Annotated in this window: 87 protein-coding genes, 1 tRNA gene and 1 pseudogene (2 of these 89 cut by a window edge); 49 read left to right on the top strand and 40 right to left on the bottom strand. The window is 61.2% G+C overall.

Annotated elements, in window-relative coordinates; genetic code table 11:
• Positions 1-274: the final stretch of a bifunctional molybdenum cofactor biosynthesis protein MoaC/MoaB gene (locus IPP95_12035; protein ID QQS71907.1), read on the top strand. The gene continues 644 nt to the left of window position 1, outside the view; only the last 274 of its 918 coding nucleotides appear in the window; its start codon lies off the left edge, out of view; it ends in the stop codon at positions 272-274.
• Between the two features lie 235 nt (positions 275-509).
• Here the strand turns inward: IPP95_12035 and IPP95_12040 are convergent, their stop codons facing one another.
• Positions 510-1,754: a PKD domain-containing protein gene (locus IPP95_12040; GenBank protein ID QQS71908.1), complete on the bottom strand. Its 1,245-nt coding sequence runs from the start codon at positions 1,752-1,754 to the stop codon at positions 510-512.
• Between the two features lie 106 nt (positions 1,755-1,860).
• On the opposite strand from IPP95_12040, the gene IPP95_12045 reads away from it, so the two are divergent.
• On the top strand, positions 1,861-2,871 hold the full coding sequence (locus IPP95_12045; GenBank protein QQS71909.1) for a nucleoid-associated protein: 1,011 nt from the start codon (positions 1,861-1,863) through the stop codon (positions 2,869-2,871).
• Between the two features lie 101 nt (positions 2,872-2,972).
• Here IPP95_12045 and moaA read toward each other — a convergent pair whose 3' ends face one another.
• A complete protein-coding gene (gene moaA, locus IPP95_12050) occupies positions 2,973-3,959 on the bottom strand; it encodes a GTP 3',8-cyclase MoaA (GenBank protein ID QQS74259.1) in 987 nt (328 codons plus the stop codon).
• Positions 3,960-4,058: 99 nt separating this feature from the next.
• Here moaA and IPP95_12055 point away from each other — a divergent pair, with 99 nt between their 5' ends.
• The 6 genes from IPP95_12055 (at position 4,059) to IPP95_12080 (ending at position 7,674) form a co-directional block, all read left to right on the top strand.
• The gene (locus IPP95_12055) at positions 4,059-4,631 is read left to right on the top strand and encodes a DNA-3-methyladenine glycosylase I (GenBank protein QQS71910.1); all 573 of its coding nucleotides are present in this window, start codon (positions 4,059-4,061) and stop codon (positions 4,629-4,631) included.
• A 5-nt stretch (positions 4,632-4,636) separates the two neighbouring features.
• A complete protein-coding gene (gene fdhD / locus IPP95_12060; protein QQS74260.1) occupies positions 4,637-5,488 on the top strand; it encodes a formate dehydrogenase accessory sulfurtransferase FdhD in 852 nt (283 codons plus the stop codon).
• A gap of 90 nt (positions 5,489-5,578) precedes the next feature.
• Complete coding sequence (locus tag IPP95_12065; protein ID QQS71911.1) at positions 5,579-6,010, top strand: group III truncated hemoglobin; 432 nt, start codon at positions 5,579-5,581, stop codon at positions 6,008-6,010.
• Positions 6,010-6,489 carry a hypothetical protein gene (locus IPP95_12070; protein ID QQS71912.1) on the top strand — a complete coding sequence of 160 codons (480 nt, stop codon included), beginning with the start codon at positions 6,010-6,012 and terminating at the stop codon, positions 6,487-6,489. The genes IPP95_12065 and IPP95_12070 overlap by 1 nt, the downstream gene beginning before the upstream one ends.
• Positions 6,486-7,220, top strand: coding sequence for an iron-sulfur cluster repair di-iron protein (gene ric / locus IPP95_12075; GenBank protein QQS71913.1), 735 nt, complete (start codon positions 6,486-6,488; stop codon positions 7,218-7,220). The genes IPP95_12070 and ric overlap by 4 nt, the downstream gene beginning before the upstream one ends.
• Entirely contained in the window at positions 7,207-7,674 is a 468-nt protein-coding gene (locus tag IPP95_12080; protein ID QQS71914.1) for a hemerythrin domain-containing protein, read from the top strand. The genes ric and IPP95_12080 overlap by 14 nt, the downstream gene beginning before the upstream one ends.
• A gap of 7 nt (positions 7,675-7,681) precedes the next feature.
• On the opposite strand, the gene IPP95_12085 is transcribed toward IPP95_12080, so the two are convergent.
• Positions 7,682-8,065 carry a hypothetical protein gene (locus IPP95_12085; GenBank protein QQS71915.1) on the bottom strand — a complete coding sequence of 128 codons (384 nt, stop codon included), beginning with the start codon at positions 8,063-8,065 and terminating at the stop codon, positions 7,682-7,684.
• A gap of 80 nt (positions 8,066-8,145) precedes the next feature.
• Positions 8,146-9,369: a flippase-like domain-containing protein gene (locus tag IPP95_12090; protein ID QQS71916.1), complete on the bottom strand. Its 1,224-nt coding sequence runs from the start codon at positions 9,367-9,369 to the stop codon at positions 8,146-8,148.
• Positions 9,370-9,414: 45 nt separating this feature from the next.
• Between IPP95_12090 and IPP95_12095 the strand changes: the two genes are divergently transcribed.
• The 4 genes from IPP95_12095 (at position 9,415) to nadD (ending at position 12,457) form a co-directional block, all read left to right on the top strand.
• The gene (locus tag IPP95_12095; protein QQS71917.1) at positions 9,415-10,329 is read left to right on the top strand and encodes a DMT family transporter; all 915 of its coding nucleotides are present in this window, start codon (positions 9,415-9,417) and stop codon (positions 10,327-10,329) included.
• A 102-nt stretch (positions 10,330-10,431) separates the two neighbouring features.
• Entirely contained in the window at positions 10,432-11,289 is an 858-nt protein-coding gene (locus tag IPP95_12100) for a YicC family protein (protein QQS74261.1), read from the top strand.
• 5 nt (positions 11,290-11,294) lie between these two features.
• Complete coding sequence (gene gmk / locus IPP95_12105) at positions 11,295-11,870, top strand: guanylate kinase (protein ID QQS71918.1); 576 nt, start codon at positions 11,295-11,297, stop codon at positions 11,868-11,870.
• On the top strand, positions 11,867-12,457 hold the full coding sequence (nadD, locus tag IPP95_12110) for a nicotinate (nicotinamide) nucleotide adenylyltransferase (GenBank protein ID QQS71919.1): 591 nt from the start codon (positions 11,867-11,869) through the stop codon (positions 12,455-12,457). The genes gmk and nadD overlap by 4 nt, the downstream gene beginning before the upstream one ends.
• Positions 12,458-12,586: 129 nt before the next feature.
• Here nadD and IPP95_12115 read toward each other — a convergent pair whose 3' ends face one another.
• Positions 12,587-13,231 (bottom strand): AAA family ATPase, encoded by a 645-nt coding sequence (locus IPP95_12115; protein ID QQS71920.1) that lies wholly within the window; start codon positions 13,229-13,231, stop codon positions 12,587-12,589.
• 148 nt (positions 13,232-13,379) lie between these two features.
• On the opposite strand from IPP95_12115, the gene IPP95_12120 reads away from it, so the two are divergent.
• A complete protein-coding gene (locus IPP95_12120) occupies positions 13,380-13,517 on the top strand; it encodes a hypothetical protein (GenBank protein QQS71921.1) in 138 nt (45 codons plus the stop codon).
• 139 nt (positions 13,518-13,656) lie between these two features.
• Positions 13,657-13,833 (top strand): hypothetical protein, encoded by a 177-nt coding sequence (locus tag IPP95_12125; protein QQS71922.1) that lies wholly within the window; start codon positions 13,657-13,659, stop codon positions 13,831-13,833.
• 119 nt (positions 13,834-13,952) lie between these two features.
• On the opposite strand, the gene IPP95_12130 is transcribed toward IPP95_12125, so the two are convergent.
• Positions 13,953-15,602 (bottom strand): hypothetical protein, encoded by a 1,650-nt coding sequence (locus IPP95_12130; GenBank protein ID QQS71923.1) that lies wholly within the window; start codon positions 15,600-15,602, stop codon positions 13,953-13,955.
• A 347-nt stretch (positions 15,603-15,949) separates the two neighbouring features.
• Between IPP95_12130 and IPP95_12135 the strand changes: the two genes are divergently transcribed.
• The 5 genes from IPP95_12135 to IPP95_12155 all read left to right on the top strand — a co-directional run bounded on the left by IPP95_12135 (position 15,950) and on the right by IPP95_12155 (position 20,119).
• Positions 15,950-17,902, top strand: coding sequence for a hypothetical protein (locus IPP95_12135; GenBank protein QQS71924.1), 1,953 nt, complete (start codon positions 15,950-15,952; stop codon positions 17,900-17,902).
• 115 nt (positions 17,903-18,017) lie between these two features.
• Positions 18,018-18,224 carry a 2-oxoisovalerate dehydrogenase gene (locus tag IPP95_12140; protein QQS71925.1) on the top strand — a complete coding sequence of 69 codons (207 nt, stop codon included), beginning with the start codon at positions 18,018-18,020 and terminating at the stop codon, positions 18,222-18,224.
• On the top strand, positions 18,221-18,469 hold the full coding sequence (locus tag IPP95_12145) for a type II toxin-antitoxin system HicA family toxin (GenBank protein QQS71926.1): 249 nt from the start codon (positions 18,221-18,223) through the stop codon (positions 18,467-18,469). The genes IPP95_12140 and IPP95_12145 overlap by 4 nt, the downstream gene beginning before the upstream one ends.
• 64 nt (positions 18,470-18,533) lie before the next feature.
• Positions 18,534-19,334 (top strand): MOSC domain-containing protein, encoded by an 801-nt coding sequence (locus IPP95_12150; GenBank protein QQS71927.1) that lies wholly within the window; start codon positions 18,534-18,536, stop codon positions 19,332-19,334.
• Entirely contained in the window at positions 19,331-20,119 is a 789-nt protein-coding gene (locus IPP95_12155; protein ID QQS71928.1) for a queuosine precursor transporter, read from the top strand. The genes IPP95_12150 and IPP95_12155 overlap by 4 nt, the downstream gene beginning before the upstream one ends.
• A gap of 4 nt (positions 20,120-20,123) precedes the next feature.
• On the opposite strand, the gene IPP95_12160 is transcribed toward IPP95_12155, so the two are convergent.
• On the bottom strand, positions 20,124-21,104 hold the full coding sequence (locus IPP95_12160; GenBank protein ID QQS71929.1) for a c-type cytochrome: 981 nt from the start codon (positions 21,102-21,104) through the stop codon (positions 20,124-20,126).
• An 87-nt stretch (positions 21,105-21,191) separates the two neighbouring features.
• Between IPP95_12160 and IPP95_12165 the strand changes: the two genes are divergently transcribed.
• Positions 21,192-21,359, top strand: coding sequence for a hypothetical protein (locus IPP95_12165; GenBank protein QQS71930.1), 168 nt, complete (start codon positions 21,192-21,194; stop codon positions 21,357-21,359).
• A 45-nt stretch (positions 21,360-21,404) separates the two neighbouring features.
• On the opposite strand, the gene IPP95_12170 is transcribed toward IPP95_12165, so the two are convergent.
• Positions 21,405-21,803: a hypothetical protein gene (locus IPP95_12170; GenBank protein ID QQS71931.1), complete on the bottom strand. Its 399-nt coding sequence runs from the start codon at positions 21,801-21,803 to the stop codon at positions 21,405-21,407.
• A gap of 272 nt (positions 21,804-22,075) precedes the next feature.
• Here IPP95_12170 and rlmN point away from each other — a divergent pair, with 272 nt between their 5' ends.
• Positions 22,076-23,170 carry a 23S rRNA (adenine(2503)-C(2))-methyltransferase RlmN gene (gene rlmN, locus IPP95_12175; GenBank protein ID QQS71932.1) on the top strand — a complete coding sequence of 365 codons (1,095 nt, stop codon included), beginning with the start codon at positions 22,076-22,078 and terminating at the stop codon, positions 23,168-23,170.
• Positions 23,171-23,227: 57 nt separating this feature from the next.
• On the opposite strand, the gene IPP95_12180 is transcribed toward rlmN, so the two are convergent.
• On the bottom strand, positions 23,228-23,944 hold the full coding sequence (locus tag IPP95_12180; protein QQS71933.1) for a hypothetical protein: 717 nt from the start codon (positions 23,942-23,944) through the stop codon (positions 23,228-23,230).
• A gap of 145 nt (positions 23,945-24,089) precedes the next feature.
• On the opposite strand from IPP95_12180, the gene IPP95_12185 reads away from it, so the two are divergent.
• Genes IPP95_12185 through dnaG form a run of 3 tightly spaced genes read left to right on the top strand, consistent with a single transcriptional unit; the run spans position 24,090 to position 27,527 of the window.
• Positions 24,090-25,055, top strand: a complete 966-nt coding sequence (locus IPP95_12185) for a polyprenyl synthetase family protein (protein ID QQS74262.1) — start codon at positions 24,090-24,092, stop codon at positions 25,053-25,055.
• The gene (locus IPP95_12190) at positions 25,052-25,516 is read left to right on the top strand and encodes a hypothetical protein (protein ID QQS71934.1); all 465 of its coding nucleotides are present in this window, start codon (positions 25,052-25,054) and stop codon (positions 25,514-25,516) included. The genes IPP95_12185 and IPP95_12190 overlap by 4 nt, the downstream gene beginning before the upstream one ends.
• Before the next feature lie 58 nt (positions 25,517-25,574).
• Positions 25,575-27,527, top strand: coding sequence for a DNA primase (gene dnaG, locus IPP95_12195; protein ID QQS71935.1), 1,953 nt, complete (start codon positions 25,575-25,577; stop codon positions 27,525-27,527).
• Between the two features lie 278 nt (positions 27,528-27,805).
• On the opposite strand, the gene tnpA is transcribed toward dnaG, so the two are convergent.
• Positions 27,806-28,252, bottom strand: coding sequence for an IS200/IS605 family transposase (tnpA, locus tag IPP95_12200; protein ID QQS74263.1), 447 nt, complete (start codon positions 28,250-28,252; stop codon positions 27,806-27,808).
• Positions 28,253-28,369: 117 nt separating this feature from the next.
• Positions 28,370-28,504, bottom strand: coding sequence for a DNA cytosine methyltransferase (locus tag IPP95_12205; protein ID QQS71936.1), 135 nt, complete (start codon positions 28,502-28,504; stop codon positions 28,370-28,372).
• A 135-nt stretch (positions 28,505-28,639) separates the two neighbouring features.
• On the opposite strand from IPP95_12205, the gene IPP95_12210 reads away from it, so the two are divergent.
• Positions 28,640-29,545 (top strand): cation transporter, encoded by a 906-nt coding sequence (locus tag IPP95_12210; GenBank protein ID QQS71937.1) that lies wholly within the window; start codon positions 28,640-28,642, stop codon positions 29,543-29,545.
• 3 nt (positions 29,546-29,548) lie between these two features.
• Positions 29,549-29,698 (top strand): hypothetical protein, encoded by a 150-nt coding sequence (locus tag IPP95_12215; protein ID QQS74303.1) that lies wholly within the window; start codon positions 29,549-29,551, stop codon positions 29,696-29,698.
• Here IPP95_12215 and IPP95_12220 read toward each other — a convergent pair whose 3' ends face one another.
• Positions 29,699-31,075: a T9SS type A sorting domain-containing protein gene (locus IPP95_12220; protein ID QQS71938.1), complete on the bottom strand. Its 1,377-nt coding sequence runs from the start codon at positions 31,073-31,075 to the stop codon at positions 29,699-29,701. It abuts the gene before it with no gap.
• A gap of 59 nt (positions 31,076-31,134) precedes the next feature.
• Between IPP95_12220 and IPP95_12225 the strand changes: the two genes are divergently transcribed.
• Complete coding sequence (locus IPP95_12225; protein QQS71939.1) at positions 31,135-33,192, top strand: CotH kinase family protein; 2,058 nt, start codon at positions 31,135-31,137, stop codon at positions 33,190-33,192.
• On the opposite strand, the gene purQ is transcribed toward IPP95_12225, so the two are convergent.
• The gene (gene purQ / locus IPP95_12230) at positions 33,157-33,846 is read right to left on the bottom strand and encodes a phosphoribosylformylglycinamidine synthase subunit PurQ (GenBank protein ID QQS71940.1); all 690 of its coding nucleotides are present in this window, start codon (positions 33,844-33,846) and stop codon (positions 33,157-33,159) included. The genes IPP95_12225 and purQ overlap by 36 nt on opposite strands.
• 50 nt (positions 33,847-33,896) lie before the next feature.
• Complete coding sequence (locus tag IPP95_12235) at positions 33,897-34,904, bottom strand: hypothetical protein (protein QQS71941.1); 1,008 nt, start codon at positions 34,902-34,904, stop codon at positions 33,897-33,899.
• A 72-nt stretch (positions 34,905-34,976) separates the two neighbouring features.
• Between IPP95_12235 and IPP95_12240 the strand changes: the two genes are divergently transcribed.
• Positions 34,977-35,156, top strand: coding sequence for a hypothetical protein (locus IPP95_12240; GenBank protein QQS71942.1), 180 nt, complete (start codon positions 34,977-34,979; stop codon positions 35,154-35,156).
• Here the strand turns inward: IPP95_12240 and purD are convergent.
• Complete coding sequence (gene purD, locus IPP95_12245; protein ID QQS71943.1) at positions 35,149-36,471, bottom strand: phosphoribosylamine--glycine ligase; 1,323 nt, start codon at positions 36,469-36,471, stop codon at positions 35,149-35,151. The genes IPP95_12240 and purD overlap by 8 nt on opposite strands.
• 73 nt (positions 36,472-36,544) lie before the next feature.
• On the opposite strand from purD, the gene IPP95_12250 reads away from it, so the two are divergent.
• Positions 36,545-37,288, top strand: a complete 744-nt coding sequence (locus IPP95_12250) for a transposase (GenBank protein ID QQS71944.1) — start codon at positions 36,545-36,547, stop codon at positions 37,286-37,288.
• Between the two features lie 296 nt (positions 37,289-37,584).
• Here IPP95_12250 and IPP95_12255 read toward each other — a convergent pair whose 3' ends face one another.
• Positions 37,585-38,040 carry a hypothetical protein gene (locus IPP95_12255; GenBank protein ID QQS71945.1) on the bottom strand — a complete coding sequence of 152 codons (456 nt, stop codon included), beginning with the start codon at positions 38,038-38,040 and terminating at the stop codon, positions 37,585-37,587.
• A 226-nt stretch (positions 38,041-38,266) separates the two neighbouring features.
• Positions 38,267-38,815 carry a transposase gene (locus tag IPP95_12260; protein QQS71946.1) on the bottom strand — a complete coding sequence of 183 codons (549 nt, stop codon included), beginning with the start codon at positions 38,813-38,815 and terminating at the stop codon, positions 38,267-38,269.
• A gap of 180 nt (positions 38,816-38,995) precedes the next feature.
• Between IPP95_12260 and IPP95_12265 the strand changes: the two genes are divergently transcribed.
• On the top strand, positions 38,996-39,316 hold the full coding sequence (locus IPP95_12265) for a hypothetical protein (GenBank protein ID QQS71947.1): 321 nt from the start codon (positions 38,996-38,998) through the stop codon (positions 39,314-39,316).
• Between the two features lie 134 nt (positions 39,317-39,450).
• Here IPP95_12265 and IPP95_12270 read toward each other — a convergent pair whose 3' ends face one another.
• From IPP95_12270 to IPP95_12295, 6 genes are all read right to left on the bottom strand, one after another.
• On the bottom strand, positions 39,451-41,367 hold the full coding sequence (locus IPP95_12270) for a T9SS type A sorting domain-containing protein (GenBank protein QQS71948.1): 1,917 nt from the start codon (positions 41,365-41,367) through the stop codon (positions 39,451-39,453).
• Positions 41,368-41,384: 17 nt separating this feature from the next.
• A complete protein-coding gene (locus IPP95_12275; protein ID QQS71949.1) occupies positions 41,385-41,780 on the bottom strand; it encodes a hypothetical protein in 396 nt (131 codons plus the stop codon).
• A gap of 154 nt (positions 41,781-41,934) precedes the next feature.
• Positions 41,935-42,552, bottom strand: coding sequence for a thioredoxin family protein (locus tag IPP95_12280; protein ID QQS71950.1), 618 nt, complete (start codon positions 42,550-42,552; stop codon positions 41,935-41,937).
• A gap of 60 nt (positions 42,553-42,612) precedes the next feature.
• Positions 42,613-43,263, bottom strand: coding sequence for a response regulator transcription factor (locus IPP95_12285; GenBank protein QQS71951.1), 651 nt, complete (start codon positions 43,261-43,263; stop codon positions 42,613-42,615).
• Between the two features lie 44 nt (positions 43,264-43,307).
• On the bottom strand, positions 43,308-45,305 hold the full coding sequence (locus IPP95_12290; GenBank protein ID QQS71952.1) for a tetratricopeptide repeat protein: 1,998 nt from the start codon (positions 45,303-45,305) through the stop codon (positions 43,308-43,310).
• Positions 45,306-45,632: 327 nt separating this feature from the next.
• A complete protein-coding gene (locus IPP95_12295; GenBank protein QQS74264.1) occupies positions 45,633-47,174 on the bottom strand; it encodes an acyl-CoA carboxylase subunit beta in 1,542 nt (513 codons plus the stop codon).
• 101 nt (positions 47,175-47,275) lie between these two features.
• Between IPP95_12295 and IPP95_12300 the strand changes: the two genes are divergently transcribed.
• Positions 47,276-49,192 carry a nitrate- and nitrite sensing domain-containing protein gene (locus tag IPP95_12300; GenBank protein QQS71953.1) on the top strand — a complete coding sequence of 639 codons (1,917 nt, stop codon included), beginning with the start codon at positions 47,276-47,278 and terminating at the stop codon, positions 49,190-49,192.
• Here the strand turns inward: IPP95_12300 and IPP95_12305 are convergent.
• From IPP95_12305 to IPP95_12320, 4 genes are all read right to left on the bottom strand, one after another.
• Entirely contained in the window at positions 49,179-49,994 is an 816-nt protein-coding gene (locus tag IPP95_12305; GenBank protein ID QQS71954.1) for a hypothetical protein, read from the bottom strand. The genes IPP95_12300 and IPP95_12305 overlap by 14 nt on opposite strands.
• Positions 49,991-50,644, bottom strand: coding sequence for a hypothetical protein (locus IPP95_12310; protein ID QQS71955.1), 654 nt, complete (start codon positions 50,642-50,644; stop codon positions 49,991-49,993). Before IPP95_12310 ends, IPP95_12305 begins: the two co-directional genes overlap by 4 nt.
• 76 nt (positions 50,645-50,720) lie before the next feature.
• The gene (locus IPP95_12315; protein ID QQS71956.1) at positions 50,721-51,623 is read right to left on the bottom strand and encodes a hypothetical protein; all 903 of its coding nucleotides are present in this window, start codon (positions 51,621-51,623) and stop codon (positions 50,721-50,723) included.
• A gap of 167 nt (positions 51,624-51,790) precedes the next feature.
• Entirely contained in the window at positions 51,791-52,543 is a 753-nt protein-coding gene (locus IPP95_12320; protein QQS71957.1) for a YebC/PmpR family DNA-binding transcriptional regulator, read from the bottom strand.
• A 257-nt stretch (positions 52,544-52,800) separates the two neighbouring features.
• On the opposite strand from IPP95_12320, the gene IPP95_12325 reads away from it, so the two are divergent.
• From IPP95_12325 to IPP95_12345, 5 genes are all read left to right on the top strand, one after another.
• Positions 52,801-55,923, top strand: a complete 3,123-nt coding sequence (locus IPP95_12325; protein ID QQS71958.1) for a histidine kinase — start codon at positions 52,801-52,803, stop codon at positions 55,921-55,923.
• Positions 55,924-55,934: 11 nt separating this feature from the next.
• The gene (locus tag IPP95_12330) at positions 55,935-56,681 is read left to right on the top strand and encodes a response regulator transcription factor (protein ID QQS71959.1); all 747 of its coding nucleotides are present in this window, start codon (positions 55,935-55,937) and stop codon (positions 56,679-56,681) included.
• A 113-nt stretch (positions 56,682-56,794) separates the two neighbouring features.
• A complete protein-coding gene (locus IPP95_12335) occupies positions 56,795-58,501 on the top strand; it encodes a hypothetical protein (GenBank protein ID QQS71960.1) in 1,707 nt (568 codons plus the stop codon).
• A 2-nt stretch (positions 58,502-58,503) separates the two neighbouring features.
• Positions 58,504-64,716 (top strand): hypothetical protein, encoded by a 6,213-nt coding sequence (locus IPP95_12340; GenBank protein QQS71961.1) that lies wholly within the window; start codon positions 58,504-58,506, stop codon positions 64,714-64,716.
• An 11-nt stretch (positions 64,717-64,727) separates the two neighbouring features.
• Positions 64,728-66,272, top strand: a complete 1,545-nt coding sequence (locus tag IPP95_12345) for a hypothetical protein (protein QQS71962.1) — start codon at positions 64,728-64,730, stop codon at positions 66,270-66,272.
• A gap of 117 nt (positions 66,273-66,389) precedes the next feature.
• On the opposite strand, the gene IPP95_12350 is transcribed toward IPP95_12345, so the two are convergent.
• From IPP95_12350 to IPP95_12365, 4 genes are all read right to left on the bottom strand, one after another.
• The gene (locus IPP95_12350) at positions 66,390-67,379 is read right to left on the bottom strand and encodes a hypothetical protein (GenBank protein ID QQS71963.1); all 990 of its coding nucleotides are present in this window, start codon (positions 67,377-67,379) and stop codon (positions 66,390-66,392) included.
• Positions 67,380-67,507: 128 nt separating this feature from the next.
• A complete protein-coding gene (locus IPP95_12355) occupies positions 67,508-67,885 on the bottom strand; it encodes a hypothetical protein (GenBank protein QQS71964.1) in 378 nt (125 codons plus the stop codon).
• A gap of 194 nt (positions 67,886-68,079) precedes the next feature.
• On the bottom strand, positions 68,080-69,441 hold the full coding sequence (locus tag IPP95_12360; GenBank protein ID QQS71965.1) for a hypothetical protein: 1,362 nt from the start codon (positions 69,439-69,441) through the stop codon (positions 68,080-68,082).
• Positions 69,438-69,923, bottom strand: a complete 486-nt coding sequence (locus tag IPP95_12365; GenBank protein ID QQS71966.1) for an RNA polymerase sigma factor — start codon at positions 69,921-69,923, stop codon at positions 69,438-69,440. Before IPP95_12365 ends, IPP95_12360 begins: the two co-directional genes overlap by 4 nt.
• A gap of 195 nt (positions 69,924-70,118) precedes the next feature.
• On the opposite strand from IPP95_12365, the gene IPP95_12370 reads away from it, so the two are divergent.
• Together IPP95_12370 and IPP95_12375 are read left to right on the top strand one after the other, a co-directional pair.
• The gene (locus IPP95_12370) at positions 70,119-71,417 is read left to right on the top strand and encodes a T9SS type A sorting domain-containing protein (protein ID QQS71967.1); all 1,299 of its coding nucleotides are present in this window, start codon (positions 70,119-70,121) and stop codon (positions 71,415-71,417) included.
• 107 nt (positions 71,418-71,524) lie between these two features.
• The gene (locus tag IPP95_12375; GenBank protein QQS71968.1) at positions 71,525-73,033 is read left to right on the top strand and encodes a hypothetical protein; all 1,509 of its coding nucleotides are present in this window, start codon (positions 71,525-71,527) and stop codon (positions 73,031-73,033) included.
• A gap of 14 nt (positions 73,034-73,047) precedes the next feature.
• Here the strand turns inward: IPP95_12375 and IPP95_12380 are convergent.
• From IPP95_12380 to lepA, 4 genes and pseudogenes are all read right to left on the bottom strand, one after another.
• Positions 73,048-73,155: pseudogene (locus tag IPP95_12380) on the bottom strand (hypothetical protein).
• The gene (locus tag IPP95_12385) at positions 73,155-73,508 is read right to left on the bottom strand and encodes a DUF5615 family PIN-like protein (GenBank protein ID QQS71969.1); all 354 of its coding nucleotides are present in this window, start codon (positions 73,506-73,508) and stop codon (positions 73,155-73,157) included. Before IPP95_12385 ends, IPP95_12380 begins: the two are co-directional and overlap by 1 nt.
• On the bottom strand, positions 73,505-73,744 hold the full coding sequence (locus IPP95_12390; protein QQS71970.1) for a DUF433 domain-containing protein: 240 nt from the start codon (positions 73,742-73,744) through the stop codon (positions 73,505-73,507). Before IPP95_12390 ends, IPP95_12385 begins: the two co-directional genes overlap by 4 nt.
• A 35-nt stretch (positions 73,745-73,779) precedes the next feature.
• A complete protein-coding gene (lepA, locus tag IPP95_12395) occupies positions 73,780-75,567 on the bottom strand; it encodes an elongation factor 4 (protein ID QQS71971.1) in 1,788 nt (595 codons plus the stop codon).
• Positions 75,568-75,730: 163 nt separating this feature from the next.
• Here lepA and IPP95_12400 point away from each other — a divergent pair, with 163 nt between their 5' ends.
• A complete protein-coding gene (locus IPP95_12400) occupies positions 75,731-77,137 on the top strand; it encodes a T9SS type A sorting domain-containing protein (GenBank protein ID QQS71972.1) in 1,407 nt (468 codons plus the stop codon).
• Positions 77,138-77,356: 219 nt separating this feature from the next.
• Positions 77,357-79,474: a methionine--tRNA ligase gene (gene metG, locus IPP95_12405; GenBank protein ID QQS71973.1), complete on the top strand. Its 2,118-nt coding sequence runs from the start codon at positions 77,357-77,359 to the stop codon at positions 79,472-79,474.
• Between the two features lie 350 nt (positions 79,475-79,824).
• Here the strand turns inward: metG and IPP95_12410 are convergent, their stop codons facing one another.
• The 3 genes from IPP95_12410 to IPP95_12420 all read right to left on the bottom strand — a co-directional run bounded on the left by IPP95_12410 (position 79,825) and on the right by IPP95_12420 (position 87,588).
• Entirely contained in the window at positions 79,825-81,639 is a 1,815-nt protein-coding gene (locus IPP95_12410) for a PKD domain-containing protein (protein QQS71974.1), read from the bottom strand.
• Between the two features lie 347 nt (positions 81,640-81,986).
• Positions 81,987-87,080, bottom strand: a complete 5,094-nt coding sequence (locus IPP95_12415) for a lamin tail domain-containing protein (GenBank protein ID QQS71975.1) — start codon at positions 87,078-87,080, stop codon at positions 81,987-81,989.
• A 124-nt stretch (positions 87,081-87,204) separates the two neighbouring features.
• On the bottom strand, positions 87,205-87,588 hold the full coding sequence (locus tag IPP95_12420) for a nuclear transport factor 2 family protein (protein ID QQS71976.1): 384 nt from the start codon (positions 87,586-87,588) through the stop codon (positions 87,205-87,207).
• A gap of 2,516 nt (positions 87,589-90,104) precedes the next feature.
• Here IPP95_12420 and IPP95_12425 point away from each other — a divergent pair.
• From IPP95_12425 to IPP95_12465, 9 genes are all read left to right on the top strand, one after another.
• Positions 90,105-90,176, top strand: a tRNA-Arg gene (locus IPP95_12425).
• Between the two features lie 48 nt (positions 90,177-90,224).
• The gene (locus tag IPP95_12430; protein QQS71977.1) at positions 90,225-90,401 is read left to right on the top strand and encodes a DUF1572 family protein; all 177 of its coding nucleotides are present in this window, start codon (positions 90,225-90,227) and stop codon (positions 90,399-90,401) included.
• A 56-nt stretch (positions 90,402-90,457) separates the two neighbouring features.
• Positions 90,458-91,507, top strand: coding sequence for a gliding motility-associated C-terminal domain-containing protein (locus IPP95_12435; GenBank protein QQS71978.1), 1,050 nt, complete (start codon positions 90,458-90,460; stop codon positions 91,505-91,507).
• Positions 91,507-92,442: a type IX secretion system membrane protein PorP/SprF gene (locus tag IPP95_12440; protein ID QQS71979.1), complete on the top strand. Its 936-nt coding sequence runs from the start codon at positions 91,507-91,509 to the stop codon at positions 92,440-92,442. Before IPP95_12435 ends, IPP95_12440 begins: the two co-directional genes overlap by 1 nt.
• Positions 92,439-101,798, top strand: coding sequence for a gliding motility-associated C-terminal domain-containing protein (locus IPP95_12445; GenBank protein ID QQS71980.1), 9,360 nt, complete (start codon positions 92,439-92,441; stop codon positions 101,796-101,798). Before IPP95_12440 ends, IPP95_12445 begins: the two co-directional genes overlap by 4 nt.
• A gap of 12 nt (positions 101,799-101,810) precedes the next feature.
• Entirely contained in the window at positions 101,811-102,740 is a 930-nt protein-coding gene (locus IPP95_12450; protein QQS71981.1) for a type IX secretion system membrane protein PorP/SprF, read from the top strand.
• A 280-nt stretch (positions 102,741-103,020) separates the two neighbouring features.
• Complete coding sequence (locus IPP95_12455; protein ID QQS71982.1) at positions 103,021-111,168, top strand: gliding motility-associated C-terminal domain-containing protein; 8,148 nt, start codon at positions 103,021-103,023, stop codon at positions 111,166-111,168.
• Positions 111,165-112,091, top strand: coding sequence for a type IX secretion system membrane protein PorP/SprF (locus tag IPP95_12460; GenBank protein ID QQS71983.1), 927 nt, complete (start codon positions 111,165-111,167; stop codon positions 112,089-112,091). Before IPP95_12455 ends, IPP95_12460 begins: the two co-directional genes overlap by 4 nt.
• The gene (locus tag IPP95_12465) at positions 112,091-114,286 is read left to right on the top strand and encodes a carboxypeptidase regulatory-like domain-containing protein (protein QQS71984.1); all 2,196 of its coding nucleotides are present in this window, start codon (positions 112,091-112,093) and stop codon (positions 114,284-114,286) included. Before IPP95_12460 ends, IPP95_12465 begins: the two co-directional genes overlap by 1 nt.
• Here IPP95_12465 and IPP95_12470 read toward each other — a convergent pair.
• Positions 114,273-114,905: a polysaccharide deacetylase family protein gene (locus IPP95_12470; protein QQS71985.1), complete on the bottom strand. Its 633-nt coding sequence runs from the start codon at positions 114,903-114,905 to the stop codon at positions 114,273-114,275. The genes IPP95_12465 and IPP95_12470 overlap by 14 nt on opposite strands.
• Positions 114,905-115,343, bottom strand: the end of a protein-coding gene (locus tag IPP95_12475) for a DUF2723 domain-containing protein (protein QQS71986.1). It continues 2,936 nt past the right edge of the window; only the last 439 of its 3,375 coding nucleotides appear in the window; the start codon falls outside the window, past its right edge — the gene reads right to left on this strand; its stop codon occupies positions 114,905-114,907. Before IPP95_12475 ends, IPP95_12470 begins: the two co-directional genes overlap by 1 nt.

Below are 115,343 nucleotides of genomic sequence, written 5' to 3' on the forward strand. Positions count from 1 at the left end.
CACGGGCCTCTCACCACGTGATCGCACGCCGGAAGCCATCGCACCTATTCTCGACCGCGAAGTGCCTGGTGTCATGGAGGCCGCACGCAGCTACGGCCAAGAGCGCGTGCCCCTCGCCATGATGAGCCGCGGCATCGCCGGGATGATCGGTCGTACGTTGGTGATCACCCTGCCGGGATCAACAAGAGGTGCGCAAGAGACGATGGACGCGCTTTTCCCGTTCGTACTGCATGTGGTCAAAGTGCAGGAGATGGCGTATCGGCACGGTATGTAGGGTTACGCCGCCAGAAGGCTAAGGGGGCATCAACCCTTGACTTTCTTCCGGATCACAAAGTTTTTGGTAGGTCGCTCCTTAGCGTTCGGATCAAACCGTTCATCGAAGCTGCGTAGGAACCATTGGAAGCGTTCACTCGGCGTCAGCGCCAAGAATTCGTGTTCCCTGCGGGGGTTGCTTTCTTCTTTGGTCTCGAAACGGATGCGGTTATCGGTAGACATGACGAATCTCAAAGCTATGGCACCACTACAACTCCGCTCTTAGGAACCGTCGCACCAACAAAGCGCCATAGCACGAATTGCCCGCCAGGCCACGAGATCCGTTGATCACTACGAGCATCTACTCGTACCGATCGCAGCACACGGCCCTGCGTATCGAACAACTCCAAAGTCCCGGCTTCACCGCCGTTGTGAATGGATAGGCCATTCACATCGCTGGTCACTCGGAAGGCCGAAGTCTGAAGTTCCGTGATGCCCGTTGTGGTGACGTCCACTTGGAAGATGCTGGTGTCGGCGCGTCCGCAATCGTCCGTGGCGATGTAAGTCACCGTGTAGTTGCCAACGGCAGTGTAGGTATGCGTGAAGCTGCTTTCCATATTCGTGCTGCCGTCGCCCAGGTCCCAGAAGTTGTTGGTGGTGTTCGTGGAATTCTCGCTGAAGGCCACTTGACCGCCGCCGAGGTCCGTGTGTTCCGGCAAAGCGACCGGATCGTTGACGCCGATGTTCCATGTGCTCAAACTGTCCAGCACCACGGACGATGCAACCTGTTGCAGGGTGGCTGCGGTCGTTGCATCCAATGTGGAAGTGAAGGTTGCGCCCATGGTTGTTCTGCGGAAAAAAGTACTGTACATGGTGCAGGCCACCAAGTAGGAGCCGGCAACGCTTGGGTGACTGCCATCTGCTGCATACAGGCCGATCGCCGGGAACTCTTCGCGCACGCGCTTCCACGCCATACCGGCGGGCGCACATGCGGTGCTATTGTCCTGCGCCATTTGCAAGTAGTTGATCCGTAGTTGCTCTTGCATGCCCTCGTATGTGCAGACCGGCGGCCAGGATGCGCAGTTGTCCGCATCGCCGTTCTCGCGGCCCCAGGTCATGTAGAACACGGGTTCCGCGCACGGGGAATGGGCACGGATGCTGTCCACTAATGCGGTCGCGTAGGGCAAGGATTCTGCGGCTACTTGCGCCGGCGGAAAGGAGGGAAGTTGGCTTTGCTCCTGCAACACCACGTAATTCCATCCGCCTTGGTCGATCAGGTTCTGCGTGGCCGTATTGGTGGTATGCCCGTTGAACGTGTAGCCGCCCGGTGTGGAGCTGTTGACGACCAACGTGTCCCCCAAGGAGAGCGCCAGTTGCCGGGTCAACTCCGGCAGGTTGTTCACTGCGGTGTAGCTGTTGCCGATAAAGAGCACGCGCGTGGTCTGCGCACTGGCGGAACCGATCGTTCCGAGGAGGATCAGAAATGCGAAGAGATGCTTCATGGCGTGAAGGTAGAGGGTCATGGGATCAACGTCCGCACGGTCTTGCGAAGTGGCACCGCGAAAAGGCATTTCTTTGCGTTCTTCGTGCCCATAGCGGTAGAAAGACATGGTCAACGGCAAAGAAGCATTCGTGGAGGAGTTCGTGCTGCATCGCATCGGTGCTGAGGGCGAGCCCAGCGTGTTCAGCGACTTCAGCGCGGTGATCAAGGGCGAATTGGAGCAGCAGTTCCTGCGGAAGCTCTTCCTGCGGCCCTTCACGAACATGGCCTTCACCTGCGAGTTCGCCTCGGAGAAGAGCACTTTGCGTCAGCTGTGCACGAAGATCTATGACGGTGAAAGCATCGTGGAGAACTCCGTGGCCATCGCCAAACAGCTCATCGCCGTGGCCCAGGAAGACAAGATGCCGGGCGGTGATCTGATCGTGGCGAAGTTCAGCGCGGTGGAGGTCGGCGGCGCGGAACATGAGGCAGTGGGCATCTTCAAATTCGATGAGAAAGAAGTTTTTCTGGAAAGCAGACTGAAGGACGAAACCATCGTACTGCGCATGAAGCGAGGGCTGGGCAACAACAAGCCGAACAAGGCCTGCTTGGTGGTCTTCTCCGGGAACTCCCCCACGCTCTTCATCATCGACAACCAGGCGAACACCGAATATTGGCAGAAGGATTTCATCGGATCACGGGCGAAGAAGGACCACGTGAACAGCACCAGCGATCGGATGCACATCACCAAGACCTTCATCACCGAACAACTACCGCAGGACTTCGTGGTGGAGAAGGCCGACCAGATCGACCTGCTGAACCGCTCCGTGGATTACTTCAAGAACCATACGGAATTCGACCAGGACGAATTCACGCAGGAAGTATTCCAGGAAGAGAAGGCCATCCAGTCCTACAAAGAATACAGCGACCGCTACCAGAAGGAGAACGACGTGCAGGTGCAGGACAACTTCGAGATCTCCTCTCACGCTGTGAAGAAGCAGGCGCGCGTGTTCAAGAGCGTCCTGAAGCTGGACAAGAATTTCCACATCTACATCCACGGCGACCGCAACAAGATCGAGCATGGCGTAGATGAGATCGGAAGGAAGTTCTACAAGATCTTCTACGAGCAGGAGTCGTGAGTTCCATCAACGTCTCACGCAGTTGACGTTGATGCCCTTTTGTAGCGTTGTAGTTCACGTGTCCTCAGGATCCCCTTCGGGAGATCGCTGAGGGAACTAGTTCACCCCCCGATGCTCACCATAGGTCTGCTGCTCAGATCGTGCAGCACTTCTTCCTGCTTGTCCAAATTGAACTGAGGTAATCCTCCCAGCATCTTGTGCTTCGCCAGCACGTTCGCTTCGATCAAGGAGGAAACATCCTCACCGCTGCGCAACGCTGAAAGCAGGTCGGTCTCCTCGCGGGCGAAGAGGCAGTTGCGCAGCTTGCCTTCCGCCGTCAGGCGCAGGCGATCGCAGTTTCCGCAGAAGGGCTCGGTCACTGTGCTGATCACCGCGAAGGTGCCTTGCCAGCCTTTCACGCGGTAGGCCTTGGCGGTGCTGTGCGGGTCGTCGTCGAGCTTTTCGATCGTGTGCGCGCTGCCGATGCGGCCGAGCATTTCGCTGTACGTGTACACGCGCTCACGGCCCCACAGATTGCCGGCGAAGGGCATGAACTCGATGAAACGCACATGCACCGGCCGGTCACGGGTAAGCTCCGTGAAGCGCAGCAGCTCATCATCGTTCACGCCGCGCATCACAACCATGTTCAGCTTCACGTGCAGGCCGCGATCGATCGCCTGTTCGATGTTCGCCAGCACGCGGTCGTGGCCATCGCGGCGGGAGAGGGTGCGGAAGCGCTCCGCATCAAAAGTATCCAAGCTGATGTTGACGCTCTTCAATCCGGCGGAGATCAGCTGGTCCAGGAAGAGGTGCAGGCGCGTCGCATTGGTGGTCAATCCCAGCTTCACCGGCAGTTGCGCCATGTCACGGACGAGATCCACCACGTCCGGCCGCATCAATGGTTCACCGCCTGTCAGTCGGATCTTAGTGATGCCGTATTGCTCCACGAAGAGCTTTGCCAGTGTGCGGATCTCTTCCCGCGTCATCAGCTCATCGCGTTTCAGGAACTGCTGATCCTCGGGCATGCAGTAGGTGCAGCGCAGGTCGCACTTGTCCACGATGCTGATGCGCAGGTTGCGATGGGTGCGGGAATAGCGGTCGGTAAGCAAAGTCATGACCATGCAAAGGTACCGTGGTGTGGTCGGGACCGCCCGGACATTCTTCCGGCCCCTGTTATGGATGCCGGGGGATCCCCGAACTTCGCCTCCATGAAGCCCGATGAAAAGGTGCGCTGTCCGTGGTGCCTGAAGGACGACATATACAAGCGTTATCATGATGAGGTCTGGGGCGTACCCGAGCATGACGACCGCAAGCTCTTCGCGAAGCTGATCTTGGATGGAGCGCAGGCGGGCCTGAGCTGGTATACCATTCTGATCCGTACGGAGAGCTATGCGAAGGCGTACAACAATTGGGACGCCAAAAAAGTCGCGCGCTATGGCGAGAAGGACGTTGAGCGCTTGATGAACGACGCAGGCATCATCCGCAACCGCTCCAAGATCATGGCCTCCATCAGTAATGCACAGGCGTATTTGAAGATCATGGAGGACGGCCCCGGCTCTTTCGATCGCTTCTTGTGGAAGCATGTACACGGCAAGACCAAGGTGAACAGGGTGAAGCAGATGAGCGATGTGCCTGTGTCCACGCCCGAAAGCGATGCCATGAGCAACGACCTGAAGAAGCATGGTTTCAAATTCACGGGCACCACCATCGTGTATGCGTTCATGCAGGCCTGCGGCATGGTGGACGACCATATGGTGACGTGCTGGAGAAAGAAGGGGTGAAGAAGATGCGCACACCAGTGTCTCCTATACAGATCACACGCGTCGAACATGGTTCGGCTACAGTGACCGATGATATCCTTGTCAGCGAAGAACCCTTGGAGATCCGCCTTGGCCATGGCCCGGAGGAGGACCGCAAGGAGATACAGCTGAGCGTAACCATGCGTACGCCGGGGAACGATGAGGAGCTGGCGATGGGATTTCTTTTCACCGAAGGCCTTGTCACGGACATGTCCCAAGTGCTGCGCGTGGTACCGTGCGAGAACGTGAAGGAAGAGGAAAGGGGCAACGTAGTGCGTGTGGAACTTCATCCGGCCGTTGAGATAGAGCCTGCGAAGTGGCAGCGCAACTTCTACACCAGCAGCAGTTGCGGTGTATGCGGGAAGACCAGCATCGGCGCCGTGCATACGCAATGCGCACGGCCCATTGCCCCGTTCGGACCGATCGATCCGAAGGTGATCACCGCACTGCCCGGCCGCATGCGCGAAGCGCAGACCGTCTTCAAGCATACCGGAGGCATCCACGCGGCCGCACTTTTCGATCGCGAGGGTAAGCTGCTGATCCTGCGGGAGGACGTGGGCCGCCACAATGCCGTGGACAAGGTGATCGGAGCCTTGTTGCTGTCTACGCGCTCCCAGCCGGGGATCGGCCCCGGACAACTGACAACTGACAACTACCAACTCCTCGTAAGCGGCCGCGCCGGCTTCGAGCTCGTTCAGAAATGCCTCATGGCCGGAATTCCGATGATGGCCGCCGTGGGCGCACCTTCTTCATTGGCCGTACAGCTGGCGAAAAAAGGAGGGCTAACGCTGGTCGGCTTCCTGTCCGGGGAGCGCTTCAACGTCTACTCAGGCGGGTAGCGCTTATTGGTAAGGAATCCTGATGATCGTCAGGATGCACCGTTTCCGGGCCGGATAACTTGCACCCTCATTTTGAAGGACGGATCGGACATGGACAACACCCCCCCGGAAAAGGCCTCTGGGCAGCCGCGCGAAAAGGGTGACATCCGGACGATCGAGGACGTTCGCCTCTTGGTGGACACGTTTTATGGCCGCGCCCGCTTGGATGAGCTGGTAGGCCCCATCTTCAACGATACCATCCAGGACCGTTGGCCGGAGCACTTGGCCAAGCTCTACAACTTCTGGCAGACCATCCTCTTGGGGCAGCACACCTACAACGGAAGCCCTTTTCTGCCACACGCGAAGCTTCCGATCGATAAGCGCCACTTTGACCGTTGGTTGCAGCTTTTCCACGGTACGTTGAGCGATCTTTTTGAAGGTCCCACGACCGAGGAGGCCAAACAACGCTCGGTGATGATGGCGCAGATGTTCCAATTCAGAATGGCCGAGCACGCGCGTGCTGGTACCACACCCGTCCGCTGATGACGGTGGTGAAGCATCCGGTCGCTCTGGTCGCGGTGTTCACGTGGCTTGGGCTCGTTGTGGGGATCGCCTTCATGGCCTCCTGGCTCAAGTACCGCGCTTTCGGGGTTTCCCTTCCCGTGGGTGCGGGCATCGACATGAAGCTGCTACCCGCGTTGCTGCGGGTGGAGTGGGTGCTGGCCTTGGCCATTGTGGCCGATCTGCTCTTGGGCAAGTCCTCTATGCTCATGCTCGCCCTGGTCGCGGTCCCGTTGCTTTTGCTCGCCGTCCAGACCCTTTGGCTTCAACCGGCCATGGACGCCGACGCCTTGCTGGTGTTCCATGGACAGAGCGGTGCAGGCACCGGTCTTCGGACGGTGAATACCGCAGTGGAGGCCGTGAAGGTCACTGCGCTGGCCGCGCTGGGCGTCGCACAATTCTCACGCCTATCAACCCGCGCCGGGGACCCGGCGATCAACGACCAAAACACACGATCATGAAGATCACACCCGAACGGACCGTGGGGTCCATCGTCGCCGAGGATTATCGTGCGGCGGCCGTGCTCACCAAGTACGGCATTGACTTCTGCTGCAAGGGCGGCCGCTCCGTGCAGGAAGTTTGCGAGAACAAGAACATCGACCAGAACAAACTGGCCGAGGATATCACCACACTTCTGGCCCGTGATGCCAAGAGCGGTGACGATGCCCGCACCTGGCCCTTGGACCAGCTCGCGGACCATGTGGAGACGGTACACCACCGGTACGTGGAGGAGCGCGGACCGATCATTCAACAGTACTTGGCCAAGCTCTGCAGGGTGCATGGCGAGCGCCATCCGGAGCTGTTCACGATCAATGATGAGTTCAACGCTTGTGTGGGGGCCATGGCCTCACACATGAAAAAGGAGGAGCTGGTGCTCTTCCCCTTCGTGCGCAACCTGGCCAAGAGCGAGCGTAGCAATGAGCCGTTCAAGACACCGCACTTCGGAACGGTGGAGAACCCGGTTAACATGATGATGGAGGATCACGTCGCCGAGGGCGAGCGCTTCGAACGCATGGGTGCCGTCAGTGACAGCTTCACCCCGCCAGCGGACGGATGTGCCACATATGCCACGGCCTTCAGCATGCTGAAAGAGTTCGAGGAGGACCTGCACCTGCACATTCACTTGGAGAACAACATCATGTTCCCCCGTGCGATAGCGTTGGAGAGGAGCTTGGCGCATGTCGCCAATTAAGCGACTTCCTGAACTACAGGGGATCAGCCGTGAGCACCACGACGGGCTCCTGCTGAGCTGGAAGATCAGGGCGGGCACCGCGAAAGGCGTGGCGCCCGCCCGCATACGCCGTTATTGCAGACGTTTTCTCCGGGAACAGCTCAAACCTCATTTCAACATCGAGGAAAGCGTGCTGTTCCCCGTCCTCGGCATGGATCATCCCGGCGTGCGCAAGGCCATGGCGGAGCACCGGCGCCTACAGCGGTTGATCAATGGCAACAGTGATGCGGTGGTGGCCGTGGCTTTGGTCGAGGAGGAACTGGAGGCGCACATCCGTTTTGAGGAACGGCATCTGTTCAACCTGATCCAGAAGGCGGCTACGCCGGAGCAGCTCGCGGAAATTGAGCGGGCGCATGCGGACCTGCCCCAGCAGGAGGCCAAGGGAGGCAAGCCGGAGGACGTATTCTGGGAGTGACCGCTGCTCAGCGGATCTTCAACAGCCAAGCGTGGCTCTGAGCACCGTCCGAGCTGATCCAGAAATAGCACAAGTAGGCTCCGGGATCTTTCAGCAGGGCCGCCAGTTCCGGATGTTCCTGGCTCGGATAGCACAGATGGAGACGCCCCTTTTCCTTGTCTAACCAAGGTGCCGGGGTTAGATCCGGGGTTTCCGCGATGGTGATCAAGGCGCTTTTTACGATACTGTGCTTGGAGCCGGGGGAGCCTTTGAAGAGCAATAGCTCCGGATGTTTACGCGAGCGGCGTTTGATGCTCAGTACTTCCACATGGCCGAAGGACCGAAGCGCCTTCCCGTCGGTGGCGGGCTGGTCATGGATCATAGGTGCTAAGGCCGAGGCCGGGTCCGACATGGGGCGATGATCTGAACGATGCCCCAAAGTTGGTGGATCAGCACCGGAAATGCACGCACTTGGCCGAAAAAACCGGGATGTCAGTCAGGGCGGGGCTTTCCAGTGCGCCGCAACCAGCCCGGGGCCACGGCTGCCCCTACGAAGAGATAGAGGTAGTAGGTGAACAAGCGCCAGAGCAAGGCCACCACCACGAGCATCGCCCCGGCCGGAAGCAGGTCGCGCATAAAGCCTACGAAGGCGAACTCCGCCGCGCCGCTCGCACCGGGCGTGGGGCTGATGAGCAGGATCACCCACAGCACGATCTGGCGTGCATACATCAGCAAGTGGTCGCTCACATTGAAGAACGCCGCTGCGATGAGGTTGAGCACGAGGAAGCGTGCGCCCCATGAGCACCAAGTGGCCGCGATCGCTTTCAGCCAGAAGCCGACCGACCTGCCCTTGAACTGATCGCTGGCCGCGATGAGATCGTCGCCGGCTTCGGCCATGTGCGGCCGGAAACGGCGGATCCAGCGGTGCTTGAAGAGGTTCACCAAGAACAGCTTGATCGCCCGGGGCCGGAAGAAGACGGAATAGAACACGGTGATCTTCATCACCGCGATAAATGCATAACCGATCCAGAAGAGCGCCTGCACGGGAAGCCCCCACATCGCTTCGTCCAGTTCCGGCGGGAACAGTCTGTCCATGCCTACGAGGAAGAACACCGCCGGTGCGAACACGAGGAAGAACAACTCGTCGAGCATGGCGGTCACCAGCACGATCGCGGCGCTGCGCCCCAGCGGGGTACCGTCCTTGGCCATCACGTAGATCGCCACGCTGGTGCCGCCCACCACCGCAGGGGCCACCGCAGTGGCGAATTCCCAGAGCGCGATCACTTGGAAGGAGCGTTTCCAGCCGAACTCGCCGTCGGTGAGGATGCGCAGCCGCAGGATGTAGCCGTAGTCACGCAGGCCGTTGGCGATCAGCGCGCCGAACAGCAGCAACAGGCCCCAAGGCGCGAGATGGACGCTGCGCAAGCGCTCCATACCGCTCATCAAACGGTAGCCGCCGTGTACCGCAGGAACGAACTCCGCCGACGTGCCGAGGTCCACCTCGCCGTTGTGGTTGGCATCCGTCCAAGCGTAGCTGCCGGTGCCGGCCTCCACTTGCTCAAAGCCCTCCTCATGCAATTCATGCCACAGGAGAAAGGCCACCGCAAAAAGTCCGAACAGGATGGGCAGCACCGAACGCCACGCCCGGAACGAACGCCGCACCTCGCGCTCATCCTTCGGGTCGATGCCCAGCTCTTCTTGCACCACCTTTGCCACGGGGCCAAGATATTCGCTGGCGCCCTGCTTCCGCCACACTTCCACATGCCTTCCCCGCTCGACCGCCGTTCCCTCGCGCTCGCCGCTCTCTTTTTCGTCAATCTGCTTTACGGCATCAACTACGTGGTGGCGAAAGGCCTGATGCCGGGCGTGATCGGGCCTTCCGGCCTCATTCTGCTCCGCGTTGCGGGCGCGAATCTCCTCTTCTGGCCGATGTGGTTGCTCAAGCGGGAACGCGTGGCCTGGAGCGATGCGAAGCGGTTGGTGCTCTGCGGTGTGTCAGGGGTGGCCATCAACCAACTGATGTTCTTCCACGGGCTCATGCGCACCTCGCCCGTGCATGCCAGCATCATCATGGTGGCCACGCCGATCCTCGTGCTGGTGCTCAGTGGCGTGCTCATCGGGGAGCGGATCACAAGGAACAAGGCGCTGGGCGTGGGGTTGGGCGCGGTCGGCGCATTGATGCTGATCTTCCATGGCACCGCGCACAATGACGGTGCCACCATGCTCGGCGACCTCTTCATCCTCATCAACGCCAGCTCCTATGCGATCTTTCTGGTGATGGTGAAGCCGCTGATGTCGAAGTACTCCGCAGTGACCGTGATGGCATGGTGCTTCCTGGTGGGCAGTGTGATCGTGGTGCCTTTCGGCCTGCATGAGTTTTCCGTGGTGGATTGGCCCGGTCTCACCTGGCCACAGATAGGCGGCCTGGCGTTCGTGGTGGTGATGGTGACCTTCGTGGCCTACCTGCTGAACACATGGGCGCTCCGCGTGGTACAGCCCAGCGTGGCGGGCACCTTCATTTATCTGCAGCCCGTACTGGCCTTGTTAACGGCATACGTCGTGATGGACGGCGACCTCGGCCTGGGTTGGCCGCAGTTCACAAGCGCGGCGTGCATTTTCGTAGGGGTGTGGTTGGTGGGAAGAAGGGAGAAAAGGAGCGTTGCGGGATCACCGTGAACCGGGCTTTCGAACCGGGGCATCCGCGTTCATCGTTCCCGCAGGATCGCCCGAGAGGACCCTGCGGGAAGCCTGCTACATTTGCGGCCCATGTTGCGCTCCATGACCGGCTTCGGCCGCGCCGAAGGTTTAGTGAATGAGAAGAAGGTGACCGTTGAACTGCGGTCGCTCAACAGCAAGCAGCTGGACCTGCAGGTGAAGTTGCCCGGAGCTTGGCGCGAAAAGGAAACGGAATTGCGGCAATGGGCCGGGGAGCGCGTGGTGCGCGGCAAGGCCGATCTGTACGTGGGCGCCGAAGGAACGAAGGTCGACAAGCGGACCACCTTCAATGCCGAGGTGATCAAAGCCTATTATGATGAACTGCGCAAGGTGGCCGATACGGTCGCCCCGGAAAGCAGCACGGACCTGCTGGCCGTGGTGCTCCGCATGCCGGACGTGATGTCCACCGCCAAGGAGGAGTTCGACCCCGAAGAGTGGAAGTCCGTTTTTACCTTGGTGGAACAGGCCTGGGCCGCTTACGAGGAATTCAGGGCCGCCGAAGGTGCCAAGCTGCACGCCGAACTGAAGCAGCGCACCAACAACATCACGAACCTGCTGGCCGAAGTGACCGCGATGGACAGCGGCCGGATCGCACGCACCCGGGAGCGCATCCTTGCTCGGCTGGAAGAGCTTCAGGCGAAGGTGGACCAGGACCGCTTCGAGCAGGAGCTGGTGTTCTATCTGGAAAAAATGGACGTGACAGAGGAGAAGCTACGCCTCGCCACCCATTGCGACTACTTCCTCAAGACGATGGAAGAGGAGGAATGCCAAGGCCGCAAACTCGGCTTCATCACGCAGGAAATGGGGCGCGAGATCAACACGCTCGGCTCCAAAAGCAACGATGCGGAAATGCAGAAGCGGGTGGTGCTGATGAAAGACGAGCTGGAGAAGATCAAGGAGCAGATGCTGAACGTGCTGTGAGGAGGATGGCGACGGAACAGGGCAAATGCATCATCGTCTCGGCACCGTCCGGCGCGGGGAAGACCACCATCGTGCGGCATCTGCTGGGGCGCGACCTTGATCTGGATTTCTCCGTTTCAGCCACCAGCAGGCCCAAGCGGGATTACGAGCGTGATGGCCACGACTACTTTTTCCTTTCCGCCGAGGAGTTCCGTAAGCGCATCGCTGCGGACGCTTTTGTGGAATGGGAGGAGGTCTACCCCGGCCGGTTCTATGGCACATTGCGCAGCGAGATCGAGCGCATCTGGAAGGACGGGCGATACCCTATTTTCGATGTGGACGTAGTGGGCGGCCTTCGCCTGAAGGAGATCTTCGGTGAGAACGCGCTGTCGCTTTTCGTCTCGCCGCCTACCATCGCCGCATTGGAACAGCGTTTGCTGTTACGCGGTTCTGAAACTCCGGAATCACTGCGGGTCCGCATGGACAAAGCCTCTCACGAACTCACCTTCACCGTCCACTATGACCAGGTGGTGATCAATGACGATATGCAGCTTGCCTGTGAAGAAGCATACTCGGCCGTATCCGGATTCTTGAGCGCATGAAGATCGGTTGCCTGTTCGGTTCCTTCGACCCACCGCATCTGGGGCATGTGCTGCTGGCCAAGTACATGCGGGAGCACCAGGGCTTGGACCAGGTCTGGCTGGTGGTCACGCCACAGAACCCGTTCAAGCAGGACAGGAAGTTGAGCCCGGAGAAGCACCGCTTGGCCATGACGCACTTGGCCGTGCAAGGTTTGGAAGGCCTCAGCGCCAGCGGGCTGGAGTTGGACATGCCCCGGCCGAACTACACGGCGGACACGTTGACCTTCATGCGCAAACGCTGGCCGCAGCATAGGTTCTCGCTCATCATCGGGAGCGACAACTTGGCTTCCCTGCACGAATGGAAGGATGCCTCGCTGATGTTGGAGAAGACACCCGTGCTGGTCTATCCGCGCCCCGGGCTGGAAGAACACCTCGCCCAGGCGGACCTGCTCTACCACCCGTCCGTGACCGTTGTGCCCGATGCGCCGCAGACCCCCGTCTCCTCCACCGGCATCCGCGTGCGGCTCAGGAACTGGCACCCGGTGGACGGGCTGTTGGACCCGAAGGTCCTGGCGTATATCCGCCAGAACGGGCTTTACGCAGGTTGATCGCTGACGATTTTTGGCGACCGACAAACACGCGTCATAGCTCACGTTTGGCATTCTCCGCGCCTCCCTCTGCGCCCTCGCCTGGGCGTAGCCGCTTCGGCGTAGGACGGTCTGCGACCAAACTTCCGTTCACGCCGAAAGGGCCTCGAATTCGGGCACGCCGGTCTTGTGCATAAGGTGATCCCGCAGCACGCCCAACGCCCGTTCAAAATTGCTCTCGTTCACCACGTGCAGGTCGCAATGGTTGCGATAGGGAAGGAGGTGCTCCCGGTAGGCGGGCATCACGTGGTTCTCCCACTGGTACAGCACGTCGGCCATGGCATAGCCGCGTTCACGGCCGTCCCGTGCGGTACGGCGGCTCAGCTGGATCTCCTCGCTGGCTTCCACGAACACCTTCAGGTCGAACAGCTCCCGCAGGCCGGGATGTTGCAAAAGAAAAAGACCTTCCACCAAGATCACGCGCGCCGGGCGGATCTCCATCCAACGGGGCTCGGTGGCCATGTTGAAGTTGTATTCCTGGCGGTAAACCGCTTCTCCCGAGGCCAAGCAACGCAGGTCTTCGGCCAGCAGATCAAGGTCCAGCGCGCCGGGCAGATCGAAATTCACCTTGCCGTTGGCATCCTTCACCTGCTGCTCGATGGGCAGATAATAGTCGTCCTGGGATACGATGCACACACTTTCGGGGGGGAGCAGATCGCGGAGGGCGCGTACCAGGGTGGTCTTCCCCGATCCACTGCCTCCGGCCACACCAACTAGGTAGGCGCCGCGATGCATCGTCGCCAAATGTAGGGCGGGGAGGCTTTCCATGGAAGCCCGAAGAGGGGAAGCCCCTGAAATTCTCGCCGACATCCAGCAGGGACAAGACTTTCCGGGGTTTGGCATGGCATTGGCTTTGGGGTGAGCAAACCAATTCCCATCCCCGATGAAACCCAATGCCGAACGTGCCCAAAAGCTGATGAACGCCGCCACCCGCATGATGATGGCCGGTGATGTGGAACGCTACCTGCACGCCTTGCGCCTGTTGTTCGCCTTGCGCATGCGGCCCGTGGCCATGGCCTGACCCTGCATCCGGTCAAAGCTTGGTGCGGCGGTGGGGTATTCCGCCACGTGCAAGGCTGAAATGCTCAATGCCGACGGGTACGGAAGGAAAATTTTCACCGGAATGGATCCTTTTGCCACGAGCTGCCGTTGAAAGTGCCATGACGAAGAAGGACAAGATAGCCTTCATCAAGAGCAGCAAGCGCAAGTCGCATGTGTACAACGACCTGCAGCGGTACTCGGACCAACAGCTCGATGAGCTGATCCGGGAGATCGTGCAGGGGCTGGTAAGGGAAAGCGAGCTGATCGCCAACGCTTACATCAACGGCTACCGATGAACATGGCACTGGTGCTTCCCTCTTGACGGGGCTCAAAACGGACAGGTGGCAAGGCCTCGGCGAACAGCCGGGGCTTTCTCACGTTCAGTTGATCGTATGATCCTGCTCACACTGCGATCTCACCGATGCCTCTTCTGCTTCCCTACAGCTGGTGGAGGTGCACGCTTTACCGCCCCATCCTCATATTCCACCGTGGAGACCGCCTTGCCCGTGCCGTCGTACCTGGTCATGGTGCCGTCCAGTCGGCCGTTCCTGTAGTTCATCTCCTGAACGATGCGGCCCCTTCGGTCATACACGGTGCATTTGCCTTCCGGAGCGCCGTTCACAAAGCCTTGCACCCGTTGCTTGACCCCGGCATCGTCATAGTAGGTCCATGGGCCGTTCGGGGTGCCTTTCACGTACATTCCCTCGCTCACAGGCACGCCGCGCACATTGTACACCTGCCAGTTGCCGCTCTTCAACCCGTCCGCGAAGCTGCCCACCTCATTCGGTTTTCCATTGTCGAACCAGCTTTTCCAAGGACCGTTCTTCGTGTTGTCCTTCCAGGTGGCCATATAGATCTGGGTGCCGTCGGGCAACCAGCCTTGCCAGATGCCGTCCATCTCTCCCAGTTTGAATGAGCCTTTGTCCTTTTGCTGCCCGTTCTCGAACCAGCTGTTCCATTCCCCTTCCTCCTTGCCGTTCACGTAATTGCCTTCCTGGAGTTTCTGGCCACTCTCGAACCAGGTGGTCCACTGGCCGTCTTTCTCTCCGTTCTTGAAGGTGCCGCGTTTCCAGTTCTGGCCTCCATCGTAGTAGTAGAGCCACTCGCCTTCCTGCTTGTCCGCCCGGTAGAGCCCGGTGGAGCTTAGCTGCCCATTGGGGTACCAATATTTCCAGAGCCCGTCCTGCAGGTCATTCTTGAAATGGCCGAGCATGTCGCGGTCGCCGGTGGCGGTGAACCAGGTCCAGGTACTGTCCCTTTTCCCTTCCCGGTAGAAGCCCTCGACATTCTCCTTGCCATCCGTGAACCACGCTGTGAAGGGGCCGTCCAGCTTGCCCTTGTTCCATGTTTCACTCCGCTCATGAACGCTTTTGGAATACCAATGGTCCCATTTCCCGTGCTTCACGCCTCCGAGCCACAGACCTTTGGCCTTCAGGTTCCCAGCGGGCCAATATTCACGTTGCTCCCCACTATGTACGCCGAAATGGTAATGGCTCACCTCGGCGGTATCGCCGGTGGGGTAGTAGGTCCGGATCAACCCTTCCCCTTTCTTCAGTGTCTGCGTGCTGTCGCGGTCCCATGCGTCGAGGCTCAGGCAGATGCCCTTGCCCCAACGTTCGGTCAACAGGAGGTGCCCGCCCGGGTAATAGTAATTCCAGAGGCTGTCCTTCACGTCCTTCACATAGCTGCCTTCCTCCATCACCTGTCCGGTGCGGTAGTAGCTGTGCATCACGCTGTCCTGCTTGCCCTGGTGGATCCAACCATCATGCTGCACCTTGCCATTGTCGTAGAAGATCACCACGTGGCCGTCACGTTCGCCACTTTTGAAGTCGCTCTTTTCGGTCAGGCGGCCTTGGGTGTCCCAGAATTTCCATTCTCCCCATTCGCGTCCGTTCACCATCAGGCCCTCGCTCTTCTTCACCGTCTTCAGGCTGTCCCAATGGTCTACATAGGGCAGCACCGTCTGGGCTTGGGCGGGGGTGATGGTAGTGAGCCCCACGGCCAGCAAGATCACTTGGAGCAGGCGGTTGCCGGTAATGGTTGGAAGGGATGGTCGGACGATCATGCGGTCAAAAGTAGAAGCGTGCCGTGATCCATGCTCGGACCTAACGTGGAAGCATCAACGATGGTGTGCGGGAAAGTGATGAGTGCGTCAATGTCCGCTCCGGGTTTGAACCCTGGATGGACACGGATGAACTCGGATGGGGAGCACATCATGGATGCATGCGGACAGTCACATTTGCGGGGACTTCTGTCAGGTAGAGTATTTCGTTGCGTGCCCTGCTGTTGAACCTCTGCTCTTGTGACTCTTTATCCGTGTTCATCCGTGGTTCTTTCAGGAAAAGGTCCGGGGTCGATCCGGCCCTGAACGACACATTTCAGGTTCAACCACGTATACCTTCGCCATCCGGAATGCGCCGTTCCTCCCTTTTCCCTAAAAAGCTCCGTGTGATCACGGGGCTGGGCGTCTTGGTGCTGTTGCTCGTAGGCTGGTCCGCTGCGACCACCCCCGTGAAGGGCCCGCACAGCCCGTTGGAGCTGTCCATTCTCCGCGAACAGATCCAAGGGCTCGATGTGCAATTCGGCACTTATTTCGTCACGGCGGGGCGCTGCTCCGGTTGCCATGGGCACGATTCGCTGGGCATCGCCATGGTGGCCGGGGAGGGCGAGGATGTGAACGTGACCGACGACTGGCGCAGCAGCATGATGGCGAACAGCGCGCGCGACCCCTTCTTCTTAGCCAAGGTCGAGCACGAGGGCCTGGTATACCCCGGGCACAAGGAGGCGATCGAGCACAACTGCATGAAGTGCCATGCTCCGTTAGCGGTCTTTGAGCAGAAGATGCTGGGCAACCCGCCCTTCACCCTGGCACAGTACGATACGAGCGTGATGGCACAGGACGGGGTCTCCTGCTTGGCCTGCCACATGCAGAACCCGGATTCGGCGGGGCGCTTCTTTTCCGGGGATCTGCATTTCGACAGCGCACGTGTCTGGGGGCCGTACACCCAGGACCAGATCAACCCGGACATCATGCAGTACTTCGTGGGCTTTACGCCGGACCAAGGTTCGCACATCCTCGACGGCCGTGTCTGTGCCGGATGTCACACGGCGATCAACAGGACCTTGGACCTCGAAGGCAACTTTACGGGAGGGTATTTCTACGAGCAGACCATGTGGCAGGAATACGAGAATTCGATCTACTTCGGAACAGAGCAGAACTGCCGCAGCTGCCACATGCCACGGATCCAGGACTCCATCGTGCTGGCATCGGAGTACATCTTCCTGAGCGGCCAATCGCCCTTCGGCAAACACCACCTCGCGGGCGGCGGCAATTTCATGTTGAAGCTGATGAAGAGCCACATCAGCACACTGGGCATCCCGGCCACGACCGCCCAGTTCGACAGTACCATCGCACGCACCCAGTACCAGCTGGAACATGCCTTGGAACTGCATACGGAGGTCGCGGAACGCACGGACGACACCGTCTTCGTGGACGTACACCTCACCAACATCATCGGCCACAAGATCCCCAGCGGTTTCCCGAACCGGCGTGCGTTCGTGCAAGTGATCGCGCTCACCGCCACCGGCGACACCCTCTTCCAAAGCGGCCGATGGGACGGGACCTACGAGGTGTACGGGCACGACGCGGACTATGAGCCGCACCACGATGTGATCACCCAGGGCGACCAAGTGCAGATCTATGAGTTCGTGATGGGGGACGTGAACGGTGATGTGACCCGTGTCCTCAATCGCGCGGCGATACGGGTGAAGGACAACCGCCTTGTGCCGATCGGCTACAGCACTTCACATTTCAGCTATGACACCACGGCGATCGCGGGCCGGGCATTGACCGACCCGGACTTCAACCACGATGCCGGCGGTGTGGAGGGCAATGGCGGCGATATCGTCCATTACCACATCGCGACCAACGGATACGCGGGGGCGGTGCATGTGACGACGAAAGTGTTCTACCAGCAGGTGCCGCCCTTGTGGAATTCGGAGATGTTCAACCTCCACGGACCGCGGATCGACACGTTCCGCACGATGTATGACAATGCCGATGGCACCCCGGACCTGATGGCGACGGATTCGCTGACGGATATCGGAACGGGTATCCACGCTGCACGGTACATCGCCGCACAGGTTTTCCCGAATCCCACGCGCGACGGCTTCGTGCTGATCACCATGCCGGAGACCACCAAGGTCATCGCCTACGATGCCGGGGGCAAGCGTGTGCCGCTGAGAACATCGCGACACGGCGATGGCTGGCGTTGCGAACTTCCTGAGCAGGTCGGCGTGTATCACTTGGTGATCACGACACCGCAGGGTGATCGCATGGTACGTGTGGTGCGGACCGCGCCATGATGCCGACCACGATCGCTTCCATCAGCACTCCGCTCAAACTCATGCGGGTCATTGGGTGTTCCACTGAAAGGCAGAGCCTCTTGTTCCCCTATCTTTACAGCACAAGGCCATACCCATGAAAGAGATCATTTTTCTGGTTGAGGAATCCCCCGAAGGCGGTTTGGAGGCCAAGGCATTGGACCATTCAATTTTCACCGATGGTGCGGACCTTAAGGAGTTGGAGGCAAATGTCCGCGATGCCTTGATCTGCCATTTTGAGGACAGCGAGCGCCCGAAGGTGGTGCGCTTACACATGGTGAAGGAAGTGGTGTTCGCTGCATGAGGATTCCACGCGACCTCGACGGTAGGGAGTTGATCGCCGCCCTTGGGAAACTGGGTTATGAGGTCACTCGACAGAGCGGCAGCCATATTCGTTTGACGACCTCCCGCAACGGTGTCCATCACATCACTATCCCGGAACACCGCCCACTGAAGGTGGGGACATTGTCCGCAATATTGCGTGATGTCGCCGTCCATCATAGCCTGAGCAGGGATGCTCTGATGGCCTCGCTCTTCAGTAAGACCTGAATGTGAACCGGCAATTGCGGGAGCGATGACCTCGATCCGTAAGGCTGACCCCGGTTCTTCTTCCATGACATCGCCCACCACGCTCGCTTCCATCCACATCTACCCGGTCAAATCCTTAGGTGGATTTTCTGTTCCGGACATACGCTTGACGGACAGAGGTTTGGAGCACGATCGCCGCTGGATGCTGATCGATCCCGATGGCCGGTTCCTGTCGCAACGGGAATGCCAGGCCATGGCATGCCTGCATTGCGCAGCGCACGGTAACGGGTTCCGTGTCACCGATGTGCGGAATGGGAATACGGTCGATGTACCGTGGTCTCTTCAGGAGGCGGAACGCGTCAAGGCCAAAGTCTGGGACGATGATGTAGACCTGATGCTCGGCCCTGCTTTCATGCATCAATGGTTCAGCGAAACCCTGCAACGCCCGGTGCGACTGGCCTACATGCCAGACAGTACGGTGCGCACCACGGACCCGACCTACGCCGATGTCCCCGTGGCGCTCAACGACGGTTATCCGTCCCTGATCATTTCGCAAGCCTCGTTGGACGACCTCAATGCGCGGCTGGGAACACCGGTGCGGATGGACCGCTTTCGCCCCAACTTCGTAATTACAGGCGGCGCGCCGTTCCAAGAGGATGATTGGAAAACCATCATCATCGGCGAGACGCACTTCAACATCGTGAAACCCTGCGCGCGTTGCGTCATCATCACCACGGACCAGCGAACGGGCGAGCGCTCGAAAGAGCCCTTGCGAACGTTGGCCACCTTTCGCTCCGTGGGGAACAAGGTGCGTTTTGGGATGAATGCGACATTTGCTGAAATGGGGACGATCCATGTCGGTGTCCCCGTGCAGGTGAACGCATGATCCACGCGATACTCAACGATAAGGCCACGCGCCTCTATATCATCCTCGGCTCCTTCTTTGTGGCCAGCGCCATCGTCGCGGAGATGATCGGTGTGAAACTCTTCCAGTTGGAGACCGCGCTTGGCATCGACAAGGCGGATTTCACCTTGTTGGGCCAGCATCATTTGTCCTTCGTGCTCAGCGTGGGCGTGCTGCCGTGGCCCATCATCTTCATCATGACCGATGTGATCAACGATTACTTCGGTGTGCGCGGCGTACGCTTCCTCACCTTGATCACTGCGGGATTGATCGCCTTCACGTATGTCCTGATGTGGTTCGCCATCCACATGCCCCCGGACCTCGGCTGGTGGATGACGAGTAGCGCAGGTCAAGGCGTACCGGACATGCAGGCGGCGTTCAAGAGCATCTTCGGGCAGGGCAACAACATCATCATCGGTTCACTTACGGCTTTCATCATCGGGCAGCTTGTGGACGCGAGCATCTTCCGCAGGCTCAAGCGCATCACTGGTGACAGGCGCATTTGGCTGCGCGCCACCGGCAGCACGCTCATCAGCCAGCTCATCGACAGCGTTGTGGTGACCTACGTGGCGTTCTGGCTCTTCAAGGGCATGCCTTTCGCGCAATGCACCGCGTTGGTGATCACGGCATACAGCTATAAATTCGTCGTTGCCCTTTTGTCCACTCCGGTGATCTACCTCGTTCATGCGAGCGTGGAGCGCTATGTGGGGAAGGAACGCGCGCACGCCATGCGGGAGGCCGCGATGGTGCTGAGGGCCGACCAGTGAACCGCTATTCGGCGGGTGACCAGTACTCCACCTTCGTTGCCACGGCGGGTACCGTGCGTAGGTGGTCGTAGATCGCGCCTAGGTCCTGCTCGGTCATGCCGGCGTACATCATCCAAGGCATCACTGTTTGGAAGTCTCCTGCTTTCCAGTCGATCGGGGCAGGCACGTAGCTGCTGTCCGCGAACTGCTTGAACTTGCGGATGAAGGTCGCCTTGTCCCATTCGCCGATGCCGTTCACCGGATCCGGTGTGATATTGGAGGAGCGTAAGGTGGCGCCGTTCGGGAAGCGGAACTCGAATCCGCCGGCGAAGGGCTCGCCCACCATCTTGCCCTTTTCCTGCTTGGTGTGGCATTCGCGGCAGCCTGCGGCATTGGTGATGTACGCGCCGTACCCCGGGTCCGTGAGCTTTGGCAGCGGCACGGGGTGCGCCGGTTCCGGGATGGTGTGCAGAATGATGTTCATCGGGAAGTCCGCCTTGGAATCCCCGGGGTGGCTCTCGATGGACGGCAACGAACGCACATAGGCAATGATGCTGTACACGTCCTCCGTCGCCAGTTTGCTGTAGTAGAGATAGGGCATCACCGGGAAGAAGGCGCGGCCATCCTTATCCACCCCACTGGTGATCGCACGGTATATCTCCCCGTCGCTCCAGCCCTTCAGGTTGAACGGGGTGATGTTCTTTGCCACGAAACTACCGGGGAAACCCATGGTCTGGTCGAACATCTCGCCTCCCTTCCCCAGCGTGCCGGGCTCCGGTGGTGCGGCGAATTTGTTCCAGTCGCGGGTGCTGTGGCAGTCCATGCAGACCGCTACATGGTTGGCTAAGTATTCCCCCCGGGCCAAGCGCTCCGGTGTTAGCTCCACATGCAGGTCTTTAGGCACCGGAATGTCCGGAAGGGCCTGTGTGATGTAGGTGAGGCCACCGATGATGATGAGCACCAGCACGGCCAACAGAATGCCGATGACCTTCAGGAACTTTTTCATGTTATTGTGGTTTGCGAAGCGAAAACTAATTTCAGCGAGAGCGGAAATGCAACTGTCGAGGTGGTTGTGTCGCAATTTTGCAGTGTCATGGCGAAGAAGCGCATCACCAAGAAAGAGCTCCTACAGATCGAGCAAGCCGCCGTGCGTGAAGAGCGCAAGGAGCAAGGGGCGCTGGACGGGCGCTTCCGGGAGAAGGTGGAGAAAAGCAAGAAGTCCTATACGCGCACGACCAAGCACAAGAAGAAGGGGCCGTGAGCACTTATACCGCCTTGCGGGGTGCCTTGATCACAAAGGAATGATCTATTTGAGCGTAGTGCCGACCGCGCCGTACCACGGATGGATCTCATACTTCAACCGGCCGGCCTTCACGAACGGGTCCATCCGGAGGTAGCCTTCGACCTCCTCACGGGAATCGCAATCGTAAAGCAGCAACCCTCGCCAGTCGCCATCATCACCGAATGGCCCTGCCATTTGTATCAAGCCCCGTTCCGCCTGCTCTTCCTGATGTTCCAAATGCTGTTTCAGCGTGAGCGCGGAAGTGGCACTGTCCAATGGCGGCGCATCGCCGCTAGTGTACAGCACGAACCAGTACTGTTTCATGTGGTAGGTGCTGTCGGCGATCGTCACATCGAAGGTGCGTTGTGCATAGGAAGCGCAGCTAAGGAGCAACGATAGGAGGATGCTTGCCGTTAAGCGCATGTCAGGGTCGTTCGGTCAAATGTCCCAATGTGGTGAAGTGTGGTAAAAGTAATCGCGACACATCAAGGTGCCTCTTTGGCGTGGGGGGATGTGGAGGTCTATTGGCCGGGTCGGACCTGCCCCTGTCCAATGGACTTGCCGATCCACCTTCCGTGATCAACCAACATTTCGGACTGAACGCAGTGGTGAACGCATCTGCCCACTTCTTCCAACTTCGCGGTTGGCGCATATTGGGATAAGTAAATGGCCGCACAAAACGCGACCTTTGCACCATGAACGCCAAGCCCATCGACCTTCGTGAACTTTCCAAGGAGGAGGTCATAGCCCTCGTTGCCGAGCTGGGCGAGAAGCCTTACCGCGCCGCGCAGGTGTGGGAGTGGTTGTGGAAGACGCATGCGCCCTCGATCGAGGCGATGAGCAATCTTTCCAAAGACTTCCGGGCGAAGTTGGCCGAGCGAGCCGTATTGCGCCCACTGGTGATCGCCGAGCAGCAGAAGAGCGACGACGGCACCATCAAATGTGCTTTCCGCACATGGGACGGCCACATCGTGGAAGGTGTGCTGATCCCCACGGAAAAGCGCATCACAGCCTGCGTCAGCTCGCAGATCGGGTGCAGCCTGGATTGTGACTTCTGCGCCACGGGCAGGCTGAAGCGTGTGCGCAACCTGAGCGCAGGCGAGATCGTGGACCAAGTGGTGCAGATCGCACGCTTGGCCGAGGAGCATCTCAAGCGCCCGCTCACCAACATCGTGTACATGGGCATGGGCGAGCCGCTGCTGAACTATACCAACACCATGCGCAGCGCCGAGCGCATCAACGCGGAGGACGGCCTGGGCATGAGCTACCGCCGGATCACGGTGAGCACTGCGGGCCTCGCCAAGCAGATCCGCGAACTCGGTGATGACGGGGCCAAGTTCAATCTCGCCCTTTCGTTGCACGCCGCCACTGATGAGAAGCGCAGTAGCCTGATGCCGATCAACGACACCAACAACCTGGAGGAGCTGCTTTCCGCGCTGCGCCACTACACGCGCCTCACACGCAAGGACATCACGTTCGAGTACATCCTCTTCCGGGACTTCAACGACTCGCTTGAGGACGCGCGTGATCTGGTGCGCCTCTGCAGCAAAGTGGACGCCAAGGTGAACCTGATCGAGTACAACGCCACCGATGACGGGCGTTTCCAGCGCACACCGATCGAGCAGGCCTTGAAGTTCCAGAACTATTTGGAGAGCAAGGGCATCACGACGCGCATCCGCCGCAGTCGCGGTCGTGACATCGACGCGGCCTGCGGACAGTTGGCCAACAAGAACGAGCCGGCGGTGAAGGGCGGGGAACGGGTGATGAAGTCGGCGGTTACAAAGGATTAGCTGATGGGTGCTCCGGTTGGAACCATCAGATGATCGTCACTTAAGCTGTTCAACTGTTCAAAAGCCGTAGCCGATCTTCACGCCGAGGAACACCGCCAATACGTTATCGTGGGTCTCCTCCACGGAGTAACTCCAGCGGCGGTCGGCTAGGTCCAGCCGCTCATCCACCAAGGTGAGCGAGCGGTTCCGGAAACCTAGGCCGCAGTATGCGTCGAAAAGCCAATTGTTGGTGCTGGCCAAGCGCTGGTAGCCAAAGTAGAGGCGGACATCGTTGTACAGCCGTTGGTCGCGCAGGGTCTCATCCGTGAAATGCCCGGAGCTGTCCTTCTTGGAGATGTCTTTGCTATGATCCAAGTAAGCGAACTCGCCTTGGACGTAAATGCCCTGTGGTTCAATGTCATCCGTGAGGTACCAGCGGAGGCCCACATGGAACGACGGCTTGGCGATGATCTTCGTTCCAGCGCTGAAATCATCCGCCTTGTCACCGGTGAAGCCGCCGCCTAAATAATTCCGGAAGGTGACGCCAACGGCGATCTCGGCGCTGAGCCGGTGGGAGAGGGCACGCTCGTAATACAGGGGGATCTCACCGCGCAAGAACAACAACGGGTTGATCTTGAGGACGTTCTTCACGCAGTTTACCGTATCCCATTGGGCGGCCAGCCGGTCCTTGTACAGCAACACTTTCGTGGTCTTTCCGCCGGTCTGGGCCATCACACCGCCCCCGGAACAGGCCAAGGCGAATGCCAAAAACAAGGGTAGAACACGGCGCGTCATGTGCCGAATGTACGGGGCGGAGCGTTCTCCCGGACCGGTCCTGACCTTCCGGGGCGGAATTCCCGGCGGCTCTTCGCCCGTGCCTGCCCATCTTTGCGGGATGAACGCCGCATCCCCTGTGCGCGAAGTCGCGGTCCCGCTTTCCATGGCGGAGATCCGCGGTCCGGTGGCCGCCGAGATGGACCTCTTCGAGGGGCGCTTCCGCGAGGCCATGCGCAGCAAGGTCGCTTTGCTGGACCGGGTGATGCACTACATCGTGCAGCGGAAGGGCAAGCAGATGCGGCCACTGTTCACCTTGCTGAGCGCCCGGCAATTCGGGCCGATCAACGAGGCGGGCTATACTGCGGCCTCGCTGATCGAGCTTTTGCACACCGCCACATTGGTGCATGACGACGTGGTGGACGACAGCAACATGCGGCGGGGCTTCTTCAGCATCAATGCGCTGTGGAAGAACAAGATCGCCGTGCTCGTGGGCGACTACCTGTTGAGCAAAGGGCTTCTGCTGGCGGTGGAGAAGGAACAGTTCGAACTGCTCCGCATCGTGAGCACCGCTGTGCGCGAGATGAGCGAAGGCGAGTTGCTTCAGCTGGAAAAGGCGAGGGGGCTCAACTTCAAGGAGGACGTGTATTTCGACATCATCCGGAAGAAGACCGCCAGCCTTATCGCAGCCTGCTGTGCCAGCGGCGCCCATGCCGGCGGGGCCAGTGTGCAGGAGACCGCCCTGATGCACCGCTTCGGAGAACATGCCGGCACGGCTTTCCAGATCAAGGACGACCTGTTCGACTACGGGGCCGGGCAGGACGTGGGGAAACCCACCGGCATCGACATCAAGGAGGGTAAGCTCACATTGCCGTTGATCTTTGCACTGCAACACGTGGACGCCAAGGACCGCCGATGGATGGTGCGCACCGTGAAGCACGAAAGCACCGACAACAAGGCCGTGGCCCGCTTGGTGGCCAAGGTGGTGGAGGTCGGCGGCATCGCCCATGCCCGCGGACGGATGTATGAACAGCGCGATCAGGCACTCGCAATTCTGCATCAATTGCCCGCCACCGATGCACGTTATTCCCTGGAGGGCCTGTTGGAAATGACCGTGGAACGGAACAAATGAGCACCATTTTCCCGAAGATCATGATCCTTGTGATCGCCTTGACGGTCCTTAGCTGTGGCGGCAACTCAGGGAATTCAGGCCATCAAGCGGAAGGGAACAAGCCTGAAGGAGCAAAGACCCGCTCCGATCCACGGGATACCGTGAAAGTGATCAATGGCCATGACAAGGTGTACAGCCCGGAAGGTTGGCTGCGGATGGAAGGTGACATGAAGGACGGCAAGCGCCACGGTATATGGACGAGCTTTACCCCCCAGGGCCGCGTGAAGAGCCGGAATGAATACCGCGACGGCGTGCTGGAAGGGCTCTCCGCCGTCTTCCGCGACAATGGCGCCATGTACTACACCGGCCAGTACCGCAACGATAAACAGGTGGGCCGCTGGGAGTTCTACAATGAAGAAGGGAACTTGGAACGCACGGCACACTATGACACCAGCGGGGCAGTTATCAACGATCCCCGATAGGGCAGGAGCGGTTAGGTAAATTCGCGGTCCCGAAAAGTTCGGGCCTTCCCCTTACGCCGTGATCAAGCAACATTCCGTCCAGCAGGTCAAGGATACCGTCCGCATTGAGGAGGTGCTGGGCGAATTCCTGGACCTGAAGCGCAAGGGGCCGCGGTACCTCGGGCTTTGTCCCTTCCACAACGAGAAAACGCCCTCGTTCAATGTGAGTCCGCAGCTCGGCATCTACAAATGCTTCGGCTGTGGGGAAAGCGGCGATGCCATCACCTTCTTGGAGAAGCAGGAGCATCTCTCCTTCGTGGAGGCGATCCGCTGGTTGGCAAAGCGCTACCAGATCGAGCTGGAGGAAGAGGAGCAGTCGGAGGAGCAGCAACTGGAGCAGAGCGAGCGTGAAAGCCTCGGCGTGGTACAGCAGTGGGCGCTGAACTGGAGCGTGGACCAGCTATGGAACACCGAGGAAGGCAAGCAGATCGGTCTGGCCTATTTCGTGGAACGCGGTTTCCGTGAGGATACGATCAAGGAGTTCCAGCTGGGCTATGTGCCGGAGAAGGGTGATGCTTTCGCCAAAGCGGCCATCGCCCATGGCTTCGCGCCGGACCTGTTGGAGAAGGCGGGCTGGATCAAGCAACGCGACAACGGTTCGCCGTGGGATTTCTTCCAGGGCCGGGTCACCTTTCCCATCCACGGCCTCACGGGCCAGCCCATCGCGTTCGGGGCCCGCACGCTGAAGAGCGACAAGAAGCTCCCGAAATACTTCAACAGTCCCGAGAGCACGCTCTATGTGAAGAGCCGCTCGCTCTACGGGATCTCCTTTGCGAAGAAGGCGATCGTGGAGCAGCAGAACTGCCTGTTGGTGGAGGGCTACACGGACGTGATCAGCCTGCACCAGGCCGGGATCGCCAACGTGGTGGCCAGCAGCGGCACCAGTCTCACCGTGGACCAGGTGCGGCTGATCAAGCGCTATTCGCCGGCGGTCACCATCCTTTACGATGGCGACGCCGCAGGGATCAAGGCCTCGTTGCGCGGCATCGACCTCATCATCGCCGAGGGACTCAACGTGAAGGTGGTCGTCTTCACCGAGGGCGACGACCCGGACAGCTTCGCCCGCAAGCATTCCAGCAGCGAGATCACGGCATTCCTCCAAGAGACCGCCAAGGATTTCCTCGTCTTCAAGACGGACCTGTTGGTGAAGGAAGCCGGGGAGGACCCGGTGCGCAAGGCCGCTGCCATCCACGAGCTGGTGGCGAGCATCGCGCTGGTGCCGGACCATGTGCTGCGCTCGCTCTACATCAAGCAGTGCTCCAATATGCTCGACGTGGGCGAGCAGGCGCTGGTGAGCGAGATGAACAAGGTGCTGCGGAAGGGCTACCGCAAGCACCTGGGCGGGGATGCCCCACCGATCGAGGAATTGGTGGATCCGGCCATCGCCGCGCCGCAGCCCCAGGTGGAGGACCTCGGCACCACGCCGCAGGAGCGCGACCTCTTGCGCATGCTGATCGCTTACGGCCATGAGCGCGTAACGGTGCCGATGCAGGAAGAGGACGGCACTTCGTCCGACGAGGAGCTTTCCGTGGCCGAGTTCATGTTCCAGTCCATGGCCATGGACGACATCACTTTCGATGAACCCGTGTTCCAAGCCATCTACCGCGATTACAGCTTCGCCCACAAGATGGGGGAGGCCGTGGCGCCCGCCCGCTATGTGGCCAACGATAAGGAGGAGTGGCGCAATCTCAGCATCGACCTGCTCACCGAGCGGCACACGCTCAGCCCCAACTGGGAGGCCAAGCACAAGATCCACGTCACCCATGAACGGGACCAACTGCTGGATGCCGTGGATCAGGCCCTGAACATGTTGAAGGAACGCCGTGTGGACCGCATGCTCAAGGAAAAGCAGGAGCAACTGAAGGAGTTCACTGACGAGGCGGATATCGACATGGCCTTGCGCACGCTTGTGGCGCTGCAAGAGGCGAAGAAGGCCTTTGCCAAGGTCACCGGGCGTGTGGTGGTGGGTTAGGCTCAGAAGCTGGCCAAGACCTTGGCCTTTTAGCGGTGGAAGATGGCAAAGTTCGGAGACCCCGAAGGGGTCGCAGAAATTAGGATCGTGCGCGCAAGTCTCGACCCTGCAAGGGTCGCAGCCAGCCATAGTCCCGTGTGATAATGTATTTCTTTAGTGCAAAATGGTCCATGGGATCAGACCCCGAAGGGTTCAAAGAGATCAGCTGATCATGTGTGCCGTTGCCTACCCTTCAACGGGTTGCAGGCCAACCTGCGGATTCGAATATATGTTCCGCCTCATACAAAATACTTGAGGTCGTATTCAACACCATGGTCCGCCAACAGGCTGAGCAATTCTTCCTTGTATGTCCGTGTGCCGTGGTGTTCCTCTTGCCGATCGATGTAGCTCCTTATCATCTCCCGCTCCCGATGGCTTACGGTAAAGGCGGCGTAGCCTTCCTGCCAGTGGAAATTCCGCAGCCCGACCTCGTCGCGCAACCAGACGGTGGATGCCTTTTTCAACTCTCTCACGATATCTGAAAGGACGTGGGTGGCTTTAAGCCCAAAGAGCAGATGCACGTGGTCGTTCCAGCCACCGGTGTTCTGTGGGAATCCGCCAAGACCTTTTATCGTTCCGCCCATGTAGCTGTGCAATTGATCTCGCCATTTCCGGTCAAGACAGGGCACTCGGTTTTTAGTGGAAAAGACCACATGGTAATGCAGGCTGAGGTAGGTGGACATGATGCCGCTGTGACCCCGTTGGGGTCAGGTAAGGTAGAAGGTGCGTGGGGGATGAACTAATTTCTGTGACCCCTTCCGGGGTCGGTGGTATTATTTGCTGTGCCCGTGTTCAACAGATGCTCATGCCGCCACCCGCTTCAGTGCCTTCTCCAACGCGTACTTGTCGAACTCAATGGCCCCTACCACGTCCCATCCGGCATTTTTTAATCCGAGGGTGAGACCACCGGCACCGGAAAACAGGTCTATGGCTTTCATGTGATGATCGGCAAAATATCCGTCAACTGTTGTAGCTAAACATAGCCATTCCGGAGCGTCGTTGTTTTGGGTTGTCCGCAGAAATGATCAACAATTCAAGAGTGGCCGCGATCACACGCCATCTACCTTCGCGCCATGCCCAACGAACACGCGCATGACCACGGGCACGCCGGGCATAGTCATGCCAGCGGCGCCAGCAATCTGCGCTTGGCGTTCTTCTTCAACCTGGCCTTCACGCTCATTGAGATCGCTGGCGGGCTATGGACCAACAGCCTGGCCGTGCTCAGCGATGCGTTCCACGACATGGGCGATGTGCTGGTGCTCGGCGCTGCGTGGTACCTGAGCCATCTGGCCGTTCGCGGCCGCGACGGGAAATACAGCTACGGTTATGGTCGCTACGGCATGCTCGGCGGCTGGCTAACCTCACTGGTGCTGGCCATCGGTGCGTTGGTGCTCATGGGCTTCACGCTCTCGAAGATCAACGATGTGCATGCCCCGCATGCCAACGGGATGATCCTGTTGGCCGTGTTCGGGCTGGCGATGAACGGCTTCGCGGCGTGGAAACTGCACGGCGGATCTTCACTGAACGAGCGCGGAGCCTTCCTGCACCTGATGGAGGACGTGCTGGGCTGGGCCGCGGTATTGGTGGGCGCGATCATCATCCGGTTCACCGGGCTGGGCATCGTGGACCCGCTGCTCTCCATCGCCATCAACCTGTACGTGCTGTACAATGCTGTGGGAACGTTGCGCAAGGGCACGGGTATTTTGATGCAACGACTGCCGGAGGGCTTCGATGAAAATGCCGTCACCGAAGCTTTGCGCGCCCTGCCTCATGTGGTGGGCTCCCACGATCAGCATGCATGGACGCTCGATGGCGAATACATCGTGCTCACCGTACACCTCGAGGTGGACACCCTCGATGCCACAGAACGGTCTACGGTGACGAACTCGGCCCGACGGATTCTGAAGGGGAGGGGCGTGCATCACGCCACGATCGAGCTGGAGCTGCCACAGGATGAATGCGCCCTGCAACACCACTGACCGATGTCTCTGCGCAAACGCATATTCCGCATCCTTGCCGCCATCAACCGGAAAGTATTGCCCAAGCAATGGCACCGCGACCTTACGCGCTTGAGCAAGGCCCGCATGGCCTTGGTGGCCTACCGGTACTGGGTGACGCGCAACGCCCTGTGATCAACGCACCATCAACCGCTGCGTCGGAACGCTCTTGCTGCCGACGAGCTTCACGGTATAGGCGCCAGGGGCCAAGGGGGTGAGGTCCAGCACCTCGCGAACGGACGTGCCGGTCCCGTTCAATGCCCGACGCAGCACGATCTTCCCGTTCACATCGGAAAGTTCGATGAACTGCTCCTTGCCGGGATGCATGCGCTCGATCACCACCACCACCTTGTCCGTGGCCGGGTTCGGGGCAAGGCGCATGAGGTCGCCGGTGCTTGATCCGCCGGAGATCCCCAAGGTACAGGGAGGGCCGTTCAGGGTGACGGCGACATAGGCGGTGTCCGCAGGGCAGGGGGGTGTTTCGACCACGTAGCGGTAGACGCCTGCACCGAACGTGGAGACATCGACCGGCTGGTCAAAAAAAGTGATCCCTGCTCCGTTCGGTTCATACCAAATGCCTGTTATATCCTCGCCGGTGACGTAGTTGCTGAGGTTGGCGGCCGTTTCGTCAAAGCAAAAGACAGCAGGGCTTCCGACGCCGGGGTTGGACGGAGGAGCACCGACCACGGTCACGGTCGCGGACGGGTTGGAACAAGGCGGGGTCCCGGTGACATGGTACACGTATTGACCCGGTTGGCTCGTGCCCGGGATGAAGATGCCGGTGGTATTCGGTCCGGTCCATGTTCCACCGGGGTTCGGGGTGCCGCCCAGCTGTGTGAACAGGTTCACTGGCGGGGCCCCGGGGGCGGTGCAAAGGGTAACGCTGGCGTTCACACCGGCCGACGTGTTGGGGTTGTACGTGATATAAAGGGATTGGTATTCCGCAATGCACGGCGCGGGAATGTCGAAGTAGTACTGATAGTCCCCCGCGATGCTCGTGCCCGGCACGAACATGCCGTTGGGCACGGGTTGGAGCACGGGGTTGAGCCACAGACCTCCGGGGTCGGGCGATCCGCCCAGACGGGAGAGAAGTGGGAAGGGTGCGTCATTCGGGCATACCGCGATCTCGGTATAATTGCCCACATTGGGTGGATCGGCCGGAAGGACCGTAAAGTTGCCCGTCCAAGTGTCCGTGATCACAGTGCCGAACTTCAAGCTGACGGTCAAGGCATAGGTTCCCTCGTTGTACGGCCCGATGGGCCCGATGGGCTGGTTGAAGGAAGAGGATCCATTGCCGGCACTGACAGTGGCGACCAGAGTAACGCTGTTGGCCGTGTTGGAGGTTTGGACGAATGTGAAGCTCAGGCCCGGCGCACCTGTGCCCATCACATGGTAAGTGGCCCGCTCGCAAGCATGCAGCGGCGAGGGGGCAATGGTCACATTGGTGATCTGCTGGGCCTGAACAAAGCAGGCCGAGAGGAAGAAGGAGGAAAGGAACAGGGTGTGCCGCATGGACTGATTTTATGACCCCAAATGTAGCAGCATTCGGCAGGACCCTCTAATTTGCCCCGATGCGCCATTGGACCTGCACGCTGTTCCTGCTCTTGGCCACATGGCTCCAAGGGCAAGTGCGGATCAATGAAGTGCAATGTACCCGGTCGCCGAACAGCGATGGGAGCGGCGCGGCAGGGGATTGGGTTGAACTGTACAACGCCGGGTCCAAGACCGTGGACCTCGGTGGGTACCGGCTCGTGCTTAACGGGCTCACGCAGCGTTTGAAACCGGACCTGTTTGTCGCTCCGAAGGGAGTTTGTATTCTTTGGTGTGACCGTGCTTCGGACCTGGGCGCGGACCATGTTGACCTGCGGCTTTCCCGCAACGGCGGCACCTTGCTCTTGATCGCGCCCAACGGCTCCACCGTGCTGGATCTGTTCCAGTGGTCCGCATTGCCACCGGGCGTTTCCATCGGAAGGAGGACGAACGGGGCTCCCACTTGGGGTTATTTCCGAAACCCCACCCCGGGCTTTTCCAATGGCGGCTCCGTCGCGGTTTCACGCGTGCTGAAGCAGCCTGTGATCAGCGAGCATGCCGGCACGTTGCGGATCACTTCCGAAGACCCGTCCACCGCCCTTCACAACACCGAGGATGGCAGTCTTCCGGGTCCGGGTTCCACGCGGTACAATGGCCCTGTACATTTTCCCAGAGGTACCGTGGTGCATGCGCGGTCGTTCGCCGCGGATGCTTTGCCAAGTCCTTGCGCCGTGATCACCATGGGATTGCCGGACACAGCTTGGGCGCTGGTGGTGGCACCCAAAGACCTCGTCGGCCCGCTCGGCATTGCCGATGTGCTTTCCGGGAATCATGCACGCAAGGGCCCGGAATGGCAGCGCCAAGCCTGGTCGCAGCAAGGGGGGGACAGCAAGCCCGTAGGGATCGCCATCGCTGGCAGTGGTTCCCGCAGCTTGCCCAAGCGGAATTTCAAATTGATGGTGCGGGACCGGTTCTCCGGCGAAGGCCCGTTGGTCTTGCCGGACGGAACGGCGTGGAAGGATGTGGTCTTGCGCGCCGATGGCTCCCCCAATGCCTTCCTGCGAAATCTGTTCATGGAGGAAACGGCCAGACGGAGCGGCTCATGGGTGGATGTTCAGCCCAGTTTCCCCATACCGCTCTACCTCAATGGACGATACGATGGCCTTTACCGCGCGATGCCCGCCAAGGGAAAGGAATGGGTGCGCAGCTTGAACGCCGGGGAGGACGTGGATGTCATCGAAGGGCCTGGCGCGCTTGCCGTGAGCGGCCGGAACAAGCACTACTTGCGGATGCTAAAGGCCCTCACGGACGGCCAAAATAGCGACAGCCTGGCCCGTATCCTGGACTTGGGGAGCTTGGTGGAGATGGCCTGCTTCGACCTTTGGACGGGCCGTGCGGACCATGACCTCAATGTGCGCTGCTGGCGTCCCCGTTCACGTGGCGGACGCTGGCGCTGGGTGATGTTCGACATGGACCAATGGGCGCCTGTGGACGACCGGACCGTGTTGCGTATGTGCAGTGCGAGCGCTCCGGAGACCCCTTTCCTGCCGCAGTTACTTACGGGACCAAACACCCGGGACCGGTTGTTGGCACGCTTTTCCGCATTGGCGGCCACCACCTTGAGCGCGGACCGTGCCAAACTCTTGGCCGATTCTCTCTATCTACGCTACCGTGATGCCATGGAGCAGGATCACACCCGGTGGAAGAACGAAATGGTACAGCCCGCGCCGGAGGTCTCCTACGCCGACCTGCTCACGCACATCGCAGGAAGGAACACGGCACTCTTCGAGCAGTTGTCGCGTTACACCGGGCTTGCGCAACGCTCGATCGCGGTGCGCGTGGAGCCGGCCGGGGCCGGAACGGTCGAGTTGGAGGACCTGATGCTAACGGTATCGCAGTGCGAATTTTCCGTATTTGCCGGTGTGCCGCTCCACTTCAGCGCTATGGCCATGCCCGGGATGGAATTCGCCGGTTGGAAAGGTAAGGAAGGCGAGGGGCAAGAGTTGGTAGTGGCGCCACTACGGAACCTGCGCATCACGGCGATGTTCCGTCCAGTAGGCGTATCACGCCATGGCGGCCTGCAGCAAGGACTCGAATAGCTGCCTGCCCGCCGTGTTGCCTAAGCGTTCGTCCGCCGCGCGCTCCGGATGGGGCATCATGCCGAAGACGTTGCGCCCTTCGTTGCACACGCCGGCGATGTTCTCCACGCTCCCGTTGGGGTTGGATTCCTCTTTCAGCCAGCCTTCGGCATCGCAGTAGTGGAAGAGCACGCGGTCCTCTTCGTTCAGTGCTTTCAATGTTTCACCGTCCGCATGGTAGCGGCCTTCACCATGTGCGATGGGGATCAACAAGGGCTTGGACTTGAGGCCTGCGGTCAATGGCGTGTTGAACGTCGCCGGGCGGATCCAGGTGTTGCGGCACACGAACTTGCGGCCTTCGTTGTGGAGCAGTGCGCCGGGCAACAATCCGGCCTCGCAGAGCACTTGGAAGCCGTTGCAGACGCCGAAGACCAGCCCGCCCCTTTTCGCGTGCTGGGCGACCTCCTGCATGATGGGCGAGAAGCGCGCGATCGCGCCGCTGCGCAGATAGTCGCCATAGGAAAATCCGCCCGGAAGCAGCACCATGTCGCAACCGCGCAGATCGTGCTCCTTGTGCCAGAGGCGCTCCACGGGGCGTTGCGTCAAGGATTCCACGGCTTGGGCCATGTCCTCATCACAATTGGAACCGGGGAAGGTGACGACGCCGAATTTCATGGGTGTAATTTGCTTGCGCGGCCGTGCCGCATGGAGGCTGCGAAGGTAGTTCAGCCCGCCCACCTCGCCCAGATGGCCAGCAGGATCAGGCTCCAAACCGCAGCGTCCGCCCAGGCCGTGCGCTTCGCCTGCAACAATGGATAGGTCAACAACAGCGCCGCCGGCAAGGCCAGCAGCACCGGCGGCACCCGTTGGTCCAGCCACCATGCGAAGAGCGCCAGCAGTCCCATGGCGAAGGCGAACGCCAGGAAGGCGGCACGGAGGTTTTTCTCCCACATCACGCTGCGTGCGTACACTGCGGCGAAGGAGATGAGCACGCTCACGGCGAGTATCAACAGCACGACGACCAGGATCACGCGGTACATCCAGTGCCCTTCCGGCACAGCGGGCGTGCCCGGGCCGAAATGCATCGAGGCCACCGGCCGCCACGTTCCCGGAGCGATGAAATGGACCGCGCCCCAACCTAGGAAGAGCATCACCGCCATGCCGATCAGGGGCAGGACGTATTCCCGCCAATTCACCGGGCGTGTCACCGACAAGGTGGCCCAGATCACCACCACGAGGAATGCATAAGGGAGGTAGAAAAGCCCGGCGATCCCCAGCAGAAGACCGGCATCGAACAAGGCGGACAAATTGTTCTTCCGCCCCAAGGAGGTCCAGGTGCGTGCCAGCGCCCAGATCAAGGCCCAGGAGCCGAGCAAAGCCGGGCCGGGCACGAGCCCGAAGGGACAGATGGACAGGAGAAGGGGAAAGAGCAATACCGGCAGGTGGTTGCGGCGTTCAAAGAGCTCGGAATCGTTCGCCATCCGGTTCAGGCTGTAGGAAACGCCCAGTAAAAGCAGCAGGCATACGCCGAACGCGGTCCAAGGCCCCAGTTCGATCAACCAGCGCACGGGTGCATACAGCGGCATGCCCGTCACCACTTGGTCGGCCACGCCAGCAGCCGCTTTGAACGGCCAGCCCCCGGTGGTGCCGGCGCCGGGCCAAAGCAGAAGTATCAGTAATGGGAAGGGCAGATAAGCGGTAGGCTGGTCCTGCCGGAAAAAGCGTGTCAGCATGGCCGGCCCGGGAGGGGACCGGGCAGCGGCTCCCGGTCGTTATCTTTGCCGCTCCTCAACGTGTGATATACCATGACCAACTTTTTCTTCGGCCTCGGCCATTTCCTGCAATGGACGTTCGAGTTCATCGTAGCGGCCAATTGGACCATCCCGGTGCTGTTCATTGCCGTCCTGCTTTTCGGCATGGCCTTCTGGTTGAGGACACAGACGGTGCTCTCGCGCAAGGCGAAGGACCGCGACGCGTTCATTTGATCGCCATCTTGGCCCCGCCGCCCTTGCCCGCCGTGGCGCGCAAGAGGTCGTGACCGATGTCGGTGCGGTTCGTTTTTCCTTCGAAGTCGATCAATGAGGCGCTGGCGTAGGCGTTGAGTATGGCATGCTCGGTGTCCTTGCCGAAGGCCGTCACGCTGAGCACCCGCCCGCCCGCGGTCACTAATTCATCCCCTTTCATGGCGGTGCCGGATTGGAAGATGTGTGCGGCCTGCACCCTTTCAAGCCCCACGATGGGCTTTCCCGTTTCCACCTTTCCCGGATAACCTTCCGAGGCCAGCACCACGGTGGTGCTCGTGCGGTCGTCCACGTCCACGTGCCGTTCGCTCAGGGTGCCCGTGGCGATGCCCTCGAAGAGGTCCATCAGGTCGCTGCGCAGGCGCGGCAGAATGGCTTGCGCCTCCGGATCGCCGAGGCGCACGTTGTATTCGATCACGTAAGGCTCGCCGCCCACGTTCATCAGCCCGATGAAGAGAAAGCCCTGGTAGGGAATACCCTCGCTGCGCAGGCCGCGGATGGTGGGCACCGCGATGCGGTCATTGACCTTGCCCATGAATTCTTTGTCCGCGAAAGGAACGGGTGAGACCGCGCCCATGCCGCCGGTGTTCGGCCCGGTGTCGCCGTCGCCGATGCGCTTGTAGTCCTTGGCCACGGGAAGCATCTTGAAGGCCTCGCCATCGGTGATGAGGAAAGCCGATACCTCTACGCCCGTGAGGTGCTGTTCGATCAGCACGCGTTCCGCGGCGGCACCGAAGCTGTCACCGCCGAGCATCGCGTTCAGCGTCGCTTCGGCCTCCTTGCGGTCCGCGCAGATCACCACGCCCTTGCCTTGCGCTAGCCCGTCCGCCTTGATCACGTACGGTGCCTCCATGCGGCCGATGTGTGTGATCGCCTCGGCCAACTGGTCCTTACCGAAGGCGCGGAACGCCGCCGTGGGGATGTTGTGCCGGAACATGAACTCCTTGGCGAATTCCTTGCTTCCCTCCAGTTGCGCACCGGCAGCCTTCGGGCCGATCACCGTCACTAAGCCCTTGAGCTGCGGGTCCGCCGCGATGCGGTCGTGCAGCCCGTCCACCAGCGGACCTTCAGGGCCCACCACCACCATGCGGATGCGCTTGTCGATGATGAGCTGCCGCACCGCGCGCTGGTCCTTCAGGTCCAGCTTCACATTGCGCCCGTGCCGCACCGTGCCGGGGTTCCCCGGGGCCACATACAGCTCGTCCAACATGGAGCTCTGCGCCAGTTTCCAGGCCAAGGCATGTTCCCTGCCCCCGCCGCCGATCAACAATACGTTCATGGTCCTGTGCCTTTCGCACAAAGGAAGAACCCTTCCGCTGGGAAAGGAAATGAAGTTTCCAACAATTCAAGAAGTGACCGAGCGGGAAGCGGCACGAGCGCTGGGTTTGGACTGCACCCTAACCCCGGCCCTCAGCACCTTCTACAACTACGCCGCGCTGCTCGGCCTAAAGCGCAAGCGACTTAAAGGGCTGGTAAAGAGGCAGGGTATCCGGGCCACGACCCCTAATGAATACCTGCATGTGGATACCACCTTCTGGGGTTTGGACCATGACCTGAAGGCCGCGATCGTGCTGGTGAGTGATAACTTCTCAAAAGCCATTTTGGGGTGGAACATCGCACTCGGCAAGCACGCCGTCAATGTGGTGGAAGCGCTGCGCCAGGCCATCACTACCATTCACCAATACCATCCTGGGCAGGTGAACGCCAACCTTGTCGCCGACGCAGGTGGTGAAAACCATGCGGACTGTGTTGAGGCACTCCTGGATGCTACCAAGGATCCGCTCATCACCAAGTTGATCGCGCAGCGGGACATTCGCTTTTCCAACTCCCCCATCGAGGCCATCAACAAGATCCTCAAGCAATATCTGCGGCATTACAACCCGCGCACACTCCCCGCCTTAAAGAAGGTGCTCATCCAGTTCGTGCAGGATTATAATTCCGTAAGGCCGCATGGCACGCTCAAAGGCCTGACCCCGATGGAGGCGTACGTACACCCGGAGCTGAAACCCAATTTCCGAAAACCGGTCCAAGAGGTGAGGGGGATCCGATTGGAAGAGAATAGGAAAGGGAATTGTGGCGGTTGCATGAACCAATAGGGGATGGGCCACAGACCTCAAGCGGGGGAGAATGGGTCTTGGAATACGATCCGACGGAACTTCGATGGGATGATGGCGATCCGTTTCGGATCCCGGGTCCTTTCTTCCGCGATCCAATGACGGACAACTGATCAAGATGCGGTCCACACCTCCTTAAAACTGCCACTTCGAAATTTCGAAGTGTTCATTCCGGGTTTCTCTTGGAAGTAGCACGGGTAACTCACGCTCTGCATTACTCTCCTGCACAAGGGTTTGCTTGTGACTACTGCCCAACTACCCACCAAGTGCTGCAAGAGTTATGCACTTTTCAATGGCGGGACGGGTGGGTGCAAAACATTCTCCACAACACCGGACGGGGATAACATCTTATCGCCTTGCATTCTCGTGAATAACTCTCGCAGTGAAGCGTAATCAACAGGATAATGATGGCCCTTGTATGAAACGGTATCAATGCCACACGATTCTAAATATGTCCCGATACGCCATGAGTCTATGCCATTTGGCACTTCAACCATCGCAGCGTGCGCGTCCACCACCACACCGCTCCTTGGCTGCTTGAACGTTATTCCAGATCCGTGAACGTGATACTCCCAATACTCATTGGTTGTCACAAATCCAGATTTAGGAATAGATGAAACAAAGTTTTCACGCCCTGATGGGTGGTCATGATTAGCGAATATCCTATCAACAAGCTCCTTCTGTATTCTTGCATATTCGACCAATAACCTGATTATGTCTTTGGTGCCGGTCATCTTCGAAGCGTTTCCCTTAGATATTGGGCCTCGGATACTTGGGCGGCTCGTAAAGCTGATTGTTGCGGGCTAAGAGAAATAGTGTTTACAGGCCCCACGCTCCCGCAAGTCTTCCCGGCCAGCAAAAACTTGCGTTCCAACATGGATAGCCGGGGCGACTTGTGGGTGCTGTACGATGCTTCCATCCATGCTTATCCGTGAAGTCTTCGGACTTCACACCAAGACCTTAATACGGCTCCAATTTAAGCAGACCCGGCTTTCCTGCAATGGCCGGTGCTGAGCTGTAAACGTAATCCTCCGCCTGTTCCACATAACCCTCCACCGCCGGGTTATCGTGCAAGTAATTCAACTTCTGCGTGATCACCTCCCCAGAGATCAACTGTACGGGTCGATCGTCTTGTCGCCAAAACTGGTAATGCATGTTGTTCGAGTTGGCCGCGCCGGCCTTGGCAAAGATCGGCAGCATCCATTCCTTGCGGCTCTCTTGGTTGTTATCTGCAATGGCCTTTAAGATCTGCGAGGATGTGAATTTCTTGAGGTCCCGCAGGATGTCCGGCAAGGCATGGCCTTCTGCCGCCGCCGCGATCAAATGCACATGGTTGCTCATGATCACCCAGGCGTACAACAGCAGGCCTTTCTTCTCCTGGCAATGTCTCAGGCTGTCCACAATGATGTCCTTGTATTCGCGCCGAGTGAACACGTCCACCCACTCGACGGTGGCGAAGGAAATGAAGTAGGTTCCTTCGGGATCGTGGAACTTGTAGCTACGGCTCATGCAGCTCCGAAGGTAGTTCCGTGCGGCAGTCTGAAGACTGCCGGAAGCTTCCGTGCCTTTATCGGCTTCTGAGCGTATGCCCACAAGTCGCCCCGGCCTGTATGGTCAGGAGCCATGCCTGCGGCAGACAGGCTCACTTTACCGTTGGGCCGGGAAGACTTGCGGGAGCTTTGGGGTTCGTTGAACGAATTCGTAGAAAGCGTTGCCTTGGCGACCAACAACATATACACAACCGGCATCAACAGCAGTTCGGATGTCGACTATGACCCCTCTGCGGAGCATGTATTGCCGTTGACCGCTGCCGGCGATAATGACATCCTCCTTCTGCATTACCCACTTTCAGGCAAGGTGATCGGCGATGAGCGACCACCTGTCCGGAAGTGGTGGCCCATACCGAAGCCCCACATTCCCTATTACATCGGTGCGGCGATCATAGGGATCATGGTCATTGTCTTAGTGCGCGTGAAGCGCCGTCGCGGAGGAGAGGGGAACGGTGCCTAGTGCTTGTTGAACCGGCGCAGTGTGTCCGTCGTTTATGATCGTAAACGCAGCGTGAACGTGGCTCTCTGCTGCTGCCCCGATGCAATGATGTACCGGTCACGATCGTGATCGATCCCCGATTGAAGGAGCAGGGTTCATTGCTCGGCGATAAGCACTTTGCCGGTCACGACCACAGCATTGTAGCTCACGCGCACGCTGTACACGCCTGGCGTCGGGGACTGTAGCTTCACCTGTGTATTGCCCGTGGCCCCCGGCAGCACATCCACTGCGACCAACCTGCCCAGCGCATCCCGAACATCGATCACGGCGCCATCAGGAACGCTCGATACCATGAACGCTCCATTGCTCGGGTTCGGATAGCATAGCAATGCGTCCTGGATCAATTGCACCGGGACCACCGGCGAGAACTTGAAGCTCCCGTCCAAGTCCACGGTCCGCAGCCGATAATAGCTCAAGCCCGGCAGCGGCGCATGGTCCGTAGTGGCGTAGCGGATCGGCATCTGTGAGTTCCCCGCCGCGTCGACCACATCCACTTTTTCCCAGGTCCCCGTATCGCCGGAGCGTTCCACATCGAAGTGCGAACTGTTCAACTCGCTCGCCGTGACCCACTCCAAAGCCACATCCCGGTCGATGGCCTTGGCCTCGAAGGATAAGAGCTCCACGGGCAACGGAGAACAACTCACCCCGGCAGTGCCACCGAACTGCAGGGGTACCGTAGTGGTCACAGAACTCCAATTGCTGAAGCAGATGAGCCATTGTGTATTGGCCCCTACGTTCAAGGGTGGCTCGAAATTGCTCGGATCCCCCCCGGCGGGAGGTGTGGTTGCCAAGCCGGTCCCCCCGAACGAAACGCCGTTCCAATTGCAGCGTACCGGCGCGAGTGCATTGGACGCAACGGCACCGCACGCACTGGCATCGTACGGGTACATGGCCCAGTCGTAGAAGCCTGTTTGTGTGCCCAAGCCTCCGAAAGTGAAGGCCAACGAGCCGCCGGTGAGCACGTTCACCACCATCCACGTACTGTTCAATTCCTCGTTCCGCAAGCAGCCTTCGTTATAAGTGCCCCAGGGATTGTAGTACGGTGGCGTGAACGAGAAAATGCCATAGTCGGGATTGCCATAGGAGCCGAGCGGAGGGATCTCATTGGTGTTTCCGAAGCCATTGGGGTCGATCTGGAAATCGATGTTCGTGCACACGGGCACTGCCAGAATGCAATCGCTGGCCGTCACCGGAGGGGGTACCGAGGAAACGGTGATGCTGAACGTACCCGGGCAGGGGCTCTGAGGTGTGGGCCACGTATCGAAGATGATCCAATACTGCACCCCGGCCGTCATTGTTACGACGAGGCTCTGAGCGGTGCCAGTACCACTTACCGACCCCTGGCACATTCCCCCGGCAGCAGGGCATGCACCACTGTATACCCAGATCGAACTGTAGCTCTGTCCGGCGTAATTGATCACGTAGTTGTCCGTGGTGGTGGGCGTCACCGAGTACAGGGCTTCGTTGCCTCCAAGATAGAGCGTACTGCCCGAGCCGCAGATCCCCACGTTCGTGCTCGTAAGCAGATCGGAAGCGTGACAGATAACGGCCTGTCCGGTCACGGGCAGGCTCGGGATGCTCACCGCCGTGCACTGTCCTGGAGGAGGGGGGCATGAAGTACAGGCGATCGTCGTAGTGCAACAGTTGCTCGCCGTTCCGCAAGCTGCGTTGGTGTTCCAGTGCAAGTAATAGGTGCCGGCCGTCGGTGCCGTGAAGGTCAATGGCGAATTACCGTTCGCGACAAACGTCCCGTTGTAGGTGACTCGTCGCACGGTGATGTAGCCTCCGCAGTCACTGGTGACCGTGTATGACGTTCCCGCGACGATGCCCGTTATGGTGCTGTATTCCGACTGGAAACTGCAAGTGCTGATGGTGACCGGGGTAGTGCTCGTGGGGGCGGCGGCGGAGCCGTATGCCGTGGTATTCGTACACTGCCCACTCGCTGTGATCATGCATCCGACGGCCATCGCGCACAACAGGGGGCGGAGGATGGATGTCGGGAGGTTTGCCATCTTCACCCTATGTTCGTTCACCGGTTCAGCGCAGGGCCGCAGTTGCATGCCTGGGGATCCAAATGCTTGAATTGGCCGCTAGGGGCGAGGGGTCCGCGCTTGAAGCAGTGTGCGCTCACCCCGAATGGCTGGATGAGGGTGTTTATAGCGCCCAGGTCAAGCGTGCATTCCGGCAAGGCATGGATCAGCAGGTTCTTCGTGTACATATCGGTCCTGCTCATCACTACGTTAGGCTGGGCCGCCAACACCGCATTGATCTCGGCTGCGTGTTGTGGCGAAACGATACCCGTGATCACCGCTTGGATCTGGTCCACCTGACAATGGCTGGCGGGGGAGAAGGTGATGACGCATACCACTAGGAGCGCCATCCTCAGCACCGCTGCGGACCATCGACGCGAATATCTACTGGCCATGAACTAACAAAACAAGTGAATTATCACGATGTACACAAGGTCCCACGCTCCCGCAACTCTTCCCGGTCAGCAAGATCTTGCGTTCCGGCATGGTCAGCCGGGGCGACTTGTGGGTAATGCGAAATACTTTTCTCCAATCCTATCCGTGCAGGCTTCACTCCCGCTTCACGCTGCACCCGATGTTGCGCGTGGTGGCCGGTTCCGGTGCGCGCCCTTCCACTACGGCGGTGATGGCGTTCCGCAGCCACGGCTCTTTCACGCCGTCGGCACTTTTCACGTTATCGTCGATCGCGCCTTTGTAGACCAGCTTCATGTCCTTGTCGAAGAGGAAGACATGGGGCGTGGTGCGGGCACCGAAGGCATCGGCCAGCGCATGGCCTTGGTCCAGCAGGTAGCTACCACCATAGTTGTGCTCTTTGTATTGGTGCTGCATGTCGGTGTAGCTGTCACCGTCGTCGCGCTTGGCGTCGTTGCTGTTCACCAGCGCGAAGCCGATCTTCTTCGCGGCGCATCCTTTGGCCAGGGCGCCATAGCGGTCCTGCCAGCCTTCGCTGCCCTCGCTGCCGATGACGAAGGGACAGGTATTGCAACTGAAGATCACCAGCAGGCCGTTCTCCCCGGCGATGTCCTTCAGGCTGCGCTCACCGCCGATCACGTCCTTCAACTTCACGTCCATAGCGGGTGCGGCGGTGCCGATGGTAAGGTCGGGCAGATCAGTAGCGGTGAACGCTATGCCGGTGAAAGCGGTGAGGGCGAGGATCTTCAAGAGCATGGTGTGCGGGTGTTGGGTTTGGCCTAAAGTTACGTTTCCTTCTCACGGTGCGGATCCTTCCTATCGAACGAGGCCTGCTGACATGGCCAAGCGCACCAGGCCTGCGAGGTTATGCACGTTCAGCTTCTTCATCAGGTTGCTGCGGTGGGTGTCCACGGTGCGGTGTGAGATGAAGAGGCGATCGCCGATCTCCTTGTTCGAGAGGCCCTGGGCCAAGGCGGCCAGCACCTCGCGTTCCCGTTCGCTGATCGCACCGAGGCGGTCTTCCCGTGATGAGACCTCCGCCCGATGCTTGAGCAAGGATTCGGTGATCTCCGCGGAAAAGTGCTTGTTCCCCTCATGCACGGCCTGTATCGCCCGTAACAGCTCATCCCGCCCGCAGGTCTTCAGCAGGTAGCCATCGGCACCTTGCTCCATAAGGCGGCGCACCATGCTGGGCCCATCGTGCATGGTGAGGATGATCACTTTGGTCCGGGGCCACCGGTCCTTGACCTGCTGCATGGCCTCCGCACCGTCCATGCCGGGCATGTCGAGGTCCAGCAGGATGATGTCAGCGGAAAGGTGTTCCAGCAGGAAGAGCAGTTCTTTGCCCGAGGCAGCGGTGCCCACGCATTCCACCCATGCCGCATCCTGCAGCAGTCGCTGCAGCCCGTCGGTGATGATGCGGTGATCGTCGCACAACACGAGCCTCACCGGTGTCTTCAATTCCATTGCAAGTGATCGGATCAGGGCGCAAGATGGGGATGCCGATGCGATCAACCGGCGTCCAGCGGAATCCGTAGGGTGGCGTGGATCCCGCGGACCTCACCGTTGCCGATGGTGAAAATGCCGCGCAGGGCCCGGACCCGCTCACGGATGTTGCGCAGCCCGATGCCGTCGTGGCCTGCACCAAGGTCCATGCCCTTGCCGTCATCCTCATAGAGCAGGACGAGATGCCCGTTGTTCCTCAGTAATTGGAGGTTCACTTGTCGCGCTTGGGCGTGCTTCATGGTGTTCTGCACCAGCTCTTGGGCGATGCGGTACACGCCCACCTCCACGTCCGCCGGCAAGCGGTCCTGCAGGCCGAACTGATCGAACTCATGGGTGATGCCCGCACCCGCGAGGACGCGTGCAAGCATGTCCGAAGTGGCCGGGCCCAGACCTTGATCGCCCAATGCGCGCGGCATCATGGCATGGGCGATGTCGCGCACTTCGCGGCCCGCATCGTCCGCGATGGCCAATGCCTCGGAAACTGCAGAGCTTCCGCTGCCGTGTTCCGTATCCGCCTTGGCCTCAAGTTCCTCCAAGCGGAACTTGAGGCCGGTAAGCTGCTGGCCCACGCCGTCGTGCAATTCGCGGGCGATGCGGGTGCGCTCGGTCTCGGTGGCCTTGATCACACCGCGCAGCCCGGCCTCGCGCTCGGTGATGAGGGCCGCATCATGCTTTGCCCGTGCCCGGCGCCGCTGTACTTGGAACAGCAACAGCGCGGTCACCAGCACCAAGGCCGATCCGCCCACGGCGGTGACGAGCCACAATCTGCGGTGCTCCCCTTGTTGTTCCAGCTCCGCGATCTCTGCCCGTTGGGCCAGGATCCGACGTTCCTTTTTCGCGGTCTCGAATTTCGTTTCGGCCTGTGCCAGCCGCGCGCTCATGTCGGCGGTGAAGACCGAGTCCTTCAAGGCGGCGTAGTGTTGGTGGTAGAAGAAGGAGCTGTCCCCATGGTCGAGCTTGGCGTGAAGACGGGCCAGATCGAGCAGCGCCTGCATCTGCTCGCTGCGGGCGTCCACGGCGCGGCTCATGGCCAGAGCGTTCAGCAGCATGCGCCGGGCCTCGTCGAAGCGTCCCTGCCGCAAGCGGGTGCCCCCCAGCCCGATCAGGGAGGAGGCGATGGCTTTGCGTTCGCCCGCCTGCGTACGGATCGAGAGGGCTTCGCCATAGCCCGATGCAGCTTCCTCCAGCTGGCCGCGGGCCAGGTGGATGCCGGCCAGATTGTTCAACTGCACGGCCAGTTCGGGCTTCTGGTCCTGTTCGCGGAAGTAGGCGATGGCTTCCTCGTAGTGTGCGATGGCCGCTGCGGTGTCGCCGAGCTGTACCTCCACGTTGGCCATGTTGCCATGCGACGCGGCCAGTCCGGCCCCGTCGCCGATGCGGGCTCGGATCGCGGCCGCTCGGCGGTGCGTGGCCAGGGCGTCGGGCAGTCGATTCAGGTTGAAGCGCAGGATGGCGATGTTGTTCAGGATGGCGGCTTCATGGGCGGGCGGTCCGGTCCGCTCATAGATCTGCAAGGCTTTGAGGTCCTCTTCCAAGGCTTCTTCCAGCATGAAGCGGGCCTGATAGATGATGCCGAGCTTGTTGTACACGGCGGCCATGCCCGCGGAGTCGCCGAGCTGGGTACGCAGGCCGAGCGAGCGCCGCAACAGGCTGTCCGCTGCGGTAAAGTCACTGCGGTCGATATGGAGGATGGCGATGTCGTTGCAGGCCTGCGCCTCACCGCGCCGATATTGCAGCTTTTGGGCAAGCCTTAGCGCGGCGTTACCAAGGATCAGGGCCGAGTCCGCATCCGTTCGGCGGTATGCGAAGCAGAGGTCGGAGAGCTTCAGCACCTTGGCCGTGTCATCCGGCAGTGCCAGCACTTGCGGGACCGAAGCGGCCGCAGGCTGTGCTTGTGCGGTGCCCCAATGCGCCAAGGCCATTGCCAGCACGGATACTCGGACCAATGCTCGGAGCGGCCGGTGGCGGCGGAAGGAAGGATGCCTCGGCAGCGGGTGGCGCATGCTGCGAAAATAGCCGCCGCGCCGTGACAAAGAACCGGGCGGGCAGGGCTATCGGGTCTTATTTCTCGCGCCTTTCGGCGCTTCGCACAGCATTCAAGGAACCACGGATACACACGGATCTGCACGGATGAGGGCCAGAACAGAACAATAGGGTCATAGCGCATGCGCTCATCGATCATGGAGCTTGGATCCGTGCCTATCCGTGTCCATCCGTGGTAAAGAACACTCGGTCTTGTGCGCCCGCAGGGCGCTCAAGACCCGATAGCCCTAACCGGGCGGACGACCTGAAATACAGGCACCCGCTCCGCCCAGCCCTTCCGTGGTTGCTTACAGCGGGATGTTGCCGTGCTTCTTCCGGGGAAGCCGCTTGGCCTTGTTGCGGAGCATGCGCAACGCCTCGATCACCTTTTGGCGGGTCTCCGAAGGCTGGATCACCTCGTCGATGAAGCCGAACGCGGCTGCCTCGTAAGGATTGGCGAAACGTTCTTTGTACTCCGCCTCCTTTTCCGCAAGGGTGGCCTCCGGGTCCGCCGACTTCTTGATGTCGTTGCGGAAGATGATCTCGGCGGCACCTTTCGCGCCCATCACGGCGATCTCCGCAGCGGGCCACGCGTAGTTCATGTCACAGCCGATGTGCTTGCTGTTCATCACGTCATACGCGCCGCCGTAGGCTTTCCGTGTGATCACGGTGATGCGTGGCACGGTGGCCTCGCTGAAGGCATACAGCAGCTTGGCGCCATGGTCGATGATGCCGCGCCATTCCTGTTCGGTGCCGGGGAGGAAGCCGGGAACGTCCACGAAGACGAGCAACGGGATGTTGAAGGCGTCGCAGAATCGCACGAAGCGGGCGGCCTTGATGCTGGCATCGATGTCCAGCACGCCGGCGAGCACCGAGGGCTGGTTCGCCACGCAGCCCACCGTCTCACCGGCCACGCGGGCAAAGCCGATCACCATGTTACGCGCATATTCCGCATGCACTTCCATGCTGCTGTCGGGGTCGATCACCGCGTTCAGCACGTCCCGGATGTCGTAGGGCTGGTTGGGGTTCTCCGGCAGGATGGTGTTCAGCGCGGGGCGTGATTCGTCACCGGGCTCGTACGGCAGCACGGGTGCGCGTTCCTCGCAGTTGTTCGGCATATAGCCCACCAAGCGGCGCAACTGGTCGAGGGCGTCCATTTCGTCCGGCGCGGTAAAATGCGCCACGCCGCTCTTGGAGGCGTGGGTGCTGGCACCGCCGAGTTCCTCGGCGGTCACCGTTTCGTGCGTCACGGTCTTCACCACGTTGGGGCCGGTGACGAACATGTAGCTGGTGCTCTCCACCATCAGCACGAAGTCCGTGAGGGCGGGGCTGTACACGGCACCGCCCGCGCAGGGGCCGAGGATGGCGCTGATCTGCGGCACCACGCCGCTGGCCATCACGTTGCGGTGGAAGATGTCCGCATAGCCACCAAGAGAGACCACTCCCTCCTGGATGCGCGCGCCGCCACTGTCGTTCAGGCCGATGACCGGGGAGCCGTTCTGCATGGCGAGGTCCATGACGCGGCAGATCTTTTCCGCGTGCGCCTCGGCCAAGGAGCCGCCGAGCACGGTAAAATCCTGCGAGAACACGTAGACGGTACGCCCTTGAATGGTGCCGTAGCCGGTGATCACGCCGTCGCCGAGGAAGTGCTGCTTGTCCAGCCCGAAGTGGACGCTGCGGTGCGTCACCAATTGGCCGATCTCCTGGAAGGAACCTTCGTCCAGCAGCAGGTGGATACGCTCGCGGGCGGTGAGTTTGCCCTTTTTGTGCTGGGCGTCGATGCGTTCGGTGCCTCCTCCCAGCAAGGCTTCTCCGGTCTTCTCCCCCAACAGGGCGAACTTGGCTTTCATGTCCATGGCGGCTCTTTGGCTTTTGGCGCACAGGCAATTGGGCGGGCGCCGGCCAAATGTAGAACGCATGGCATCGCTGCTTCCCCTACATTCGTCGGCAGATGACCTGGCGCTTTGCCGACCTTCCCATACGCACCAAGTTCCTGTTCACTCTGGGCATCCCGGTGATCGGGCTTATTGCGCTTATCAGCAAGCAGGTGGATTCCAGCATCAAGCGCAATGATGTACTGGGCTACGTTTCCAATCAGGCCCGTAACATCCGCGTGATCGGCGACGTGGTGGACGGGCTGCAGAATGAAAGTGCGGTGACCGTGGCCACGATGGAGGGGGTCTTGCCGAACGCCCGTCTCTTGGAACTGGTCCGCGTACAAAGCGACGCGTACATCACGCGGCTGAACGATCCGGGCTTGACCATCGATCCCCTCCTGCGGCCCGGTGACGTGCTTCGGCCGTTGGAGAGCTACCGCGAGCGGGTCGACGCACGGAACATCTCGGCCGCGCATGCCGAAGAGGTCTATCGGGCCATGGACAATGAACTGCTGCGCAATTTGGGGGAGGTCTCCAAGCAGGCGATGGACCCGGAGACGAACGACAAGCTATTTGCTCACCAAAGTCTGCTCAACGCGAAGGAGGCGCTCAACGACATCCGTAACCGCATCCTGCGCGCTTTCGCCACCGGGACGCTCAGTACGGCGGGCCTTGGTGAGCTCAACGAGCGGATCGCCGTGTACGAAACGAGCACCGTGCTGTTCCAGCGCGACGCCACGCCCGACGTGCTGGGTTACTACCGCAGCACCTTCCAAGGCCCGGAGGTCAATTTCGTACGGTCCATGATCGGTACCGTCCATGAGAAGCGCTCAGTCAGTGGGCTGGGCACCACCGCCGCGGAATGGTGGGAGCTGAGCGGCAAGACCATGGAGCGCATGCGGGAGGTGGAGGAGCGTTCCATCGACTCGATCATCGTGGCCAGCCAAGGCTTTTCCGGCGCGGCGCGGAACCGCTTACTGCTGGTGCTGCTGGCCCTATTGGGCGTAGTGGGCGCAGTGGCCGTGATGGCCGTGGTGATCATGCGCGGGATCCGCAGCACCGTCTCGGAGGTCACCGATGCGGCCTCGGCGCTGGCCCAGGGCGATGTGCGCGCACGTGTCCCGGTGACCTCCAATGACGAAGTGGGCCACATGGCCGGGTCCTTCAACGCGATGATCGAGGCGATACGCTCGCTTTCCGCCAGCGCGGACGCCATCGGGAAGGGGAACTACGAGACTCCTGTGATCGTGCGCGGGGACCAGGACGTGCTGGGCCACTCCCTTACCCGGATGCGGGACAACCTCAAGTCCGCACGTGAGCGGGACATGGAGAACAACCGTGCGCTCCGCGAGGAAAAAGAGAAGCTCGAAAAGGCCAATGAGCGCATCCAGACGCTCATCCGCGAGATCCACCACCGGGTGAAGAACAACCTGCAGGTGGTGGCCAGCATGCTCCGCCTGCAATCCGGTACCATTGCGGACGAGCATCTCCAGCAGATCTTCGCGCAGAGCCAAAGCCGTGTGGCCTCCATGGCCCTGATCCATGAGAAGCTGTACAAGGGTGATGACCTCGCGCAAGTGGACCTGTCCCAGTACATCAAGGATCTTTTTGCGGAGCTGGTGCAGTTGAACAAGGTCCGTGAAAGCATCCGCTACCGCACCGCGATAGATCCGGACCTCGTACTGGACCTGGACACCATGGTGCCCTTGGGCTTGATCCTCAACGAGCTGATCACTAATTCGTTCAAGCACGCGTTCTCCGAAGGGCAGGAGGGCTTCATCAATTTAAGGATCCATCGTGCAGACGATGATAAGTTCGATCTGCAATACAGCGACAATGGCCAAGGGATACCCGAGGAGAAGTTGACCGGCGACACCGGCACGTTGGGCCGCAGCCTGATCGAAAGCCTTGTGGAGCAGCTCGACGGATTCATGACCCTGGAAAGTGACGGCACGGGAACGCGCTACCACATCCGTTTCAAGGTGAGTTGAAAGCGTGTACATACCCCTTGCTCGAGGTTTGACCGGAAGGCACAGGAACACGTTGCCGCAGCTCCCACGTACAGCCTTTGCCAAGCGCCGATCGGCATTCGGCCTCGAACCCGATGAGCGAACAGCGGCGCTTGATGTTGTGAAGGCCGGCGTTGGCCATCACCGTTGCCGGGTCGAAGCCCTTCCCGTTGTCCGCCAAGATGATGCCGAACGGGCTGCTGTGCAAGGTGATCGTGAGCGCGTCCGCACCGCTGTGCTTCACCATGTTGGTAACCACCTCCTGACAAACGCGAAAAAGGATCGTGCTTACATCGCCGGGCAACTGGGCCGGTATTCCCTTCACCACCACGCGCGCCGACAGTCTTCCCGTGCGTCCCAGCTGTTCGGTCATGTCCCGCAGGGCCTCCTCCAATGTCCGCTTCTCCCACATGTCGGTGTTCAGCGTATGACCGAGCCTGCGGATCTCGCTGATACTTTCCGCCAAGGCTACCCGGGCGGGGTCCAAGCGCGGGTCCGGAGGCTGGTCGTCGGCCCCCCAGTTCAGCCCCATGTGGACCACCATCAGCAACTGGGCAACATTGTCGTGCAGCTCCGCGCCCACCTCCTGCAGGGTGTGCTGCGTGGCTTCCCGCTCAGCCGTCAGCACTTCGCGTGTGTGCCGGAGGTCCAGCTCGGCCAGCTCGGCCCGGTGGTGGTGCCGGCGGCTGGTGTTGCGCACCAACATCAGCAGCACCGTGCCGATCAGCAGCACGAGCAACAGTGTTGCCACGATGATGCCCAAGGCCAGATCGGTGCCGTTCATTCCTTCAGGGGCGTTCGCCGTGCCCGCGCCTCCAAGATACAACCATAGCCGATCAAGCCGTAACGCACCACGGACAGGACCTGTACGATCGAATAGAGATATGAGGCCAATTGGGGGGAATCCTCGTAGAGCAGGCGCAAGGGACCGATGATGGGGAAGAGCGCACCGTAGAAGACCAGCAAAGCCGTAAGTACCCAAAATTCGGGCACCTTGCCCAAGGGTGTCCGGCTTTCCTCCGAAAGCCGCCAAAGCAGCACCACGACCCAAAGGGTGATCAACAGGCTGGCCATTGAAATACCCTCGGTCAGCAGGAAATCAAAGGACCGCCAGCGGGACCAGCTCCAGGTCCAGCCTGCCAAGCCCAAGAATGCCGTGATGATGAACGGCCATTTGCTTCCGGGACGGAGGACGGCCAGCAGCCGCAGTATCAATAGAAATTCAACAACGGCGAAGACGTTGTACATCGGTGCATTGCGAAGCCCTTCCCGGATGGCGAAATAGCCGACCAGCTCCGTTAAAAAGTCGATCACGAGCACCAAGAGCAGGATTGAAAAGAACTGTTGCCGGGGCCGCTTTATGCGTAAGCAGCTCCAGAGCGCGAAGACGATGCTCGCGTCCGATATCAGAATGGGAATGTGGGACCAATCCATGTCCGGCTTGGATCCGTGGAAAATTAATGGGCCGAATGAAGACAACCCATGATGGCAGAGACCTTCCTTCGGAACACTAGGGTTTTCCCGTTGAGCAATTCGGAGGGCATAGGTGGCCCAGGTCCATGGCGTGGTCGACAAGGCGTTTCGAAGGGTCAAAGCTGCCGGTGGTCAACTTGTCCTTTGTTCCATCGGCCACATGCAAGGCTAACAAATGCCGGAATTCAAAGTGGGGAGCCGGAAGGGACGCAAGCGCCCCGTAACACAGTTGCTGACTGATGCAGCTTATTACCAGTACGGTGTCCTTCACGGGGTTCTGCTCCAACAGGTTGTTCACTTTGTCGGCATATGGGTACCAAGTGCCCAAAGGGTCGGGTTCGTCACCCGTGTCCTTGAGCGCGCTGGATCCGCTGCCCGTGCGGTCCACGCGGATGTCCTTGAAATAGGCGTCGGTGTATTTCTTCGGGTCGGTTTCCGGCTTCAGGTCCGTGCCATCGAAGCTGAAGGGCTTACCCGCAAAGACCTGCAGGTTGCCATTGGCCGGGTCCGGGTACATGAACTCGAAAATGGGATGGAACTTGTCCCCGTCCAGGCCATAGTTGATGTAGATCCCCCGCACGGGCTTATCGGCTTTGGCCACGGTTTTTTGCGCTGCCTCAATGCTCTTCCACGAGATCCGCAGGACGGGGTCCTTCATCTCCACCGTGGTCCCGGCCACGTCCACTTGGAAGTGATCCCCAAAGATCTTGGCAAGTGAATCCCGGTCTGCCAGGTCATAGACCTCGTGCATGTATTGGATGTTCGTTTTATCGCAATCGGAAGTGATCGGAGCTGCCGCACGTGCCATCGGTGAGGTGGTGTCGGCAGAGGCGGACATGTCCCCTTCGCCACCGCTCCCGCAAGCGGAGAGCAGCAAGGCGCAAACGGCCGACAGAAGAGCGGTGGATGATGGTACTTTATGGAGGATCGAGGGGAACATGGGGTGTGGGTTTGGTGGACGGCGTAGGAAAGACCCGATCAAGGAACGGTAAAGTTGAGCATGCGGCAACATCCCTGCAATACCCATAAATGGGTATGTTTTCGGGATCACACTTGTGGACCGAAGATGGGGGCCATCGACCGTTCCGTTCGGCCTTCCGACCGCGTTCACTCCTCGGCCAACGCCGCCTCCACCTCCTCGCTCAGTTCCATGTTGTGGTACACGGTGTTCACGTCCTCGTCCTCGTCCAGCAGGTCGATCAGCTTCATCACGTTGCGCGCAGTGTCCAAGTCCACGGGGTGGGTGGTTAACGGAAAACGCTTGAGTTCGGCGCTCTTGGCCTCCAATTTCAATTCGTCCAGCTTGTGCTGCAAGGAGCCGAACTCGGTGTAAGGCGCCAGTATGATGAAGCCCTCCTCGTCATGGATCACGTCCTCGGCACCTGCGTCGATGCAGGCCATTTCGAACTCGTCGGTGTCCATTCCCTTCAGCGCCTCTTCCGTCACCACGAACTCGGCTTTGCGGTCGAACACATGGGACAGCGAGCCGGAGTTGCCAAGGGTGCTGTCGCATTTGTTGAAGAAGCTGCGGACGTTGGCCACGGTGCGGGTGGTATTGTTGGTGGCGGTTTCCACGAAGATGGCCACGCCGCCGGGGGCATAGCCCTCGTAGTTCATTTCCGAGTAGTCGGCCTCGTTGCCACCGGCGGCCTTTTTGATCGCGCGGTCGATGATGTCCTTGGGCATGTTCATGCCCTTGGCGTTCTGGATGGCCACCTTCAAGCGGTGGTTGGAATCAGGGCTCGGGCCGCCGGCCTTCACGGCCATGGCGATCTCCTTGCCGATGCGGGTGAAGAGCTTGCTGAGCTTGGCGTTGCGTGCGAAGATCCGGTGCTTGCGTTTTTCGAAGACCCGTCCCATGGTGCTGGTGTTTGAGATATGTTCTCGGCGCGAGTTGCGCCGATGGACCGCGAAAATAGGCAGGGCCGCCGTAAGCGCCCGACCCCGCATCCCATCGTATCCACTGTGGCCGACCCCGAACGCCATCCTGCAAACCGCTGGCGGACCCCGAAAGCTGGACATTGTGCACCGATGGATCGATCAAGAGGCTTCCTTGCTCGATCTGTAGTTCATGCTAAGCTGCGAATGGCGAATTTCAGCCCGTGCCGAGAGATCCCATGAACCGCCTCGCTGTGCAGTGTTCGCTCGTCGCGCTCGTTCTATGCGGCGCGGGGATGCCATGCGCCACGGCCCAACCCTACAAACAGGGCGAACCCTTCCGTGCCTATCCGCACCTCACGGACCTGGCGGACCGGCAGTTGTCAGCCATGGTGGAGGACCGTGAAGGACGCGTTTGGATCGGAAGCGGGGAAGGGCTTTTTGTGACGAACGGGACCACGGTGGAGCGACTGCCGTATGACCCGATGGACAGCACGGCCATTCCGGGCCGAGGCATCAATTGGATCGTCTGGCAAGGCGATTCGCTGCTTTGGTTGGCCACCGACAACGGATTGTGCGCTTGGCGTGTGGTGCACAGAAGCGCATGGCGGCCCAAGGTGCCGGACATGGCAACCTACGAGCCCGCTCTTTATGTGCATGTGGCCCAGGACGGAATGATCTGGGCGGTCTTGCGTGACGCCTTCCTACGCGTGGACCCGGGCCATGGAACAAGCACGCGCTTCACCCTGCCCGCCCGGTTCCCCGATAAGCGCATCACCGCCATTACCGACAACCCCGATCGCCCCGGCCAATTGATCATCACCACCAACGCTGTTGTCGCAGGATTCGATCCGGTTGAAGGAACGTTCCACGAATACCTCGGACCCAATGGCGAAAGGGAATACAGGACCGTGCCTGCCGTGGTGCATGCAGGGTGGATCTGGGTGGGAAGCTGGGGGCAGGGCGTGCGGCGTTTCCGGTTGGACCATTCCAAGGCGGAGCACCTGCCGATCATGCAGATGAACGATGTCCTGGGCGGATACACCACCTCGATCTCGGTCAAGGATGACAGCACGCTGTGGGTCGCGTCGGAATACGGCTTATTGGAAATGGACGCAGATGACGGAGCGATCCGCTCGGCCCATGCCATGGTGGACCCGATGCTCCCGCAACAGCATTCCGTGGCCAGCCAAGTGCTGAGCCTGAGCAAGGGCGGTGCCTTGGCGGCCACGGACAACGGCCTCTTCGTGCTGCCGGCCTCGCCGTACCCCTACCGCACGATCGAATTCCCGGACGATGGCGTGGCCGGAGCAACCCCCCTGTGGGTAATGGCCATGGCGGAAGACCCTCGCAACGCTTCGATCACCGTAGGGACATACGACGGTGCCGGAGTAGTGAAGCAGGTGGCGGATGGAACGTGGAAGGTTGTACCCGCCCCACGGGGGTCCAGTGGTGCCACTGTCCGTGTGAACAATATCCTGTACGGTCGGGATGGCCGGCTTTGGGTCGCATCCCGGGACGGTCCATTGGTGCAGGAACCGGGTGCCGGTGGCCTGGCCCCGATCTATCCGGAAGAAAGCTTTTGGTCCGCCGGTCTCTTCGAGGATTCTGAAGGTCGGCTTTGGATCGGGACAAGCAACGGCGTACGTGTGTGGCAACGCGGCCGGGGAACCGTGAAGGAATTGAAGCATGATCCCAACAACGCCAACTCCCTCATCAGCAATGCCAGGATCTGGGGGATCGCTCAGGACACGCTGAGGCGCATGTGGATCGCGACATACGCCGGATTAAGCATTTATGACGAGTCGCAGGACCGTTTTTTCAACTTCGGCAAGGACCCCACGGGCCGTTCAGGGTTCACTTCCGAGGGGGTGTACAGCGTGGTCCGCGACAGCCGCGGTGCCATGTGGGTGAGCCTGACCCATGGTGGTGTGTGCCGCGTGGAGGTGGATGCGGACGGCACCTTCCGATCCCATCCGATCGATACCCGCACCGGCCTCGATCGCGAGCGCTGTTTGCACATGGTCATCGACACGCAGGACCGGCTTTGGATCGTGAACAAAGGTGTTCTTATGATCGATACGCGGAGCGGGACCTTCAGGCGTTTCGACCGCAACGATGGCTTGCTCTCGCTGCCCGATGGCGACGCCGGGATCCTCGTGACGCGCGATGGTCGCCTCGTGCTCCACGTGGATGATGAGCCGAGGCTACAGGTATTCCGCGTCGCGGATCTCTTGCGCGAACCCGCAGCGCCCACGATCGAGCTGTTGCGGATCCGCACACGGACAAGCAACACCGCCCCGGACCAAATGGCTGCTAACGGATCGGCCATGCGCATCAAGGAAGCGGACCTGCCCCTGCAGATCGAATTCGCAGCGATCGATCTCTCGCGTCCGTTCGCTTACCAATACGCCTATCGCATCCTTGGGCGCGACTCCGCATGGCATGCGCTGGGCCCGGAACGCAGCGTACAGTTCGCTTCGCTGGAAGCCGGGCAATATCAAGTGGAATTCCGCTCCCTGCGCGGAGGCCGGGCACTCGATAATGTGAAACGGATCACCTTCATCATCACGCCGCCCTGGTACCGGACGGTGCTGGCGCAGATCATGGCGGTCCTGCTTGTCATCCTGGCGGTGTTCATCCTCTTCCGCATACGGCTGCGTTCGGTAAGGAAGGAGGAGCGACGCAAGGCCGCGTTCCAGAAGCAGCTCGCCGAAGTGGAGATGCACGCCCTGCGTGCGCAGATGAACCCGCACTTCCTCTTCAACAGCCTCAACAGCATCAAGTACTATGCGATGACGAAGACACCGCGTGAGACCGCCGACTACCTCGGCACCTTCGCCATGCTCATCCGCCGCATCCTCCAGAACTCGCGCGAAGACCTGGTACCGTTGAAGGACGAACTGGAAGCGCTACGGCTCTACATCGAGATCGAATCGCTCCGGCTCGAAGACAAGTTCGATCACCGGATCCATGTAGCCGAGGACATCGACCCGGAGCAGCTCCGCCTTCCGCCCATGCTCGTGCAACCTTACGTGGAGAACGCCATCTGGCACGGCCTGATGAACAAGGAGGAACGCGGTACGCTCACCGTGGACATCAGCATGGTCAGCGAAGAGCTGCGGATCATGATCGAGGATGACGGCGTGGGCCGTGCCAAGGCCGAGGAGATCAAGAACAAGACCGCCCATCGCGAACGATCGTTCGGCATGCGCATCACCGCCGAACGGATGGAACTCGCCGCGCAGACCCTCGGCCTGGGACTCCGGTCCACGGTGGAGGACCTCGTTGATGCGAGCGGATCGCCATGCGGCACGCGTGTGGTACTTTTCATTCCCTTGATGCACGAGGACATCACCTGACACGATCCGCCATGGGCCATACCGCCATCATCGCCGACGACGAGAAGCACAGCCGCGAAACGCTGCGCATGGAACTGGAACAGCATTGCCCGGAGGTATCCATCGTGGCGTTGTGCAGTTCCGGACCGGAGGCGATCGAAGCCGTGAAGCAGCACGCGCCGGACCTCATCTTCCTGGACGTGCAGATGCCACGCATGGACGGCTTCCAAGTGCTGGAGAAGCTGGGCGACATCAAGGGCCAGGTGATCTTCGTCACGGCCTTCGATCAGTACGCCATACGCGCCTTCCGCTTCAGCGCGGTGGACTACCTCTTGAAGCCCGTGCAACCGAGCGAATTGAAACAGGCCGTGCAGCGCTCCCTGCTCCGCGGCGATATCGCCGCCGGCAAGCAGATGCGCTTGCTCATGCACAACATGGGGACCGAAGGGGCAAGGCATCCGCGCATCGCGTTGCCCACCGGTGATGGCGTCGAATTCTTCAGCGTGGAGGACATCGTGCGTTGCGAAGCGGACAGCAACTACACGCATGTGCATGTGAAGGACGGCCGCAAGCTGCTGCTCTCCCGCACGCTCAAGGACCTGGACGACATGCTCACTCCGCACGGTTTCTTCCGCTGCCACCAGTCGCACCTGATCAATCCGCTGCACCTGACGAAATACATGCGCAGCGATGGCGGCTACCTCGTGATGGGTGACGGCACCAGCGTTCCCCTGGCGAAGAGCAAACGTGATGCGTTCCATGCGAAATTCCAGGTGTGAGGGATCCGGGCAGCGGGTCGCACTAAGCCTGAGCGGCCGAATGCTCGATCAGAAGGGGCCCTTGCTTGATCATGCCCGATGGACTGTGCAGACACCGGTAGTTTCAGGCAGTCATGCAAGGGAACCCCATGCGCTGCTGGTCCTTCGTGCTCACCTTCTTGGGTTGTGCCGCGCTGATCGCGCAGGACCTTGAACAGATCGGCCAGCAAAGCCCGGTGCAGTTCAACGCGGGCGTTCAGGCGCAGTTCGGGTTCTACCATGTGGACGGCATCGATCCGCGGCGAACGCCTTATTTCTGGTCCATCAGCGGAACGCCCACCGCCACTGTCAAGGGGATCCAGCTGCCGTTCATGGTGGTGCTCAGCGACCAGCAGCGCTCCTTCCAGCAGCCGTTCAACCAGTTCGGCATGAGCCCGTACTACAAGTGGGTGAAGGTGCATCTGGGCTACCGCGATGTGTCATTCTCGAAATTCACCCTGGCGGGCTACCGGACCTTGATGGCCGGGGTGGAACTGAACCCCGGAAAATTCCGATTCGGCTTTATCTACGGGCGTTTCCGGAAGGCCGTCGCGGAGGACACGACCGCCATGTACGATCCCGCCAAATACATCAGTGATGTGCCGGTAGCGGCATACAAGCGCATGGGGTACGCGGTGAAAGTGGGCGTGGGGACGGAGGATCAGCACGTGGATCTCGTCCTGTTGCGCGCAAGTGACGATGCCGGTTCCATCCCCAAGCCGGTGAGCACCAACTTGGCACCTGCGGAAAATCTGGTGGTCGGCTTGGTGGGAAAAGTGAAATTGTCGGAAGCGCTCCGCTGGGACTTCGACCTGGCCGGCAGTGCTTTCACCCGCGATGCGCGCAGCGATGAATTGCTGGAGGATGGAGGTGTGATCACCAACGCGGTGAACAGCTTCTTCGTGCCACGCACGAGCACGCAAGGGCTGATGGCCGTGGAAACAGGACTCGCGCTCAAACGCAAGCGCGCCCGCTACAAACTGGTGTACCGCCGCGTGGACCCGGACTACAAGAGCATGGGCGCCTACTATTTCCAGACCGATGTGGAGCAGTTGACCGGAACAGTGACCAGCAGCCTCTTCATGAACCGGCTGAGCACCAACCTCACCTTGGGCTGGCAGCACAACAACCTGAAGAAGCTGCGCACCGCCACCGCCCGGCGCATCATCGGCAACCTCGGGTTGAACTACACCAGCAAGAAGGCCTTCGGATTCCTGGTCAACTACACCAACTTCGGCATCACCCAGACCCCGGTACGGCCCAGCCTGAACGATACGGCCCTGCTGGAACAGGTGAGCCAGAACCTGCTGGTCCAGCCCCGCGCGCGCTTCACGGTCGGCAACGGCGGGCATATGATCACCTATACCTTCAACTACTTCGCGCTCAGCGATCGCAGCGACAATGCGTTCAGCAATGCCCAATTGACCGGCATGCACAACGACCTGGCCTACACGCGGAACTGGAAGCGCGCACAGGCACATCTGGGCGGCGGATTGATCTTCCGCAACACGGAAAGTCTCATCGGGAAGACCATCAGCAAGGGCGTGCATCTGGAGGCCGGCCGTTCCTGGTTGAAGGAGGGGCGCCTGAGCGCGGAACTGCGCAGCAACTTCTTGGCCAATACACTGCCCGCAGGGGGCGACGGCTCCACCTGGCAGCTCAACCTCCAAGTGAAAATGCAGGCCGGCCGCCGCTTTGCCTTCACCCTCACCCTGAGCCATCAGGACAATGCAAGCGATGACCCCACGATCCCTTCATTCACCGAGGACACCGGGCTGATCGGTGTCGACATCCGCTTCTGACCATGAGAACCCGCATCCCCCTCCTGCTTGTCACCGTGTTGATCATGGGCCCGGCCAGTGCCCAGAACCAGGTGTCGGTGACTCCGATCATCACACCGCCGTACAGCGTATACCTGAACGACTACCAAGGGTCGTTGGTGGTGAACCTGACCAACACCACGAACGCGGTGCTGGACGTGAAGCTGATCGGATCGCTCACCGGGGACAATGGCTACAGCGGCCATACGAAGAGCACTTACTCCCCGTCCTCCCCGATCACCTTGGGCGCCATGGAGACCAAGGTGATCCAAGCCAATTCACAGGCACTGGCCTTCATCGACCAGAACAATTTCCAGATCAATGCCCCGCAGCAGATACAGAACGCGGTGATGCAGACGGGGATCCTGCCCGAGGGCAACTATGAGCTCTGCGTGCAGGCCCTGGATTTCAACACCAACGCACCCCTGTCGGCGGAGGCCCCGATCGGCTGCCTCTTCTTCACCATCAGCTATGCGCAGCCGCCGGTGCTCACCTTCCCTTGGTGCGATGGCACGGTGGACACCGAATGGCCCGTGTTCACCTGGAGCCCGCCGGTCGGGAACTTCAACATGGCCAATGTGCGCTATGACCTGTACGTCCTTGAGCTGCTTCCGGGGCAGAACGCCACGGCCGCCCTCTGGCTCGCGATCGACGGGGTGGCGGGCAATCCCATGGTACGCAGCGACCTGATGGTGCCGTCCTATCCGTGGCAACCGTACGATCCATCGCTGAAGACCAACACCACATACGCCGTGGGCGTGGTGGCGCGGGACATCACCAACAGCATCATGATCGAGAACAAGGGCCGGAGCGAGGTCTGCACCTTCGTTATCAAACCGCTCTCACCGGGACCGGGCATCAATACTTCCGTGGTGACCGGCAACACCACCACGGTATCGGTCTTGCCCATCGGCCCCCTCAAGGACACGCACGTCAAGGGCCGCCTGGTTTACCGCTTCAAGAACAGCAGCCGCACGGGATGTGGCGAGCCAACGGGAGCTGTGTCGATCAGCGACGTGGTCTTGAGCGCCGGGGTCGCCTACCAAGGACCGATCCAAGGACCGACCGCAGGCACATCCACAGGCGGTGGCGCGGTTCAGGCGGAATGGAACGCAGGCAACATGGTCATGGGCGCGTTCAATCTCCCCGGCGGATCATCGAATGCCAACGCGAGCAGCAGTTGGGGAACTGGTTTGACGCACGACGTGGTACCCACGGAGGTAAGCTACTTCCCGACCGAGAAATGGGTGGACCGTTTCCCGGTCGGTGCATCGGGGCACAAGCCGCTGAAGAACATCCCGATCAAACTGGTGGAGCGCGTGGTGCTGGAAGGTGTGGTGTCGCGCGATAGTAAGGGCCAAGTGGTGGGAGAGGCCGATCACGTCGTCCTCGGCGTGGATGATGTTCCCGGCGGCGGGTTCGGAGGTGTCGGGGAGGGCAACCAATGGCACATGGGTAAAGAGATCGCCACGGGCACCACCGGCCCCAACGGTGAGTTCGACCTGTTCTACCACCAGCCTTCCTATACAGGAATACCCGTGCCAGGCCAGCTCGACTATTTCATCACCTTCGACAAGTACGGCCAACCCGCGCACCAATGGAACGGCAGCACGGAGGCATCACGGGCGTACAAAGTCCTGATGATCGAGGTGATCTCACCGTACTACTGCAGCCCCGATCTGGAGATCTATGCCCAGCCGGGCGATGTGGTGGAACTGCCCGACCAAGCCTGCTACGTGCGCAGCTATGACCTGAAGGTGATCGTGACGCAGGGCGCATGCGACTACCAGATGGGCGGCTCTGGCGCACCGATGGGCAATGTGGAGGTGAGCGTATTACGTCCCACGGATCATGCACCGCAAGCCGTGCCGTCCGATGAAGGACAGCACCTTGATGGGACCGTGCCGATGCCCGGCCTCGGCGAGGTCCCCTTGGTATCACGCTGTTCCTCCAAGAGCAGCGACGGCAGTGCGCTGTTCAACAACATGGTGTTCCACGACGCCTACGCGCCGGATGAGTATCTCCTGAAATGCAGCACGGACAAGGACCGCGGGCTGTACAACTACTTCACCTGGACCGCGCCCTACCCGAAAGGACAGTCGGACGCACCTACCGTTGACGGGAACCATCGTTATCTGCGCAACAGTGGTTTCGAGGTGCCGGAGAAAGTGGTGCCCGTGACGCTGGTGCCACAGCAGCCACGCGTGATCGGCCGGGTGATGGTGGATGTGACACAGCCCCTGCCCGACGCCGCCGTGACGCTCCGGCTATACTATGACAAGGCCGCTACTGGCGTACCCATGGTCATGGTGGGCTGCGACCAGACCGCGCAGGCCGACTTCCAATACCTTGAATTCAAACGCACCACCGATGCGAACGGCTTCTTCGATTTCTCCAACATCTTGGTGAAGGGAACAACGGACGGCATGTTCTTCCTTGGTCCGCACGCGAGCATCACGGTGAGCAAGCCCGGCTATCACCCCATGGTGAGGCCCTTGCCGAGCGGTTCCGGTGAAGAGGGTTTCCAGCCGAAGCAATTCAACAACAGCGATCCGGCGCACCCGAAGGTGGACCTGAAGATGGGCCTGCAATGGGACATGACCAGCGGCATCCTGCTTGAGCCTTACGGACTGGTGATGGGCACCATCCAGGATGAGGATGGCAAGCCCGTGCGCTGCGATGTGCAAGTGGGCGATGGTCCATGGGGCCGATCGGAGGCCGTGATGCAGCCGGCCGCGCCCTCCGGAAATAGTGGTGGCGGCCAATGGGTCCCATCGGGGGTTGTGCAGGTCCCGGGCGGAACATCCGGCAGTGGCGTCCAGCAGGTCGCCGGGCCGTGGATGATCCAGCTTCCGACAGGCACGACCGGTGGCGGTGGTGGCCAGAACCAGCAGCCGGATTACACGCAGTTCCCTACCGGAGCCACCGGTGCGATCGGTACCACCGTCTATGCATCGTTCAGCGTCGTTGAACAGTTCAAGGTGCCCGGCCCGTCCGGTGTGCGATTGATCCATGTACTCCCCCTGAGCGACCAATACTTCCCTATCACCACGATGCGCTACGTACCGGTCAATGCGGGTACTGAACCCAGCGATATCGGTGTTTTCACGGTGAAGGAGAAGCGGCATCGCCTGCGGGTGGTGCTCAGCTCCTTCGACGGACCCGTGGCGGGTGCCGTGGTGCGCCTGGATGAGCGCCAACGGATCTCGGATCAAGCGGGAGTGGTTTATTTCGAATTCCTCTCGCCCGAATCCGAGTTCCGGCTGAAGGTGGACCCGCCCGGTGATATGATGCCGGTGGAGCGCATCATCACGAACCCCGTCTCGCCGGAACCGATTACGCTTTATCAAACGATCGAGACGGGCACCAAACTGGCCGGCCGGGTTGAAAGCATCCCCGGCAATACGAAGGTGCCCGGCGCACGCGTATGGGTGGAGATCGGTGCGGACCAATACGGGCCGCAGATGAACCAGACCACGGCGGATGAGAATGGCGAGTTCATCCTTTCCGGTGTGCCCATGGGCCCCTTCACGGTGTATGCCGCGAAGTCTGATGCGCAGATCAGTTACATCGGCACTTCCCAAGCCATCACCTACGCCATGATGCCCGGCCCGCCGCCGGACTTCAAGATGATCCCTCAACTTCCGTATGCGGTGTTGACCCTTCAGCGCGTGGAGGACCTTGACCTCACCACTATTCACGGTTTCCCGGTGGAAGTGACCGCACGCGTGAAGAACAGCGATGGCAGTTCCACGATCAGCGGGGCCTTCGTACACCTTCCCGGCAATGCCAACTTCCGCGTGGAGGATCCCGCGCAACGCATCGGCTTCAGCAACATCAAGGTGAACCCCGGAACATCCAATGCGCAAGGCGTGCCGCGTGCGGTACCGGTGAGCGATCCGGTTGTCACGGACATGACCCACGTGCCGCTCAAGCTGTACACCGGCCTGGACGTCACGCTAAAGGGCATGCCCGTCCTGTTCTATCCCGGCCGTGTTCAGGTGAAGGGTACCCCACAGGGCGGCGAAGTGCGCGGCACAGTGAGCAGCGAACTCTCGTCCTTCAATTTCTCCTACGATTTCAGCGGCCGCTTCTACCTCGGTACTGACAAGGACCAGCCGCTGTTCGATGTGTTCCGCAGCAGCGCGCCCTATCCGCAACGCAGCTTCAACCTGATGACCCTTAGCCTCGTGGGCAATCAAGGATGGGCAGCGTCCAACGCGCGCTTCTCGCTCCGCGGTTTCCCGGCGCGCAGCGACCGTGAGCATTCGTTCGTGGAACCGGATGTCTTCCGCATCGCCACGGTGATCGAAGTGAAGGACGTGCCCGACCTCACCCCGCCCGTGCTGGAACTGAACGTGGGCGATATCCGCGTAACGCCCACCACCATCGAAGGCATCCAAGGGGGCGGCGCCAAGCTCAGCTTCAAGCTGAACAACTGGAGCTTCGGATCCACTACGCCATGGGCCTTCAGTAACGATCTGGCCGCCATCGTGATCCCCAAAGGGATCTTGGACATGGCGCTGGTGAAGGCCGACGTGACGCAGATCATGATCCGGCCGAACGCGCTGGAAATGAACGCGCAGAACCTGGGCGAAGTGCGCCTCGGTGGCGTGGCGCCGCTGATCCCCGAAGCGAACGTGCCGTGGACCTTCGGCTATGATCCCGGCTATGTCTATCAAGGCCAGACCGGCGTATGGCGCTTCGGCACCATGACAGCGGGCAGCGGCACAGTCGCCACCATCCAAGGCCCGTCGGAACTCGTGCCAACCAAGTTGCAATTCTCCAGCTTCTCGTTGGTGAGCCGCGGCCAACCGCTCGCCGAAGTGCGCGCCCTCAACTACCGTTACTTCAATATCATGGACATGGTGCCGGTGGGCAGCATGCAGTTCACGCCCGACGGGGTGGACCTGCTGGTGAACTGCTCCATGGCGATCCATGGCCTGCCGCAGACCACGGGCTTCTTCTCCTTCTTCAAAGAAAGCGGGAAGACCGTGAGCCGTCTGAAGCCGCTCGGCGCCACGGTCACCACGGGGCGCGGCAACGTGTACTTCAAGATGGATGAGCGCATGGCCTCGCAGGAGCTCAAGTCAGGGCAATTCACCTGTTACGGCAAGTTCCGCATCGACCCGGAGGATGGCGCTACCGGCGATCCCGTGTATGCCTACGGATACCTCGATCACAAGGTGGGCAATACGTACATGGATGTGATCCGCGTGGATGCGCAGAACTACAAGGGCGACACGCGACAGGAGATCCGCTTCGGTGCTTCACCGGACAAGAAGATGCTGCTGAACAGCGGCCGACAGACGATGGCCGCCACGCAGTGGAACGAACTCGCCTTCAAGGGCAATCTGCTCAACATGGGCGGCATCCCGGACGGTCCGGAGAACGAACTTTCCTTCATCGTGAAAGGCGCGGTGGCGCTGGACCAAGGCAAGATCTCCATGAGCCAATTGAGCACGCCCTTCGGTGACATGAACATGAGCTACGACTTCGAGCATGCGCGGCTCGTAGGCAGCATGGACCTCGCGAACAACAACTTCGGTGCGGTGAACATCGTGAACGCGCAGCTCGGCCTGCTCGTGGACAAGGACGGTTTCCTGGTGAGCTGCTACGATTCGCATGTGATCGTTCCGGCCGCGCCCTGGCCTTTGCAGGACCATCATCCGGCCTTCATGATCGGTGCGCACAACGCAATTCCCGATACACTACTCTCCAACATGATGAGTTCCTTCCGCTTGAAGACCCTACCGAACCACATGGCCAGCAAGAAGATCAGCGGCATGTACCTACAGAACAAATTGAGCCTGATCGACTTTTCCGTACCGAGCATCAACCTATTGCTGCTTGGCGTGGAAGGCCACGCGAGCTGCAAAGTGGAAGGCCGCACATGGGTGGACTTGAGCGGCAGTGTCGGACTTGGTGGGATGGCCTACGCCGATGCGGGCCTTGAGTTCTGGTTGCTCAGCCCGATCCCCGATTGTTCCAGTGCAAGCGTTTCGGCCAGTGCCGAAATGCTGTTCGAGGCCGCGTACCAGAACGAGGTGTTCACCATGACCTCGTGCGGATCGACCTCCGCCAGCGCCTCGATCTGCGGCGTGGGCGACAGCTTCGGCCTTACCGTGAAAGGGACTGTGAACTCCCAAGGCAAGATCACACTGGAGCGCATCAGCGGATCATGCGGCGGACAATAACTGCAACGACCATGAGAACGATCCTCCTTCCCCTCTTATCGCTCGCGCTTCCTTGCATGGGCCAGAGCACTACGTCCTCCACCTCCGCAGGCAAGTCCTGCTCGTTGCGTCCTCTTTCCGCCGCTACCGATGGCGAACGCGTCCGGGTCGCCTGGGCATCGCCCGCGTGCGAACTGGCCTCGGTGCGCGTGTACCGCCGTCGGCAGCATGTGGGCACCGAAGCGGAGATCCATCCGGTCATCTTCTTCGGCACGCGGCACGACACCACGATCGTGCAGTGCTGGGACACGCTGTTCACCGAACTGGGGATCTATGAGTACCGCTTGATGCCTGTGGATTCCGCAGGTCGCGAAGGACCATCGTCCCCATGGACCACCGCGCACAACCTGCATGAAGAGGCCCGGCCTTGGCTGCGTTCCATCCATGCCGAGGACGTGCCCGGCGCGCGGAGCATCCGCCTGCGATGGACCTTGGAGAACCCGCAGCGTGCGCGAGGCATCGCGATCCACCGGGCCGAGAAATTCGATGGCCCGTACCTGCGCCTCGCGGACGTGGACGCTGCCGACACGGTGTACACGGATCGCGTGCAACGGGTGAAGGAGACTTACTTCTACCGTGTGGAAGTGGTCGATGTGGTGGGGCGATCCACTGTGAGCATGCCCGTGCAAGGCTTGAGCAATACGGCACCGCCCGCAGCACCGCCCAGCGGCGTGATCGCCAAAGCGGAGCTGTACGGAGTCACGCTTTATTGGCCGCATGTCGGTCCGGACATCGCGCACTACCAAGTGGAACGGGGAGCACCGAAGGATGAGAAGTACCTGCTCGTCGCCGATGGGATCCGTGCATCGTCCGCAGGACCCGTGCAGTGGACGGACAGTGCAGCGACCGATCGCGGCGTGATGAGCTATCGTGTGCGGGCCGTGGGCATCGGCGGAACGATCAGCGAGCCTTCAGAGAATGTCACGATCCAAGCGGTCGATGGCCGCACGCCGACCACGCCCACGGAAGTTGCCGTGCGTCTGTTGGATGATACGGTCATGATCAGCTGGCGCGATCCATGGGCCGGGGCACCGGGGGCCTATCTGGCGAATGTGGAGCGCGCCGATGCGGGGAGCGCCGAATTCAAAGTGGTGAATACGCAGCCCTTGGAACCGGGCATCACGGTGTTCAAGGATCCAACCGCAACGGCGAACCGGTCCTACACCTATCGTGTGGTGGGCGTGTCGTTCGCCGGTACACGGGGTGTTCCGTCCGCGTCAGTCGTGCTGGTGGCCGATGATCCGGCCGCTACCGTACCGCGCATGATGATGGCACATCGCACATCGAAAGGCATCGCGCTGGAATGGGCCGCTAGGGAACGCCATGGCAAAGGCTTCAACCTGTACCGCGCCGTGGACAATGGAGAACCCAAGCTCTTGAAGTCCTTGCCGATCGATGCATCGGGCTACACCGACGGATCCACCACCGACGGGGCATTGCACCTCTATGTGCTGCGCCTGGTGCTCCCGGACGGAACCGAGAGCGAGCCGAGCGAGCCGGTGGGAATGCGGTGGTGAGTTGAAAGCAAGCAGGGCCGCCGCAAAGCGACGCCCCGCAAGGGCTTTGGCGAACTGTTTCCCCTCGGCTCCCTCAGTGGTCTCCCGCCGCTGTGGCGGGGACCCTGAGGTCCGGCATTAGTTGAACCCGACCACCGTGATGCCCACGTTCAGCGCTCTCAGTTCCGGTGCTGTTCCCTCCTCGAACATCGGCGTGAGCGCGTATTCGGCGAAGAGGTTCAACGGCCCGTAGCCGATCTGTGCACGGGCCGCCACACGATAGGGCAGCAGGTTGTAGTTGTCCTTGCTGCGCTGCTTCACCGCACGCCCGTCTTCGGTATACTTCTGCTTGTACATGGTATCGAACAGCCAGCTCCCCACCACACCGGCGGCCAAGTGGAAGTTGTGCTTCCGGCTGAATGACCAGTCCGGCTTGGCCTTCAATTCATCCTCGTTAGCGGGCAGCTTGGCCCGGTTGGTATTGAACTCCAGCATCAACGGCACACGCAGGCCGATCTGGCGCAGCTTGTTCTTGCGCAGTTCCGGGCTTTCCATGGCCACCGCGAAGGTGCTGTCGCCATTGAACTGGAGCGTGTTGTTCTCGCTCAGCTTGTAGCTGTCGAACTCGATGCCCGCGCCGGTGAACAGCCCCACGTGGTTGGTGCCGAACTCGATCTTCCGCTCCCAGAAGTTCATCGCGAAGAAGCGGCTCCGGGCGTTGTTCAGTTGCAACGGCCCGCTTTCCGGCCCGTCGCCGATCCGCCCGTCCGTGGTCAGGAAGCTGTTGAGGCCGAACTCCAGCCCGACCCAATGGCAGAAGAGGTTGCGGCGCTCGCGCTTCAGGTCGGCCAGCTTCTTCTCAAAGGTCTTGGTGGTGTCCAAACCAGTGCGCGGGGTGGTGATGATGCGGATGAGCTTCCGCTTGGAGGTGATACGGATGGTGTCGCCTTTTTGGGCGTAGTTGGTGTCGGCGTTCTCCACTTTCACCTTCATGCCGTTGGCACCCGCACTGAGGGTGAGGCTATGCCGTGCCGGTCGCGCAGCGGCGCTGTCCGTGGCAAGGCTGTCCTGCTGGGCCATGCCGGCGAAGGGCAGGAGCAGCAGCGAAAGGAGGATCGGGGTTTTCATTCACTGTTCGGTTTGAGAATAGGACGGGCCGGGTTCCGGATAGTTACAGGCCAAGGCATACGGGGCTGAAAAAGACTGAAGCCCCGCGCCGGAACGGACAAGGGGCTTCAGCAGTGAAGAGGCCCGCGTCACTCCGGGCGGAAGGTGAAACGTACCCGTGAAATGTTCCACAGACCCGAAGGATTCGGCCCCACCTTGATCCGTGCGAGCTTGCGGACCACGTAATCACGCAGATCGCTGTTCCTCGATCCCGAGGCCACGACCACCACCCGGCCTTCCGTGTTCACCACGTAGGCGATGTCCACGGTGCCGTACATGTTCCCGGCATTCTCGGAAAGCGGAAAAATGACAAAGCGATCGATCTGGTGCTTCACTGCGCGCTCCATTTCCGTCTGTGGCGAAGCGGTGCTGAACGTATCAGGCAGATCGCCAATGGAAGCGTGAAGGGTGGATGCCAATAGCAAAAGGCCGAGGGCGAAAACGTGGCGGAGGGTCGTGATCTTCATCGTGCTTGGTGTTTTGGCATCGCTGCCGTTGGTTGTTGGCCATAGGACAGGCCCAAGCGCCGGTTTGTTACAATGATCGATGGAGAACGTGATGAGCGGTACGCATGGAATGATGGGCGGTGAGAATGAAGCGCCGTGTACAGTTCACATGTTGATCGAGGCCCCCGATCTATCGTCTTGCAGACTCCGGGTACTCAACGCCCCCGGCTCGCGCTGACCGAGAAATTGCGGCCCAAGCGAAGCTGGAACCGCCGGCCTTCGGAGGTGTGCTGCACATCCATGCCGCCTTGCCCGCCAGTGACCGCGCCGATCGCCTTGTCCGCGAAGGCCAGCACATCGCTTCCGTCCAGCTCGGCTTTGCGCTCCGGGGTTTCCAGCACTTTGCCGCGCAACGTATTTGCAACGAAGGTCCCCAGGTCTTGGCTGGAACCATGCGTGTCGGAGGAGGGTTCTACCGTTTTCTTTTCCTGTGTTGCAGTTCCTTTTTCGGCAGGTGCGTTGCCGGTCGGGAGCGTTGCCCGCCCTTCGCTCTGTTGCGCCAGTACAGGTTCTTCCACAGGCAGGACCTCCGGGGTGGGTTTCGTGGCGGGTGCGGCCTTAGGTACCGGCGTTTGCTCCGGAACTTGAACTGGCTTGGATGTAGGCTGTTGAGGTTTGGGCGCTGCGGTGCCTGCGGGTACGGCGGGCCTTTCCAGTGAGGTTGGCACTGGTTCTTTCAGCGATACGCCATTGCTTCTTTCGGGGGCATCCGGTTCTTCCATGGCAACAGGCTGCGCGTCCCGGTCCGGTGAAGGGACCTGCCGGGGTTTCACGGAATTTTCAACGCGCGCCACTTCAATCCCGTCCGACGGTCTTTCACGCAGCTGCCACCAGCCAGCGCCTATGAGCAGGAGGAAGCATGCCGCTGCAGCAAGCCTTGGCCACAGGGCCACCACGCGGACCTCGCGCTTTTTCAGACCCTCTTTTCCGGGGAAGGGGATGGGAACGAGCACGGTGTGCGTCGCGGCCACCAAGCGTTCCTCCCGTATGGCCTCTCCATGTTCCGCGATGTAGCGCTTCAATGCGGATCGTTGCTCGAAGGTGAGATCACCTTCGAGGTCCGCGATCAGAAAGTCCGTCAAGCGGTGGGCGTCGGGCATTCCCTTGGGCGGGAAGTGGCGCTCCAGCGTTTCCTTTTCAGCGAACGGAACGGTGCCGTCGGACACTTTCGCCAATGCAATCAATGCGGCTTGGCGATCGGTCTCCGGATGTTCGTAGAGGTAGCGCTCCAGTTTTTTCTCCTGCCCGTTGGTAAGGTCCTTTTCCAAGCGCGCCACAAGGAAGTCGTCCAAGCGTGCGGCATCCGGCTCACCGGTGGGCGGATAGGCTTTCCGCAGCAGTTCCTTCAACGGGAATTCCATATCGCCACCGCCTACGCCGGGCAAGCTGACCAAGGATATCGGCAGGTCCGGGTTGTCCACGAGGAAGCCATCGAGCAATGCCTCCTGCGCAGGGGAGAGGCGGCCTTCCAAGCGGTCCAGCAGCCAAGCCTCGTATGTGTGCCGGTCCAATTTCATAGCACGTTCTCCAAGTTGCCGATGTAGTCCTTCAAGGCGGTGCGTCCGCGATAGATGTACACCTTTACCTGGGTTATGTTCAACTGCGTCAATTCAGCGATCTCCTCGTAGCTGTAGCCTTCCAGGTCCCGCAGCAGCACCACGCTGCGCTGCAATTCCGGAAGCGTGGCCAGTGCGGCGTCCAGCACTTCCTTCAGGTCCGGTTGGCCCTGACTGCCCCAATGCAGGTCGGCATGCCGGTCCTCCATGCGCGTGCTGCGCGATCCCTTGCGGGCCTCGTCCACCAGAAGGTGGTGCGCGGTGGTGAAGAGGTAGCTCTTGGCCTTCGCGCCGTCCACCTCATCCACCTTCTGCCACAACCGGGCAAAGCTTTCCTGCACCACGTCCTTCGCCGTATCGGTGTCGCGCAGGTGCTTCACCGCAAAACGGTAAATGCCGTCCGCATGCTGGTCCACGGCGCTATTGTAGTCGGTGAGGGTCACGGAATGAGGGGGTCCTGAGGATGTGACGGGCTGCTTTGGCGAAAGTTACAAGCCCCTTCCGCACAGGACCGGTACGTATCGGTCCCTGAGCATTGGAGGTTGAAGACCCGAGGCAGCGTATTGGCCTCTGCCCGCGTCATTGAAACTGTACCTTCACCTCAATGAACGCCCCCGACGGGCCAAGGACCTCTTCAAATGAAAACAACTACCCTCCTGTTCGTACTGCTCACTGTATGGATCTCTTGGACCGCCGGAAGCGTACAGGCGCAAACCTATTTCTACTTGGGTCAGATCGCCGTGCTACCTGCTGCGCCCACGGACCAGGACGATGTGCAACTTCAGCTTTCAGGAGACCTCTCCGACACGGGAGCATCCATCACGAGCACGACCGCGCAGGTCACCGGATCTACGGTGGAACTTACCGTGAGCGCGACCAGTGTCGGCGGAGCGGATGTGCTGGTCCCGCATATGGAGACCATGAATGTGGGCGTCCTTCCCGCTGGCACGTACACCATCGTCATAACAGGACCCGGGATCCAGGATCTGGCCCCTGGGGGCCAGCACACCTTTACAGTGACCGGTAGCGTTCCGTCCGCCTGTGATTCGCTCATTCTGGCAAGCTTGTCGTGGGCGCCCTTCAGTGACACGGCCTTGCTGGTCCATGTGTTCAACCCTACGTTCACCTTGTTCGACTATCCCGGCTTTCTATTGTTGGCGGACAATGGTGACACCCTTGCCCAGGAAACGGTGAACTTCTTCGGCATCGCGGGGGAGAGCTACCACACGCTTGCCATTCCTTCGGGCACCATCATGCCGTCCTCGCCGTTCAACGGCACCCTGCAGTTGTGGACCCTCTTCTACGATACATTGGACTGTAGCTGGGACCTTCCTGTCGATCTTTGCCCGCCGGACAGTTGCACCGAGGTGATCGTGGACATGCAGAACTTTGGTTCCGGGCTGGTAACAGGGTCGTTCTTGTACACGGTCCGGGAAGCCGGTTCAGAAGTGGCCACGGGTACATTTATTTTTACGGAACAACAGCAGTACGATCAGGATACGATCTGTCTTCCACCGGGGGATTACATCATGGAGCTCATTCCGCAACAAGGCCCCACCGGCGGCGGGCCCAACTTCGGCGTGGGAATGGGCTACACGGTTCCCGGGCCGCGCGCGCCCGTGACCTGGACCACGCTTGCCGCCGTGGCATTCACGCTGTACGAGCAATGCATCGATGTCGGACAGAGCATTGCCACCTCCGCCCCGAATTCATTGTCGGTAGCCCGTTCAGTAAATGGCATTGAGGTCATGCGGACTGACGGGCAGGCCCTTGGGAACATGCACGTGTACGATGCACAGGGCCGTTCGGTAGTTGCTGCGAAGGAACCCACCGGGCGGCACGCCTTTACCACCACGGGCTGGGCGCCCGGTCTCTACATTTTGCGGGCTGTGGGCAAGGATGGCAATAGGCTCGCTGCCCGTTGGGTGGTGGAGTGAATCGATCCAACTTCTGCACCGCCAAGAATGCTTCTTGCGGGATCTCCACTGAGCCACTGGACGTTTAATTTTTCATGACGGCTTCTTGAGAGTCGTACTTTCGGAATATGAAAGCTGTCATAGTCGGGATGTTACATGGCACTTCCCTGCGGAGCCGTGATGCCGTCCTGCTTGTTTGCAGCATTTTCATCGGTGGTTCCCAGGCACAGTACTACAAGCCGTTCACGGCCAAGACCAAGAAGCTTTTTAGCCAGGATCCGGTCCCGACCAACGGCTATAGCTTGGCCTTTGACTCAGCGACTGTCGACGGCACTGATTCGGTCTACTATCATTTCGGCGCGCTGGATGTGGGGTCGACCTATGAGGACCCGAATTGCTCAGGGTGGGGCCCTCCTTACTGCTACAGAACTGATCAACCCATCTGGCCGGGGACTTTCTTTCGGGCAGACAACATGGGTACCTATTGGTTCGGAACAGTGGGAGGGGACACGCTGCATTTCAATTTCGCAGCATCTATCGGTGATACGAGCACCTTTTATGTAGACGCTGTTCAGCGTTTCTCCTTTGTGAAATCAGGACCTGATACCATGAGCATCTTGGGGTACACGGATTCGGTCTACACCTACGTGATCCAGCACACGGACCTCGCCGGGTCGCCAATCGCATCCGAGTTGCAGCACGACTCTGTGATCGTGGGCAAGGCCCTTGGCTTGGTCCGCTTCTTCCGGGTTGATCTGTTTCCGCAGGTGTTACAGCCCTTGGCAATGCTCGGCAACTTGGACCCTCCACTAGGCATGTACCGGATCACCACGGCAATGATCGAGGACCACCAGCCCGGAGATGTCGTGCAATTCAAGACATACACGGGAGGTACCTTGCCGAACGGGCAACCGTTCACCTATCACACAACCACCTTCCTTTCCCGGTCGGATACCCCGGATTCGGTGTTCTATGATGTGGCATGGGAAAGCTTCAATATCACCTCCGGCGCCAACAATAGCGGAACAAGCATCGCAGGATATTCCAAGAACGAGGTATACGCCGAACTGCCTTTCGAGAAGTTCAATGGCTCCTTCAACACGTTCACGCTTTCGAGTCCATGGAGTTGCATGCCGCTCTGGATCTTATACCGGAATGATGCTCCCAGTTTCGGCCCTTGCCCTGATGGAAATTGCTGGGTCGCAGCGGATACCCAAGGCCCTCCGCCCAGTTCGTACGGCTCTGTCCTATTGGGGCTGGGTGTCACATCGTATTTCTATCAGGACCCCTTTACCCCATGGGATCCGTACTATTTTGAGATCAGAGATCTGGTGTATTTCAAGAAGGATGGTGTGGAATGCGGGCAAGAGATCCATCTTGGAATTGCTGAGAACAACAGGCAGGCCCGGATCGAGCTTCTTCCCAATCCGACGAAGGACAATCTCGTGATCACCTCCTCAAGCCGGATGGACCGGATCGATATTCTGAATACCGGTGGACAGATCGTTCTGCACGCGGAGCCAAGAGCCGATCAAGTGAAACTGGGGCTTGCAGGTGTCCCGTCCGGGCCGTACTTCGCCAACATACACTTGGTGGACGGATCCATTGCGCATCGCAAGGTGATCGTCGCTCGATAGGGGAGCCGGTACAGCTAATCCAACTTCAGCACCGCCAAGAAAGCCTCCTGCGGGATCTCCACCAAGCCCAGGGAGCGCATGCGCTTCTTCCCTTCCTTCTGCTTCTCCAGCAGCTTGCGTTTTAGCAAGCCCGCTGGCGCACCTTGCCTTCGTCCACAGCGGTCAAGTATCCCGCGAACGTGTATAGTCCGGACCGCATCATCACAATGAGCCTTTTGGCCACTTCATCCGGAGTGGCAGGCTCATAGCGGAATACCACAACCCCGTGTGGAGCACGGTGTTTCTTGTTGAACACCAACTCACCGAAATCCTGATCATGCGTAATGAGGATACGCTTTTCCGCAGTGGCGAAAGCGAGGATATCGATATCGTCGGGGATCCGGAGGTCCGTGCCTACGCGCAATACATCATGGCCGAGCATACGCAAGCGCAAGGCGGAGGTCTTCGCCACGCATTCATCAATGAGAAACCTCATTTCGCCTCACCCAAGGGCTGCGGGTACCGGCCTGCCGCGATATTCTCGCTCATGAACCCATAGATCGCTTTGATGTGGGCGGACTTGAGGCGCTCATAATTCTCCAAGAGCGTTTCCTCGGTCCAGCCTTTCGCCATCAGACCCAAAATGAATTCCACGGATAATCGTGTGCCCTTAACAGTAGGCTTGCCCGCCAAGACCTTGGGGTCGCTGGTGATGTACTTGCGCCAATCCATGTTTCAAAGATAGCGAAGCGCAGGAGCGGAGATCCTCAATCCAACTTCAGCACCGCCAAGAAAGCTTCCTGCGGGATCTCCACCGAACCCACGGAACGCATGCGCTTCTTCCCTTCCTTCTGCTTCTCCAGCAGCTTGCGCTTGCGGGAAATATCACCGCCGTAGCATTTCGCGGTCACGTCCTTGCGCAGGGCTTTCACGGTTTCGCGGGCCACGATCTTCGCGCCGATGGCCGCTTGGATGGGGATGTCGAACTGCTGGCGGGGGAGGAGTTCCTTCAGCTTGCTGCACATCTTCTTGCCCAGCTCGTGCGCGTGATCGCGGTGGATCAGCGCGCTGAGGGCATCCACTTTTTCACTGTTCAGCAGGATGTCCAGCTTGATCAGGTCGCTCTGCTTGAAGCCGATGGGGTGGTAGTCGAAGCTGGCGTAACCGCGGCTGATGCTCTTCAGCTTGTCGAAGAAGTCGAAGACGACCTCGCCCAAGGGCAGCTCGAAGGAGAGCTCCACGCGGTCCGTGGTGAGGTAGTTCTGGTTGGTGAGCATGCCGCGCTTCTCGATGCACAGGTTCATGATCACGCCGGTGTATTCGCTCTTGGTGATGATCTGCGCCTTGATGTACGGCTCCTCGATCGTCTCGATGTGCATCACCGGTGGCAGCTCGCTGGGGTTGTGTACGTTGATCACCTCCCCGTCGGTCCGGGTGACGATGTAGCCCACGTTCGGCACGGTGGTGATCACGGTAATGCCGAACTCGCGCTCGATCCGCTCCTGGACGATCTCCATGTGCAGCAGGCCGAGGAAGCCGCAGCGGAAGCCGAAGCCTAACGCGGCGCTGCTCTCCGGCGTCCAGGTGAGGCTGGCGTCGTTCAGCTTCAGCTTTTCCATGGCATCGCGCAGCTCCTCGTACTCGTCGGTTTCCACGGGGAAGATGCCCGCCCACACCATCGGCTTCACATCCTCGAAGCCATGGATGGCCACTTCACATGGCCGCGCTTGGTGCGTGATGGTGTCGCCCACCTTCACCTCGCTGGCGGTCTTGATGCCGCTGATGATGTAGCCCACATCGCCCGCGCTCAGTTGCGGCTTGGGCTTCAGGTCCATCTTCAACACGCCGATCTCGTCCGCGTCGTACACCACGCCGGTGTTGAAGAATTTCACCTTCTCGCCCTTGCGGATGGTGCCGTTCATCACGCGGAAGTAGGCGATGATACCTCGGAAAGAGTTGAACACGCTGTCGAAGATGAGCGCCTGCAACGGTGCGGCGGGATCGCCTTTCGGGGCGGGCACGCGCTCCACGATGGCCTCCAGCAGCTTGTCAACGCCCAAGCCGGTCTTACCGCTGGCGCTGAGGATGTCCTCCAGCTCGCAGCCGATGAGGTCCACGATCTGGTCCTTCACCTCCTCCGGGTTGGCGCTGGGGAGGTCCATCTTGTTCAGCACGGGGATGATCTCCAGGTCGTGCTCCAAGGCTAGGTAAAGGTTGCTGATGGTCTGGGCTTGGATGCCTTGGGTGGCGTCCACGATCAGCAGGGCACCTTCGCAGGCGGCGATGCTCCGGCTCACCTCGTAGCTGAAGTCCACGTGGCCCGGGGTATCGATCAGGTTCAGGATGTACTTCTCGCCATTGAGCTCATAGTCCATCTGGATGGCCTTGCTCTTGATGGTGATGCCGCGCTCGCGCTCCAGGTCCATGTCGTCCAGGTTCTGCGCCTGCATGTCGCGGTCGGCGATGGTGCCGGTCATCTGCAGCAGCCGGTCGGCCAAGGTGCTCTTGCCGTGGTCGATGTGCGCGATGATGCAGAAATTGCGGGTGTTCTTCATGCTTGGGTCGCCGAAGCCTGGCGAAGGTGTGGGGCCGGGCCGAAAATGCCCGCGAAGGTAACGGGGAGGAGCCTAACCGAGGAGGCGTGCCTTTGGCGGCCAGGGGCGCGGAGGACGGCAGTGCAGGAGTTCACCTACATTCGTTGTACCAAACTCCACTGCCATGGGATCTCGATACCTCGTTTCGGCATTTGCAATTGCGATCGCAGGATACTGCTCCGCCCAATTCACGCCCGGTTCCGATGCGTACCAAGCATGGAAGCTGACGCAGATCCAGCATCCGCAACCCGCTGTTCACCCACCCGTGGTCCATGGTCATTCAGGTTCCCAGCGTGATAATGAGCCGTGCGCGTGCTGGATCACACCGGACAGCTCATATACCTTGGCGATGACCCCGAACGATGATGGATCAACCGGGCTTATTCAATTGCCGTTCACCTTCAGCCTGTACGGCGACGAGTACACGTCCTGCTACATAAACAACAACGGGAACATCTCTTTCGTGACCCCATACTACACCTATACCGCATACGGTTTCCCATCCGCTGATTTCCAGATGGTGGCTCCCTTCTGGGCCGATGTCGACACCCGTGCGGATTCAGGCACGGTGATGTACCGGTTGACCCCCCATGCGCTCTACGTCAACTGGTCTGCGGTCGGTTATTACAGCATGCAAACTGACAAGCTGAACACTTTCCAGCTCATCGTCACCGATGGCACTGACCCTGTGATATCCGGAGGGAACAATGTGTCTTTTTGCTATGGGGCGATGGAATGGACCACGGGCTCTGCATCCCAAGGCGTGGGCGGTTTTGGCGGTATCCCGGCCACGGTCGGTGCAAACCGGGGTGATGGGACAGACTACTTGCAGCTCGGCCGCTTCGACCATGCGGGAACGGACTGGGACGGCTCGTTCGGTAACAATGACGGGGTGGCCTGGTTAACGGAACGGCACTATTCCTTTAACACGTCCGACGAGAGCATTCCGCCCATCTTCTCCAGCATCGGCTGTGACACCTTGGACATCGAGGTGGGCACATCCTTGGATTATCCCATGATGATGATCGCAGGAGGCCCGGGTCAGGTAGTCACGGGAACCGCTCAATGCCAAGGCATCACCAACTACGTTGAAACGATCACGAGCATCGGGAACGGCACACAGATCATGTCCACCATTACGCCGACCGCGAGCGAAGCGGGGACCATCCACACCATCAATTATACCGCACAGACCAATGACCCCGTGCCATTGACCTCCACGTACACCGTTTATTTGAAGGTGTTGGACGCGACCACGGGGATCCATGACGCAAGCAGGGCAACTAACCTTACGGTCCAGCCTAACCCGGCAATGGACCGTGCCACGATCACCTGGCCGACCGGTCAACAGCCGGGCCGCGTGGAAGTGTTCGCCATGAACGGTGCGGTAGTGATGACAAAAAACCCGATCGTTGGAGCTGCGCAAATGGAACTGGACCTACGCAGCTTGCCGGACGGCATCTACACCGTGCGGGCCACAGGCGCGACATCCACATCCACGGTGCGGCTTGTAAGAAGTTCTGCCAGGTAGGCCATAGGTCGGCGGGTTTTCGTTGCGCTCGTTGCGTGCGTTGCGGTTAAGACCGAAGCGGTACCTCCGGTGCCCTCTTTGCGCCCTTCGTGGCCGAAGGCATGCCTCTGCGGTCCAAAACACAGTGGACCTCCGGCAATTTCTTTGCGCTCTTTGCGTCCTTTGCAGTTCAATCCTGAGCGGTACCTCCGGCGCTCCCCCGTACTTTCGCGGCTTCGCATGAAGACCCCCGCCCGTACCACCGTCACCGCCGCGTTGCCCTATGCTAACGGCCCCCTGCACATCGGCCACATTGCCGGGGCCTACCTGCCTGCCGACATCTATGTGCGCAACCTGAAGGCACGTGGCAAGGAGGTGCTCTTTGTCTGCGGAAGCGATGAGCACGGCGCTGCCATCACCCTGCGCGCCCTGAAGGAAGGCACCACGCCGCAGGCCATCGTGGACAAGTACCACGCGATGATGGGGAAGGCCTTCGCGGACTTCGGGATCGAATTCGACATCTACCACCGCACCAGCAGCGAGCTGCACAAGAAGACCTCGCAGGATTTCTTCCTCCAGCTGAATAAGAACGGCGCCTTTACGGAGAACACCGAGGAGCAGTACTACGACGCCGAGGCCAAGCAATTCCTCGCTGACCGTTACATCATCGGTACCTGCCCCAACTGTGGTAACCCCGATGCTTACGGCGACCAGTGCGAGAAGTGCGGCAGCGCGCTCAGCCCGAAGGACCTTATCGATCCGCGCAGCACGCTCAGCGGCAGCAAGCCGGAGCTGCGGCCCACCAAGCACTGGTACCTGCCCATGGAGCGCAGTCAGGAATGGATGACCAAGTGGATCAATTCCGGAGTGCTCGACGGCGAACAGCAGCACGATGCCGCCGAGTGGAAGCCGCAGGTGCTGGGCCAATGCAACAGCTGGCTGAAGGAAGGTCTGCGTCCCCGCGCCATGACGCGCGACCTCGCCTGGGGCGTGCCCGTACCGCTTCCCGGCGCAGAAGGGAAAGCGCTCTATGTGTGGCTTGATGCACCCATCGGCTACATCAGCGCTACCCAGCAATGGGCGAAGGACAACCCTTCGACAGGCTCAGGGGCAGACTGGGAGAAATGGTGGAAGGCCGACGACACGCGCCTGCTGCATTTCATCGGTAAGGACAACATCGTTTTCCATTGCATCATCTTCCCGATCCTGCTGAAGGAACACGGCGGGTTCATCCTTCCGCAGAACGTGCCCGCGAACGAATTCCTGAACCTCGAAGGGAAGAAGCTCAGCACCAGCCGCAACTGGGCGGTGTGGCTGCACGAGTACATCGAACGCTGGCCGGACCGCCAGGACGAACTGCGCTACGCGCTCGCCACCATCTTTCCGGAGTTCAAGGACAGTGAGTTCACGTGGAAGGATTTCCAGGACAAGAACAACAACGAGCTGGTGGCCATCATCGGCAACTTCGTGCAGCGCGTCTTCGTGCTCTGCAACAAGTACTATGACGGTAAGGTACCGGAACCCGCGGCATCCAGCGCGGTGCAAGGCGAGCAGGACACCGTGCTGTGGGCGGAGCTCTCGGGGATCCCCGGAAAGGTGGCGGCGGACATCGACAAGTTCCGCTTCCGCGATGCGCTGGCCACGGCCATGAACGCCGCGCGCTTAGGCAACAAATACCTCACGGACACCGAGCCGTGGAAGCTGGAGAAGACCGACCCGGACCGCGTGCGCACGGTGCTCTTCAACGGTCTGCGGATCTCCGCCGCGCTCAGCGTGGTGCTGGAACCGTTCCTGCCTTTCACCGCACAAAAGCTGCGCAACATGCTCGGCCTCGGCGACCTCAAGTGGTCCGATGCGCTCCGTGATGGTCTCGTCGTTCCGGGCGCGCAGCTCGGCAAACCGGAGCACCTCTTCAAACCCATCACCGACGCGGAGATCGCCGCCGAAGTGGAACGCCTGAAAGCCAACGCGCCCATGGACCAAAAGCCCGAAGAACCGAAAGCCGCCGCTGAGCCCAAAACCGCCAAGCCGACGATCACCTTCGACGACTTCGCCAAGCTGGACCTGCGCATCGGCACCATCACCGCTGCGGAGAAAGTGCCCAAGGCCGACAAGCTGTTGAAGCTCGCCATCGACATCGGCGAAGCGGAGCCGCGCACCATCGTCAGCGGCATCGCGCAGCACTTCACGCCGGAAGAACTGCCGGGCCAACAGGTGCTCCTGCTCTGCAACCTCGAACCCCGCAAAATGCGCGGCGTGGAAAGCCAAGGCATGGTGCTGATGGCGGAGGACGCTGAGGGACGATTGCGCTTTGTGCAGCCTTCGGAGGAGGTACCTTCGGGGAGTGAGGTGAGGTGAGGTTTAGTTGTCAGTTGTTGGTTCTCCGCCTGCCCGGGCCTTGACCCGGGGTCAGGCGTTGTAGCGCCAAAGCGGATTAGCGATCAAGGCCGTATTGAGGCCGCCCAGCAAATACCACCGAACAAGAAAGCCGCGCTGAACAAGCAAGTTCAGTCACCCCTTCTCCCCGGGAGAAGGGGCCGGGGGTTGAGGCCGTTGCGTTCGTTGTGGTTAACCACTTGACCGATACCTCCGGCCCTTCATCTGCGGCTATCTGCGTGATCTGCGGATTATCCCTTCACTTCGATCTGCGGTAAACCCAAAAGGGCCGCCCCAAGAGGCAGCCCTTTCAGCGGAAAGCCACAACAAGATCAATGCACCAGCGGCACGCGGAACGTACGCTGAGCATCGCCTCTATTCACGCGTACGAACCACACGCCAGTGCTCAGCTCCTCCGTAGGCAGGCTGATCCGCCCGGAGATCCGGATGTTATCGCGGTCGATCACCGTGCGGCCCAGGGCATCGAGCACCTCCACGCGCACAGGCGCCGTGCCGAAGCCATGCTCGATGATGATCGATGCAGCGGTGGCGAACACGTTCATGTCCTCAAGTCTATCAACGGCGCTCATGCCGGTGTTCACATCCACCGTCACGTCCATGCTGAACGTGGCTTCGCAGGCACCGTTGTCCACGGTGAGCTGCACGGTGTAAGTGCCGGGCACGGCCCAAACCTGCGTGGGGTCCATGGCGGTGCTGGTATTGCCATCGCCGAAGTCCCAGAGGTAAGTAGAGGCGGTGGTTCCCGTGTAGGTGAACATGAGGGCGATCCCCGCGATCACTTCGGAAGTATCCGCGATAAAGCTCGGTACGGGTTCGGCCAATACCGTGAAGTCCACCGGTGTGCGCCCGCCGCTGTTGCAGACGGTGGAGGAGACCCCGCAGTCCGCGTACAGCATGGTAACGCCGGGCATATCGGTGCTGGCCAAACCTTCAGCCACGGGATCCAGCGAGGAATTGCCATAGGCTATCATGTTGCCGCCGTTGGGCGCATCGTACCAGAAAGGTGTGGGCAGGAGGTAGTCGAACTCCACACGTGCCGAGCCGATGTAGCCCGTTCCGTAAGTGCTTTTGGTTTGGAGTTGCGCAACGCCGGTTTCGTAGGGCCCGGTCATGGGTACGATCAGTTCGGGCACCGTGCCGGAATACTGCTCGTGGTTCGGCATCAGCTGGATCTCTCCTGCAATGCTGCCGGTGAGGTTGATGAAGAGGTCGCTCATCCAGACCGGGTCCGGCGCTTGCACGTTGGTGAGGATGAGGCGGCCGGCCTGCACCACCGCGCCGGCGGGCAACGGGGGCAAGGTGATGGAGGAACGGAGCACGTAATCGGTCCCCGTGCATTCGAGGTTGGCTCCCGGGAAATCGTACACGGCCGTAAAGCGCCCACCGAGGGCTTCGGTGCAGCCTTCCACGGAAACACCGGAGCCGGCAGGAACAGTATCGCCCACGCAAACGGAAAGTGCCGTCGCGGTGAGCGGTGCGCAGTCCTCGGCTACGCCCAGCACGATGTTGGGCAGGGCGGTGGAGTTGAGCGTTTCACCGGATAGCGGTTCCAATTGACCGGCGGTGTAGAGCAGGTCGTCCAGCAGGGAATAGCTGCGTTTTACAGGTGCGGTACTGGTGAAGGCCACCGAGGCGTTGGCCGAGGCGGTTCCATAGGTGGGGCTGAAATGGGTGACCTCCACCAACAGGTTGCTGGTGCCGTTCCAGATAAACGGCGTGTTGAGCGTGAAGTCGTTGTTGCCTACGACCGGCTGGTGGTCCTTCGGCGTGGTAACTGCACCGGTGGGCGTGCCCAGGAAGGCGCTGAGCGAAGTGGCCGTGGTGCTACCGATACGCAGCGTATAATTCTCGTGCATGCCCGAGCCGTTCAACGCCGTGACGACCCAACGTAGCCGCACGATGGCATCCCCGGAGGAAAGACCGGCGGCGGAAAGCTCGGAGGCGAGATAGATGTACTGGGCACGTTGGCCGGCGTAGATATCACCGAACGGGCAGGGTACACCATTGGCCCCGTTGGTAGCGGTACCGGTGCCTACGGGATGCCACTCCTGGGCGGATGCCGGTGTCAGGGCAAGCGACGCGCTGAGCACCAGGGCGGAAAGCAGCGAATGGGAGCGGATCTTCATGAAGATGAATGGTTAATGGCTTGAAAGGATCGGCAACAATAGGAAGGTTTTTCGGTATGGCGGATGAGGGCTGTCACAATGATGAAAGCCCTGCCGCCGAAGGTGCTGACCGCGGATTTCCGCGGATGGGGGCTGGCACCCGGGATCCTTGCCGCGAAGGGGGAACCGCGACGCACGCAACGAGCGCAACGAAATGCAGAACGACGGCATTCCGGCCCTTCATCTGCGCCATTCCGCTATGGCGGAACAGGTCCTGCGTGATCTGCGGTTTTCCCTTCACTTCGATCTGCGGTAACAAAAAGGGCCGCCCCGAGAGGCAGCCCTTTCCGTGGGAAATAAGACTATGATCAACGCACCAGCGGTACGCGGAAGGTGCGTTCGGTATCGCCGCTCTTCACGCGCACGAACCAGACGCCGGTGCCCAGTTCGCGGTCGGACAATGTGATGCGTTCCGGTTTCACGATGTGGTCGCTGCCCATCGCCACGCGGCCAGTAGCGTCGAACACGGTGACGTCCACCGGTGCATTGCCGAAGGGATGGTCGATCACTAACTGCTGTTGCGTGGCATACACGTTCAGCGTGGCGGAGGTGCTCACTGGCGCAATGGCCGTGGCCATGTCCACGGTGACCTCTTGGGTGATCACGTCCGTGCAGGTGCCATCGGTGGCGGTGAGGGTCACCGTGTAGGTTCCGGGCTCCGCATAGATGTGTACGGGGTCCATCTCGGTGCTGGTGGTGCCGTCACCGAAATCCCAGGCCCAAGCATCGCTGCTTGCACTGGTGTTGGTGAAGATCACCGGTTGGTCCTCCACGGCCGTGCCGTTGGAGAAGCCCGCGATCGCGCCTTCGCCCGCTGGTACCGAGTAGCTCTCCGTGGTTGTGCAACCCGCTTCATCGGTGATGGAGACCTGGTGCTCGCCTGCCGTCCCGATGTAGGTGGTGCCGAGGGTGCCGTCGTTCCAGATGTAGCTCAGGTCGCCGGTACCTCCGGTGGCCTCGATGGAGAGGGAGCCGTCCGTGCTGTTGGGGCAGGAGGTGGCGTCGCTGGCGGTCACGCTGCTTTCGATCGCCGCTGGCGCATCAATGCTGAAGTCCGAATAGACCTCGCCGCAGACGCCGATGGGGGAGACCCGCACGGTGTAGTTGCCCGCGCCGAATTCGTTGTTGATGGCCACGCCGTTCTCCACACCGCTCTGGGTCAGGAGGATATTGCCGGAGGCGTCCGTCCAAGTGACATCCACCGGTCCGTTGGCGACCACCACCGTGGCAGTGCCGTTGGGCGTGTTGGCGCAGGTTGCGTTGTCGGCATGGAACGGCAACGGTGCAGTGCCATGCAGCATGAAGCGGGGGCTGTCGGCGTCATCGTCGGCATTGGCCGTGAAGCTGTAGCTGGCACCGTCCGTCAGCGGGGTGATGGTGCCTGTGGAGAGGTCCTCCAAGCTCAGGCAGCTGAGGTTGTTCATGCCGGTGATGCCTGCGCTGATGGTGTAGGTGCCGGTCACGTCCACGTCCACGGTCACCGGGATGGTGATGTCCGTGGTGTAGGCCCCGAAGAAGTCAATGGCCAGCTTCTCAGCGTTCGCTCCTTGCGCGGCCACTTGCGGGGTCCCGATGGTATGGAAGTTCATCTTGAGCGCGTCCTCGGTGTCTTGGCCCGGGGTACCTTGGTCGAAGACGAAAGTGGCCATATCACTGTACTGGTTCAGGGCGCTGGCCACGGTGAGGCGCACAAGGGGCCGCACCGCCTGCTGGCTTCCGCCGAACGCGCCGCCGGTGAGGTCGTTCACTTTGGCCGCCTCGCTCACCGTGGTGGTAACGTTGGTGCCGTTGGCCTTCAACCAGAAACCCTGGCTGCTATGGATCGTGCCGTCCGCCTCGCCATTTGGAAAGCCGGTGGAATAGTACTCAAGACTGCCGGTCATCGGGTTGAAGATCGAGTACTGGGCGGGCACGTCGCTGCCACGGGTGATGGACTCGAAGTCGATGGCGCTGGGCAGGGGGTTGCTCACGAGGTTCCAGCCGTCTTCACTGTTGGTGCCTGAGGTGGTATAGCTCATGGGCAGGGTGATGGCCGCGCTGGCGATGGTGGGCGTGCCGGTCACGTCCACCGTGAAGGCAGCGGTGGTGTTGAAGTTGTCGCCGCTCCAGGCCAGGAAGCCTTGGCCCACGGTGAGCGCCTGTGTGTTGCTGGTAACGCCCATGATCCCGATATCGGCATTCGCAGTGGCGTCGGTCTCATCGTAGTAGCGGATGCTGGGCCAGAGGATATTGCTGCCCGTAGGCTGGTCGAAGGTGGGATAGGCCGAGCCGGTATAGCCCGCAGTGATGAAGTCGTCCTGCCAGTCGTTCACGGTCCTGCCGTCCACGGGGCTGCCGAGGAAACGCCAGTTGGTGGCTCCAGCGGGGATGTAGCGTTGCACGGTCATATCCCCGGTGTAGCTGGCACCACTGGCCACGGACCCTAAACGGCCGGTGCCGGTCGCGGTGCTGGTGAGCGTCAAGGAGCCCAGTGGGTCTACCTCGAAGTCGCCGTCTTCCAGCAACAGCGTCCCCCGGATCTCGATGGTGGCATCGGTGAGCAGGTCGCTCGGTACGTCCGCAGTGAGGTTGAAGAGGTCCAAGGTGTTGGTGCTGGTGATCACCACGCCCCCGGTGCCGAGGAAGGACAGGGTGCTGTTGTCATTGGCGGTGAGGGTTCCGCTGAAGTCGCCGTCGCCATGGGACTTGAAGTTGGCGGAGGCGTTGAGCACCAGCGTTCCGCCCGCATCCACGGTCACATCACCGAGGTCCACGTCGGCGGTGTTGGTCACGTTGTCGCCGCTTTGTACCACCATGTTGCTGCCTGCGGTCCATACTGCGGGGCCTGCAGTGCCGCCGGTGGTATTGCTCCAGATGGCACTGGTCACATTACCGTTGCCCCGGCTGTAGTAAGTGGGAATGGCGTCGGTGGTCACAGTGATCGGATCGCTGTTGGCCGAAGTGCAACTGCCGGTCTCGGCACGGACCACGTAGTAGTAAGTGGTGGCCGGGTCAAGGCCGCTGACGGCCTGGGAGGTGCCCGCCACGCTCATGTCCGTGACCACGTAAGCATTGGTGACCGAATTGAAGGTGTGTGACCCGAGGGAGTCCACATCGTCCTGCGCAAACCCGTACCACTCCGTGGCCAGCGTGGGGAAACCAAGGCCGGTGGGATTGGTGGTAACACCTCCCGAGACGTTGGCTTTCCGCACCAGCGTCTGATCTTTCGTGGAATTGCCGCCACCGGTCCAATCCGATCCGGGGTCATTACCGATCTCGCCGATGATGTCCACATAGCTGGTGGTCGAGACCTTATACAAGGCAAAGGCATCATTGCCGTTGAAGTTCAGTGCGGAACTGGTGGTTGCCGCGCCCCCATAAATGGTTGCGCTGCCGTTCTTATACACGACCGTACTGTTGTTCGCCAAGGAGCCGGACAATGCATCAGACCCAGTAGGTGAACCAGGTGTACCGCCGCCGTTGGAAAAGAGGTGCAACTCATAATCGCTGAGATCGACCGAAGCACCGGTGCCGTTAAAGATCTCGATGTATTTGTTGCTGCTGCCGCCTTCCACGTACTCGGAGATGAACAGGTCACTGGCCAGGGTGGTGGTCTGGGTATAAACGTCCAGTCGGTAGCCCGTTGCGCCGCTTACCGAACCCCAGTTCGCGGTAAAGCCTGCCGTGCCCACGCTGGTGCCGGCCGTTGCGGTGGGCGCGCCGATCGTGGCCGTGGTGAAGCTGCCTTCACTGCCGTATGTGGTGCCGGAGGCGCGTGTGGAGTAGGCCCGGTAGTAGTAGGGCGTGCAGGGGCTCAGAGCGGTGAGAGCGCTGGAATAGTCGATGCCGCTGAGGTTGGTGCTGGCCACTGGGGTGCCCGTGCCCGGAGTAAAGCCCATGGACGTGCTGTACTCGATGCCGTAGGCCGTCATGCCGCAGCCCGCGATGTTGATCTGCCCGGCCACCGTGGCCGTGGTGGTAGTGATGGCCGAGGCGGACCCGGTGGTCAACGTGGGTGCCGTGTCCACACCACTGCCGCTGGCCGCCACGTTGATGTCACTAGCGCCGCCGCCTCCCACAACGATGTCGCCGCTATAATCCAACGTTGCGGTCGGGTTGAAACGCACATCGATGGTCACTGGTCCATAGGTACCCGTGCCAGCGGTAAGGGACAAAGAGGTGAAATAAGGTGCACCGCCCGTTGCGCTGTACTCAAAGCCGCTCAAGGCCGCAACCGTTACGTTGGCCCCGGTCAGATTCGTGCCGCTGATGGTGAACGTGTTCGGGCCATACGGACCGGCGTTTTTGCACTGGGCACCGAAGGCGGTGAGCGAGGAGGCGGTCAAATTCGGTGAACCGCCAGCTGAGGTGGTCAGGTTTTGATCCGATGAGTTCCCGCTGCTGAATGTTCCCACCGAATATTGGTTCGAACCCCGCACGCGGTAGTAATAGGTAGTGGATGCGCTGAGGCCCGTGACCGAAAGCAAATTGGTGGCCTGCCCGGAAACATAGAGGTTGTTATAGCCGGTGACAAAGCTGGCGAATGTGGGGCTGGTGCTCACGTCGATGCTATAGCCGGTCACGTCACTTACCGTGCCCCAGTTGGCTTGAAAGCTGCTGGAGGTGATCACGCTGGCCGCTGCGGAAGTTGGAATGGCAGGGATGGGATTGATCAGGATATTGTCCATATCCACGGTGCCGGTGCCTGCACTAATGACAAATTTCAAGTCAGTTATGGTTTGCGTCGCAGATTGTATGGTCACATCATTGAATTCGCGGGTGGTGCTGATCCAGATGTCAGCCTTGTCGTTGTCGACCGACTCGTCGCTTCCGTCCGGAGCGCGATAGGTCATGGTGGCCCCTGAGTTGTTCATGACCCAAGTGATGGTCTGCGTACCGGAGTAGTTGGCAGAGTTCGTCCCACCCGTCACATCGCGAATGCTGAATTGACCGGCCGTTGTCGTCCAATTCAATCCGATACGGGCGTAAGTATTGGCGTTGGATTCGGCGCTATTCGCGGTCCCGAAACCGGAACCTACCTGCCACACCGCAGCGGTGGTCTGGTTGGCGGAATTGCCCGATACAGTAAGGTCGAACCGGTACATGAGGCTGCTTGGGGTCGGAGAAAAATCGGTTGTGCGCGAGAAGTTTCCGGCATTCGCCGTTCCCCGGGCATAACGGAGCTTGTTGCTCCCGGTCGTGTTAATGGAGAGTACGACGCCCGCACCCGAAGTGCTGATAGCGTTCCATTGGCCGTTGCTTGGCGCGCCGTTGGCGTAAGAGGAGACCGTGGTGGAGGAACTGAAGTCCTGCTCGAGCAATTGGCCGCTCACTTGCATGGCACTACCTACCCCCAAGAGGATAAGTATCAGCGTTTGGAACGGTCGGAAACTGGCAGGCAGGAGCGTAAAGAACTTCTTCATGGAAGAGGGGGTTGGATATGTCCGTGTCAAATGGGCGACACTTGCCCAAGCTCACAAAAGTAACCGTTTCCTTGGATCAGCAGCACTCCTTATTTCCGTATCCCGGAGGCTACGGCGCGCTTGCCTAAAGCAGCGCCCACATACGCCTCACCAGTCCGTTCTCGAACGCGTAGATATGCCGCACCAGCCCTTGGGAGATGGCGGACCCGTTCAGTCCGCGGACCGTCTGCACAAGCGTGACCAACTTATACCCGTTTGCGTCCAGTTCGAAATGCTTCATCTCGAAGTGGGGGTCCAGCACGGCCCATTGTCGCCGCCAGTATTCACCCACGGCTTCCGGGCCGCGCAGGATCGCCCCTGCCAATTGGTCCGGCCACTCCACGTCCGGGGCCAATACCCGCAGGGCCACGGCCACATCGCGCGCGTTGAAGGCGGCATAGCTGGTGCGAAGTTCTTTGGGAGGGAGGGTTGGGGGTGTTTGGGCGGCCCGCGGGGGGGTTGGGTCCACGGTGTGTTGGAGCTCATGGGCCGTGTGTTCAGCGCAGGCCCTTCTAGCGGCCGCCTGACGCCTGAGGCAAGATGTTCCGGTGCGCCGGGGGGGGGCGCGGGGGGCGGGGGAGGCGGGGGGAGGCCGGGCCGCGACCAGGCGGGGGAGGGAGAAGGGGGGGGCGGGGGCGAGGGCGGGGGGGGGGGGGGGGGGGGGGGCGGGGGGGGGGGCGGGGGGGGGGGGGGGGGGGGGGGGGGGGGGGGGGGGGGGGGGGGGGGGGGGGGGGGGGGGGGGGGGGGGGGGGGGGGGGGGGGGGGGCCCCCGGGAAAACGGGGGCGGAGAAACGGGGGGGGGGGGGGGGGAAAAACCGCGCGCCCCCCCCGCCCCCCGGGCCCCCCCCTTTCGGCGCGGAGCGGGCCCGGAAACGGCCCCCCCCCCCCCCCAACCCCCCCCGGAAAAGGGCCCCCCCGGGGAGGCCCCGGGAGGGGCCCCGAGCCCCCCCCCCCCCCCCCCCCCCCCCCCCCCCCCCCCCCCCCCCGCCAGACCCCGGGCCCGGCCCCCCCCCCCCCGGCCCCCCGGTTCTTCCCCCCCCGGCCTGGCGCCAAAACCCCCCCCCCCCCCCCCCAACAGGCGGGGCGGTCCCCCCCCCCGCCCCGCCTGGGGCTGGGGGGAGGGGGGAGGGGGAAAAAAAAGGGGAGGCGGGGCGGAAGGCGGGGGGGGGAACCCGGGGGGGGGGCCCCCCCCCGGGCCCCCGGGGGCCCCCCCGGCGGGGGCCCCGCGGGGCCCCCCCCCCCCGGGGGGGCGCGAGAGGGAAGGGCCCCCCCGGGGCGGGGGGGCCCGGGGCCGGACCGGGGACCTGTAAACGGCCCCCCCCCCCCCCCCACCCCCCAAAGGAGGAAAAGAACCCCCGCCCCCCGGCCCCCCCCCCGCGGGGGCGCCGCCAGGGGGGGCCCCGGGGGTTTGGAGCGGTCCGGGGGGGGGTTCGGCGGGGGGGGGGGGGGGTGGGGCGGGGTTGTTGGTTCCCCCCCCCCGCCCGCCCCCCTTAGTCCCGCTCCCCCCCCCCCCCCCAAAAAAGAACCCCCCCCCCCTCCCCTCCGTTCTCCCCCCCCGTCCTTCCCCCCCCCCCCCCCCCGCTGCCCCCCCCCCCCTGCCCCCCCCCGGCCCGGCCCCCCGCCCGCCCCCAGGGGGGGTTGTGAAAATTTGTGGGTGGGGGGCCGGCGGGGGGGGTGGTGGTTGGGGCCCCCCCCCCCGCCCCCGCCTTCCCCCCCGGCCCGCCCCGCCCCTCCCCCCGGCCCCCCCCCCTCCTTCTTCGCGCGGGCCTGCCCCGTTTCGGCCGGCCCGGCCCCCCTTGTCCTTGGAAGGGGGGGCCCGCCCTCCCCCGGGTGGGGGGGGGGGGGGGGCCGGCGGGCGGGGGAGCCCCCCCGCGCCTCCCCCCTGCCCCCGCCCCCTTCGCCCCCCCCCGTTCAAGGGGCCCCGGCCCGCCCCGTGCCCCCCCGCCCGGCGGGCCCGGCCCCCGCCCCCGCCGGGGGCGCCCCCCGCCGCAGCGGGGGGGGGGCCCGCCCCCCCCCCCCAAAGGGGGGGGGGCGGGGGCGCCCCGCGGCGGCCCCCCCCTGCCCCCGCCCCCGCCCCCGCCCCGCCCCCCCCCCCCCCCCCCCCCGGCCCCCCCCCCCCCCCCCCCCCCTGGCCGGTCCCCTGGCCCGCGCAAAAGGGCCCGGGGGGAAAAAAAATTTTTTGTTTTCGGGCGCCGCGCCCGCCCGCCCCCCCGGGGGGGGGTTGCGCCCCCCCCCCGCCCCCCCCCCGGGGCGGCCCCCCCCCCCCCCCGGTGGCCCCCCCCCCGCCGCCCCCCCCGGGCGGCCCGGCGCCGGCCGGCGGGGGGGGCCCCCCCGGGGCGCCCCCCGGGCCCCGGCGGCCCCCCGGGCCGGCCCCCCCCCCCCCCCGCCCCCCCCGCCCCCCCCCCCCCCCCCCCCCCCCCCCCCCCCCCCCCCCCCTCCCCCCCCCGCCCCGCGGCCCCCCCCCCGGGCCGCGCCCCGCCCCCCGCCCCGGGGGGGCGGGCGGGGGGGGGCCGGGGCCCCCGGCCCCCCCCCCCCCCGCCCCGGCCGCCCCCCTCCCCCCCGCCCGCCCCCCCCCCCCCCCCCCCCGGCCCCGGCCCCCCCCCCGCCCGGGCCCCCGCCCCCCCCCCCTCTCGCCCGGGCCCCCCCCGCCCCCCCCCCCCCCCCCGGGGCCCCCCCCCCCCGGCCCCCCCCGGCCCCCCCCCCCCCCCCCCGGCCCCCCCCCCCCCCCCCCCCCCCCGCCCCCCCCCCCCCCCCGCCGGGCCCCGCCCTTCCCCCCCCGCCCCGGCCCCCCCTTCCCCCTCCCGCCCCTGGCCCTTTTCCCCCCCCCCCCCGCCCCCCCTCCCTTTTCCCCCCCCCGCCGTTTCCCCTTTGGCCCCCGGGCCTCCCCGCCCGCCCGGGGGGGCCTGGGGTTGCCCGCATCGATGGTGCATGCGGCGCTGCGGCCTATTTTTGCGGCCGTTCCGGCGGAAAACAGCCCCGGTCAACAGCCTCATAGTTCAACGGATAGAATAGGAGTTTCCTAAACTCTAGATCCAGGTTCGATTCCTGGTGAGGCTACTTTTTTGAAACCGGAAAGCTGAAACCGGAAAGTTGAAACGGGAGCTCATGAAGCGCTTCACGTACTACGCGGTACTTGACGCGCTGCACCGGCAATTGGCGCATTACGCCTATCACGTCGGCCAGGTGGTTGTGCTGGCTCGTGCCTTCACCGGTGCGGAATGGGTTTCGCTCTCCATCCCGCGTGGCGGGTCCCGCCGCTTCAATGCGGATCGAGGGCTCTGATCTTCAGCGATCGGTTCCGCTGATGCCTAACAGGGGCGTGTGTGAAACTGCGGCCTGTGCGCGGAACGCGGGTGGAGCACCGGCCTACCTTCGGCGCAACCCGCAACGTGCCTATGCCCGATCTTCGTCCTGTCGTTACGGCCCTGCTGCTCATCGTCGCCGGACGCCTCTTGGCACAGCCTGCCAACAGTGATTGTTCCGGTGCGGTGGACCTGTGCGCACAACAGGCCATTGCAGGCGACAATACCGGGGCTGTGAACAGCATACCGGCTTTCTGTCAACCCGGCGGGAGCGCGGTGTGGTACAGCTTTACCTCCAACAGCGTGGGCGGTACCGTATCGGTCAACGTGGACGGCATAGACTGTCCCGGTGTCGCGGGCATGGACGATGAGCTGAGCGCCGTGATACTGAGCGGTGATGGTAGCTGCACGGCTCCCAGCTTCCAAGCGGTCTCCGTATGCGCGTTCGATCCAGTGGCATTCACGGTGACCACAACGCAGGCGCTTCAACCGCTCAGGCAGTATTGGGTGGTGGTGAGCGGCATGCGGAACAACGGTGCGACGATCGCTGCCCAATGCGGTTTCAATGTATCGGTGAGCGGGCCCGGCGCCGATATCGTCAACGTGGATTTCGATGCAGGACCGAGTGTTTCCATCGCGGCCGGTGCCAGTACGCAGCTTAATGCCACGGGCGGCACCACATACGAATGGAGCCCCACCTCCGGGCTGAGCGGCAACACTGTGGCCAATCCGGTGGCCCAGCCGAGCGAGACCACCATCTACACCGTGACCACCGTGATCGACGGCTGCACCTATGTGGATGCCCTTACTGTCGACGTGAAGCGGCTCGTCGATCCGGTGAACACCTTCACCCCGAACGGCGACGGCATCAATGATACATGGACGATCCCGGGCATCCGCGACTATCCCCAGGCCGATGTAAGCGTTTATGACCGCTGGGGCCAGCGCGTCTACCACAGCATCGGATACCGTGAGCCCTTCGACGGGGCGGGGCTGCCCACGGCCACCTACTACTGGCACATCCAGGTCAATGACATCAAGGGCAAGTCCGATCCTTACACCGGGTATGTCACCATCATTCGCTGATGCGCATCCTCGCCCCCCTTCTCCTGCTTGCCTGCACCCCGGCATGGGCGCAGCAGACCGCGCAGTACACGCAGAACGTGTTCAACATGTTCGCCATCAACCCCGCCGTGGCCGGCAGCAAGGACTGCATCGATGTGCGCTTGGGCTATCGCCAGCAATGGGTGGGCTTTCCCGGTGCGCCCGTCACAGGATGGGCCACGGTGGCCGGTACCATCAAGTCCAAGCGACGCTCCTTCCACGCCAATCGCCATGGAATCGGGACCTTCGTGGAGGCCGACCATACGGGGCCGCTCGGGTACACGTCCTTCCAGTTGGCCTACGCCTACCACATCCAGATGAAGCAGGACTTCTACATGTCCTTGGGCTTTTTTGCGGGTCTGCGGCAAGAGAAATTGTCCCTGGGCGATGTGTTCGCCGATGATAACAGCGATCCCGCACTGGCGAATAACGGCAGCGTGTTCGTCTATCCGGACGTCACGCCGGGGATCTGGTTCTATGGCAAGTCCACTTGGGCCGGGCTTTCCGTCCAGCAAGCATTGGGCAACAAGGTGAAAGGGATCGGAGTGGAAACCCGGCTCACGCGGAACTATATCGCGAGCCTTGGCCATCGCTTCAGGCTCAACAAGAACTTCAGCGCCGTCCCTAGCGGTTTGTTCAAGCTCTCGCCGGGTTCGCCCTTGGCGATGGACATCAATGTGATGATGGAATACCGCCGTAAACTGGGTCTGGGGGTCACCTACAGGAACCAGGACGCCGTGGCCTTCATGATCAAGTTGCCCTTCCTGAAATTCTTCACGCTCGGGTACAGCTATGACATCACCACGAGCAGGCTGCGCGTGGGCGGTGCGAACACCCACGAGCTCATCCTCGGGATCTATCCCTGTGCGGCCCTGGACCCAAGCAAAGCGATCGTACGATGCCCCATCTTCGAATGAGCAACCCCTGGCGATCTTTGACGCCCGCCCTCGCCGCACTGCTGTGCGGTATCCTTTTCTCCGGCGCCGCTTGGGCGCAGCAAGAACGGCACTGGGTGGGCGGAAGCGGCCAGTGGAACGACCGTGCGCATTGGTCTCTCACGGCCAACGGCCAAGGGGGCGAGAACGTGCCGCGTGGCAATGACGCGGTGATCATCGCCCCGACGAACGGGGAGACCACGGTGCGGATGGACAAGGATGCCGATGTGCGCAATCTCTTGGTCGACGGAACGCGGGGCGGCGTCGTCCTGCAAGGCGGAAATGAACGGATGCGCGTGGGCGGAGACCTCGTCCTGCGCGGCAGCGTGACCTGGGCAAGTACGGCCACCGTGGAATTAACGGCGGAAAGGGATGTGGCCCAGCTGGACCTGCACGGCATTCCCTTGGGCGGCGACCTGCGCTTCACGGGCGGTGGCACTTGGTCCATGCGGAGCGACCTGGTCCTCGGCGATCGTGCTGATCTGGAGTTGCGGTCGGGGACGCTGGTGACGAACGGTAATATGCTGAAGGCGGGCAAGCTGGTCATCGCGGACAAGGGTGCGAAGCTGATGGCCGGCAGTTCCGTGGTATTGCTCATGCAGACGATCAGTCCTGGCATAGGCCGTGATGCCGTGGACCCCGGAAATTCCAGGTTGTTGGTCGGTGGAAACCCCGTGGAATGGAACACAGGTTCCGGACAGCAGGATGATCTGCGTGCCGTGAACGTATGCGCCACCGGCGTGGGCCAGACCCCCTTCACCATCGATGCGCAGCTGCTCAGTAACTATAACGGATTCGGTGTGAGCTGCCATGGTGTGTGCAACGGTTCCGTGCGGGTCACGGTGACGGGCGGCATTGGCCCGTTCATCTACAGTTGGATCGGAGGGCCTGCGACGGCCACATGGAACAACGTCTGTCCCGGCAATCAGATCGTCATTGTAACGGACCAAGGGCAGGGCGTGAGCTGCGCGACCACCGTGCAGGTCACCGATCCCGCGTTGTTGAGCGTGATCTTCGCCGCGACCCAACCCCCCACCTGTGCCGGTGTCTGCAACGGGTCTTCCTCCGCATTCGCAGTAGGTGGCGTACCGGGGTACGATTATTCATGGAACAATGGTGCCGGGACCGGGGCGAGCTTCAACCAGCTATGCCCGGGAAACAACACGTTGCATGTCACGGACGCCAATGGATGCGCTTTCGACACCACCTTCAATTTCCCCATCCAGCCCATCCAGCCGAACCTCACGAAGACGGATGTGAACTGCGCGAACGCCTGCGATGGGACCGCGCAAGTCGCTCCCACCGGAGGTACGGGCAGCTTTACCTACGATTGGGAACCCGGTGCACCTGCGGGTGACGGTACTTCCGCGGTCACCGGCCTTTGCGCCGGGGATTATACGATCACCCTCAGCGATGTGAACGGTTGTGATACCACATTGCTGTTCACCATCAACCAGCCGCCACCGATCCTGCCCAATGCCACGCACGTGGACGCCACCTGCGGCAATGCCTGCGACGGCACTGCCACCGTGGCGCCGACCGGAAGTGCCGGCCCGTTCGGGTACAGTTGGTCGCCGGAACCTGGCGGAGGGCAGAACAGCGCCACGGCCACGGGGCTATGTGAGGGTGTGTACGAGGTCACCATCGTGGACATCGGAACGGGCTGCGACACCGTGGTGGCGATCACCATCGATGCACCACCGGCCATCGTGCCCAACCCCACGAGCACCGATGCTACCTGCGCAAACAGTTGTGACGGCACGGCCACCGTGGCCCCGACAGGAGGAACACCGACGTACGATTACCTCTGGAGTCCGGAACCACCGGCAGGCCAGAACACGGCGACGGCTTCCCAGCTCTGTCCCGGGAACTGGAGCGTCACCATCACCGATGATGCCGGTTGCGACACCACGGTGCAGTTCACCATCATGGCGCCACCGCCCATCGTTCCCAACGCATCGCAGACGGACGTGAGCTGTGCCGGTGCCTGCGACGGCACAGCCACCGCACCGGCCACCGGCGGAACGGGCACTCTCACTTATGACTGGCAGCCCGGAAATCCCGCAGGTGACGGGACCTCGGCGGTCTCAGGCCTTTGCGCCGGGAACTGGAGCGTCACCATCACGGATGACAACGGTTGCGATACCACGGTGCAGTTCGTCATCACGGAGCCTTTGCCTTTGACGGCGACCGCGAGCCAAACGAACGTTACCTGCGGAGCCGATTGCGACGGCACCGCCACGGTGGTGGTGTCCGGTGGCACACCGGACTATATCTATGTATGGTCGCCCGCGCCACCACAAGGGCAGGGTAGCCCCACAGCCTCCCAGCTCTGTGCGGGCGCATGGAGCGTTACGGTCACGGATGCCCATGGATGTGAGCTGGTGCAGAATTTCACCATCCTGCCAGCGGTCCCGATCATGGCCACCGTGCAGACCACGCCGATCAGTTGCGCGAACGTGTGCGACGGCACCGCGACCGGCGTGGTATCCGGAGGTGCCCCACCGTACACGTATCTGTGGGCGCCTGAACCTCTTGGTGGGCAGGGCAGCTTGAATGCGACCGGTCTTTGCGAAGGCCCCGGAACATTTACCGTTACGGACTCCTTGGGCTGCGACACCACGATCGCGTTCACCATCACCGCACCACCACCTGTTCAAGTAGCATCCACAGTGACCGACGCGAGCTGCTCCGGCGATTGCGACGGCTCCATCGTGCTGATCGCCACCGGAGGAACGGGACCGTTCAGTTATTTGTGGACACCGGCATCGGCCGGCATGGGAGCTTCCGCAGTGGATCTCTGCCCCGGGGAATACGATGTCGTGGTTTCCAGCGGTGGATGCGACACCACGCTGCACTTCACCATCGACCAGCCACCCGCCATCGACGTGAACTTGTCCTTCACAGCTGCGAACTGTGCGAATACGTGTGACGGCACCGCCACATTGTCCGGCGACCTCACCGGCTTGACCTTCAATTGGTTGCCCGAGCCTGGAGCAGGACAAGGCACCGCAAGCGTCACCGGCCTTTGCCCCGGGCCGAATACCGTGACCATCGCCAATGCCGCCGGATGTGATACGCTGATCGCCTTCACCATCGTTGCGCCATCGCCGATCGTGCCCGATCTGCAGATCACGGATGCCTCGTGCGGCACCGCTTGTGACGGTGCTGCGGTGCTGAACGTTTCCGGAGGTACGCCGGGCTACACCTACCTCTGGGTCCCGGACCCCGGCACAGGCCAAGGCACTTCCACGGCCGGTGAGCTTTGTCCCGGCGATTACACCGTGACCATCACGGACGCGGCCGGTTGCGACACCACGGTGCAGTTCACCATTTCAAGGCCTTCGGGGATCATGGCCTCGGGAACGGTGACACCTGCCAGTTGTGCGAACACCTGCGACGGAGCGATCGACGTGACCGCTACCGGTGGCGTGGAGCCTTACACATGGGCGTGGCTGCCCGAACCCAGCACTGGCCAGGGCACCGGCTCCGTGACTGGACTTTGCCCTGGTGCGTGGACGGTGACCATCGGCGATCAGGCCGGCTGCGATACCACATTGGTCTTCACGGTGGGATCCCCCGATGCGATCGATCCGCACGGCGTGTTCACCAATGAAAGTTGCCACGGTCCTTGCGATGGTACCGCCACCGTTTCGCCCACCGGCGGGAACGGAACATACACCTACACTTGGTCGCCGGCGCCACCGGTAGGTGCGGGCACGAACTCGGTCAGCGGTCTTTGCGCCGGTGATTGGTGCGTAACGGTGACCGACGGTACGGGCTGTGACACCACGTGGTGCTTCACCGTTCTGCCCAATTCGCCGATTACCGCTTCCGTGTCCACCGTGGACGGAGGCTGCTGGAACGAATGCACCGGCGAGGCCACGGTCACAGCTTCCGGAGGTGTCGGGAACTTCGATTATCAATGGACGCCGGAACCGGCCACTGGGCAAGGCACGGACCATGCCACTGGACTGTGCCAAGGGCCCGGCAGCGTTACCGTAACGGACCAAGCAGGTTGCGACACCACGTTGAACTTCGAGATCTTCAAGAACCCGCCGATCGAGCCGGACCTCACGGTTTATCCGGAAACCTGCGCAGGCACATGCACGGGTGAGGCAGGTGTGGCGCCCATCGGAGGTAGTGGAACGTACAGCTATCTCTGGCTGCCTGCGCCGGGCACCGGACCGGACACGGCCTCCGTGGCCTTAGGGCTGTGTGCCGGCGTGAATTATACAGTCACCATTACCGATGGGAATGGCTGTGATACCACAGTGGCGTTCACGGTGCCGGCGTTCGTGCCGATCGAGCCCGTGCTCAGCCTTTCACCTGCTACTTGCTCGAACACATGCGACGGCTCGGCCACCGTGCTCAGTGTCGCAGGAGGCATCGCGCCATACACCTATTTCTGGGAGCCGGAACCCGCGAACGGACAGGGTGATCCCTTGGCAACGGGATTGTGCCCCGGAAGTTATCTCCTCACGGTGGGGGATGTGAACGGCTGCGACACCACAGTGAGCTTTGTGATCACTGCGCCCGCGCCCATCGATCCACAGGCTACCATCACGCCCATCAGCTGCGGCGGCCAGTGTACCGGGGCCATTGACCTGGACCCGCAGGGCGGCAACGGCGGATTCACTTACACATGGACACCGGAGCCGCCACAAGGACAGGGGACCGCGCAAGTGAGCCAGCTATGCGCTGGAGATTGGACCGTGGCGATCGCGGACGCCAATGGTTGTGATACTACGGTCACCTTCACCCTTGCGGAACCCTTGCCGATCGTGGCAAGTGCTGATGTGACGCCCAGCCATTGCGGAGTCTGCGATGGCGCGGCGCAATTGCATGTTTCCGGCGGGAACGCACCGTACTCCTTCTTCTGGGGACCGCCGCTGAACATCACAACGACCGACAGCCTCCGGATCGACCTGTGCGGAGGAGTCTACCCGGTCGTGATCACGGATGCTTCAGGATGTTCCGTGCACCTGGTGGTGGCCGTGGCCGATGACGACGGCGAGGTGCTCACCATGACGGACGGCGTCACGAGCTGCCCGGGCGTTTGCGACGGAACGGTTTCCGTGGCCTATAACTGCAGCGCTGCACCTTGCGAACTGAACTGGCTGGACCTCCAAGGCAATGACCTCGGCCAGAACGGCACGGTCACCGGGCTTTGTGCCGGCAGCTACCTCGCTGTGGTGATCAATGGCAACGGTTGCATCAGCATCGATACGGCGTTCGTTACCGGACCAACACCACTGACGGCCAACATCAGCAGCACGCCCGCCAGTTGTGCGAACCTCTGCGACGGAACGGCCACCATCGGCGTTGTCGGCGGCGTCGGACCGTTCGACTATGCGTGGAGCCCGCTGCCCGGGGGAGGGCCGAATGCGCCCCACGTCACGGATCTTTGCCCCGGTAGCTATGACATCTTCGTGCATGACCAAGGCGGTTGCGATGCCACCTTCAGCGTGCTCATCACCGCTCCGTCCCCCATCACCGTGGACGCCACCGTGACCGAAATTTCCTGTGCCGGCCAATGCGACGGGGCCATTACCGTGAGCGGGCAAGGAGGCACAGGTGCCTTCAACTATACATGGTCGCCATCACCACCATTCGGGCAGAATACGGGCACGGCCAGCGGACTTTGTCCGGGGACTTGGTCCGTGACCGTTGCTGATGCCAACGGCTGCGACACCACCGTGAGCTTCACATTGACCGCCCCGCAGCCGTTGACGCTTTCCGGATCCGGCACCCAAAGCCATTGCGCGCTCTGTGACGGCACGGCCACGATGCTGGTGACCGGTGGCTCCGGCACGTTCGACATTCAATGGACCCAAGGCGGTGCCACGGTCGGCAACGGGCAAATATTGACGGGTCTCTGCGCCGGGATCTATCTGGCCACCGTGACGGATGCGCAGGGCTGCTCCGCGATGCAGACCGTGGTGGTGTCCGATGCCAACGGGGAAGCGATCACGGCGATCGATGGCCAGACCTACTGTGCTAATTCCTGCGACGGCGAAGTAAGCGTGTCCTTTAACTGCGTGGACGGCCCTTGCGTGGTCACCTGGTCCAGCATGGCAGGGACCCAATTGGCGCAAGGTCAGAATACGCTGTCCGGCCTGTGTACTGGAAGCTATCTGGTTCAAGTGCTGAACGGCAGCGGATGCACGACCATCGACACGGCCCATGTCGTGCCTTCACAGGTGATAGTCCCGAACCTGTCCACCACCCCCGTGAGCTGCCACGACCTCTGTGATGGAACGGCAACGGTGGGACCCACCGGCGGGAACGCACCTTATACCTACACGTGGAACCCGCCTCCTCCCGGTGGGCAGAACACGCCCCACGCCACCGGTCTCTGCCCGGGCGTTTATCACGTGACGATCGCGGATTCCACCGGATGCGATACCGTGGTGAGCCTATTGATCACCGCGCCGCAGCCGTTGACGGTCAATGCCCAAGTGACGCAGGTTTCCTGCAACGGGGCCTGCGACGGTAGCGTGGTTCTTTCGCCAACAGGCGGCAATGGGTTCTACTCCTACGTCTGGTCCCCAATGCCTCCGAACGGTCCCGGAAGCAATGGCGCGTTCGATCTCTGCCCGGGTGATTGGTCGGTGACGGTGGCGGATCTCAACGGCTGCGATACCACGATCACCTTCACCATCACCGAGCCGGACCCGCTGACGGCCGCGACCAGCTCCACCTTGAGCACGTGCAGCATCTGCAATGGAACGGCCTCGGTAATACCGTCCGGCGGTACAGCACCTTACCTGATCACATGGCTGCAAGGCGGCGCGACCATCGGCACGGACAGCACGATCACCGACTTGTGCGCGGGATTGTACACGGTGCAGGTGGTGGACGCCCACGGTTGCATGGTGGAAATGCCTGTACCGGTCAGTGATGTGGGAGGGGAGACGGTGAGCACCACGGACTTCAACCTGATCTGCCCGAGCTATTGTGATGGTGAGGTGACAGCGACCTTCGATTGCACCGAACCCACCTGTACCACCGCTTGGTTCGATGCCGGAGGGACCGATCTGAACGAGCCGGGCAACACGCTTTCCAACCTCTGCGCCGGCACCTATTTCGTGCAAGTGACGAATGGCTTGGGATGCACCACCATCGACACGGCGAGCGTGATCGCACCGGACCCCATCGTGGCCAACCTAAGCACCACACCAGTGACTTGCGCGGGTGATTGCGACGGCACGGCCACGGTCGGTCCCACGGGTGGGGCCGGTGGCTATGAATACGAGTGGATATTGGGCTCGGGCACGGCGCAAGGCACCCCGCACGTGGTCGATCTGTGCGCGGGCACGTATTCCGTGACGATCACCGACCAAGCGGGATGCTCGATCACCCAGGATGTGCTCATCCTTTCGCCTGCGCCGATCACCGCATCTGCCGTGGTGGTGCCCATTACCTGCAACAGTGCGTGCGATGGCAGCATCACCGTGATGGGCCAAGGCGGCACCGGCACCTTGACCTATCAATGGTCGCCGGAGCCGGACATGGGGCAGGGCACCAACACCGTGACCGGCCTCTGTGCGGATGCATGGAGCGTGACCATCACCGACACCCACGGCTGCGACACCACCTTCACGCTCACCCTCACCGATCCACCGGTCCTCACGGTGGACCTGACACATACGGACAATGTCTGCTTCAATGATTGCGTGGCCACGGCCCACGTGGATGTGGCCGGGGGCATATCGCCCTATGCGATCACTTGGACGGGTCCCGATGGTAGTGTGCTCGATCAGGACGTGCAGGATGTGTTCGGGCTCTGCGGAGGCGATCACATCGTGACGGTCACGGACGCGCACGGCTGTTCGTTGACAACATCGTTCACAGTGGCGACAGGCGCGCCGATCGAAGCGAACCTCACCTTCCTTGGCGAAAGCTGTAACGGCCCCTGCGACGGCAGCGCGGCGGTGGCGCCTACGGGTGGAACGGGGTCCGGGTACGCCTACAATTGGCAGCCGGGCAACCCGACCGGTCAAGGCACCGAGCAGGTGAGCGGGTTGTGCCCCGGGAATTGGACGGTGACGATCTCCGATGGTGCGGGATGCGATACCACTTACGCCTTCACCATCGCTCCGTTCATGCCGATCACGCCCGTGGCCACCGTGCAGCAGGTGGTCTGCAACGGGGCCTGTGATGGCAGCATCGACCTGGCCGTGATCGGCGGCGTAGGCAACCTCACTTACATCTGGACCCCTGAACCCGGCAGCGGACAAGGCACTTCCTCGGTCGGTCAGCTTTGCCCTGACAATTGGTCGGTCACCATCACGGATGCCGTGGGCTGCGATACCACCGTCAGCTATAGCATCACGGAGCCGCCGGCGTTGACCGTGCTCACGGACACCGTTATATCGGCAAGCTGCAATACGGCGAGCGATGGTGCGATCTCCATTTCGATCACCGGCGGAGTTCCGGGCTATACGGTGGAATGGATCGGCCCCGATGGGTTCACTTCCAGCGATGAAGACATCAATGCGGTGCTGCCCGGGACCTATGAGGTCACGGTGACGGACCTCAACGATTGCCAGATCACCAGCACCATCGTGGTCGGAGCGCTGAACTCGGTAGTGGCCGATGCCGGGCCGGACCGCGTGGAATGCTCGGATGTGCCGATCATATTGGACGCGACCGCCAGCCAAGGTGCGAGCACCTACCAGTGGTCCGATGTCCAAGGAGGAAATATCGGTACGGACCCTGTCATTAACCTGGGGTCGCTTTCCGACGGCACGTACACCTACGTGCTCAACGTCGCGGACGGTGTCTGTTCCGATGCCGATACGGTAGTGATCACGGTGCTGCCCACGCCGATCGCCAATGCGGGGGCTGACCGCAGCATCTATGTGCAGGGCACCACGGAGTTGGGCGGATCGCCTTCGGGCCCTCCGGGAAGCACGTTCGCGTGGCAGCCGGACACCTTGTTGGACCATCCGGACATGCCGAACCCCACTGCCACGGTCAGCAGCACCACATGGTTCATCCTCACGGTGGTGGGTCCCGACGGCTGTGTCAGCCTCGACTCGGTGCTGGTGACGGTCGTTCCCGAAGTGAAGGTCCCCAGCGGGTTCACGCCCAACGGCGATGGGCACAACGACACCTGGGTGCTGGACTTTGCCATGCTGTTCCCGGACCTCGATGTCCAGGTGTTCAGCCGATGGGGCGAACCCTTGTTCCGAAGTGTGGGCTATGCCGTGCCGTGGGACGGCAAGTACGATGGGAAGACCGTTCCGATGGGCACGTACTACTACGTGATCGAACTGCACGACCCGCGCTTCCCCGATGCGCTCACCGGACCATTGACCGTGATCCGATAACCCATGGACACCATGCGACACCTCCTCCTTCTCCTGATCGCCGGATCGTCCCTGCAAGCCGTGCGGGCACAACAGTTACCGCAGTTCAGCCAGTACAACAGCCAGGACTACCTGTACGATCCCGCCGTGGCCGGCAGCAGGCCCTGGTTCGAGATCCGAAGTGCCCACCGCAACCAATGGGTGGGGATCCAGGACGCCCCGCGCACCTTCGTCCTCAGCGCCACCACGCCCTTGGGCAGCAACATGGGCGTGGGCGGCTATGTCTTCACGGACAACGCAGGGCCTTCGCGGCGCACCGGCATGCAGATCAGCTATGCCTATCATCTGAAGATCAATGACAAGATCAAGCTGGGCATGGGCCTTTCCTTCGGCATGCTCCAGTTCCTGATCGATGGCTCCAAGATCCAGTTCCACGACGCCGACGAACCCTTGATGGACGATCAACTGCGCGGTTCACTGATGCCCGACGCCACCTTTGGCCTCTACCTCTACCATGAAAAATGGTGGTTCGGGGCCACGGCGCCGCAGCTCCTGAGGAACAGGGTGTGGTTCTACGATGAAAATGACCAAAGCCTGAGCCAGTTGGCTGCGCATTATTATGCGATGGGCGGCTACCGGATCCCGATCGGTGAGAACCTCAAACTGGAGCCGTCCTTTCTGCTGAAATACGTGGACCCCGTCCCTCCAAAAGCAGACCTCACCGCCACCTTGAGGTACCGGGACATGGTCTGGATCGGTGCCACATACAGGACCGAGGACGCCATCAGCCTAATGGTCGGTTATTGGATGAAAAAAACATTCCAGTTCGGCTACAGCTACGACCTGACCACCACGGGGCTCCGGAATTACACTTCAGGCACGCATGAGGTCATGCTGGCGGTGACATTTGGAAAGGAACGGTCAGCGCCGGGTGCCGGAAAAGCCTTGGCTCCCACGCCTTAGATCCCCGGGACCGGGGTACATCTGGAAAACTACGTGATCCGTCGAGCAGGCAGGTGATTTGGTCGGCAGAAGTGAGCGTCAACGCTTGCGTAAGGCCCGTGGTCGTTGCGGTTTCTCTATCTTGCGGCACCATAAAGTGCCCGGAAAACCTCCGGTCGCCGGGTATGCGATGACTGCGAACAGGCCTCTTCTGAATCTCTTGCCAGTGCTGTTTTCGCTGGCCATGGCTATGCACAGCCCGGCATGCGCCGAGGTTCGGACCTTGAACGGAATTTCCACCGTGGAAACCCTTGGGTCGGCGGACCCCGGGACCAATGGCACCGCTACCCTGTGCAGTAACGGCGCTGCGGTCCAGTTGATCGACAGCTTGAACGGGACACCCGATGCGGGTGGTACTTGGAGCGGCCCGGCGGCCCATCCCGGGACCTTCGATCCTGCAACGGATGCGCCCGGGGCCTTCACCTACACCGTCGGACTTTCAAGTGCGACCGTTACCGTTACGGTCCATGGCCTTCCTTCAGCCGGAACGGCGGGCACGCTCATTTCTTGCATCAACGGGCCTGCGGTGGACCTGTTTACGCGTCTTGGTGATTCGCCGGACGTCGGCGGCGCGTGGACCTTGGCGGGAAACCCGGTGAGCAACATGTTCACGCCGGGCACATCCGCTGCCGGCACTTACACGTACACGGTGACGGGCACACCTCCCTGCCCGAACGCCTCTGCCAACGTGGTGGTCACGGTGATCCCGCTTGCCAATGCCGGTACTCCCGGCAGCTTGAACACCTGTAGCAATGGCCCTGCGGTCGATCTCATCACCCGACTTGGCGGGTCGCCTGATGCCGGCGGTGCTTGGACCTTGTCGGGAAACCCGGTGAGCAACATGTTCACTCCGGGCACCTCTGTCCCGGGCACGTATGTGTATACGGTGAACGGCACGCCACCTTGCCCGAACGCCTCCGCGAACGTGGTGGTGACGGTAGTGACGGCCCCGAACGCAGGCACCAGCCGCAGCATCACGGTGTGCAGTGATGATATCCCGTTCAGCATGCGTTTCCAACTCGGTGGTACGCCCGATGCGGGAGGTACATGGTCGCCCGGTGGAAGTGACACCTTCACGCCCGGCACCTCGGCACCCGGGCCGTACGTCTATACGGTGACAGGTACCGCACCGTGTTCCGATGCCAGTGCTACGCTCACGATCACGGTGCGCACTGCGCCCAATGCAGGTTCGAACCGAATGGTGACCGTGTGTAGCGACGGAGCGGTCTTCAACTTGGTCGATTCCTTAGGAGGATCACCCGATGTGGGCGGCACATGGACCGGTCCCGGTGGTGCCCACTCCGGCCAGTTCCAGCCAAGCACCGATCTGGGCGGGGCCTACGCATACCACGTTGCCGGGCAAGCGCCATGTGACCCTGCGATCGCCACCGTTAACGTTACCGTGCGCACTGCGCCCAATGCCGGCACCAGTGTGAGCGTGGTGAAATGCTCCAATGACGCCTCTTTTTTGCTCCGTACACAGCTTGGGGGAACACCAGCTACCACGGGAACTTGGAAAGGCCCGGACAACCTGCCATTCCCGTCCGGTACTTTTATTCCGGGCACTACCCCGCCAGGCACGTACACCTATACGGTCACAGGCCTGTCACCATGCTTACCGGCCACGTCCACGGTGAACCTGTCGGTGATACAGGCGCCGAATGCGGGTCTCGACAGCACGTTCAGCGTATGCAGCACCGAAGGCACATTCGCGTTGTTCCCCCGGTTGAAGGGCAACCCCGACGTGGGCGGCACTTGGACGGGTCCGGGGGGAAGCCCGGTGCCTTCCGGCACGTTCAATCCCGCTACGAGCCTGTCCGGTGATTACACCTACCGCGTTACGGGAACCTCGCCATGTGTGGACGCCACGGCGAAGGTCACCGTTACGGTGGTCCCTGCTGCGAATGCTGGAAGCAACGGCTCCGTGACCTTGTGCAGCACCAGCCCAAATGAGGATCTGTTCACCCACTTGGGCGGAACGCCGAACACGGGCGGATCGTGGACGAAGCCCACACCACCGGGCGGGCTATTGGCCGGTGGCATCTACCAGCCCTCGAACGCGGCACATCCGGCCGGAACGTACACCTATACCGTTTCCGGGACCACACCTTGCCCCAATGTGAGCGCTACCGTCCAAGTAGTGGAGAATCAGGCACCCAACGCGGGTGTGGATGCGACCACCCCGCAATGCAGCACCAATCCGCCTTTCAACATGGCCACGATCCTGGGCGGTCCGCCCGATCCGGGGGGAACATGGAGGAACGCGGCCAATGCGACCGTGCCCGCGACGTTCACACCGGGTGTCACGCCTTCAGGGGTATACCGCTATGTGGTGACCGGACTGGCCCCATGCCCGAATGATACCAGCAAGGTGACAGTGAACGTGGCCACGGCACCTAAAGCCGGGACCAATGGTGCCACGGTGGTGTGCAGCGATGATGACCCCGTGGACCTGTTCGCCCTGCTCGGCGGCAGCCCGGACGCAGGAGGCACGTGGAAAGACCCGAACAACCAGAACAACAACGGCTCCTATGTTCCCGGTCCCGGTGCGGTGCAGGGCGGTTATACGTATACCGTGGCGGGCCTCAGCCCGTGTGCCAATGCCTCCGCCGTGGTGACCGTGACCCAGCACCGCAGGCCTGTCGCCGGCACGAGCGCCCCTTTGCCGCTGTGCAGCACCGATGATCCGGTCAACCTCTTCAACAGCTTGGGCGGCACACCGGACGCTGGTGGTACGTGGACCGGTCCGGGCGGTGCGACCAGCAACGGCGTGTTCCTCCCGTCCGCTGCCGGAACCTTCGTGTACAAATACAAGGTGACAGGCACGGCACCCTGCGATCCCGATAGTGCGACGGTCACGGTGACCGTGACCCAGGCTCCCAATGCCGGGACCAGCGGCACCTTGACCATCTGTTCCGGCCAGAACACCGTGGACCTTTTCGATGGACTTGGCGGAACGCCGGACATGAACGGCACATGGAGCGAAATAATTGTGACGGGCCGGCTCAGCAGCCACTTCTTCAACCCCGGGGTACCCACACAACTCCCTCCGGGGAATTATGATTTCAGATACATCGTTCCAGCAAGCGGGCTTTGCGTAGCGGATACCGCAACGGTGCGCGTGACCATTGTTCCCTTGCTGGATGCCGGTAACAATGGCACGAAGAACGTGTGCAACACCGAGACCCAGGTGAACCTATTCACCGGTCTGGGGGGATCGCCCCAACCCGGTGGTGTCTGGGTGGATCTGGACGCGACCGGCCAACTTACCGGGCAGCACTTCAATGCCCAGGGCTCCGGTGCCGGCACCTACCAGTTCCGGTATAGGCTTACCGGTGCATTGGGATGTAATTCGGACTCGGCCACGGTCACGGTGAACGTGATCGCCGGCCCGAATGCTGGCCACGAAGGGTTTGTGACCTTCTGTTCGGACGGCCCCCCGGTGAGCTTGTTTTCCTACATCAGTCCTGCCGATGCAAACGGAACATGGCGCAAGCCCGCACCTGGCAACCAGGTCTTCTCTGGTGTCTACGATCCGCCCACTTTCTCCCCCGGTGACTATACCTATACCGTTAGCGGAACGGGGCCTTGCAGTGCGGCCGTGGCCGTGGTGCATGTAAGCGAGACACCCGCAGCTAACCCCGGGAATGCGGCGGTGGTCACCAAATGCGCGAACGATCCGTCCTTCGATATGACCAATGCCTTGGGCGGGACCCCGGCCACGAACGGGACCTGGCTCGACCCGATAGGTATGAGCCATACCAATATTTTCGTGCCTGGACTGGATCCCGCAGGTGTTTATCTGTATACCGTGGCGGGCACCTTCCCTTGTGGGAATAAAACAGTGTCGCTCACGGTGAATGTGAATCCCGTGCCCATGGCCGGTGGTGATGCCGCCATCACAGTGTGTGAAAACGCTTCGGGCTTTCCGCTCTTCAATCTGCTTACCGGAGCGGACCTCGGTGGTGCTTGGTATGATCCGGACATGGACGTATTCCCCACCGGTTTCTATGTGCCCGGAGGGAGCGGGCCGGGCGTATATACCTATCGGGTCACGGGTATTTCTCCTTGTGGCGTGGCGGAAGGGACGGTCACTGTTTTCGATACCGATCCACCAGAAGCCGGGCGTGATACCAGTGTGACCTTCTGCCAGACCGGGGCCGCCGTCTCGTTGGTGAACCTTTTGGGTGGACCACATGACCTCACCGGCACATGGACAGGGCCGTCACCGTCCCAAGCTTATTTCAGTGGGACCTTCCAGCCCGGCGCTAACACGCCCGGCACCTATACCTACCATGTGAGCGGTGTGCCGCCTTGTGGCGATGACAGTAGCACCGTGACCGTGGCCGTGGTGCCGCCGTTCAATGCCGGCATCAGCCGCAGCATCAGCGTCTGCTCCAATGCCGCCACCTTCGCCATGGTGGACAGCTTGGGAGGAAGTGGAACTGCCGCCTTGAACGGTTCTTGGTACCGCCTGCCTTCGGGGCCGGTGAGCAACGGCATATTCGATCCCGCGCTACCTGGTGGGCCACCCGGCAGCTATCCGCCGGGTACCTATAATTTCCGGTACACGGTGCAGGGCATGGGCAATTCACCCTGCGGACCCGCCCAAGCCGTGCTTACCGTTATCGTGACCGCTGCTCCCAATGCCGGCGGGAATGGAAACTTGTTCCTGTGCTCCACGAGCGGGAACACTCTGATGACCCCTTCATTGACCGGTAGTCCGCAAACCGGAGGTACCTGGAGTTATAACGGCCATAGCCATGGAAGCAGTTTCAACCCGCTTTCGGATACGGCCGGAGTTTACACGTACACGGTCACAGGCGGTGGCGGCACGGGCTGTGCCAATGCTGCGGCGAACGTCACCGTGGTGGTGAACCAGGCCCCGAACGCGGGAAGCAACGGCGTCCGCATCATCTGTTCCCCACCGCCGAACGCGATCGTGCTTCGCGAAGTACTGAACGGAAACCCGGACCCCGGGGGGACATGGACATTGAACGGTGTCACTGTAAGCGAGATCTACCATTCCGAGGACCATGGACCAGGCCAGTATACGTTCATGTACACTGTCACCGGCCAGTTCCCGTGCTCTGCAGCCACCGCTCTTGCCACGATCATCCAGAACCGGAAACCCGAAGTCGGCGTTGACCGCATTCTATCGGTCTGCAGCGACGACCCTAGTGTGGACCTCTTCAACCAATTGGGTCCTACCGCCGACTCCACCGGGAATTGGATCGATGCGGCAGGAGCCCTCACCTCTTCCGTTTTCGTGCCACATGACCATCCGGCTGGCACATACGTGTATCGCTATATTGTTGAAGGGGACGCTCCCTGCGTGAACGACACCGCAACGGTGTCCATTACCGTGAACAGGAAGCCCCAGGCCGGGATCAGCACAGCTCCGCAGATCTGCACCAATTCCCCCATTATGGCTTTGCTGAGCTTATTGGGCGGTACGCCTGACGTCATCAACGGAAGCTGGACCTATCAACCCCCCGTTGGTCCTGCGGTGCCGCATGGTCCCTTCTTTGACCCCGCGACGGATCCCGCAGGTCCGTATATCTACACCGTGACCGGATCGGCACCGTGTACCAATTCCACGGCCACCGTGCAGATCACACTGATCGATCCGCCGGATGCAGGTCTGTTCGGCACCATGAGCGTGTGTGTGAGCGAATGCGCCGTGGTGCTCATAAACGGTCTGCATGGCGCACCGCAGGCCGGAGGAACATGGACCGATATCAACGCCTCCGGGCACTTGAGCAATGGCATATTCAATGCGTGCGCCGTAGCACCGGGCGTGTACCGGTTCCGCTACACCGTGGCGGGCAACGGGCCATGTGCGCAGGATACCGCCTCGGTGGCCGTCACGGTGACCCCGCAATTGAATGCCGGCGATGACGCCAGCACCGTGCTCTGCCTCAGCGAGAATGTGGCGCTTACACCTTACTTGGGAGGAACACCCCAACCCGGTGGCGTTTGGACCGGTATTGAAAGCCAGGCGGGGCTGATCAACGGAGTGCTTAACTGCTCGATCACCGGCGTGGGCGTACATCACTACAGTTACGTGCTCACCGGGTCTTCCAATTGTTCCCCGGACTCCGCCCTTCTCACAGTGACCATCATGACCGGGCCCCAAGCGGGCAGCGACGGGAACACAACGACCTGCTCCAGCGTCCCCTCGATCGACCTCTTCCTATCGATCGGTGTTCCGCACGACTTGAACGGCACTTGGTACTATCCCGCACCGGGCGGTGAATTGACGGGTTCTACGATCCATCCGGGGAGCGACCCTTCCGGGGCCTATCTCTACATCGTGCCGCCCATCGGGGATTGTCCCGCCGACACCGCCAAGGTGAACGTGACGATCACCAATGCCGCGAACGCAGGCACGGACGGAGCACTCAGCTTTTGTTCCAACGGGGCATCCGGGAACCTGAACGAAGGTCTTGGAGGATCGCCGGACCCTGGCGGCTCATGGACTTTCGGTGTGCCACCAGTGCCCCATGGGCCTGTTTACAATCCCGCCATCGACGTACAGGGAAACTATACCTATACCGTTGTAGGCCAGACCCCTTGTCCGAACGCCACGGCCGCCGTCTTTGTCACCGAGACCGCTGCGCCGTTCGCCGGTGACGACAACAGCTATACATTCTGTTCGATCGAAGGTCCCTTCAGCATGATCACCAAGTTGGCGGGCAATCCGCAGAGCGGGGGTACGTGGCGGAGGGACGGGTCGCCCCCCACGACCCATGGATCTCTGTACAACCCGGCAACGGACAGCAGCGGCGTGTTCCTCTACATCCGAGTTGGCACCGGTGCATGTGCCAACGACACGGCGCGGCTCACGGTCACGGAAGTTCGGGCGCCCCAGCCTGGCCACAATGCTATCCTGAACGTTTGCCCCACCGATGCCGAGGTGAACCTCTTTGCTGCACTGGGTCCGGATGCGGACAGCACCGGTATATGGACGGACAGCAACAACGTGGTGCTGGAGGACAGTCTTTTCGATGCTACCCAGAGCACCATCGGCACGTATGTGTTCACCTACACGGTGGCCGGCACTTCGCCTTGCAATGATTCCATTGCCACGGTGACGGTGAACGTAGGCGCAGGTCTCAATGCGGGCATCGGGGGCAACGACACCATCTGTGGCGCGCAAACGGCCTACGACCTTTTCGGATCATTGGGCGGGGATCCGGATACCGGGGGAATATGGAGCGAACAGACCGGCGTGGGTGCCATCACGGGGCACCAATTGAACGCGACCTTGCTGGTACCGGGTTCGTCCTATCCGCTGGTCTACACCCTGAACGACATCGCATGCGGCCAGGTGCAGAGCGTGGTCCAGATGTTCATCGCACCCTATCCGGACCCCGGTGCCGACACCATGGTGATCGTTTGCGCGACATCCGCCACGTTCACCTTGTATCCCTTGTTGGGCCATGCTGATCCCGGCGGCACATGGACGGCACCGGACGGAACACCCGCGGACAACAACTTCGACCCCGCCACGGATCCCGCCGGTGTGTACAGGTATCACCTGTCCGGCAGCGCCTATTGCGCGGATACAGTGGCCCGCCTCACTATCGTGGTGAATTCCCCGTCCAACGCAGGGGATGATGGTACCGCCCAGGTGTGCAACGACGAGCAGGTGGTTCTGTTCCCGTTGTTGAGCGGTGGGGCCCAGACCGGCGGGGCGTGGACCGATCTCGACGGCAGCAATGCATTGACGGGCGGCACGGTGAACGCGGCCGGTTTGAACGCAGGCCAGTACCGATTCCGATACACCGTGGATGTGCAGGGTTGCCCATCGGACAGCAGCGAAGTGGCCCTGCTGATAGTGGACGGCGTCACCGTGAGCGGTGTACAACGCATCTGCAATGAAGTGGACCGCACCTATTTGGTGAGCTTCACCCTCACAGGCGGAACACCCTCCAGCTATGGTGTGACCGGCGGGCCGGGTACACTCTCGGTCACGGCACCATACGTCTTTACCAGCGCACCGATATTCACCAGCCAGCCGTTCGCCTTCCAAGCGGACGATGCAAACCACTGCACACCCCGCACGATCGAAGGCACCACGCCGTGCGAGTTCCAGGACGAGGTGTTCGTCCCTGAGTCCTTCACTCCGAACGATGACGGGATCAACGACAACTTCACCATCCCTGGGATCGAGGGCTATCCCGGCAACAACATCGTCATCTTCAACCGCTGGGGCGGCGAGGTGTACAAGGCGGCGGGCTATGACAACGTCCGTACCGTGTGGGACGGCAGCTCGCCAAAAGCACTGGTGCCTGGTGATGCCTCCTCCGGCACTTACTACTATGTCCTCGATCTGGGCGACGGCTCCGATCCGCTGAAGGGCTTCGTCTACCTGAACCGATGAGGGGCGCACGGCAGATATTCCTCGCGGTGATCGCATTGATCATGCTAGGCTTGGCACCAACGGCCAAGGCACAGCAGGATCCGATGTACAGCCAGTACATGTTCAATACGTTGGCCTTCAACCCGGCCTACGCAGGCAGTGCGGAAGTCTTCAGCGCCATGGCCCTCAGTCGGCATCAATGGGTCGGCTTCACAGGTGCGCCCTCCACGCAGACCCTGGCCGTGAATTCCCCGTTGCCGGGCAACAACCTGGCCTTGGGCGGCAACCTGATCCATGATGTGGCGGGGCCTGCCAAGCAGAACAGTGTTTTCCTCGATGTGGCCTACCGCATCCGGACCGGTGCTGACACGCGCCTTTCATTCGGGCTCAGCGGAGGCATCAACTTCTTCCAGGCCGACCTGGCCTCGTTGAGCACCGTGGAGGCGGACCCGCACAATGGGAACATCGGCGGGAAAGTGCTGCCCAACTTCGGCTTCGGCCTCTATTGGCATGCACCGCGCTACTATGTGGGGATCAGTGCGCCGAAGTTGCTTGAGAACAAGATCGGCGACGACGGCACCGTGGTGACCAGCCAGGAGTTCAGGCACTATTTCCTCATGGCAGGTTATGTGATCGACATCAACATGGACTTCAAGTTCAAGCCATCGATCATGCTCCGGGCAGTGGAAGGCGCACCGCTCTCTTTGGACGTGAACGCGAATTTCCTGCTGCGCGACCGCGTGTGGTTCGGGGCCATGTACCGCTACGGGAACGGCTTCGGGGTGATGGCCCAGTACCAGGTGAACGAGCAGTTGCGCCTAGGCTATGCGTTCGACATGACCACCACCAAACTGGGCGCATACAATGCAGGCACCCATGAGATCATGATCGGCTACGACTTCAAATTCACCAAGGGACGGACCATTTCGCCGCGGTATTTCTGATGAAACAGACCCTGTGCCGCATCCTTTTTCTGCTTGCGCTACTGGCGCCTGCGGTGCCGGTGCTTGCCCAGAGCGCGGAGGCACACACGCGCATCGCGGACCGCTTCTACCAGCGGATGGCGTACGCCCAGGCGAAGGAGGAGTATAAGTTGGCGGCGGACCTGGGTGCGGTGAACGAACATGTGGTCAAACGCCTTGCGGACTGCTCGATGAAGCTCGGCGATACCGAGGACGGGGAGATCTGGTACGCCCAAGTGGTCAAGTACCTCAACCGCGAACCACTGGACCTGTACATGTATGCGCAAGCCCTGAAGGGGAACGGGAAATATGCCGCGGCCGAAGAATGGATGGACCGCTATCTGGACATGGCGCAGCCCGATGGGCAACCAAAAAAGAGCAACATCTTGGATTTCGCCAAGAAATTCACCGCCAACATGGACCGCTTCACGGTGACCCGCGCCACGGCCAATTCCTCTTTGGACGACATGGGCGTCACCTGGGACGGCAATGAACGCGTGATCTTCGCCTCCAACCGGGACACCACCGTGGGCATGCAATGGCGATCCGCATGGAATGATGAACCCTTTCTTGACCTTTATGTGGCCGAAAGGCAACCCGGCGGAGACCTTATCGCGCCACGACCCTTGACCGGAAACGTGAAGACCAAAATGCATGAAGGACCCGCCGTGGTAGGTCCGGACGGCTCGCTGTGGTATACCCGGACCAATGCCTCGCGCAGCAAGAACGGCATCCATCGCCTCAGTATTCTACATGCCCAACGCGATGTGGCGGGATTTACCGGTGAAGACCCCTTCCTCTACAACAATCCGGAATGCTCCGTGGGACACCCGGCCATTTCAGCGGACGGCAAATTGTTCTTCTTTGTCAGCGATATGCCAGGTGGATATGGTGGCACGGACATCTATATGTGCCAGGATATGGGCGGGCAATGGGGCGAGCCGCGGAACTTGGGTCCGGGAGTGAACACCACACGCAATGAGCTATTTCCCTTTATGGCGGATGACGGCACGCTGTACTTCTCAAGCACCGGTCTTCCGGGGTTGGGAGGTTTGGATGTTTTCGCCGCGAAGCGCGGCCCCAACGGTGACTTTTCCTTCTCCGTGAACGTGGGCGCACCGGTGAACGGGCCCAAGGATGACTTTGCTTTCGTGATCGACAAGGCCAACGCCACAGGATACTTCAGTAGTGACAGGCCCGGTGGTGCCGGTGGTGACGACATCTACACATTCCGGATGCATTACCCCCTCGAACAGCGATTCCTCTGCACGGGCACGGTGATCGATGATGAGAGCGCAAAACCAGTGGCCGATGCGGAAGTGGCGCTACTGAACGATGAAGGAACGGTGCTGGAGAACGCGAAAAGCGATGCTGAAGGCCGCTATTCCTTCCCGGTCAAGGAGAACATGGAGTACGCGGTGCGTGCCCGATCGGCCGGTCATTACGACGGGCTGGTCCACTTGAGCACGGAGAACATCGGTCAACGCCAGATCGTGGCGCGTGACGTGCATCTCCTCCCCGATGCGGGCATCTGGCTGAGGGGCGCGGTGAAGTACAAGGACAAGCTCGGTTTCGTGGAAGGGGTGAAGGTGAGCGTTGTGAACCTGAGCAGCTTCTTCAGCGAGGTACGCACTACGGAAGCGGGCGGCGACTTCTTGTTCAGGATGCAGCCGAACGAGGAATTCGAGATCATGTTGGAGAAATCCGCCTATTTCACCATGAGCGTGCTGGTGAACACGGCCGGGATGAAGCAGGGTATCATTGAACTCGGCCAAGTGCAGGAGCTGGCTTTGGAACGGATGGAGGTCGGGAAGCCGCTTCCGCTGAAGTACATCACGTGGTCCGGTGATGAGACCGGTTTATCGCCCACGGCCAAAGCACAGTTGGACCAGCTCGCCGACCGGATGCAGGTGAACCCAACGCTCAATATCGAGGTCGGCGTGCATGCCAATACCAACCGTGCTGCGGGACCGGCTTTGAAATTGACCCAGGACCGGGCCAAGATGATCGACACCTACCTGCGTACCAAGGGGATCCTGAAGGATCGTCTCACGGTGAAGGGCTACGGCATCAACAAGCCAACAAATCCTTGCGGTCCCGGAGTGGAATGCACGGGTCTACAGCATGCCGAGAACGAGCGGGTGGAATACATGGTCACCGGCGTCACCGGTTCGTGACCGCTTTGTCGTCCATTCCCAAGCAGATGTAGCCTTTCTTATTCAGGCCCACCAAGATGCGGGGCAGCGCTTCCATCAAGCACGCAGCGCTCTTCAGGTTGTCGTGCAGCACCACAATGCTGCCGGGTCTCACTCGGGCAAGTACGCGCCGCGCACAGGCCTCACCGCTCTTGTCCTTCCTGAAGTCCCCGCCCAGAACGTCCCACATCACCACTTGGTAGCGTTTGCCCAACGAGCGCGCCCTGCCAATGCCGATCCGACCATATGGCGGACGGAACAAGAAGCCGCCGACCTGTTCCGCACCGCGGAGCACATTGCGGTAATATGTCCGCACTGGCGTCCGCCAGCCATCCGGATGGTCCCAGGTGTGGTGCCCTACCGCGTGGCCTTCACTTCGCAGGCGATGGAAGAGCCCGGGATGGAGTTGCACATTCCGGCCTAAGCAGAAGAAGGTCGCTTTAGCACCATGCTTCGCAAGCGTGTCCAGCACCCAAGTCGTCACCTCGGGCTCCGGTCCGTCATCGAAGGTGAGGAATACCTCCTTCGCCGTGGCCGGCATCCGCCAACGTATGCGGCGGTCCAGCATGGCCAGCATGCGCAGGACCAGACCGCGCGGCATTAGAACCGTGCGTTGGTGGTACGCATGCCGTGCGTGGCGATGTCCTCCAGTTTCATCTGGTACAGGGTGTCCACTTCCGCCGAGCGGGCGTTGAGGCTGTCGGACAGTGACTTTTGCCCGTTCATCTGCGCCGTACGGGCCAAGCGTTCCATCACCAGTTGGGCCATGCCCATGTCATCGGTCACCTTGTTGGCGAACTCAGGGGAAAGGCTCAGGTACCAGTTCATGTTCTCGTCCATGATGGTGAAGAGACGCAGGTTGAGGCGGTTCGCAGAGGTGGTGTCACCTGCTTGGTAATAAGCCTCGATGATCGGGAGCATGATGCGGTCGTATGGCACGTTCTTTTCCGGCATCTTCGCTTGAGCGAGGTCCAGCACCTGCTTGGCCTCCTCTTTCCGCCCTTCGCTGGCCAACTCGGTGGCGAGGGTGGCGATCTGT

It is taken from the genome of Flavobacteriales bacterium, from assembly GCA_016700415.1.
Taxonomy (GTDB): domain Bacteria; phylum Bacteroidota; class Bacteroidia; order Flavobacteriales_F; family PHOS-HE28; genus PHOS-HE28.

Coding starts and splice junctions, on each gene's coding strand:
- IPP95_12040 (QQS71908.1), bottom strand. CDS start 1,754: ATGAAGCATCTCTTCGCATTTCTGATCCTCCTCGGAACGATCGGTTCC.
- IPP95_12045 (QQS71909.1), top strand. CDS start 1,861: ATGGTCAACGGCAAAGAAGCATTCGTGGAGGAGTTCGTGCTGCATCGC.
- IPP95_12055 (QQS71910.1), top strand. CDS start 4,059: ATGAAGCCCGATGAAAAGGTGCGCTGTCCGTGGTGCCTGAAGGACGAC.
- fdhD (QQS74260.1), top strand. CDS start 4,637: ATGCGCACACCAGTGTCTCCTATACAGATCACACGCGTCGAACATGGT.
- IPP95_12065 (QQS71911.1), top strand. CDS start 5,579: ATGGACAACACCCCCCCGGAAAAGGCCTCTGGGCAGCCGCGCGAAAAG.
- IPP95_12070 (QQS71912.1), top strand. CDS start 6,010: ATGACGGTGGTGAAGCATCCGGTCGCTCTGGTCGCGGTGTTCACGTGG.
- ric (QQS71913.1), top strand. CDS start 6,486: ATGAAGATCACACCCGAACGGACCGTGGGGTCCATCGTCGCCGAGGAT.
- IPP95_12080 (QQS71914.1), top strand. CDS start 7,207: ATGTCGCCAATTAAGCGACTTCCTGAACTACAGGGGATCAGCCGTGAG.
- IPP95_12085 (QQS71915.1), bottom strand. CDS start 8,065: ATGTCGGACCCGGCCTCGGCCTTAGCACCTATGATCCATGACCAGCCC.
- IPP95_12095 (QQS71917.1), top strand. CDS start 9,415: ATGCCTTCCCCGCTCGACCGCCGTTCCCTCGCGCTCGCCGCTCTCTTT.
- IPP95_12100 (QQS74261.1), top strand. CDS start 10,432: ATGACCGGCTTCGGCCGCGCCGAAGGTTTAGTGAATGAGAAGAAGGTG.
- gmk (QQS71918.1), top strand. CDS start 11,295: ATGGCGACGGAACAGGGCAAATGCATCATCGTCTCGGCACCGTCCGGC.
- nadD (QQS71919.1), top strand. CDS start 11,867: ATGAAGATCGGTTGCCTGTTCGGTTCCTTCGACCCACCGCATCTGGGG.
- IPP95_12115 (QQS71920.1), bottom strand. CDS start 13,231: ATGCATCGCGGCGCCTACCTAGTTGGTGTGGCCGGAGGCAGTGGATCG.
- IPP95_12120 (QQS71921.1), top strand. CDS start 13,380: ATGAAACCCAATGCCGAACGTGCCCAAAAGCTGATGAACGCCGCCACC.
- IPP95_12125 (QQS71922.1), top strand. CDS start 13,657: ATGACGAAGAAGGACAAGATAGCCTTCATCAAGAGCAGCAAGCGCAAG.
- IPP95_12130 (QQS71923.1), bottom strand. CDS start 15,602: ATGATCGTCCGACCATCCCTTCCAACCATTACCGGCAACCGCCTGCTC.
- IPP95_12135 (QQS71924.1), top strand. CDS start 15,950: ATGCGCCGTTCCTCCCTTTTCCCTAAAAAGCTCCGTGTGATCACGGGG.
- IPP95_12140 (QQS71925.1), top strand. CDS start 18,018: ATGAAAGAGATCATTTTTCTGGTTGAGGAATCCCCCGAAGGCGGTTTG.
- IPP95_12145 (QQS71926.1), top strand. CDS start 18,221: ATGAGGATTCCACGCGACCTCGACGGTAGGGAGTTGATCGCCGCCCTT.
- IPP95_12150 (QQS71927.1), top strand. CDS start 18,534: ATGACATCGCCCACCACGCTCGCTTCCATCCACATCTACCCGGTCAAA.
- IPP95_12155 (QQS71928.1), top strand. CDS start 19,331: ATGATCCACGCGATACTCAACGATAAGGCCACGCGCCTCTATATCATC.
- IPP95_12160 (QQS71929.1), bottom strand. CDS start 21,104: ATGAAAAAGTTCCTGAAGGTCATCGGCATTCTGTTGGCCGTGCTGGTG.
- IPP95_12165 (QQS71930.1), top strand. CDS start 21,192: ATGGCGAAGAAGCGCATCACCAAGAAAGAGCTCCTACAGATCGAGCAA.
- IPP95_12170 (QQS71931.1), bottom strand. CDS start 21,803: ATGCGCTTAACGGCAAGCATCCTCCTATCGTTGCTCCTTAGCTGCGCT.
- rlmN (QQS71932.1), top strand. CDS start 22,076: ATGAACGCCAAGCCCATCGACCTTCGTGAACTTTCCAAGGAGGAGGTC.
- IPP95_12180 (QQS71933.1), bottom strand. CDS start 23,944: ATGACGCGCCGTGTTCTACCCTTGTTTTTGGCATTCGCCTTGGCCTGT.
- IPP95_12185 (QQS74262.1), top strand. CDS start 24,090: ATGGCGGAGATCCGCGGTCCGGTGGCCGCCGAGATGGACCTCTTCGAG.
- IPP95_12190 (QQS71934.1), top strand. CDS start 25,052: ATGAGCACCATTTTCCCGAAGATCATGATCCTTGTGATCGCCTTGACG.
- IPP95_12205 (QQS71936.1), bottom strand. CDS start 28,504: ATGAAAGCCATAGACCTGTTTTCCGGTGCCGGTGGTCTCACCCTCGGA.
- IPP95_12210 (QQS71937.1), top strand. CDS start 28,640: ATGCCCAACGAACACGCGCATGACCACGGGCACGCCGGGCATAGTCAT.
- IPP95_12215 (QQS74303.1), top strand. CDS start 29,549: ATGTCTCTGCGCAAACGCATATTCCGCATCCTTGCCGCCATCAACCGG.
- IPP95_12220 (QQS71938.1), bottom strand. CDS start 31,075: ATGCGGCACACCCTGTTCCTTTCCTCCTTCTTCCTCTCGGCCTGCTTT.
- IPP95_12225 (QQS71939.1), top strand. CDS start 31,135: ATGCGCCATTGGACCTGCACGCTGTTCCTGCTCTTGGCCACATGGCTC.
- purQ (QQS71940.1), bottom strand. CDS start 33,846: ATGAAATTCGGCGTCGTCACCTTCCCCGGTTCCAATTGTGATGAGGAC.
- IPP95_12235 (QQS71941.1), bottom strand. CDS start 34,904: ATGCTGACACGCTTTTTCCGGCAGGACCAGCCTACCGCTTATCTGCCC.
- IPP95_12240 (QQS71942.1), top strand. CDS start 34,977: ATGACCAACTTTTTCTTCGGCCTCGGCCATTTCCTGCAATGGACGTTC.
- purD (QQS71943.1), bottom strand. CDS start 36,471: ATGAACGTATTGTTGATCGGCGGCGGGGGCAGGGAACATGCCTTGGCC.
- IPP95_12255 (QQS71945.1), bottom strand. CDS start 38,040: ATGACCGGCACCAAAGACATAATCAGGTTATTGGTCGAATATGCAAGA.
- IPP95_12260 (QQS71946.1), bottom strand. CDS start 38,815: ATGAGCCGTAGCTACAAGTTCCACGATCCCGAAGGAACCTACTTCATT.
- IPP95_12270 (QQS71948.1), bottom strand. CDS start 41,367: ATGGCAAACCTCCCGACATCCATCCTCCGCCCCCTGTTGTGCGCGATG.
- IPP95_12275 (QQS71949.1), bottom strand. CDS start 41,780: ATGGCCAGTAGATATTCGCGTCGATGGTCCGCAGCGGTGCTGAGGATG.
- IPP95_12280 (QQS71950.1), bottom strand. CDS start 42,552: ATGCTCTTGAAGATCCTCGCCCTCACCGCTTTCACCGGCATAGCGTTC.
- IPP95_12285 (QQS71951.1), bottom strand. CDS start 43,263: ATGGAATTGAAGACACCGGTGAGGCTCGTGTTGTGCGACGATCACCGC.
- IPP95_12290 (QQS71952.1), bottom strand. CDS start 45,305: ATGCGCCACCCGCTGCCGAGGCATCCTTCCTTCCGCCGCCACCGGCCG.
- IPP95_12295 (QQS74264.1), bottom strand. CDS start 47,174: ATGAAAGCCAAGTTCGCCCTGTTGGGGGAGAAGACCGGAGAAGCCTTG.
- IPP95_12300 (QQS71953.1), top strand. CDS start 47,276: ATGACCTGGCGCTTTGCCGACCTTCCCATACGCACCAAGTTCCTGTTC.
- IPP95_12305 (QQS71954.1), bottom strand. CDS start 49,994: ATGAACGGCACCGATCTGGCCTTGGGCATCATCGTGGCAACACTGTTG.
- IPP95_12310 (QQS71955.1), bottom strand. CDS start 50,644: ATGGATTGGTCCCACATTCCCATTCTGATATCGGACGCGAGCATCGTC.
- IPP95_12315 (QQS71956.1), bottom strand. CDS start 51,623: ATGTTCCCCTCGATCCTCCATAAAGTACCATCATCCACCGCTCTTCTG.
- IPP95_12320 (QQS71957.1), bottom strand. CDS start 52,543: ATGGGACGGGTCTTCGAAAAACGCAAGCACCGGATCTTCGCACGCAAC.
- IPP95_12325 (QQS71958.1), top strand. CDS start 52,801: ATGAACCGCCTCGCTGTGCAGTGTTCGCTCGTCGCGCTCGTTCTATGC.
- IPP95_12330 (QQS71959.1), top strand. CDS start 55,935: ATGGGCCATACCGCCATCATCGCCGACGACGAGAAGCACAGCCGCGAA.
- IPP95_12335 (QQS71960.1), top strand. CDS start 56,795: ATGCAAGGGAACCCCATGCGCTGCTGGTCCTTCGTGCTCACCTTCTTG.
- IPP95_12340 (QQS71961.1), top strand. CDS start 58,504: ATGAGAACCCGCATCCCCCTCCTGCTTGTCACCGTGTTGATCATGGGC.
- IPP95_12345 (QQS71962.1), top strand. CDS start 64,728: ATGAGAACGATCCTCCTTCCCCTCTTATCGCTCGCGCTTCCTTGCATG.
- IPP95_12350 (QQS71963.1), bottom strand. CDS start 67,379: ATGAAAACCCCGATCCTCCTTTCGCTGCTGCTCCTGCCCTTCGCCGGC.
- IPP95_12355 (QQS71964.1), bottom strand. CDS start 67,885: ATGAAGATCACGACCCTCCGCCACGTTTTCGCCCTCGGCCTTTTGCTA.
- IPP95_12360 (QQS71965.1), bottom strand. CDS start 69,441: ATGAAATTGGACCGGCACACATACGAGGCTTGGCTGCTGGACCGCTTG.
- IPP95_12370 (QQS71967.1), top strand. CDS start 70,119: ATGAAAACAACTACCCTCCTGTTCGTACTGCTCACTGTATGGATCTCT.
- IPP95_12375 (QQS71968.1), top strand. CDS start 71,525: ATGAAAGCTGTCATAGTCGGGATGTTACATGGCACTTCCCTGCGGAGC.
- IPP95_12385 (QQS71969.1), bottom strand. CDS start 73,508: ATGAGGTTTCTCATTGATGAATGCGTGGCGAAGACCTCCGCCTTGCGC.
- IPP95_12390 (QQS71970.1), bottom strand. CDS start 73,744: ATGGATTGGCGCAAGTACATCACCAGCGACCCCAAGGTCTTGGCGGGC.
- lepA (QQS71971.1), bottom strand. CDS start 75,567: ATGAAGAACACCCGCAATTTCTGCATCATCGCGCACATCGACCACGGC.
- IPP95_12400 (QQS71972.1), top strand. CDS start 75,731: ATGGGATCTCGATACCTCGTTTCGGCATTTGCAATTGCGATCGCAGGA.
- metG (QQS71973.1), top strand. CDS start 77,357: ATGAAGACCCCCGCCCGTACCACCGTCACCGCCGCGTTGCCCTATGCT.
- IPP95_12410 (QQS71974.1), bottom strand. CDS start 81,639: ATGAAGATCCGCTCCCATTCGCTGCTTTCCGCCCTGGTGCTCAGCGCG.
- IPP95_12415 (QQS71975.1), bottom strand. CDS start 87,080: ATGAAGAAGTTCTTTACGCTCCTGCCTGCCAGTTTCCGACCGTTCCAA.
- IPP95_12430 (QQS71977.1), top strand. CDS start 90,225: ATGAAGCGCTTCACGTACTACGCGGTACTTGACGCGCTGCACCGGCAA.
- IPP95_12440 (QQS71979.1), top strand. CDS start 91,507: ATGCGCATCCTCGCCCCCCTTCTCCTGCTTGCCTGCACCCCGGCATGG.
- IPP95_12445 (QQS71980.1), top strand. CDS start 92,439: ATGAGCAACCCCTGGCGATCTTTGACGCCCGCCCTCGCCGCACTGCTG.
- IPP95_12450 (QQS71981.1), top strand. CDS start 101,811: ATGCGACACCTCCTCCTTCTCCTGATCGCCGGATCGTCCCTGCAAGCC.
- IPP95_12460 (QQS71983.1), top strand. CDS start 111,165: ATGAGGGGCGCACGGCAGATATTCCTCGCGGTGATCGCATTGATCATG.
- IPP95_12465 (QQS71984.1), top strand. CDS start 112,091: ATGAAACAGACCCTGTGCCGCATCCTTTTTCTGCTTGCGCTACTGGCG.
- IPP95_12470 (QQS71985.1), bottom strand. CDS start 114,905: ATGCCGCGCGGTCTGGTCCTGCGCATGCTGGCCATGCTGGACCGCCGC.